This window comes from Betaproteobacteria bacterium (assembly GCA_016194905.1).
In the GTDB taxonomy this organism is placed as follows: Bacteria; Pseudomonadota; Gammaproteobacteria; order Burkholderiales; family JACQAP01; genus JACQAP01.
The window spans coordinates 1-113159 of the sequence record JACQAP010000014.1; the positions used below are offsets into that span (position 1 = coordinate 1).

112 protein-coding genes and 1 tRNA gene (1 of these 113 running past the window's edge) are annotated in these 113159 nt (G+C 60.9%); 67 read left to right on the plus strand and 46 right to left on the minus strand.

Translation table 11 applies throughout. The features are described from left to right. Positions 1-143 precede the first annotated feature (143 nt). Positions 144-614: a C40 family peptidase gene (locus HY067_08260; protein ID MBI3527949.1), complete on the minus strand. Its 471-nt coding sequence runs from the start codon at positions 612-614 to the stop codon at positions 144-146. Continuing rightward, complete coding sequence (locus HY067_08265) at positions 611-1909, minus strand: ArgE/DapE family deacylase (protein ID MBI3527950.1); 1299 nt, start codon at positions 1907-1909, stop codon at positions 611-613. Before HY067_08265 ends, HY067_08260 begins: the two co-directional genes overlap by 4 nt. 190 nt (positions 1910-2099) lie before the next feature. Here HY067_08265 and HY067_08270 point away from each other — a divergent pair, with 190 nt between their 5' ends. The 3 genes from HY067_08270 to HY067_08280 all read left to right on the plus strand — a co-directional run bounded on the left by HY067_08270 (position 2100) and on the right by HY067_08280 (position 4670). Continuing rightward, complete coding sequence (locus HY067_08270; GenBank protein ID MBI3527951.1) at positions 2100-3458, plus strand: Do family serine endopeptidase; 1359 nt, start codon at positions 2100-2102, stop codon at positions 3456-3458. 77 nt (positions 3459-3535) lie between these two features. After that, positions 3536-4081 carry a hypothetical protein gene (locus tag HY067_08275; GenBank protein MBI3527952.1) on the plus strand — a complete coding sequence of 182 codons (546 nt, stop codon included), beginning with the start codon at positions 3536-3538 and terminating at the stop codon, positions 4079-4081. Next, complete coding sequence (locus tag HY067_08280) at positions 4065-4670, plus strand: hypothetical protein (protein ID MBI3527953.1); 606 nt, start codon at positions 4065-4067, stop codon at positions 4668-4670. The genes HY067_08275 and HY067_08280 overlap by 17 nt, the downstream gene beginning before the upstream one ends. A gap of 134 nt (positions 4671-4804) precedes the next feature. Here the strand turns inward: HY067_08280 and HY067_08285 are convergent, their stop codons facing one another. The 3 genes from HY067_08285 to HY067_08295 all read right to left on the minus strand — a co-directional run bounded on the left by HY067_08285 (position 4805) and on the right by HY067_08295 (position 9016). Beyond that, on the minus strand, positions 4805-5554 hold the full coding sequence (locus tag HY067_08285) for a hypothetical protein (GenBank protein ID MBI3527954.1): 750 nt from the start codon (positions 5552-5554) through the stop codon (positions 4805-4807). Positions 5555-5651: 97 nt separating this feature from the next. Continuing rightward, a complete protein-coding gene (locus HY067_08290) occupies positions 5652-7322 on the minus strand; it encodes a long-chain fatty acid--CoA ligase (GenBank protein ID MBI3527955.1) in 1671 nt (556 codons plus the stop codon). Between the two features lie 8 nt (positions 7323-7330). Continuing rightward, entirely contained in the window at positions 7331-9016 is a 1686-nt protein-coding gene (locus tag HY067_08295) for a long-chain fatty acid--CoA ligase (GenBank protein MBI3527956.1), read from the minus strand. A gap of 342 nt (positions 9017-9358) precedes the next feature. On the opposite strand from HY067_08295, the gene HY067_08300 reads away from it, so the two are divergent. The 8 genes from HY067_08300 to HY067_08335 all read left to right on the plus strand — a co-directional run bounded on the left by HY067_08300 (position 9359) and on the right by HY067_08335 (position 18142). After that, on the plus strand, positions 9359-10192 hold the full coding sequence (locus HY067_08300) for an ABC transporter ATP-binding protein (protein MBI3527957.1): 834 nt from the start codon (positions 9359-9361) through the stop codon (positions 10190-10192). Beyond that, positions 10192-10902 (plus strand): ABC transporter ATP-binding protein, encoded by a 711-nt coding sequence (locus tag HY067_08305; protein ID MBI3527958.1) that lies wholly within the window; start codon positions 10192-10194, stop codon positions 10900-10902. Before HY067_08300 ends, HY067_08305 begins: the two co-directional genes overlap by 1 nt. Positions 10903-10913: 11 nt before the next feature. Beyond that, positions 10914-12347 carry an amidase gene (locus HY067_08310; protein MBI3527959.1) on the plus strand — a complete coding sequence of 478 codons (1434 nt, stop codon included), beginning with the start codon at positions 10914-10916 and terminating at the stop codon, positions 12345-12347. An 11-nt stretch (positions 12348-12358) separates the two neighbouring features. Next, the gene (locus tag HY067_08315; protein ID MBI3527960.1) at positions 12359-13231 is read left to right on the plus strand and encodes a branched-chain amino acid ABC transporter permease; all 873 of its coding nucleotides are present in this window, start codon (positions 12359-12361) and stop codon (positions 13229-13231) included. A gap of 69 nt (positions 13232-13300) precedes the next feature. Then, positions 13301-14323 (plus strand): branched-chain amino acid ABC transporter permease, encoded by a 1023-nt coding sequence (locus HY067_08320; GenBank protein ID MBI3527961.1) that lies wholly within the window; start codon positions 13301-13303, stop codon positions 14321-14323. Between the two features lie 38 nt (positions 14324-14361). Further along, positions 14362-15564 (plus strand): ABC transporter substrate-binding protein, encoded by a 1203-nt coding sequence (locus HY067_08325; protein MBI3527962.1) that lies wholly within the window; start codon positions 14362-14364, stop codon positions 15562-15564. Positions 15565-15661: 97 nt separating this feature from the next. Then, on the plus strand, positions 15662-16867 hold the full coding sequence (locus tag HY067_08330) for an ABC transporter substrate-binding protein (GenBank protein ID MBI3527963.1): 1206 nt from the start codon (positions 15662-15664) through the stop codon (positions 16865-16867). Between the two features lie 72 nt (positions 16868-16939). Next, positions 16940-18142 (plus strand): ABC transporter substrate-binding protein, encoded by a 1203-nt coding sequence (locus HY067_08335; GenBank protein ID MBI3527964.1) that lies wholly within the window; start codon positions 16940-16942, stop codon positions 18140-18142. A gap of 6 nt (positions 18143-18148) precedes the next feature. Here the strand turns inward: HY067_08335 and HY067_08340 are convergent, their stop codons facing one another. Together HY067_08340 and HY067_08345 are read right to left on the minus strand one after the other, a co-directional pair. Then, positions 18149-18547 (minus strand): heme-binding protein, encoded by a 399-nt coding sequence (locus HY067_08340; protein ID MBI3527965.1) that lies wholly within the window; start codon positions 18545-18547, stop codon positions 18149-18151. A 14-nt stretch (positions 18548-18561) separates the two neighbouring features. Further along, the gene (locus HY067_08345) at positions 18562-19815 is read right to left on the minus strand and encodes an amidohydrolase family protein (GenBank protein MBI3527966.1); all 1254 of its coding nucleotides are present in this window, start codon (positions 19813-19815) and stop codon (positions 18562-18564) included. A gap of 144 nt (positions 19816-19959) precedes the next feature. Here HY067_08345 and HY067_08350 point away from each other — a divergent pair, with 144 nt between their 5' ends. The 5 genes from HY067_08350 to HY067_08370 all read left to right on the plus strand — a co-directional run bounded on the left by HY067_08350 (position 19960) and on the right by HY067_08370 (position 25055). Continuing rightward, entirely contained in the window at positions 19960-20718 is a 759-nt protein-coding gene (locus HY067_08350) for an SDR family oxidoreductase (GenBank protein ID MBI3527967.1), read from the plus strand. A gap of 217 nt (positions 20719-20935) precedes the next feature. Continuing rightward, on the plus strand, positions 20936-22186 hold the full coding sequence (locus HY067_08355; GenBank protein ID MBI3527968.1) for a D-amino acid dehydrogenase: 1251 nt from the start codon (positions 20936-20938) through the stop codon (positions 22184-22186). A gap of 140 nt (positions 22187-22326) precedes the next feature. Beyond that, positions 22327-23613 (plus strand): histidinol dehydrogenase, encoded by a 1287-nt coding sequence (gene hisD / locus HY067_08360; protein ID MBI3527969.1) that lies wholly within the window; start codon positions 22327-22329, stop codon positions 23611-23613. Between the two features lie 241 nt (positions 23614-23854). Continuing rightward, positions 23855-24592, plus strand: coding sequence for an SDR family oxidoreductase (locus tag HY067_08365; protein ID MBI3527970.1), 738 nt, complete (start codon positions 23855-23857; stop codon positions 24590-24592). Between the two features lie 10 nt (positions 24593-24602). Further along, complete coding sequence (locus HY067_08370) at positions 24603-25055, plus strand: SUF system NifU family Fe-S cluster assembly protein (GenBank protein MBI3527971.1); 453 nt, start codon at positions 24603-24605, stop codon at positions 25053-25055. A 7-nt stretch (positions 25056-25062) separates the two neighbouring features. On the opposite strand, the gene HY067_08375 is transcribed toward HY067_08370, so the two are convergent. From HY067_08375 to HY067_08405, 7 genes are all read right to left on the minus strand, one after another. Beyond that, positions 25063-25650, minus strand: coding sequence for a hypothetical protein (locus HY067_08375; GenBank protein MBI3527972.1), 588 nt, complete (start codon positions 25648-25650; stop codon positions 25063-25065). Between the two features lie 16 nt (positions 25651-25666). Next, on the minus strand, positions 25667-26212 hold the full coding sequence (locus HY067_08380) for a hypothetical protein (GenBank protein MBI3527973.1): 546 nt from the start codon (positions 26210-26212) through the stop codon (positions 25667-25669). Between the two features lie 13 nt (positions 26213-26225). Beyond that, entirely contained in the window at positions 26226-26837 is a 612-nt protein-coding gene (locus tag HY067_08385; GenBank protein ID MBI3527974.1) for a pyridoxamine 5'-phosphate oxidase family protein, read from the minus strand. 14 nt (positions 26838-26851) lie between these two features. Further along, on the minus strand, positions 26852-27100 hold the full coding sequence (locus HY067_08390) for a hypothetical protein (protein ID MBI3527975.1): 249 nt from the start codon (positions 27098-27100) through the stop codon (positions 26852-26854). A 44-nt stretch (positions 27101-27144) separates the two neighbouring features. Then, positions 27145-28743 carry a CoA-acylating methylmalonate-semialdehyde dehydrogenase gene (locus tag HY067_08395; GenBank protein MBI3527976.1) on the minus strand — a complete coding sequence of 533 codons (1599 nt, stop codon included), beginning with the start codon at positions 28741-28743 and terminating at the stop codon, positions 27145-27147. Continuing rightward, positions 28703-30211, minus strand: coding sequence for a M81 family metallopeptidase (locus HY067_08400; protein ID MBI3527977.1), 1509 nt, complete (start codon positions 30209-30211; stop codon positions 28703-28705). Before HY067_08400 ends, HY067_08395 begins: the two co-directional genes overlap by 41 nt. Positions 30212-30401: 190 nt before the next feature. Beyond that, positions 30402-31748 carry an aspartate aminotransferase family protein gene (locus HY067_08405; GenBank protein MBI3527978.1) on the minus strand — a complete coding sequence of 449 codons (1347 nt, stop codon included), beginning with the start codon at positions 31746-31748 and terminating at the stop codon, positions 30402-30404. 206 nt (positions 31749-31954) lie between these two features. Here HY067_08405 and HY067_08410 point away from each other — a divergent pair, with 206 nt between their 5' ends. From HY067_08410 to HY067_08430, 5 genes are all read left to right on the plus strand, one after another. Continuing rightward, on the plus strand, positions 31955-33151 hold the full coding sequence (locus tag HY067_08410; GenBank protein MBI3527979.1) for an acyl-CoA dehydrogenase family protein: 1197 nt from the start codon (positions 31955-31957) through the stop codon (positions 33149-33151). 153 nt (positions 33152-33304) lie between these two features. Next, entirely contained in the window at positions 33305-34492 is a 1188-nt protein-coding gene (locus HY067_08415) for an acyl-CoA dehydrogenase family protein (protein MBI3527980.1), read from the plus strand. Between the two features lie 311 nt (positions 34493-34803). Beyond that, complete coding sequence (locus HY067_08420; protein MBI3527981.1) at positions 34804-35199, plus strand: MaoC family dehydratase; 396 nt, start codon at positions 34804-34806, stop codon at positions 35197-35199. Beyond that, positions 35196-35930: a 2-phosphosulfolactate phosphatase gene (locus tag HY067_08425; GenBank protein MBI3527982.1), complete on the plus strand. Its 735-nt coding sequence runs from the start codon at positions 35196-35198 to the stop codon at positions 35928-35930. Before HY067_08420 ends, HY067_08425 begins: the two co-directional genes overlap by 4 nt. Beyond that, entirely contained in the window at positions 35927-36232 is a 306-nt protein-coding gene (locus tag HY067_08430) for a hypothetical protein (GenBank protein MBI3527983.1), read from the plus strand. Before HY067_08425 ends, HY067_08430 begins: the two co-directional genes overlap by 4 nt. Before the next feature lie 36 nt (positions 36233-36268). Here HY067_08430 and HY067_08435 read toward each other — a convergent pair whose 3' ends face one another. Genes HY067_08435 through HY067_08450 form a run of 4 tightly spaced genes read right to left on the minus strand, consistent with a single transcriptional unit; the run spans position 36269 to position 40885 of the window. Next, positions 36269-37075, minus strand: a complete 807-nt coding sequence (locus HY067_08435) for a formylmethanofuran dehydrogenase subunit C (protein ID MBI3527984.1) — start codon at positions 37073-37075, stop codon at positions 36269-36271. Further along, positions 37063-37965: a formylmethanofuran--tetrahydromethanopterin N-formyltransferase gene (gene fhcD, locus HY067_08440; GenBank protein ID MBI3527985.1), complete on the minus strand. Its 903-nt coding sequence runs from the start codon at positions 37963-37965 to the stop codon at positions 37063-37065. The genes HY067_08435 and fhcD overlap by 13 nt, the downstream gene beginning before the upstream one ends. After that, positions 37962-39626 (minus strand): formylmethanofuran dehydrogenase subunit A, encoded by a 1665-nt coding sequence (locus HY067_08445; GenBank protein ID MBI3527986.1) that lies wholly within the window; start codon positions 39624-39626, stop codon positions 37962-37964. The genes fhcD and HY067_08445 overlap by 4 nt, the downstream gene beginning before the upstream one ends. Continuing rightward, positions 39623-40885, minus strand: a complete 1263-nt coding sequence (locus tag HY067_08450; protein ID MBI3527987.1) for a formylmethanofuran dehydrogenase subunit B — start codon at positions 40883-40885, stop codon at positions 39623-39625. The genes HY067_08445 and HY067_08450 overlap by 4 nt, the downstream gene beginning before the upstream one ends. A gap of 210 nt (positions 40886-41095) precedes the next feature. Here HY067_08450 and HY067_08455 point away from each other — a divergent pair, with 210 nt between their 5' ends. The 7 genes from HY067_08455 (at position 41096) to fae (ending at position 47781) form a co-directional block, all read left to right on the plus strand. Then, entirely contained in the window at positions 41096-42088 is a 993-nt protein-coding gene (locus HY067_08455) for a GHMP kinase (GenBank protein MBI3527988.1), read from the plus strand. Between the two features lie 163 nt (positions 42089-42251). Next, a complete protein-coding gene (locus tag HY067_08460; GenBank protein MBI3527989.1) occupies positions 42252-43160 on the plus strand; it encodes a methylenetetrahydromethanopterin dehydrogenase in 909 nt (302 codons plus the stop codon). Beyond that, complete coding sequence (locus HY067_08465) at positions 43144-44277, plus strand: ATP-grasp domain-containing protein (GenBank protein ID MBI3527990.1); 1134 nt, start codon at positions 43144-43146, stop codon at positions 44275-44277. The genes HY067_08460 and HY067_08465 overlap by 17 nt, the downstream gene beginning before the upstream one ends. Next, on the plus strand, positions 44274-45299 hold the full coding sequence (locus HY067_08470; GenBank protein ID MBI3527991.1) for a methenyltetrahydromethanopterin cyclohydrolase: 1026 nt from the start codon (positions 44274-44276) through the stop codon (positions 45297-45299). Before HY067_08465 ends, HY067_08470 begins: the two co-directional genes overlap by 4 nt. 24 nt (positions 45300-45323) lie before the next feature. After that, on the plus strand, positions 45324-46274 hold the full coding sequence (locus tag HY067_08475; GenBank protein ID MBI3527992.1) for a RimK family alpha-L-glutamate ligase: 951 nt from the start codon (positions 45324-45326) through the stop codon (positions 46272-46274). Beyond that, the gene (locus HY067_08480) at positions 46271-47197 is read left to right on the plus strand and encodes a triphosphoribosyl-dephospho-CoA synthase (GenBank protein ID MBI3527993.1); all 927 of its coding nucleotides are present in this window, start codon (positions 46271-46273) and stop codon (positions 47195-47197) included. Before HY067_08475 ends, HY067_08480 begins: the two co-directional genes overlap by 4 nt. Positions 47198-47268: 71 nt before the next feature. Further along, complete coding sequence (gene fae / locus HY067_08485) at positions 47269-47781, plus strand: formaldehyde-activating enzyme (GenBank protein MBI3527994.1); 513 nt, start codon at positions 47269-47271, stop codon at positions 47779-47781. A gap of 159 nt (positions 47782-47940) precedes the next feature. Here fae and HY067_08490 read toward each other — a convergent pair whose 3' ends face one another. Next, positions 47941-48672: a hypothetical protein gene (locus HY067_08490; GenBank protein ID MBI3527995.1), complete on the minus strand. Its 732-nt coding sequence runs from the start codon at positions 48670-48672 to the stop codon at positions 47941-47943. Between the two features lie 15 nt (positions 48673-48687). Here HY067_08490 and HY067_08495 point away from each other — a divergent pair, with 15 nt between their 5' ends. From HY067_08495 to HY067_08535, 9 genes are all read left to right on the plus strand, one after another. Then, entirely contained in the window at positions 48688-49680 is a 993-nt protein-coding gene (locus tag HY067_08495; GenBank protein MBI3527996.1) for an ATP-grasp domain-containing protein, read from the plus strand. Beyond that, the gene (locus tag HY067_08500; protein MBI3527997.1) at positions 49670-50716 is read left to right on the plus strand and encodes a hypothetical protein; all 1047 of its coding nucleotides are present in this window, start codon (positions 49670-49672) and stop codon (positions 50714-50716) included. The genes HY067_08495 and HY067_08500 overlap by 11 nt, the downstream gene beginning before the upstream one ends. After that, positions 50713-51327, plus strand: a complete 615-nt coding sequence (locus tag HY067_08505; GenBank protein MBI3527998.1) for a uridylate kinase — start codon at positions 50713-50715, stop codon at positions 51325-51327. Before HY067_08500 ends, HY067_08505 begins: the two co-directional genes overlap by 4 nt. A 622-nt stretch (positions 51328-51949) precedes the next feature. Further along, the gene (locus tag HY067_08510; GenBank protein MBI3527999.1) at positions 51950-52612 is read left to right on the plus strand and encodes a hypothetical protein; all 663 of its coding nucleotides are present in this window, start codon (positions 51950-51952) and stop codon (positions 52610-52612) included. A 390-nt stretch (positions 52613-53002) separates the two neighbouring features. Next, positions 53003-53677: an ABC transporter ATP-binding protein gene (locus HY067_08515; protein ID MBI3528000.1), complete on the plus strand. Its 675-nt coding sequence runs from the start codon at positions 53003-53005 to the stop codon at positions 53675-53677. Positions 53678-53692: 15 nt separating this feature from the next. Beyond that, complete coding sequence (locus HY067_08520; GenBank protein ID MBI3528001.1) at positions 53693-56206, plus strand: FtsX-like permease family protein; 2514 nt, start codon at positions 53693-53695, stop codon at positions 56204-56206. A 22-nt stretch (positions 56207-56228) separates the two neighbouring features. Continuing rightward, positions 56229-57296 (plus strand): carotenoid 1,2-hydratase, encoded by a 1068-nt coding sequence (locus HY067_08525; GenBank protein MBI3528002.1) that lies wholly within the window; start codon positions 56229-56231, stop codon positions 57294-57296. 125 nt (positions 57297-57421) lie between these two features. Next, entirely contained in the window at positions 57422-57589 is a 168-nt protein-coding gene (locus HY067_08530; GenBank protein MBI3528003.1) for a hypothetical protein, read from the plus strand. A 17-nt stretch (positions 57590-57606) separates the two neighbouring features. Next, positions 57607-58131 (plus strand): superoxide dismutase family protein, encoded by a 525-nt coding sequence (locus HY067_08535; protein ID MBI3528004.1) that lies wholly within the window; start codon positions 57607-57609, stop codon positions 58129-58131. A 97-nt stretch (positions 58132-58228) separates the two neighbouring features. Here HY067_08535 and HY067_08540 read toward each other — a convergent pair whose 3' ends face one another. Genes HY067_08540 through HY067_08555 form a run of 4 tightly spaced genes read right to left on the minus strand, consistent with a single transcriptional unit; the run spans position 58229 to position 61399 of the window. Further along, entirely contained in the window at positions 58229-58903 is a 675-nt protein-coding gene (locus HY067_08540) for a (5-formylfuran-3-yl)methyl phosphate synthase (GenBank protein MBI3528005.1), read from the minus strand. Further along, on the minus strand, positions 58900-59472 hold the full coding sequence (locus HY067_08545) for a DUF447 family protein (GenBank protein ID MBI3528006.1): 573 nt from the start codon (positions 59470-59472) through the stop codon (positions 58900-58902). The genes HY067_08540 and HY067_08545 overlap by 4 nt, the downstream gene beginning before the upstream one ends. Then, positions 59469-60866, minus strand: coding sequence for a dihydropteroate synthase (locus HY067_08550; GenBank protein MBI3528007.1), 1398 nt, complete (start codon positions 60864-60866; stop codon positions 59469-59471). Before HY067_08550 ends, HY067_08545 begins: the two co-directional genes overlap by 4 nt. Continuing rightward, on the minus strand, positions 60842-61399 hold the full coding sequence (locus HY067_08555) for a flavoprotein (GenBank protein MBI3528008.1): 558 nt from the start codon (positions 61397-61399) through the stop codon (positions 60842-60844). Before HY067_08555 ends, HY067_08550 begins: the two co-directional genes overlap by 25 nt. Before the next feature lie 213 nt (positions 61400-61612). Here HY067_08555 and HY067_08560 point away from each other — a divergent pair, with 213 nt between their 5' ends. From HY067_08560 to HY067_08600, 9 genes are all read left to right on the plus strand, one after another. After that, positions 61613-61990 carry a 4a-hydroxytetrahydrobiopterin dehydratase gene (locus tag HY067_08560; GenBank protein ID MBI3528009.1) on the plus strand — a complete coding sequence of 126 codons (378 nt, stop codon included), beginning with the start codon at positions 61613-61615 and terminating at the stop codon, positions 61988-61990. 41 nt (positions 61991-62031) lie between these two features. Continuing rightward, a complete protein-coding gene (locus HY067_08565; protein MBI3528010.1) occupies positions 62032-62382 on the plus strand; it encodes a dihydroneopterin aldolase in 351 nt (116 codons plus the stop codon). Between the two features lie 460 nt (positions 62383-62842). After that, positions 62843-64858, plus strand: coding sequence for a sigma-54-dependent Fis family transcriptional regulator (locus tag HY067_08570; protein MBI3528011.1), 2016 nt, complete (start codon positions 62843-62845; stop codon positions 64856-64858). 338 nt (positions 64859-65196) lie between these two features. Beyond that, entirely contained in the window at positions 65197-67002 is a 1806-nt protein-coding gene (locus HY067_08575; GenBank protein MBI3528012.1) for a methanol/ethanol family PQQ-dependent dehydrogenase, read from the plus strand. A 98-nt stretch (positions 67003-67100) separates the two neighbouring features. Then, positions 67101-67484 carry a c-type cytochrome gene (locus HY067_08580; GenBank protein MBI3528013.1) on the plus strand — a complete coding sequence of 128 codons (384 nt, stop codon included), beginning with the start codon at positions 67101-67103 and terminating at the stop codon, positions 67482-67484. Then, positions 67420-68328: a quinoprotein dehydrogenase-associated putative ABC transporter substrate-binding protein gene (locus HY067_08585; protein ID MBI3528014.1), complete on the plus strand. Its 909-nt coding sequence runs from the start codon at positions 67420-67422 to the stop codon at positions 68326-68328. The genes HY067_08580 and HY067_08585 overlap by 65 nt, the downstream gene beginning before the upstream one ends. An 11-nt stretch (positions 68329-68339) precedes the next feature. Beyond that, positions 68340-69359 carry a trypsin-like peptidase domain-containing protein gene (locus HY067_08590; protein ID MBI3528015.1) on the plus strand — a complete coding sequence of 340 codons (1020 nt, stop codon included), beginning with the start codon at positions 68340-68342 and terminating at the stop codon, positions 69357-69359. Further along, complete coding sequence (locus tag HY067_08595) at positions 69356-69700, plus strand: hypothetical protein (protein ID MBI3528016.1); 345 nt, start codon at positions 69356-69358, stop codon at positions 69698-69700. Before HY067_08590 ends, HY067_08595 begins: the two co-directional genes overlap by 4 nt. A 6-nt stretch (positions 69701-69706) precedes the next feature. Continuing rightward, complete coding sequence (locus tag HY067_08600) at positions 69707-70510, plus strand: quinoprotein dehydrogenase-associated SoxYZ-like carrier (protein ID MBI3528017.1); 804 nt, start codon at positions 69707-69709, stop codon at positions 70508-70510. Here the strand turns inward: HY067_08600 and HY067_08605 are convergent. Further along, a complete protein-coding gene (locus tag HY067_08605; GenBank protein MBI3528018.1) occupies positions 70507-71424 on the minus strand; it encodes a dihydrodipicolinate synthase family protein in 918 nt (305 codons plus the stop codon). The genes HY067_08600 and HY067_08605 overlap by 4 nt on opposite strands. 99 nt (positions 71425-71523) lie before the next feature. Between HY067_08605 and HY067_08610 the strand changes: the two genes are divergently transcribed. Then, positions 71524-72288, plus strand: a complete 765-nt coding sequence (locus HY067_08610; protein ID MBI3528019.1) for a 4-hydroxy-2-oxo-heptane-1,7-dioate aldolase — start codon at positions 71524-71526, stop codon at positions 72286-72288. A gap of 393 nt (positions 72289-72681) precedes the next feature. On the opposite strand, the gene HY067_08615 is transcribed toward HY067_08610, so the two are convergent. Beyond that, a complete protein-coding gene (locus HY067_08615; GenBank protein ID MBI3528020.1) occupies positions 72682-73197 on the minus strand; it encodes a gluconokinase in 516 nt (171 codons plus the stop codon). Next, positions 73194-74111: a decarboxylating 6-phosphogluconate dehydrogenase gene (gene gnd, locus HY067_08620; GenBank protein MBI3528021.1), complete on the minus strand. Its 918-nt coding sequence runs from the start codon at positions 74109-74111 to the stop codon at positions 73194-73196. Before gnd ends, HY067_08615 begins: the two co-directional genes overlap by 4 nt. 121 nt (positions 74112-74232) lie before the next feature. Here gnd and HY067_08625 point away from each other — a divergent pair, with 121 nt between their 5' ends. The 8 genes from HY067_08625 to HY067_08660 all read left to right on the plus strand — a co-directional run bounded on the left by HY067_08625 (position 74233) and on the right by HY067_08660 (position 82245). After that, positions 74233-74694, plus strand: a complete 462-nt coding sequence (locus HY067_08625; protein MBI3528022.1) for a MaoC family dehydratase — start codon at positions 74233-74235, stop codon at positions 74692-74694. Further along, a complete protein-coding gene (locus tag HY067_08630; GenBank protein MBI3528023.1) occupies positions 74687-75472 on the plus strand; it encodes a dioxygenase in 786 nt (261 codons plus the stop codon). The genes HY067_08625 and HY067_08630 overlap by 8 nt, the downstream gene beginning before the upstream one ends. Before the next feature lie 12 nt (positions 75473-75484). Continuing rightward, positions 75485-75937, plus strand: coding sequence for an acyl-CoA thioesterase (locus HY067_08635; GenBank protein ID MBI3528024.1), 453 nt, complete (start codon positions 75485-75487; stop codon positions 75935-75937). A gap of 18 nt (positions 75938-75955) precedes the next feature. Next, complete coding sequence (locus HY067_08640; protein MBI3528025.1) at positions 75956-77188, plus strand: acyl-CoA dehydrogenase family protein; 1233 nt, start codon at positions 75956-75958, stop codon at positions 77186-77188. 360 nt (positions 77189-77548) lie between these two features. Further along, positions 77549-77998 (plus strand): (2Fe-2S)-binding protein, encoded by a 450-nt coding sequence (locus HY067_08645; protein MBI3528026.1) that lies wholly within the window; start codon positions 77549-77551, stop codon positions 77996-77998. A 23-nt stretch (positions 77999-78021) separates the two neighbouring features. Then, positions 78022-80217 carry a xanthine dehydrogenase family protein molybdopterin-binding subunit gene (locus tag HY067_08650; GenBank protein ID MBI3528027.1) on the plus strand — a complete coding sequence of 732 codons (2196 nt, stop codon included), beginning with the start codon at positions 78022-78024 and terminating at the stop codon, positions 80215-80217. Between the two features lie 155 nt (positions 80218-80372). Then, complete coding sequence (locus HY067_08655; protein MBI3528028.1) at positions 80373-81398, plus strand: XdhC family protein; 1026 nt, start codon at positions 80373-80375, stop codon at positions 81396-81398. A gap of 91 nt (positions 81399-81489) precedes the next feature. After that, complete coding sequence (locus HY067_08660) at positions 81490-82245, plus strand: SDR family oxidoreductase (GenBank protein ID MBI3528029.1); 756 nt, start codon at positions 81490-81492, stop codon at positions 82243-82245. A 232-nt stretch (positions 82246-82477) separates the two neighbouring features. Here HY067_08660 and HY067_08665 read toward each other — a convergent pair whose 3' ends face one another. The 9 genes from HY067_08665 to HY067_08705 all read right to left on the minus strand — a co-directional run bounded on the left by HY067_08665 (position 82478) and on the right by HY067_08705 (position 90656). After that, a complete protein-coding gene (locus HY067_08665; GenBank protein ID MBI3528030.1) occupies positions 82478-83668 on the minus strand; it encodes an acyl-CoA dehydrogenase in 1191 nt (396 codons plus the stop codon). A gap of 184 nt (positions 83669-83852) precedes the next feature. Continuing rightward, on the minus strand, positions 83853-84185 hold the full coding sequence (locus HY067_08670; GenBank protein MBI3528031.1) for a hypothetical protein: 333 nt from the start codon (positions 84183-84185) through the stop codon (positions 83853-83855). A gap of 146 nt (positions 84186-84331) precedes the next feature. Then, positions 84332-84907 (minus strand): hypothetical protein, encoded by a 576-nt coding sequence (locus HY067_08675; protein MBI3528032.1) that lies wholly within the window; start codon positions 84905-84907, stop codon positions 84332-84334. 253 nt (positions 84908-85160) lie between these two features. After that, on the minus strand, positions 85161-86513 hold the full coding sequence (locus HY067_08680; protein MBI3528033.1) for a sigma 54-interacting transcriptional regulator: 1353 nt from the start codon (positions 86511-86513) through the stop codon (positions 85161-85163). Continuing rightward, entirely contained in the window at positions 86510-87049 is a 540-nt protein-coding gene (locus tag HY067_08685; GenBank protein ID MBI3528034.1) for a hypothetical protein, read from the minus strand. Before HY067_08685 ends, HY067_08680 begins: the two co-directional genes overlap by 4 nt. A gap of 23 nt (positions 87050-87072) precedes the next feature. Next, a complete protein-coding gene (locus HY067_08690) occupies positions 87073-88518 on the minus strand; it encodes a HAMP domain-containing protein (protein ID MBI3528035.1) in 1446 nt (481 codons plus the stop codon). A 198-nt stretch (positions 88519-88716) separates the two neighbouring features. Beyond that, on the minus strand, positions 88717-89505 hold the full coding sequence (locus tag HY067_08695; GenBank protein ID MBI3528036.1) for a hydratase: 789 nt from the start codon (positions 89503-89505) through the stop codon (positions 88717-88719). 17 nt (positions 89506-89522) lie between these two features. Next, positions 89523-90503: an NAD(P)-binding domain-containing protein gene (locus HY067_08700; protein MBI3528037.1), complete on the minus strand. Its 981-nt coding sequence runs from the start codon at positions 90501-90503 to the stop codon at positions 89523-89525. Between the two features lie 66 nt (positions 90504-90569). Continuing rightward, positions 90570-90656, minus strand: a tRNA-Leu gene (locus HY067_08705). A 76-nt stretch (positions 90657-90732) separates the two neighbouring features. Here HY067_08705 and queA point away from each other — a divergent pair. The 6 genes from queA to HY067_08735 all read left to right on the plus strand — a co-directional run bounded on the left by queA (position 90733) and on the right by HY067_08735 (position 96933). Further along, on the plus strand, positions 90733-91776 hold the full coding sequence (queA, locus tag HY067_08710; GenBank protein ID MBI3528038.1) for a tRNA preQ1(34) S-adenosylmethionine ribosyltransferase-isomerase QueA: 1044 nt from the start codon (positions 90733-90735) through the stop codon (positions 91774-91776). Between the two features lies 1 nt (position 91777). Next, positions 91778-92872 carry a tRNA guanosine(34) transglycosylase Tgt gene (gene tgt / locus HY067_08715; protein ID MBI3528039.1) on the plus strand — a complete coding sequence of 365 codons (1095 nt, stop codon included), beginning with the start codon at positions 91778-91780 and terminating at the stop codon, positions 92870-92872. A gap of 174 nt (positions 92873-93046) precedes the next feature. Then, positions 93047-93379 carry a preprotein translocase subunit YajC gene (gene yajC, locus HY067_08720; GenBank protein ID MBI3528040.1) on the plus strand — a complete coding sequence of 111 codons (333 nt, stop codon included), beginning with the start codon at positions 93047-93049 and terminating at the stop codon, positions 93377-93379. Positions 93380-93450: 71 nt separating this feature from the next. Further along, positions 93451-95313, plus strand: coding sequence for a protein translocase subunit SecD (gene secD / locus HY067_08725; protein ID MBI3528041.1), 1863 nt, complete (start codon positions 93451-93453; stop codon positions 95311-95313). Positions 95314-95349: 36 nt separating this feature from the next. Then, a complete protein-coding gene (gene secF, locus HY067_08730) occupies positions 95350-96279 on the plus strand; it encodes a protein translocase subunit SecF (protein MBI3528042.1) in 930 nt (309 codons plus the stop codon). A gap of 15 nt (positions 96280-96294) precedes the next feature. Next, positions 96295-96933, plus strand: coding sequence for a DedA family protein (locus tag HY067_08735; GenBank protein MBI3528043.1), 639 nt, complete (start codon positions 96295-96297; stop codon positions 96931-96933). Positions 96934-96937: 4 nt separating this feature from the next. Here HY067_08735 and purB read toward each other — a convergent pair whose 3' ends face one another. After that, positions 96938-98308, minus strand: coding sequence for an adenylosuccinate lyase (purB, locus tag HY067_08740; protein MBI3528044.1), 1371 nt, complete (start codon positions 98306-98308; stop codon positions 96938-96940). A 118-nt stretch (positions 98309-98426) separates the two neighbouring features. Here purB and HY067_08745 point away from each other — a divergent pair, with 118 nt between their 5' ends. Next, positions 98427-98648 carry a hypothetical protein gene (locus HY067_08745; GenBank protein MBI3528045.1) on the plus strand — a complete coding sequence of 74 codons (222 nt, stop codon included), beginning with the start codon at positions 98427-98429 and terminating at the stop codon, positions 98646-98648. Here the strand turns inward: HY067_08745 and mnmA are convergent. The 7 genes from mnmA to aceA all read right to left on the minus strand — a co-directional run bounded on the left by mnmA (position 98645) and on the right by aceA (position 105118). Beyond that, positions 98645-99745: a tRNA 2-thiouridine(34) synthase MnmA gene (gene mnmA / locus HY067_08750; GenBank protein MBI3528046.1), complete on the minus strand. Its 1101-nt coding sequence runs from the start codon at positions 99743-99745 to the stop codon at positions 98645-98647. The genes HY067_08745 and mnmA overlap by 4 nt on opposite strands. A 14-nt stretch (positions 99746-99759) precedes the next feature. Beyond that, on the minus strand, positions 99760-100206 hold the full coding sequence (locus HY067_08755) for an NUDIX hydrolase (GenBank protein MBI3528047.1): 447 nt from the start codon (positions 100204-100206) through the stop codon (positions 99760-99762). An 8-nt stretch (positions 100207-100214) separates the two neighbouring features. Then, positions 100215-100847, minus strand: coding sequence for an NAAT family transporter (locus HY067_08760; GenBank protein ID MBI3528048.1), 633 nt, complete (start codon positions 100845-100847; stop codon positions 100215-100217). A gap of 358 nt (positions 100848-101205) precedes the next feature. Then, positions 101206-101382, minus strand: coding sequence for a hypothetical protein (locus HY067_08765; protein MBI3528049.1), 177 nt, complete (start codon positions 101380-101382; stop codon positions 101206-101208). Between the two features lie 111 nt (positions 101383-101493). Continuing rightward, positions 101494-102054: a pseudouridine synthase gene (locus HY067_08770; protein MBI3528050.1), complete on the minus strand. Its 561-nt coding sequence runs from the start codon at positions 102052-102054 to the stop codon at positions 101494-101496. 46 nt (positions 102055-102100) lie between these two features. Further along, entirely contained in the window at positions 102101-103690 is a 1590-nt protein-coding gene (aceB, locus tag HY067_08775; protein ID MBI3528051.1) for a malate synthase A, read from the minus strand. A gap of 150 nt (positions 103691-103840) precedes the next feature. Beyond that, on the minus strand, positions 103841-105118 hold the full coding sequence (gene aceA / locus HY067_08780; GenBank protein ID MBI3528052.1) for an isocitrate lyase: 1278 nt from the start codon (positions 105116-105118) through the stop codon (positions 103841-103843). Between the two features lie 550 nt (positions 105119-105668). Here aceA and icd point away from each other — a divergent pair. After that, positions 105669-106913 (plus strand): NADP-dependent isocitrate dehydrogenase, encoded by a 1245-nt coding sequence (gene icd / locus HY067_08785; protein MBI3528053.1) that lies wholly within the window; start codon positions 105669-105671, stop codon positions 106911-106913. 88 nt (positions 106914-107001) lie between these two features. On the opposite strand, the gene HY067_08790 is transcribed toward icd, so the two are convergent. Continuing rightward, the gene (locus tag HY067_08790; protein ID MBI3528054.1) at positions 107002-107205 is read right to left on the minus strand and encodes a cold-shock protein; all 204 of its coding nucleotides are present in this window, start codon (positions 107203-107205) and stop codon (positions 107002-107004) included. Positions 107206-107495: 290 nt separating this feature from the next. On the opposite strand from HY067_08790, the gene clpS reads away from it, so the two are divergent. Then, a complete protein-coding gene (clpS, locus tag HY067_08795) occupies positions 107496-107804 on the plus strand; it encodes an ATP-dependent Clp protease adapter ClpS (protein MBI3528055.1) in 309 nt (102 codons plus the stop codon). Continuing rightward, positions 107801-110083 carry an ATP-dependent Clp protease ATP-binding subunit ClpA gene (clpA, locus tag HY067_08800; protein MBI3528056.1) on the plus strand — a complete coding sequence of 761 codons (2283 nt, stop codon included), beginning with the start codon at positions 107801-107803 and terminating at the stop codon, positions 110081-110083. The genes clpS and clpA overlap by 4 nt, the downstream gene beginning before the upstream one ends. Positions 110084-110147: 64 nt before the next feature. Here clpA and HY067_08805 read toward each other — a convergent pair whose 3' ends face one another. Beyond that, a complete protein-coding gene (locus HY067_08805) occupies positions 110148-110987 on the minus strand; it encodes a sulfurtransferase (protein MBI3528057.1) in 840 nt (279 codons plus the stop codon). A 50-nt stretch (positions 110988-111037) separates the two neighbouring features. Further along, positions 111038-112141, minus strand: a complete 1104-nt coding sequence (locus tag HY067_08810) for an aromatic ring-hydroxylating dioxygenase subunit alpha (GenBank protein MBI3528058.1) — start codon at positions 112139-112141, stop codon at positions 111038-111040. 241 nt (positions 112142-112382) lie between these two features. Between HY067_08810 and HY067_08815 the strand changes: the two genes are divergently transcribed. Then, positions 112383-112622, plus strand: a complete 240-nt coding sequence (locus HY067_08815; protein MBI3528059.1) for an exodeoxyribonuclease VII small subunit — start codon at positions 112383-112385, stop codon at positions 112620-112622. Between the two features lie 13 nt (positions 112623-112635). After that, positions 112636-113159 carry the 5' portion of a polyprenyl synthetase family protein gene (locus tag HY067_08820; protein MBI3528060.1) on the plus strand. It continues 346 nt past the right edge of the window, so 524 of the gene's 870 nt are visible here — the first part of the coding sequence; its start codon is at positions 112636-112638; the stop codon falls past the right edge of the window.

The window sequence follows — 113159 nt, forward strand, 5'->3', positions numbered from 1 at the left end:
ATCGACGCGGGCAAACATCATTACGTGGCGATTACCGCTTGCATGCGCAAAATGCTGATCATCCTTAATGCCATGCTCAAGTCCAATCAACCGTGGAAAAACCCACAAGAAGTTTGACTTTGAACGCAGTTGCTTCGTGGTAATTAAACTCTTCTGGCTTCGACGAAATGTTTCTTCCAGAATTCCGCATTCAGGCTGTCGGTGCGCACCTTGCCGCCGCTCGAGGGCGCATGAATGAAGCGCCCGTTGCCGAGATACAGGCCGACGTGCGAAGTTTTCTTGCCTTCCTGGTCGAAAAACAACAGGTCGCCCTCGCGCAGGCTGCGCATCGACACCAGCACTGACATGCGGTGTTGCGCCTGCGTGTCGCGCGGCATGGAAATGCCGGCACGGCCGTAGCTGTACTTCACCAGTCCGCTGCAATCGAAACCGGCCGGCGTATCGCCGGCGTACTTGTACGGTCTGCCGAGCATCTCCTTTGCATAGACAATTGCCTTGGACGCGACCTCATTGCTGGCGCGTACCGTTGTCGGCTCGGGGATTTCCGGCGAACTGGAGCAACCGGCGAGCAACGCCAACACGGTTAGCCAATTCGCCAACCACAGGCGCGTCATCGCGTTTTCTCCACGCCGCACCAACGCGCCAAGAACAGTGCCAGCACCTGGGCAACGCGCAACGCGCTCTCGATCGACACCGACTCGTCGATGCCGTGGATGTTCTGTGCCTCGGGGCCATAGCAGGTTGCGGGAATATTGCCATATAGATTGAAGGCACGGGCATCGGTCGTCGCGGAGCTGGCGAACCATTCCGCATCCTTGTTCATCACCTGCGCATGCGCCGCGGCGAGCGCGGTCAGCAGCGGGGCCGCGCCGTCAAGCACGAAGCCTTCGGCCTGGAACCCTGCATAGCGCACCCGATGCGTGATGCCGGCGAGGGCGGGATCTCGCTTCATTGTTTCGGCAAGGCGCGCCTCGATCGCGGCGCGGGCTTGTGCGGCAGGAACGCCGGGATAGAAGCCGCAGCGCAACTCCATGACGCAGCGCGTAGGCACCGACGAAGCCCATTCGCCGCCGTTGATCTTGCCAAGGTTGAATCTGAGGGGATGTTCGAGATGCGCGAAGGCGGGATGTCGATTGTCTGTCTTGTTCCATTCCGCTTCGAGCGATTGCAAGCCGCGCCACAGCGCGAACGCCGCCTCGATCGCGTTGATACCTTGCGCGGCGTTGAGCACGTGGGCCGGCTTGCCGAACACTTCCACGGACAACCACATGACGCCGACCTGAGCCTTCAGGATGCTATGTCCGAACGGTTCCGGAATGATCGCCGCGTCCGCCTTGTAGCCGCGATGCAGGCAGGCCAGCGCACCGTTGCCGGTGCATTCTTCTTCGACGACTGACTGCATGAACACCGGCGCAGCGGGTTGCAAGCCAATCGACTTCAATGCGCGGAACGCGGTTACGTAGGCGGCGATGCCGGCCTTCATGTCGCCGCTGCCGCGGCCGTACAGCCGGCCGTCGCGCACGACCGGATCGAACGGCGGGCGCGACCATAACTCTTCCGCGCCGATCGGCACGACGTCGACGTGCCCGTTCAAGATCAGGGATCGCCCGATTGCGGTACGCGGCCGATGGATGCCGACGACGTTGTCGTGCCGTTCCCACTGTCCCACCGAGGGTGAATAGCCGGGCAGGTTCTTCAGGTCGGCGTCGCGCACTTCGAAGCGCTCGGTCATTAGCCCCATGCCGCGGAAGAGCCCTTCCATGAAATCCTGTGCTCCGGCTTCCTCGCCGTTCAGCGACGGAAAACGCACGAGCGTCATCGCCAGGTCGACCAGATCGCGTCGCAGGTTCGCGACCGCGGCGAGGATGTCGGATTCGAGGGCGGGATCGCGGGTTTCGGGGGCGTTCACGTTGCTGGCTTGGTGAATGAAGGAGCCATATGAAAGGATAGCAGAACGCCTTTCCAGATCACCCGCGGTTGCGCCGCGCGAGGTGCGCCCTAAACTTTGCCCAGTGCATCATGGTCCCGGCTATTCTGGCATTCCTGCAGTTGGGCGACCCCATTGCAGCAAGGACATTTGAAAAAACGAAGGACAAGCGATGAAACGACTGATTCCCGGGATTTTCCGATCTATGCTGACTGTCGTGCTGCTGTTGCCCGCCCTCGAGCAGGCTGGCGCGGGCATTCCGCCCCTGGTGGAAGGCGGCGTGCCGACCCTGGCGCCGCTGCTGGAACAGGTTACGCCCGCTGTGGTCAACATTGCCGTGCTGTCGCGCTCGCCGGAAGACGACAACCCGATGCTTCAGGACCCGTTCTTCAGGCGGTTCTTCGGCGTGCCGGATCGTTCGCAACCGCAGGTCTCCGCGGGATCGGGGGTGATCGTGAACGCCAGGCTTGGCCATGTGCTGACCAATCATCACGTCGTCAAGGACGCCCAGCAGATCGTCGTCACGCTCAAGAACGGGCGGCAATTGGAGGCCAAGCTCCTCGGATCGGATGCCGGCACCGACATCGCATTGCTGGAAGTCGAGCCCGACAACCTGAGCGCCATCCGGTTTGCCGATTCCGATCAATTGCGCGTCGGCGACTACGTGCTGGCGATCGGCAATCCGTTCGGCCTCGGACAGACCGTGACCTCGGGCATCGTCAGCGCACTCGGGCGCACCGGGCTCAACATCGAGGGCTACGAGGATTTCATCCAGACCGATGCTTCAATCAATCCTGGCAACTCGGGCGGCGCGCTGGTGAATCTCAAGGGCGAACTGGTCGGGATCAACACTGCGATCATCGGGCCCTCGGGAGGCAACGTCGGCATCGGCTTCGCTGTGCCCAGCAACATGGCCCGCGCCGTGACCGTGCATCTGGCCAAATACGGCGAAGTGCGGCGCGGGCGCATCGGGCTCACGACGCAGGACCCGACACCGGAAATCGCCAAGGCGCTGGGGCTGACACCGAACCAGGGGGCTCTAATCGTCGAGATCGCGCCGGACTCCCCGGCCGCCAAGGCGGGACTCAAGCGCGGCGACGTGGTGATTTCGCTGAACGCACGCACCGTGCGCAGCTCCTCCGATCTGCGCAATCAGATCGGTCTCGCGGCGGTCGGCGACATCGAAGAATTCAAGGTCCTGCGCAATGGCAAGGAACTGGTGCTCAGGATCAAAGTCGAGAATCCGAAAACCGCAAAGGCGCGCGACTTCGAGCCCGTTCCCGAACTGATGGGGGCCAGCGTAGGCACCCTCGAAAGCGGCGGCAAGGCCGAAGCGGTGGCAGTGGTGGAAGTAGCGGAAGGCAGTCCTGCTTACGCGCACGGCTTGCGCGAAGGTGACGTCATCGTCGCCGTGAATCGAAAGAAGGTGCACACGTCGGCGGAACTCATCGCAGCGCTCAAGGTAACGGAAAGGGTGGTGCTGTCGGTAGTGAGGGGAGACCAGGTGTTCGGGCTGGTGCTGCGCAAGTAAACATGATCAGTTACGGAGAATTCCGGAGTTTGACTTTAAAGTCAACAGTCGATAGTGTTGTTGACTTATAGGTCAATATGAAGACCGGTCTGCCTCTTTTGCTGAAGTCGATGGAAGCCGCGGCGGCCGCCCGAAACTGGTCGGATCGCAAGTGGGCAGCCAAGGCGGGCGTGCGTCCGGAAACCGTCAGCAGGCTGCGCAATCGCGGCGACTGCGTCCTGTCGACGCTGGAAGCGCTCGCGCATGCGGTGGGGTTGCGGTTGTTCGTCGGTCCGAATCCTGGCGCGCAGGCGTCCGCCTCAAAGTCCGGTGCGGCAGAACTTCGGCACATGCCTGCGAGGTATGGACGGGAGGACGAACAGAAACTTCTCGACTTGTGTTCGGAGCTTGAAGCGGATCCCGGTCGATGGCGATCCGCCGGTCCGTCCTTTTTCATGGGCGGGCTTGCGGTTATGCTGGCAAGCGCACGGGGATATGACCGGTCCCGCTATCTCGGGCTCGCCGAATCGCTTCATCCAGGAATAACAGCGCCGGAGGTGTTCTCCGCGTGGCTTGCGCAGTCGCCCGTGCGTCCGTCGCGTTTCCTGCCGATGCTGGAGAAATGGCGTGCCAAAGCTGCCTAATCCCGCGGTCGGAACGAACTTCCTCGACGCATTCAAGACGATGGTGGGCCGCATCGAGGCGTCCATCAAGGCATCGGGAAACAAGAAGCTGGTGCTGCCGGTGCGGATGTTTGTTGCCGGCGGCGTTGCTTCGCATTTCTACACGGCACGGCGAATGACCGACGATGTCGATGCCACGTTTTCCCACCGGATGCTGTTGCCCGAAGATCTTGAGGTCTCCTACCGCGACACCGACGGCAAGGCCCGCCTGCTTTACTTTGATCGCCAGTACAACGATACCTTCGGGCTTCTGCATGAGAATGCATACAAGGACTCGACGCCGTTGAAACTCGGCGGCATCGATCCCAAAGTCGTCGAAGTCAGGCTGTTGTCGCCGGTCGATCTCGCCGTTTCGAAACTTGCCAGGTTCGCGGAGCATGACCGGGAGGACATCCAGGCGCTTGCCGAGAAAGGACTGTTGAACTCGAAAGATCTGAAAAAGCGCGCCGGGGAGGCACTGAAGCATTACATCGGCAACCCCGGCCCCGTAAAAACTTCGATCACGCTGGCCTGCAGGGTGATTGACAAGAACCGGCCTGGAGCACGGTGACTATTCGCAGATCTGTGTCGCCAACTTTTGCCGTGACGGATTATCAGCCGCTGAAACATTCCGACCCCTGTGCCAGTCCGGCTCTCGGGCGCAGGGGGGAAAGGCAAGACTTCACCCTGCCGTGCCGTCGCTGGTTAGGCATTCAAGAGCGGGATCCCTACACCTGGCTGCTTGTCGTGATCGAAAAATACAACTCCCATGCCGTATCTATACGCATCGGTGTAGGCGCGAAGTTCGTTTGAGTCCGATTCGAATAGGGTCATACGAAGCCTCTTACTTACAGTTGCCCTATCGGGGTCGGTATGGACCGTGACGTTCACTTCATACTCGCCCGAGTGCCACCTAAACTTGCTATTAAAGAACTCTATCACTGGTTGGACGACTGCTGGTTCCGCTTCTACCACGACTTCCGCGTTACCTGGCAATGCCTTCTTAGCAACGAGGTCGGATCTCAAATTGCTCACAAGGTGCCGAAATGTAGTTTCATCTTTTCTTGAAAACGGATTGAAGAAGAGGATTACATGCGACCAATCCTCATCTGGAGCGAGCTTGAAAGGCGCAAGAATTGCCTGCGTGTTTTCAGCTGGTAATGGAAAGTAGCTTTTCCCAGGGATGAGAAAAGTTTCGCTGCCACTCGGTCTTATCTCCAAATCTATTGACCGGACTCTAAGCGGTCGTCCACCAACATTTCGTAGGATCACAAACAGGGATATGTTCGGATTGCCGGCAGTATGAGTGACCTGAATTCGGTCGTGTGTCTCCAGGTCAAGCTTCGGCCCTTTCCACAGACGAATAAGAGGCGGTATGAGCGCCGCGACCAATGCCGTGAGAGATACAACCCATTGCCAAAACGTCCAATCTTGATAGAACGGCACATCGGGCATCGAAAACTCCTAAAAAGTTACGGACCCCCGCTTACGTAACGCGGAGGCTTAGGAAAACACAATGCTAGTTCTCGCTCTTCTCCGTGCTCTCCGTGGTTCAAGGTTTAGACACGCCTTCCCATTCCTTTTCCTGTAAAGCCCGCCACTGGATCTTGCCGGTGCCGGAGCGGGGGAGGGCGTCGGTAAAATCCACCAGGCGCGGAACCTTGTAGGCGGCCATGTGGAGGCGCGACCATTCCATGATGTCGTCGGCGCTGACCTGGCCTTTGCGTTCGTCCTTCAACACCACCACCGCTTTGACGGTTTCGCCGCGTCGGGGGTCGGGGGATGAGATCACCGCGACTTCCCTGATGTCGGGGTGCTTGTAGAGCGTGGCCTCGACTTCAGCCGGCCAGACCTTGAAACCGGAGGCGTTGATCATGCGCTTCAGGCGATCGGCGATGTAGTAGTAGCCGTCTTCGTCGTAACGGCCGAGGTCGCCGGTGCGCAGGAATTTCCTGCCTTCGATTTCGATGAACACCGTTTCGTTGGCATCCGGATGCTGCCAGTAACCGAGCATGACCTGCGGGCCATGCACAACGATTTCACCCTGTTCGTTCGGTCCGAGCACGGCCAGGGTTTCCGGATTGATCACCAGCGATTCGGTATCGAAGGTGGGAAAACCCAGACACTGCTTGCGCGCCTTGTGCGAAGGGTTCATGTGCGTCTGCGATATGGTCTCCGTCATTCCGTAGGCTTCCATGTAGTCGATGCCGCACAATTCGAAGAGCTTTTGCGCCACTGCTTCCGGCATGGACGTGCCGCCGCCGAAAATATTGGTCAGCGATGACAGGTCGCGGCCAGCGGTAGCCGGATGCGCCAGCAGGTCCACCACCATCGTGGGAACGTTTGCCCAGTGCGTGCAGCCGTAGCGCTCGATCATGTAGCCGGCCGCGTCCGCATTCCAGCGCGGCAGGACCGCGATGGTGGCGCTGGCGTAGAGCGGCGCGTTCATGCTGTGCTGCATGCCGGTCACGTGAAACAGCGGCGCCGTCGCCAGCGCGACGGAATCCGCGTTGAAGCCTTCCCACACCGCCGCACCGACGAGCGTGTGCATGATCGTGCGGTGGGTGTGCATGCAACCTTTGGAAGCGCCGGTGGTGCCGGACGTGTAGAGGATCGCGGCGAGATCGTCGGCGTGCGCCGCGGCGGGCAGGGGCTTGTAGTCCGCCGCCAGGGCATCCGACCACGATACCGCTCCAGGATCGCTCACTGCCTTGCGCGGTGCGCGCACGAATTCGGGAACGTCGAGCGTCGTTTGCTCGGTCAGATAGTCGGAATAGGTCGCGACGATGGCGTGCTTCGCCTGCTTGCCCAGCAGCGGCTTGATCTGCGGATACAGATCCTGCGCGACCAGGGCCGTGGAAGCGCCGGCATCTTCGAAATAGTGCACCAGCTCGCCGGTCACATGCATCGGGCTGACCGGCAGTATGGCGGCGTCGGCGCGCAGGATCGCGTAGTAGGCTATGATGAATTGCGGCGAATTCTGCATCTGCAGGATCACGCGGTCGCCCTTGCGCACGCCACAGCGGTTCTGCAGGAAGCCGGCCATGAGGTCGACCTGGCGGTGCAGTTCGCGATACGACAGTTTGCTGTCGTAAAAAATCACCGCCGCCTTGTCGGGATAGCGCTGGCTGGAGACTTCGAGATTGAAGTGCAGCGACGTCGCCGGCACCGTGAGGTGTCGTGGCAGATGTTTGGGCCAGTGTTCGAAATGCTTCGGTTCCATCGATGCGTTCAGTTCGAATTTTTCTTGTTTTCGGCTTCCTGCAGCAATCGCCATTGCACCTTGCCGGTGGCGGACTTCGGCAGGGTTTCCACGAACTCGATCACGCGCGGCACCTTGTAGGCGGCCATTTTTTCGCGCGACCAGGCGATGATGTCTTCGGGTGCAATCTTGCCGCGGCTCGTTTCCTTGAGCACGACGACCGCCTTCACGGTCTCGCCGCGCCGCGGGTCCTGGGTTCCGATCACGCAGGCTTCGCGTACGTCGGCGTGATGATAGAGCATGGCCTCGACTTCGGCCGGCCAGACTTTGTAGCCGGAGGCATTGATCATGCGTTTCAGGCGGTCGACGATGAAAAAGTAACCGTCCTCGTCGCGATAGCCGAGGTCGCCGGTGCGGAAGTAGGATTTGCCGCCGATCTCGACGAACGACGCGGCGGTGGCTTCGGGTTTCTTCCAGTAACCGAGAAAGATCTGGGGCCCGCGCGAAACGATTTCGCCGGTCTCGCGCGGGCCGAGTACCGCGAGGGTATCGGGATTGACGACCAGGGAAGAGGTCGCGCAGATCGGGATGCCCAGGCATTGCTTCTTCGCGCGCTGCGGCGGATTGATGTGCGTTGGCGCGATGGTTTCCGACAGCCCGTAACCTTCGATGTAAGTCAGCCCTGTCAGATCGTGCAGCCGCTGCGCGACGGCTTCCGGCATCGCCGCGCCGCCGCCGCCGATATGCTTCATGCTGGAAATGTCGTAGCGGCCGAGATTCGGGTTCGACAGGAAGTCGATCGCCATGGTCGCGATGTTGGTCCAGCCCTCGATCTTGTGGCGCTGGATCAGTTCGCCCGCCGTGTCGCGATCCCAGCGCGTCATCAGCACGATGGTGGCGCCGAAGTAGATCGGCTGGTTCATGCTGCATTGCATGCCGGTGACGTGGAACAGCGGCATGGAACAGAGAATGACGGCTTCAGGCTGCATGTCCACCCACGCGCCCCCCGCGACCGTCGTGCTCATCACCGTGCGATGCGTGTGGATGCAGCCCTTCGGATTGCCGGTCGTGCCCGAGGTGTAGGGCATCACGCACAGATCGTCCGGCCCCACCTGATGCACGGCGGGCTCCAGCTTTTCGGCGAGCGCGTCTCGCCAACCAGTCACGCCTGGTTCGCGCAACGACTGGCGCGCGGCGGCCACCACCTCGGGGATTTTGAGATCGGTCGGCTCAGTCCGGTAATCGGAGTAGGCGGCGGCGACAACCTGTCGCAGGCCGTCGCCGAGCCGCAAACCTTCTTCAAGCAGCGGGCGAACCTGAGTGAGCAACTCCTGGCCGGTGATCGCGACCACGGCATCGCTGTCGGCCACATAGTGCCGCAGTTCTTCGGTCAGGTTCATGGGGTTGACCGGCACGACCATCGCGTCGGCACGCAGGATGGCGTAGAACGCGATCATGAACTGCGGGCTGTTCTGCATGAACAGCAACACGCGGTCGCCGCGCTTGACGCCGGCGCGCCGCTGCAGGAAACCGGCCAGCGCATCGACGTCGCGCTTGAACTGTCGGTAGGTGAGAGACGTCCCGTAGTAGAACACCGCGGTTTTGTCCGGAAAACGCGCGGCGGTGGCTTCGAGATTGCGGTAGAGGCTCGTGTCCGGCAGCGGCATTTCCCTGGGCAGGTTCGCCGGCCAGAATCGAAAGTGATCGGGTTCCATCTTTCTCCTCAGGCCGTCGTCGGTGCGCGGCCGTTTTTCACGATTCTTATTTTATTATGAGGCCACCCGTATACCAGTCGGTGGCCGATGAACGTCGAAGCGCTGAACAACCGCCCGACGAAAGTGCATGTTGGCGACCTCTTCAGTTCAGGTCAATGTTCGCTCGCGTGGCGTGTGCGAAAGCGCGATCGCCGGGAACCGTTGTCGGCGGAGATTTTCGACGGGGACCTGTTGTCGCTGCGCTGCAGCGTCGGATAATCCAGAAGGCCGTAGCTTTACCGCATACCTTGTGCCAGTATCGCCTGCGAGTTTTGGTCCGGCGCGTCCCACAACGGGGGAGGGATGTTGGCAAGCACCGTGGGCGAACCAGAAAAATCGGACAACGCGACGCCGGGAATCGGTGCTCGCGAAGAACCGTTGTTGCGCATTTCCGACCTGACGGTCCGTTTCGGGGGCATCGTCGCATTGGAGGCTGTGTCCTTCGACGTCATGGCGGGCCAGATCGCCGGCGTGATCGGCCCGAATGGAGCCGGCAAGACCACGCTGTTCAACTGCCTGTCGCGCCTTTATCCATTCCAAAGCGGCCGCATTTTCTGCCAGGGGCGTTCGCTGCTCGAGGTGCCACGTCACCGGATTGCCGAACTGGGCATCGGCCGCACCTTCCAGAATCTCGCATTGTTTCGCACCATGAGCGTTATTCAAAACATCATGGTCGGCGCCCATAGCTGGACTCGCGGCGGTTTCCTTGCCAACGCGTTGCGTTTACCGATCGCGGCACATGAAGAGGCGCGCGTGTCCAGTCAGGCCCGCGACCTTCTTGAGCTGCTGGATCTGGAGGCGGTCGCGACCAGCCGGGTTGCGGACTTGCCGTTTGGCACGCAGAAGCGCGTGGAACTCGGGCGCGCACTGGCAAGCCGGCCGAAGCTGCTTCTGCTCGACGAACCGGCCGGCGGCCTGAATCATGAGGAAGTCGAGTCGCTTGCCGCGCTCATCCGGCGTATCCGCGATCAGCTCGGCGCCACGGTGCTATTGGTGGAGCATCACATGGGTCTGGTGATGCAGCTTTCCGACAAGGTTGTGGCGCTCAACTTCGGAAAAAAGATTGCCGAGGGGATGCCCGCGGACGTCCAGCGCAACCCGGATGTGATCCGCGCCTACCTTGGGAAGGGCAGTTGATGGCACTGCTGGAAGTCACCGATTTGTGTGCCGGCTACAACGCGGCGGACGTCCTGCGCGGCGTGACCTTCGCGGTGGAACAGGGAGGCATCACGGCCGTTCTCGGCGCCAACGGTGCCGGCAAGACCACGCTGCTGCGCGCAGTCAGCGGCATGTTGAGGCGGCGCGGTTCGATCCGCTTCGACGGTCGATCGATCGAAAGGATTGCCACCGAAGACATCGCCCGGCTCGGCGTTGCCCACGTGCCCGACGGCCGCGGTACCTTTCTCGACCTTACCGCCGAAGAGAATCTGCGTATCGGCGCGTACACGCGCCAGGATCGGGGCGCGATAGCGCGGGATCTGGAGCGGGTTTTCACTTATTTCCCGAGGTTGAAGGAGCGACGGCACCAGCAAGCCGGCACGCTTTCCGGGGGCGAGCAGCAGATGCTCGCCGTGTCCCGCGCCTTGATGCTGCGCCCGCGGCTGCTGTTGCTGGATGAGCCGTCGTTCGGTCTGGCGCCGCTGGTGGTGCAGGACATATTCGGCATCATGCGTGCCATCAATGCCGAAGAAGGTGTCAGCGTTTTGCTGGTCGAGCAGAACGCGGGGCTGGCCCTGGACCTCGCCGACAACGCCTACGTGCTAGAGACCGGACAGGTTGTCATGTCCGGCACCGCCGAGGCGGTTCGTTCCAACGAGACAGTGCGGCGTGCGTACCTGGGCTACTGAGCGAATGCGCAATGTTTAAAGAGTACGACAACTTCGATGCCGTGGGGCTTGCGCAACTGGTGAGAAGCAAGCAGGTTTCGCCGGAACAGTTGCTGGAGGAGGCGATCGCGCGCGTCGAGCAGCGCGACCCGACGCTGAATTCGGTGGTCAACAAGCTCTACGACCACGCCCGCGCCGCCATCCGCGCGGGCTTGCCGGACGGACCGTTGCGCGGTGTGCCGTTCCTGCTGAAGGATCTGCATGCGCTGTGTGCCGGCGCCGTAACGACCCACGGCAGCCGCTTCTTTCGGGGCAACATGGCCGATCACGACACCGAGCTGGTGGCGCGCTATAAGAAGGCAGGATTGGTGATCTTCGGCAAGACCAACACGCCGGAGTTCGGCCTGAACATCACCACCGAGCCGGCACTGTTCGGCCCGACCTGCAACCCGTGGAATGCGCAGCATACCGCCGGCGGTTCCAGCGGCGGCTCGGCCGCGGCCGTCGCGGCCGGCCTTGTCCCGGCTGCTCATGCGTCCGACGGCGGTGGTTCGATCCGCATTCCCGCTTCCTGCTGCGGCGTGTTCGGAGTCAAGCCTACGCGCGGGCGTAATCCGCACGGCCCCGACCGCGGCGAGGGCTGGGCCGGCATGAGCACCGAACACACCATCACGCGCAGCGTGCGCGACAGTGCGGTGCTGCTGGATTCGTCCTGCGGGCCCGATGTCGGCGCGCCCTATTTCGCCGCACCTCCGCTGCGTCCGTACTCGAGCGAGGTGGGCGCAAAGCTGCAGCCCCTGCGCATCGCGCTCGCTACGCGCACGCCCGCCGGCGAAAAGATTGCGCCCGAATGCGAGCAGGCGGTGATGCAGACGGCGCACCTGCTGGAGGAAATGGGACACCGCATTGAGCAGGCAAATCTCGATTTCGTACCGGAAGAACTGGGTCCGGGTTTCCGCATGGTGATCGCCGGGAATACGCGGGTTGCCATCGATCTCTACGCGGCAAAGACCGGCACTCCGCCCGGGCCCGGAGAATTCGAGAAGGTGACGTGGTCACTCTTCGAAGCGGGCGCGAAGGCGAGCGCGGCGGAGTATGCCAACGCCGTGCTGGCGGTTCATCGCACCGGCCGGATGGTCGGACACTTTTTCGAGGGCCATGACCTGCTGCTCACGCCGACACTGCCCCAGCCGCCCGAGAAGCTCGGCGTGTTTGACATGAACACCGACGATCCCGAGTCCTACCGCCGCGCCATCGCGCTGTTTACGGCGTTTACCGCACCGTTCAACGCCAGCGGCAACCCGGCCATGTCGGTACCGCTGCACTGGACTGCTCAAGGTTTGCCTATCGGCGTACAGTTCGCCGCGCGCTACGGCGAGGAGGCGGTACTGTTCCGCCTCGCTGCGCAGCTGGAGCAGGCCCGGCCTTGGTTCCATCGCCGCCCCCCGCTGGGTCCCGGTTCCTGATCCCGGTCGCCATGGAAGCATTTCTGCATCAGGTTTTCTCGGGACTGGCTACCGGCGGCATCTACGCCAGCCTGGCGCTGGCGCTGGTGATGATTTACCAGTCCACCAATCACATCAATTTCGCGCAGGGCGAAATGGCGATGTTCTCGACTTATCTGGCGTGGAGCATGATCAACGCCGGCATGCCTTATTGGTGGGCGTTCGTGCTCACGGTGCTGATCTCTTTCGTCGCCGGGGTGGTAATCGAACGGATCATCATCCGGCCGGTGGAGAACTCGCCGGTGCTCTCCGTGGTAACGGTTTTCATTGCGCTGCTGGTCATTTTCAACAGCGTGGCCGGATGGATTTTCACCTACACCATCAAGACCTTTCCCAGCCCGTTTCCGGATCAACCGCTGTTCGGCAATCGCTACATTTCTTCGCACGAACTGGGTTCGACCGGCATTACGCTGATGGTCCTGGTGACGCTGTACCTGTTTTTCCGCTTCACGCCGCTGGGCCTCGCAATGCGGGCGGCGGCGCAGAATCCGCTATCCAGCCGGCTCGTGGGCATTCGCGTGGGATGGATGCTGGCGCTGGGCTGGGGCCTGGCGGCGGCGGTGGGTGCCGTGGCCGGCATGCTGGTCGCGCCCGTCGTCTACCTGGAACCCAACATGATGGCGGGCGTCTTGTTGTACGCATTCGCTGCAGCGCTGGTGGGCGGCATCGACAACCCGTTCGGCGCAGTGCTCGGTGGCTTCATGGTTGGGGTTTTGGAAAACCTGATCGGCGCCTATGTGATCGGCACCGAGTTGAAGCTCACGGTGGCACTGGTGCTGATCATCGGCGTGCTGCTGTTCAAACCGACCGGCATGTTCGGCAAAGTTTTCGTTTCCAGGGTATGAGATGAAAAAGCGCCGAGGTACGAGGGACGATAGAGCGGTTGCTGCGCAACTACGACATTCACGGACCTTATGAGCGATGTTGTTACCATTGCCGATGTGCTGACCCCTCGCTACGCGGGCGTGTCGCTGCGCGCCTGGAAGAGGATCGGCCTGGCGGTGTTGCTCGCGGGCGCGGTGGCACTGCCGTTTCTGGTCAGCAACTACCGCGTCTTCCAGTTCAACCTGGTGCTGATCTACGCGATCGTGCTGCTGGGATTGAACATTCTGACCGGCTACAACGGCCAGATTTCCCTCGGGCACGGCGCCTTCTACGCCATCGGCGCTTATGTTGCGGCGATCCTGATGGACCATTTTGGCTGGCCTTACTGGGCGACCTTGCCGGTGGCCGGGCTGGCGTGCTTTGTCTTCGGCTTCCTGTTTGGATTGCCCGCGCTGCGCTTGCGTGGTCATTACCTGGCGCTGGCAACCTTTGCGCTGGCGGTGGCGATGCCGCAGATGCTCAAATACAAGCACATCGAGCAGTGGACAGGCGGGGTGCAGGGCATCGTGATCATCAAGCCCGATGCGCCCTTCGGGCTTAAGATCACACCCGATCAGTGGTTGTATCTGTTCACGCTCGCGATCCTGGTGCTGATGTTCGCGATCGGCTGGAACCTGCTGCGCGGCCGCGTCGGTCGAGCGCTGGTGGCGATCCGCGATCATCCCGTCGCGGCGGAGGCGATGGGGGTCCACAGCGCGCTGTACAAGACTCTCGCGTTCGGCGTCAGCGCATTGTTTACCGGCGTGGCGGGCGCGCTCGGCGCCGTCGTAGTGCAGTTTGTCGCGCCGGACAGCTTCACACCCGGTTTATCGATCAACTTCCTGGTCGGCATCGTCATCGGTGGCGTCGCCTCGATCTCAGGCGCATTCTATGGGGCATTGTTCATCCAGTTCGTGCCCAACTTTGCCGACCAGATCTCCAAGGCCGCGCCCTGGGCGATCTACGGCGTGTTTCTGCTGGCGTTTGTCTATCTGATGCCGACCGGGGTGGCGGGATTTGTGCGGCTCGCATGGATGCGGATGCGGGGCGCGCGTCAACGACGGGATACCTGACCCGCATCGAATGAAATGCCTGAACGGGGGAGGAAAACATGAAGAGTCGATTGCTGTTGTTACTGGGATTGGTTGCCTGGGTTGCGGCCTCGACCGCGCTGGCGGAAAAAAAGTACGACCCGGGAGCGACCGACACCGAGATCAAGATCGGCCAGACCATGCCCTACAGCGGTCCGGGTTCAGCGTATGGGACCATCGGCAAGGCCGAGCTGGCCTATTTCAAGATGATCAACGACCAGGGCGGCATAAGCGGCCGCAAAATCAACCTGATTTCGCTCGACGATGGCTACAGCCCGCCTCGCACGGTCGAACAGATCCGCAAGCTGGTGGAAGAGAACGAAGTGCTGCTCACCTTCCAGAACCTGGGCACAGCCCACAACACTGCCATCCAGAAATACATGAACGCGAAGAAAGTGCCGCAGTTGTTTGTGGCGACCGGGGCAACCAAGTGGGCAGATCCGCAGAACTTTCCGTGGACTATGGGGTGGCAGCCTAACTATCAGACCGAGGCGCACCTGTATGCCAAGTATCTGCTGCAGAACAGGCCCGATGCCAGGATTGCAGTGCTGTACCAGAATGACGACTACGGCAAGGACTACGTGAAGGGATTGCACGATGGCCTGGGCAGCCAGGCCGACAGATCGATCGCCAAGGAGGTTAGCTACGAGGTCACCGATCCGACGGTGGACTCGCAGATCGTCACCCTTCAAGCGTCAGGCGCGAATACCCTCTTCATCATCGCGACACCGAAGTTCGCGGCCCAGGCGATCCGCAAGACTTATGATGTGGGCTGGAAACCGTTGACCTTCGTGAACAATGTCTCGAGTTCGGTGGCTACTGTCCTGCTGCCTGCCGGACTGGAAAAATCCGTCGGGCTGATCACGGCGCTTTACCTCAAAGATCCCACCGATCCCCAATGGGAAAACGATCAGCCGATGAAAAATTGGCTCGCCTGGATGAAGAAGTATTTCCCGGACGGCGACGTCAAGGACATCTTCAACGTGTACGGCTACGCGGCGGCGCAGACCCTGGTCCAGGTTTTCAAACAGTGCGGGGATGATCTGACCCGGGAGAACGTCATGCGGCAGGCGGCAAACTTGAAGAATTTCGAGGTTTCAGTGCTGCTGCCCGGAATCAGGATCAACACGAGCCCGGCCGACTTTTACCCAATCGAGCAAGTCCAGCTTGCGCGATTCGACGGCAAGCGCTGGGTGCTGTTCGGAGAGGTGCTGGGCAAGTAGCATGATGTCGCCCAAAGCGCAGAATTGAGCCGGCGGCGGCTGCGCAAGCGGCGCAAGTTGGCTATTACTGAAATCAAACCGCTGAGAGGAGAAAAGTATGGCGCGCATCTTTCGAGCACTCTTTGCGCTAGCCTTAGCTACTGCTGTTTCGCAAGCTAGCTATGCGGAGAAGAAGTACGGTCCGGGAGTCACCGACACCGAGATCAAGATCGGCAGCACCAACCCGTACAGTGGGCCGGCCTCGGCCTACGGCACCATCGGCCGGTCGGAGTCCGCGTACTTCAAGATGATCAACGACCAGGGCGGGGTGAACGGCCGTAAGATCAACTTCATCAGCCTGGACGACGGCTACAGCCCACCGCGCACGGTCGAGCAGGTGCGCAAGCTGGTCGAGCAGGAACAGGTGCTGTTTCTGGCCGGCACGCTGGGCACGCCGCCGAATTCGGCAATTCACAAGTACGTCAACGCCAAGGGTGTGCCGCACATCTTCGTGAATACCGGCGCGACGAAATGGGGAGATCCGAAGAATTTCCCCTGGACCATGGGTTTCAACATCAACTACCAGGCCGAGGGTCACATTTACGCGCAGTACATCCTCGACACCAAGCCCGACGCCAAAATCGCCATCCTTTACCAGAACGATGACTACGGCAAAGACTACGTCAAGGGCTTGAAGGACGGACTTGGCGACAAGGCCGCACAGATGGTCGTGGCCGAGGCCAGCTACGAGGTAACCGATCCGACGATCGACTCGCAGATCGTCACCCTCAAAGCCTCGGGTGCGGATACTTTCTACAACGTCACCACGCCCAAGTTCGCCGCCCAGGCGATCCGCAAGGTTTACGACATGGGCTGGAAGCCGCTGCACATTCTCAACAACGTGTCGACGTCGGTGGGCGCCGTACTGACACCTGCGGGTTTGGACAAATCGGTGGGGTTGATCAGCGCCGTATACATCAAGGACCCGGTGGATCCACAGTGGAAAAACGATCCCGGATTCAAGGAGTATGCCGCCTGGTTCAAGAAGTATTATCCGGAAGGCGATATCAACGACGTCTTCAATGTGTCCGGTTACCTGATCGCCCAGGGCGTGGTGCACGTGCTCAAGGCCTGCGGGGACGATCTGAGTCGCGAGAACGTGATGAAGCAGATGACCGGCATCAAGGACTTGCAGATGCCGATGATACTGCCCGGGATCAAGTGGAATACTTCTCCGGACGATTACTTCCTGATCGAGTCGGCCCAGCTTGCCCGCTTCGACGGCAGGGCATGGGTGACGTTCGGCAAGATCATCGGGCGCTAGCACCGCTGCGGAGCGATCCGGACATCGGGGGCCTTGCCGCCGCCGGTGCCGGATCATCGAAGGGAGAGGGTCATGTCACGTTGTTTCCGGGCGTTTGTGGTGTTGACCGCGTTGGCTGCAGCACCGCTGAGCGCTCAGGCGGAGAAGAAGTACGGACCGGGTGTGACCGACAGCGAGATCAAGGTCGGACAGAGCATGCCTTATAGCGGCCCCTTGTCCGCGTTCGGCACCATCGGCAGGGCGGAGGCAGCCTATTTCGACATGGTCAACGCGCAAGGCGGCGTCAACGGCCGCAGGATCAAGCTCATTTCGCTCGACGACGGATATAGCCCGCCGAAGACCATCGAGCAGACACGAAAGCTGGTGGAGTCCGACGAAGTCCTGCTGCTGTTCAGTTCCTTCGGAACGCCGACGAACACGGCCGCAATGAAGTATCTGAATGCCAAAAAAGTGCCGCAGTTGTTCATCGCCGCGACCGGAATGAAGTGGGGCGATCCGCGTAACTTCCCATGGACGATGGCGTTTCTGCCCAGCCAGAAGACCGGCACGACAGGCTACGTTCGCTATCTGCTGAAGAATCGGCCCGAGGCAAAAATCGGCGTGCTTTACCAGAACGATGACTTCGGCAAGGACTACGTCAAAGCCCTGAAGGATCATCTCGGGGACAAAGCGGAGCGCATGATCGTCGCGGAAGCGTCGTACGAATCCACCGATCCTTCGGTGGATTCGCAGATCGCCACCCTGAAAGGCGCCGGTGCCGACACATTCTTCAGCTTCGCATCGCCGAAGTTCGCGGCCCAGGCGATACGCAAAGCCTACGATATCGACTGGAAGCCCCTTCTCTTTATTCCTTACAGCGCGACCTCGGTGACCGCGGTGCTGCAGCCCGCCGGTCTGCAGAAATCGGTGGGCGTGATCTCATCGGCCTATGTCAAGGATCCCACCGACCCGCAATGGAAAACAGATGCCGCGACGAAGGAGTGGCTGGCATGGATCAAGAGCTATTATCCGGACGGCGACGTGGCCGAGATCTACAACGTATATGCCTATACCAACGCACAATTGCTGATCCAGGTGCTGAAGCAGTGCGGTGACGAGCTTACGCGCGAGAATGTGATGAGGCAGGCGGCGAACCTGAAGAACTTCGAACTGCCCATGCTGCTGCCCGGCGTGCGGATCAACACCAGTGCAACCGACTACGACCCGATCAAGCAGTTGCAGCTCATGCGCTTCGATGGCAAGGAGTGGGTGCGATTCGGCGAAGTGACCCCCTGACCGAACTCAAAGGACGGCGGCGCCCGCTCGCGCAACGATGCCGTCCTGGAACGACTGCACACCGGACACGCCGATCCCGCCCACGAACCGGCCGTCCTTGAGCAGCGGAACGCCACCTTCCAGCGGTACCGCGCCGGGGAGTCCCAACATTGCGGTGCGCCCTTCGAGAACGTTGTCTTCGAGGGCTTTGGTCGGCCGCTTGAACAGAATCGCGGTACGTCCCTTCTCCTCGGCGATCCTGCTGGAGGCCTTCTGTGTCCCGTCCATGCGCTCGAGATACATCAAGTGGCCGCCGTCATCCAGGACGGCGATGACCACCGCCCAACCGTTCTTTTCGGCTTCGGCTCGGGCGGCCGCGGCGACGCGCTTGGCGTCTTCCAAGGCGAGGGTTGTGGTCTGAAGCATGGCAACATCTCCCGTCAATGCGTGGCGTTGAAAAGATTCTTGTGGATGCGACCGTCTTTCATCACAAGCCTGATGTTGCCGGGTGACTGAAGCAGTCGCACGTCGTTCTGCGGCTCGCCGGCCACCACCACCAGATCGGCCAGGAAACCTTTCGCGACCTCGCCGGTCCTGCCTTCCAGCATCATCGCGGCGGCGCCGACTTTCGTCGCGGCAACGAGGGCTTCGGCATCGGAATAGCCGAAGAAGCGGACGAAATGCTCGAGATCGCGGGCGTTGGTTCCGTGCGGTGTCCAGGGAAATCCGTAGTCCCCACCCACGAGGACGCGAACGCCGCGCTTGCGCAGTTCGGCAAAAACCCGTTGCGCGCATTCGAACTGGTGAACCACGCCGGCCGCCTCCGCTTTTTGATAGGTGATGCCCCAGGGCTCGGCCTCGTACAGGAGGTTGTGCAGGAGGCCGATCGCCGGGGCGACGAACACCCTGTCGCGGGCCGCTTCCAGAAGGTCGAGACATTCCTCGTCGGCATATTCGCAGTGATACAGGATGTCGACTTCATGCTTGAGCGCCAGCTTGATCGACGCAGCCGCACGCACGTGAGCTGCGATTCGTTTGCCGTGCGCGTGCGCCGTCTGTGCAGCCGTCCGGATCTCGTCCTCATTCATGATGTTCCGGTGCGAGGCGGAATTCGGCGTGGTCTGGTTCCCGGAGATGTTCAGCTTGATCGTGTCGACGCCCTCCCGCAACAGAAGCCTGCAGGTCCGCAGCATCTCGTCGGTGCCGTCGACGATCATGGCGATCGATTCCCGGTGGATGTGCATGCGGCGTTCGTCGCCCAGATTGCCGGTGTTGGTCAGCTCCGGACCGGCTGCCAGCATCCGCGGTCCCGGGATGTGCCCGGCGTCAATCTCGTTGCGGATGACCACGTCGATGCGTGGTTTTGCGGAACCGCCGCTGACGCAGGACGTAAAGCCTGCCTCGAGCACGACCCGGGCATGCTGCGTGGTCCGCAGCGTGTGCTCTTCCGGAGGGACGTCGCCGGTGTCGGCAATGTCCGCCTTGTGCAGAAAGGGCAGATGGGCGTGGCCGTCGACCAGACCGGGTATGACGGTGTGTCCGGGGATATCGATATGCGTTGTCCCATCCGGGTTGCGCGGGCCCTGCGGCCGGACTTCGGCGATGCGGTTTCCGGCGACCAGGATATCGGCGGGAAACGCCGGTTTGCCGTTCCCGTCCCAGACCTTGCCACCGCGCAACAGAACCGATTCCATGGTCTCCCCCGTTATCACGTCAGCAAAAATTGTAACCCTGACCGGGCAGCGGCGTGGAGTCCGCGCCGCGCAGAGGCAGGGAAGTGCACCGCCGGGTGCGGGTTATACTCGCACCGCGCACGAAAACAAGATCTGGAGGAGATCATGGAAGGAAAATTCTTGCAGGGAAAGGTCGCAGTCATCACCGGCGCGAGCCGGGGACTGGGCAGGGCAATGGCGTTGGCGCTTGGCGAGTCGGGGGCGAGGCTGGCTCTGGTTGGCCGCAATCGCGACAAACTTGCGGAAACGCGGAAATTCGCCGCGGACATCGGTGCGGAAAGCGAAATCTTCGTGACCGACGTGCGCGACGAGGCCCAGGTCGGCAAACTCGACAAGGATGTCATCGCGCGCTTCGGCGGGGCACACATCCTCATCAACAATGCCGGCACGGCAGTGCGCAAGAATGTCGCCGATTTTTCCCTCGACGAATGGAAGCTGGTCGTGGATACCAACCTGACCGGCGCTTTCCTGGTGTCGCGCGCGTTCATCCCGCACATGAAAACGGCGAAATGGGGCCGCATCATCAACATGACCTCGATCATGGCGCATATCGGCAGCACCGGCCGCGGCGCCTATTGTTCATCCAAGGCCGGACTGCTGGCGCTGACCAAGTGTCTTGCGCTGGAACTGGTCGGCGACGGCATCACGGTGGTGGCGATCAGTCCCGGGTTTTACGCAACCGATCTGACCGCGCCGCTGCGCGCCGATGCGCAGAAGAACGCCGCTTTGATGGCTGCGACGCCGGCGGCGCGCTGGGGAAAGCCGGAAGAAATCGGCTCGCTGGCGCGTTACATTTGCACCGAAGCGACATCGTTCATGACCGGCACCGATATCCTGATGGATGGCGGCTGGGTTGCGCAGTAAGGCCGAATCCTTTCACCCTTCACCGCAAAGGCGCGAAGGCGCAAAGGTAACGCAGAGAAATGCAAGGGGCAGAAGTATCCTACGGTGCGTCGGTGCGAAATTCTCCCCGGGCATACCAGGTGGTATTGCACGTTGAGTGGTTACGCTTCCTTTGCGTTTCCTTCGCGCCTTTGCGCCTCTGCGGTGAAGGGGTAATGGTGAGCAAGGCGAAGCGGGTATGAAAGTCGTCGTTCTGGGTGCCGGCGTGATCGGCGTGACCAGCGCCTGGTATCTGTCGAAGGACGGGCATGAGGTCACCGTGCTGGACCGGCAGCCGACGGCCGGTCTGGAAACCAGTTTCGCCAACGGCGGCCAGATTTCGGTAAGCCACGCCGAACCGTGGGCGAATCCGGACGCGCCGGGGAAAATCTACAAGTGGCTGGGTCGCGAGGATGCGCCGCTGCTGTTTCGTCTGCGCGCAGATTACCGGCAGTGGTCCTGGGGCCTGCGCTTCCTGATCGAATGCCTGCCCGAGCGCACCCGGCGCAATACGCTGACCATCTTGCGCCTCGGACTCTACAGCCGCGACATGCTCAAGGCGCTGCGCCGCGAGACCGGTGTGCTGTACGACCATCTCGAGAAAGGCATCCTGCAGATCCACACCGACGCGGGCGAATTCGAAGCGGCTCACGCGCGAGTCGAACTGCTGCGCAGCCACGGCTGCGAATTGCACATCAAGAGCGTGCAGGAATGCCAGGATCTCGAACCGACGTTGCGCGGATCGAGGATATGTCTCATCGGCGGAACCTATGCGCCCGACGACGAATCGGGCGATGCGCACCAGTTCACCGGCAATCTCGCCGAGTTATGCCGGGAGCGGGGCGTGCAATTCGGCTACGAGCACGCGATCGAATCGCTGAGCATCGAAGGCGATGCGGTCACCGGCGCAATCGTTCGCGACCCCGAGGGCAGGCGCGAACTGGTCAAGGCCGATGCATTCCTGGTCGCGTTGGGCAGCTACAGTCCGTTCCTGTTGTCACCGGCCGGAATCAGTGTTCCGGTCTATCCGGTCAAGGGCTATTCGGTCACGGTGCCGCTGACGCACCCCGAGGCGGCGCCCACCCTGTGCCTGAGCGATGAAAACGCCAAGGTGGCGATATCGAGACTGGGCAACCGGCTGCGGGCAGCCGGAACGGCGGAATTGACCGGCTACGATACCTCGCTGAACGACGGGCGTTGCAAGGCGATTCTGTCCCGGATCGAGCAACTATTCCCCGGGGCCGGGGACTATGCGGGCGCATCGCGGTGGGCCGGACTACGCCCCGCAACACCGAGCAATGTGCCGCTCATCGGGCGCACCCGCTACCGCAACCTGTTCCTGAATACCGGCCACGGTACGCTGGGCTGGACGCTCGCCTGCGGTTCGGGCCGGGCGGCTGCAGATCTGATCGGCGGGCGCAGGCCGGAGGTGGAGTTTCCTTTTCGCTGACGGGTCTTCGCCGCGGCACTGTTTGACGCTGACCGCGCGCAGCTTGCAGAATAGCGGCTCTCTCATGCTGGCCGACCGTCTGACGGGCGGAGCCGCGATTGTTTTAGTCCCTGATCGTTTCAACCCTGGAAAAACACATCATGGCCATTTTTCTGAAGACCGGCATTTCCGCCGAGCAGGACGCCGCGGACATTGCCAAGGTGCGCAAGACCGTCGAGGACATCCTCGCCGGCATCGAGAAACGCGGCGACGCAGCGGTGCGAGAGCTGTCGAAGAAATTCGACGACTGGTCGCCCGAGAATTTCCGCATGAGCAAGGGGGAGATCGAGGACTGCGTGCGCCAGTTGCCCAAACAAGTCGTCGATGACATCAAGTTCGCACAGGAGCAAATCCGCAATTTCGCGCAGATCCAGCGCGACGCATTGCGCGACGTCGAAGTTGAAACGCTGCCGGGCGTGGTGCTCGGGCACAAGAACATTCCGGTCAACAGCGTCGGCTGCTACGTGCCCGGCGGCAAGTATCCTCTGGTCGCTTCGGCGCACATGAGCGTCGTCACGGCGCGTGTGGCCGGGGTGAAGCGCATCATCGCCTGCGCGCCACCCTACCAGGGCGAGCCGCATCCGGCCATTGTCGCGGCGATGCATCTTGGCGGCGCAGACGAGATCTACACCATCGGCGGCGTGCAGGCAATCGGCGCCATGGCGCTGGGGACGGCGACCATCAAGCCGACCGACATGATTGCCGGCCCGGGAAACGCGTTCGTCGCGGAAGCCAAGCGCCAACTCTCCGGACGCGTCGGCATCGACTTGTTCGCCGGTCCGACGGAAACCCTGATCATCGCCGACGATACCTGCGATGCCGAGATGTGCGCGACCGATCTTCTCGGCCAGGCCGAACACGGACCGAACTCGCCGGCCATCCTGCTGACGAATTCGCGCAAGCTCGCCGAGGACACCATCAGGGAAGTCGAGCGGCAATTGCAGACCTTGTCGACCGCCGCGATCGCGGGCCAAGCCTGGAAAGACTATGGCCAGGTGATTATCTGCAAGGACTATGCGGAAATGGTCAGGGAAGCCGACCGCATCGCCTCCGAGCATGTGCAGGTGATGACCAAGGAGCCGGACTACTTCCTGCGCAACATGACCAACTACGGCGCTTTGTTCCTTGGCCCGGAGACCAACGTGTCTTACGGCGACAAGGTAATCGGCACCAACCACACGCTGCCCACGCGCAAGGCGGCGCGCTATACCGGCGGTTTGTGGGTCGGCAAGTTCATCAAGACCTGCACCTACCAGCGCGTGAAGCCCGAAGCGTCGGCGATGATCGGCGAATACTGCTCGCGGCTGTGCGCTGTCGAAGGGTTCGCGGGCCACAAGGCGCAGGCGGACCTGCGGGTCAAGCGCTACGGTCGCCTTCGCGCTGCCTAATTCAAATTCTTGAACCACGGATACCCTCGCAGAGCGTGGAGTACCCTTTTAGAACACGGAGAGAATCCCGGATTCGACATAGAAGGCAAATTGAGCGCTCTGTGAATGCGTTTGCGCCGCCATTAAATATTCTCCTGCCAAATTACACTTTGATGGGTTTTCTCCGTGTCCTCCGTGATCTAAAAGGGTACTCCACGCTCTGCGAGGGTATCCGTGGTTCAGGATTCTAGGTGTCGATAACATGCATGGCCAAGTAGCGGTAGTGATCGGTGGCTCGGGCGCGATCGGCTCCGCGATCTGCCGGCATTTTGCGGAGGCGGGCGCGACCTGTATCGTCACTTACAACAACGGCGAGCAGGCGGCGAAGGATCTCACTGCGAACCTGCCCGGCAAGGGGCACTCCGTTGCACACGTACCGGTGGACGACAGCGCGGCGCTGGACGCATTGGCGGACGACGTGCGGGCGAAGCATGGCCGCCTCGACGTGCTGGTGAACTGTGCTGGCATTACCCGATACGTGCCTCATGACGATCTCGACGCGCTGGACGACCGGCTGATCGACGACATTTTTCGCGTGAACTGGCGCGGGCCGTTCGCCGCGGTGCGCGCATTCCGGAAATTGCTCGCCGCCGGCGGCGACGGCCTGGTCATCAACATTTCCTCGATTGCCGGCGTCACCGCCATGGGCAGCAACGTGGCCTATTGCGCATCCAAGGCGGCGCTCGATTCGATGACGAAGTCGCTGGCCCGCGCGCTGGCGCCGGAAATTCGTGTAGTCTCGGTATCGCCGGGTCTGGTGGATACCGATTTCGTGAAGGGGCTGGACAAGAAATGGCGCGACGAGCAGGCCGCGCGCACGCCGCTGAAGCGCCTGGCCACCGCCGACGAAATCGGCGCCGCCGCGCTGGCCGTCGTGGCCCACCTCCATTACTCCACCGGCTGCATCATCGCCATCGACGGCGGGCGGCCGCTCGCCTGAAGGACTGCTCGTGTCGGAAACCAAGAGCCTCTACAGCGAAGTGATCCTCGATCACATCAAGAATGCGCGCAACTTCCATGAGCTGGCAGACGCCAATCGCAAGGCGCACGGCATCAATCCGCTGTGCGGCGATACCTTCGATGTTTACGCGAGGGTGGAAGAGGGCCGCGTCATCGACGCCGCGTTCCAGTGCGAGTGCTGCGGGATATCGATGGCGTCCGCGTCGATCATGACCGAAACGGTGAAAGGCAAGACGGTGCAGGAGGCAAGAACGCTGTACAGGAGTTTCGAGAAGTTGTTGCGCGACCCGGGTGCCACCTCGAATCTGCATGCCGATTCCGGCCAGTTGCCGATGCTGGAATTGATTCGCGAGTTTCCTTCGCGGGTGAATTGTGCGCTGCTGGGCTGGCACACGCTGGATGCCGCGCTCGACGGCCGCGAGAGCACGACGCTCGGCGCCTGAGCGAAATCTACTGCGCCTTGCAGATTTTGCGCAGGTCTGAGCCGGGGAACACCGTCAGGCTTTCCACATTTCCCGTGGCGTTCAGGCGCACGGCAAGTCCGCTGAGATAGCAGTAGGCGCGCGGAATTTCGCCGGCGCCGGATTCCTGGATGGATTGCGGTTTGCCGAAGCTGGCCCGGACCAAGGCTTCGGATGAACCGTAGCGTACGCCTTCGCGGGTCTGGAAGCTTTCGATCCTGTCGAGCTGAATCGAGTAGACCGTCTGATCGGTTTCCCTGACCATGACCAGCATCGCGCCATCCGGTGAGGCATCCGGGTCGGCATAGCGATACAGCAGCGCGCTGCGACCGCCCGGAATGCGCGCAGCGGTGCTGGACACCGGTTCGCCCACGACCCCGACCAGTTTGCGCAACGACATTCCCAGCAGGATCGGACCCGCCCGTTCGCCGGGAACGACGAATTTGTCGCGGATCAGTTCCTCGGCAGCAGGTGGTGGCGCCGCCTTCGGCGCAACGGATTCGGTTTTCTTCGGCGTGGCGCATGCGGCTAACGCCAGCAACAAAGCGGCTGCGAGGATAGGGGACAGCCGATTCATGATGTCCGGCGCCGCGCTACAACCTGACGTAGATGACCACTTTCGCCGGATCGGCGAACAGCCAGTTGAGGCTCTTGGCGTAGACCGACGCCTCGGGACGATCGACTCGCGCGCCGACACCGATCGGGACTTTCAGTCCCCATCTGCCGGAAGGGACCGCGGCTCCGGGCATGACGATCGCGATCTGGCCGCGCTCCTCCTCGTTGAGTATGGCGAGCACGGCCTTGGTTCCGGCGAACTCGCGCGCTTTGTCGAGTACTGCCTGATCGTTCGCGGTGCCCAACGCACTCCATTTGCCCGGATCGTGGCGGATCTTCCATTCGATTTCAACGGCCTTCATGCAGCGCGAACGGGTGCAGAATTCACCGATGCCGAACAACCGGTTCAGCGCTTCTCCGATGAAGTTGCGGCAGACCGCCCGGTCGGCGACGACGGCGCTGCAGTCGTTGATGGCACTCTTCAGGTAGCCGTCGTTCTGGGTCCAGACGTCCTCCGCCGCTGCAAGCGCAGGCGGCAGGAGCAGGGTGAGAGTGGCGAAACCGAACACACGCAGCGATTTCATGCGTCTCTTCGTGTCATAGGTCGGTTTTGTAGCGGCCGGCGACGGCCTGATCGAATTCGCGGATCGACTCCCGGCCGATGCCGCCGCTCTCGGCGATTTCTTCGCCGAAGGAGATGGTCATTTTCTCCGACCAGGTTTCCGGTTTCCACAAGTCGCTGCGCAGGAAGGCCTTGGCGCAATGGAAGTAGCATTCGGTGACGCGCACGCGGATGACCAGCAGCGCCTTGCTGCCGCGGGCCGACACCTTTGCGCACAACGCCGGATCGTCGAGCAGTTCCGCTTCGCCCCGGACTCGCAAGGTTTCGCAGGTGCCGGGAACCAGGAATAGTAGTCCGACGGCGGGATTGGCGAGGATATTGGTCAGCGAAAAAATCAGCTTGTTGCCCTTGCGTTCGGGAATCAGCAGCGTGCGGCTGTTTTCGACGTGCACGAATCCGGCCGGATCGCCTTTCGGCGAAACGGTCGCCCGGCCTCCGGCGTCCGCCGTGGACAGCATCAGCATCGGCGATTTGCCGATGAACCCGATGGCGCGGGCATTCAGTTCGCGATGGATCTTGTGCGGCACCATCTCACCGGGCGAGCCGATCAGTTCTCGTAACGCGTCCGCGTTTTCGATCCTGGCCATGGTGCCCCCCCGTGTTACTTGTTCTGAGTTTCCGCTTCCTTGTCGCGATCCTGTTTCTGTTGCTCGAGGTTTGTTCCCAGGTCCGTGGCCCGGTTCATGGTACGCGCGCCTTCCCGAATGGTCCCGGACGGCAAAGATTCGACGTTCTTCACCGGATGCGTGTCCGGCGTAGCGCTTGACTTAGGCGTGGGCGGCTTGCTTTTTTCGCAGGCGGACAGCAATACGACCGCGAAAATCATTGCAACGAGTAAGCAACGCTTCATGATTCTCTCCCTAGCCCCTAGCCCCTAGCCCCTAGCCCCTAACCTTACTTCATCGTCGGCATGACGAACTCGGCGCCTTTGCGGATGCCGGTCGGCCAGCGCGTCGTGATCGTCTTCAGGTGCGAATAGAAACGCACGCCCTCGGGACCGTAGGCATAGTGATCGCCGAACAGCGAACGCTTCCACCCGCCGAAGCTGTGGAAGGCCATGGGCACCGGGATCGGCACGTTGATGCCGACCATGCCGATCTGGATGCGCATGGCGAATTCCCGCGCGCAGTCGCCGTCGCGCGTGAACAGCGACACGCCATTGCCGAATTCGTGTTTGTTGACCAGGTCGACCGCCGCTTCGAAATCGGGCACGCGCGTGACCGCAAGCACCGGGCCGAACACTTCTTCCTTGTAGATCGTCATGTCCGGCTTGACCTGGTCGAACAGGCAGCCACCGAGGAAGAAGCCGTTCTCGTGGCCTTTGACCTTGAGGCCGCGGCCGTCCACCACCAGTTTCGCGCCTTCCTTGACGCCCAGATCCACGTAGCCGCTGACTTTGTCGAGATGCTGCCGCGTGACCAGCGGCCCCATTTCCGCCGCGTCGTCGGTACCGGTGTCGATCTTCAGCGCCTTGGTGCGTTCGGCAAGTTTCTCCACCAGCTTGTCGGCGATATTTCCCACGGCGACCGCAACCGAGATCGCCATGCAGCGTTCGCCCGCGGAACCGTAGGCCGCGCCGATCAGCGCATCCACGGCTTGATCGAGATCGGCATCCGGCATCACGACCAGATGGTTCTTCGCGCCGCCTAGCGCCTGCACCCGTTTCCCTGAAGCGGTACCCGTGCGGTAGATGTATTCTGCGATAGGCGTAGAACCGACGAAGCTCACCGCCGAGATACGCGGATCGTGCAGCAGCGCATCGACTGCGACCTTGTCGCCGTGCACAACGTTGAACACGCCGTCAGGCAATCCCGCTTCCTTCAGCAGCTTTGCCACGTAAAGGCTCGCCGACGGATCGCGCTCGGAGGGTTTGAGGACAAAAGTGTTGCCGCAGGCGATGGCGATCGGGTACATCCACATCGGCACCATCATCGGGAAATTGAATGGGGTGATGCCGGCGCAGACGCCCAGCGGCTGGCGCACGGAGTAGCTGTCCACGCCGGTGCCGACCTGTTCGGTGTACTCGCCCTTGAGCAGGTGCGGAATGCCGCAGGCGAACTCGACGACTTCGATGCCACGGGTGACTTCGCCTTTGGCGTCGGATAAAACCTTGCCGTGCTCGCTGGTGACGATTGCGGCGAGCCTGTCGGCGTGCATGTCCAGCAATTCCTTGAACTTGAACATCACGCGCGCACGACGCAGCGGCGGTGTGGCGGCCCAAGCTGGGAATGCCTTCTGCGCCGCCTCGACGGCAGCGGAGACTTCCGCTTCGGCTGCGAACGGCACCCGGGCCTTCACGCTGCCCAGCGCCGGATTGTAGACATCGCCGTGGCGCCCGCTACGGCCGGCGACTTCGGTTCCGCCTATGTAGTGGTGAAGTTCTTCCAGGACTGAGGCCTGGTTCAGTGGTTTGTTCACGTTTGTTTCTCCTCTGACTGTTCGGTCTTGTGCGTTATGCGGCCGCGGCCTTGCGGCCGTTGGCAAAATTTTCATCCAGCGGATAGATCGGTCGCCGGATCTTGCGGTATTCGAACTCGGTCCAGTCCGAGGACGACACGCCGGGAGCGTCACAGAACACCATGCCCTTCGCGATCGGCAGGAACACCGGCCGGAAGTACATGCGCGACTTCAGCAGCAGGTAGCGCTGGCGTGCGGGGTCGATGCCGGCGCTTTCGAACACGCCGCGGTCCCACGGTTCCTGATTGCGCTCGGAGATGACGACCTGCGCGGTGCCGGTGTCGAGCACCACGGTCCTGCCCATGAAGCAGCGCATCCCGGTGAACTGCGGGCCGGTGATGGTGTACTCGCCGTCCGTGATCGTGCGGATGACCCCGCTCAGCAGCAAAGGCTCCCCCTTGCGCCGGATCGAGGGCATGTCCATTTTGCCGCCCACTGGAAGCGATACCCGCGCGTTCTTGCCGGCCTCAATCATCCTCGCCACGGCTTCCGGATCGCGGATCGGCGCCACCGCGATGCCGGTCAAGCCTTGGCGCAGCGCCTCGCGCAGCACGTACATCGTGTCCTGCGTTGAGCCGGAGGCGCAGTTGTCGGCGTGATCCAGCAGCAGGATCGGTCCACCCGACTGTTCGCCCATGCGCTTCGCCTGCGCGATCGACTGCTCAAGCGGCTGTCCGCGGTAGATAAAATCTTCCTTTTGCGCCCAGGCAACTTCCAGGATCGCATTGCACGCGCTCGCGGCTGCAGATTTGCCGGCGTCCGCAACGGTGACCACGCTGATGCCGGCGTCGTGAATGTCGGCCATCTGGAAGCCGCCGAATGCGGTGGCGGCCAGCAGGCCGTCGCGTTCCGCCGCGCGGGCGGCGTCGACGAAATCCTTCATCGCACCTTCGGCGGTGTTCTGGCGCAGCGTCTGCGCCAGGATCGGCGCGTTGCCCCACGCCATCACCGGCTTGACCTCGCCCTTCATCATGCGCAGCAGGATGGAGCCGGCGAGTTGCCCGGATTCGTACTGGTCCACGTGCGGATAGGTCTTGTACCCGGCGATGACGTCGCAGTTGCGCACCATGCGTTCGGTGACGTTGGCGTGCAGGTCCAGCGATACCGCGATCGGCGTGCGTGGTGCAATGTTGCGGATTTTCTCGAGCAACGTGCCTTCGCCGTCGTCGGTGCGGTCCGCCACCACCATGGCGCCGTGCAGGTCGAGCAACACCGCATCGCAGCCCTTGGCAACCTCACTGCAAATCGCCTCGCAAATGCGGTCATAGGCGTTGCCGTCCACCGGCCCGCTCGGGTTCGCCCAGGCGGCGATCGGCGTGACCACCTCCGCGCCGGCCTTCGCAGCCAGGTCCAGGAACGCTGCCATGGCCATGCCCTTGCCCTTCATCGCCTCGAAAGCTTCGCGTCCGAGGTACGGCCCCTTGGGCCCGAACTCCTCCCACGGCGTCGGCACCGGCGAGAAGGTGTTGGTCTCGTGCTGCATCTGGGCGATGACGAAATTCATTTTCTTAATACCGCTAACCGCAAAGGCGCGAAGGCGCAAAGGAAACGCAAAGGAAAGCTAAACCAGAAACTTTGAAAGTGCATCGAAATAAATGGAGAGAATGTCAGTCCGTCCTCTGTTCAGTTGCTTATCCGCTTGCACTTCTTTGCGTTTCCTTTGCGCCTTTGCGTCTTTGCGGTGAAGGGTTATTTCAAGGAAGAGTCTTCAAAACGTCGCGCACGGTATCGAAGAGCTGGTCGATCTGTGCCTTTTCGATGATGAACGGAGGCGACATCGCGATCGTGTCGCCGGTGGTACGGATCAGGACATTCTTGTCGTAGGCGCGCAGGAAAGCTTCGAAGGCGCGCGCGCCGGGTTTGTCGGCCATGGGTTGCAGTTCGATGCCGACCACCAGTCCGATCGTGCGGATGTCGATCACGTGCGGCAGTCCCTTGAGCGAATGTGCTGCGTCTTCCCAGTACGGTGCCAGCTCGGCGACGCGCTCGAACAGCTTTTCGTCCCGGAACAGATCGAGGGAGGCGCACGCGGCCGCGGCAGCCAGCGGATGGCCGGAGTAGGTGTACCCGTGGTAGAACTCGATGGCCGCGTCGGGACCGCCTTTTTCCATGAAGGTGTCGTAGATGCCTTGCTTCACGATCACGCCGCCCATGGGCACGGCCGCATTGGTCAACGCCTTGGCGCAGGTGATGATGTCCGGCGTCACGCCGAACGTCTGCGCCGCAAAGGCTTTGCCGGTCCGGCCGAAGCCGGTGATGACTTCGTCGAATATCAGAAGGATGCCGTATTTGTCGCAGAGGCTGCGCAGCTTCTGCAGATAACCCTTCGGCGGCAGCAGCACGCCGGTGGAGCCCGCAACCGGTTCGACGATTACCGCAGCGATATTGGACGCGTCGTGCAGTTGCACCAGCCGTTCCAGGTCGTCGGCGAGTTCCGCGCCGTACTCGGGCAGTCCGCGCGAGAAGGCGTTGCGCGCAAGATCGTGCGTGTGGCGCAGATGATCCACCGACCCCAGCATGTTGCCGAAAGTCTTGCGGTTGCCGACCATGCCGCCGACCGAGATGCCGCCGAAGCCCACGCCGTGATAACCGCGTTCGCGCCCGATCAGGATGCGCCGGGTGCCCTCGCCGCGTACGCGGTGATAGGCGAGCGCGATTTTCAGCGCGGTATCGACCGCTTCGGACCCGGAGTTGGTGAAGAACACCCGGTTGAGTCCCTGCGGCGTGATCGAGACCAGTTTTTCCGCTGCCTGGAAGGCGGCGGGATGGTGCATCTGGAATCCGGTCGCGTAATCGATGGTTTCGGCCTGTTGCTTGATCGCATCGACGATCTGGCGGCGGCAGTGGCCGGCATTGACCGCCCACAGGCCGGCGATGCCGTCGAGCACTTTGCGGCCGTCATGGGTCTGGTAATACATGTCCTTGGCCGACACCAGCAAACGCGGCGCGGCCTTGAACTGGCGGTTGGCGGTGAAGGGGATCCACAGCGCATCGAGATTCAGGGAAGCATTCAAATGGCGCAGGGCTTTTTCGTCTGGCATGTTCATGATCGCGTCCTCGTCGACCAGCCTCGAGGGAGGCTGCGCAAAAGCGTTGATTCGAGTGGTCATTATAGTGCCGTGCGGCGTCCGGCATCCAGCCGGGATTTGCTTGGGTCCCGAGCATCGCTTATCCTTCGCTGCCCGGCGTGGTGCCTCGCGATGGCCTGAGGGCGTCCGGCCGCATCGATCCGACCAGGAACTCCCCGATGGACCTGAATTACACGAAGGAAGAAACCGCATTTCGCGGCGAAGTGCGCGAATTCATCCGCAGCCACCTGCCGGGCGACCTGTCCAGAAAAGTCCTTGAGCACAAGCGGCTCGGCAAGGACGACTACGTGCGCTGGCAGAAAATCCTGTTCGAGAAGGGCTGGATTGCCGCCGGCTGGCCGGTGGAATACGGCGGCACCGGCTGGTCTTCGATCCAGCGCTTCATTTTCGAAGACGAGAGCGCGGCGGCCGGCGCGCCGCGACTGACGCCGTTCGGCCTGCACATGGTCGGCCCGGTGATCATCGCCTTCGGCACCGAACAGCAGAAAAAGCATTATCTGCCGCGCATCCTTTCCAGCGAAGACTGGTGGTGCCAGGGCTATTCCGAGCCGGGCTCGGGTTCCGACCTCGCGTCGCTGAAGACGCGCGCCGAACGCAAAGGCGACCACTACATCGTCAATGGCCAGAAAACCTGGAACACGCACGGCCAGTGGGCCGACATGTGCTTCTGCCTGGTGCGAACGTCCAGCGGCGGCAAGAAGCAGGACGGCATTTCTTTTCTGCTGATCGACATGCATTCCCCCGGCATCACGGTGCGACCGATCATCACGCTCGACGGCGAGCATGAGGTCAACGAAATCTGGTTCGAGAACGTCGAGGTGCCGGCGCAGAACCTGGTCGGCGAGGAAAACCGCGGCTGGACCTGCGCCAAGTTCCTGCTGTCGCACGAGCGGACCGGCATCGCCGGCGTCGGCGCGTCGAAACGCGAGCTGCAATACCTGAAGCACATCGCCACGCAGGAACAGGAGAGCGGCAGACCGCTGATGCAAGATCCCCTGTTCCGCGATCGTGTTGCTCGCGTCGAGATCGACCTGATGGCGCTCGAGATCACCTGCCTTCGCGTAGCGAGCGCGGATCGCGACGGCAAGGCCCCGGGTCCGGAAGCATCCATCCTCAAGATCAAGGGCACCGAGATCCAGCAGGAACTGACCGAACTCATGATGGATGCCGTCGGGCCTTACGCGCTGCCGCACCTGCCGATGGCCTGGGGCGACCACTGGATCGGCGCGCATGTCGGCCCCGACTACGCCGCGCCGCTGGCGGCGCGCTACTTCAATTACCGCAAGACCACCATCTACGGCGGCTCCAACGAAATCCAGCGCAACATCGTAGCGCAGATGGTTCTGGGACTTTGAAAGTCAAGATCTTTCACCACGGAGGACATGGATACCCTCGCGAAGCGTGGAGTACCCTTTTAGAACACGGAGGAAGGCAATAGAACGGGAACTGGAGAGAATTGCCTGGGATTTGCAGTTCTCCGTGCCCTCCGCGGTTCAAGGTCTACAGATATGGACTTTTCACTGACTGAAGAACAGACGATGCTCAAGGACAGCGTGGCGCGCTTCCTCGAGAAAAATTTCACCTTTGAGCAGCGCCGCCGGATGCTGGCGGATCGCCAGCCGATGAATGCTCAACTCTGGCAGGGGCTGGCCTCGCTGGGGGTGCTCGGCGTGCCGTTCTCGCCGGAGGACGGCGGATTCGGCGGCGGTGGCGTGGAAACGATGCTGGTGATGGAAGCGCTCGGCCGCAACCTCACCCTCGAACCTTATCTCGCGACGGTGGTTCTGGCCGGAGGCTGTGTGGCGCTGGGCGCGGCCGAATGGCAGAAAAAGATTCTGCTGCCGAAGATCATCGACGGTTCGCTGATCCTGGCTTTCGCGCATGCCGAGCCGGACGCGCGTTTCGATCTCGGCCATGTCGGGACGCGGGCGACCCGCGACGGCAACGTGTTCGTGCTCGAAGGCGAGAAGACGCTGGTGCTGCACGGTTCGGTGGCGGACAAGTTCATCGTGTCGGCGCGTACCACCGGCGGTCCCGGAGACACGCGCGGCGTCACCTTGTTCATCGTCGAGGCCGACGAGGAAAATCTCGGCGGCCAGGAATATCCCTTGTTCGACGGCACTCGTGCACTCGATCTGCAACTCTCCGGCGTAAAGCTGGGTCCCGAATCGGTGATCGGCACCCTCGACCAGGCCATGCCGTTGATCGACGCAGTGCTCGATCGTGCAATGGCCGCGTTGTGTGCCGAGGCGGTTGGCATCATGGACGCGTTGCGCGCGACGACGGTGGAGTATCTGAAGACACGGCAGCAATTCGGCCAGCCGATCGGCCGCTTCCAGGCCTTGCAGCATCGCGCAGTCGACATGCTGGTGCAACTCGAGCAGGCGCGCTCGATGGCCTTGCTGGCCGCTTCGAAAGTGGACTCGGCGGATGTTTCGGAGCGCCGGCGCACCGTCGCCGCGGCAAAGGAAATGGCCGGCCGCGCGGGCCGCTTCGTCGGCCAGCAGGCGATCCAGCTCCACGGCGGCATGGGCATGACCGACGAGCTGAACGTCAGCCACTATTTCAAGCGGTTGACTGCGATCGATGTGCTGTTCGGCAATTCTGCGAGCCAGCGCACGCGCTTCGCGACCATGAAGGAAGGCGACGCTGGTGCGCAAATGAAGCCCCCCCGCAAGTCCTGGGTCAAGATCTGAATTTCACCGCAAAGACGCAAAGGACGCAAAGGGAACGCAAAGGAGGACATGGAAGCTCGAAAAGCGGTGAGGGTTAGTAAATCCTGCCAAGGTTGATTTTCTCTGCGCATGCAAGTCATGTGTGGTGCCATGTCGAGCAGCGTAAATCACCCAGCGATCCATTCACATTGCATTGCTTTCCTTTGCGTTCCCTTTGCGTCCTTTGCGCCTTTGCGGTGAAGACCTTTTTTGGAGGTTGAACGTTGATAACAAGATACTGGGAAGATTTCAAGGTCGGTGAAGTCGAACAGATCGGCGGCAAGCGCGTCGACATGGATGAAGTCATCGAGTTTGCCAGGCAGTTCGATCCGCAATCGTTTCATGTCGACGAAGCGGCGGCGAAGCAGTCGATGTACGGTGGCCTGATCGCCAGCGGTTGGCATACCTGCGCCATGGTCATGCGCATGATGTGCGACGCCTACCTGTTGCAATCGGCCAGCGCCGGTTCTCCCGGCATCGACAATCTGAAATGGCTGAAACCGGTGCGGCCGGGCGACACGATCAGCGCGCGGCGCACCACGCTGGAAACGCGTACGTCGAAGAGCAAGCCGGACATCGGCATCGTCAGCAATCTGTGGGAAGTGTTCAACCAGGATGGAGAGATGGTGATGTCCATGCAAGGTTATGGGATGTTCCGCCGCCGCAACCCGGGGAGCCCAACGACGTGAACATGCTGTTCAAGCACAAGGTGCACGTGCTGTGCCGCAAGGAAGAACTCGATCACGAACGGCTGGAAGGCAAGGTCGCGATCGTACTCGATGTGCTGTTCGCCACGTCGACCATCATCACGGCGCTCGCCAATGGCGCGACCGAAGTCATTCCCACGCTGGACGAAGCCGGGGCGAGGGCGGAAGCGCAGAAACACCCGCAGGGCAGCTACATCCTGGCCGGCGAGCTCTATGCCGAAACACTGCCGGGATTCGCGTCGCCGACGCCGCTGGCCTTGCTCGAAGAGAAGATCGCCGGCCGCAAGCTGATCTATTCGACGACCAATGGCACCGTCGCGCTACGGCAATCGTCGCGAGCGGATCATGTTTACGCCGCGGCGTTGCTGAATGGCGAAGCGGTGGTCAATCGCGTTCTGGACAAGCATCCGGGCAAGACGATCCTGATCGTCTGCTCGGGATCGATGGGCATGGTCAATCTCGAAGACCTGTACGGTGCCGGGTATCTGGTCGATCTGCTGTCGCGCGCGCTCGATGAGAACAGCGACTTTTCCGATGCCGCGCTGGCGGCGCGAAGCCTGTTCCGCAGCGAGGACGCGGCCGATTGCCTGCTGCGCGCGCGCGTCGGGCGCATGATGGCCGAGCGCAATCTCACCCACGAAGTTCATTTCGCGGCCCGCCTGAGCGCGCTGGATGCAGTGCCGGTGCTCGAGGGCGGGAGACTGCTCGCGTGAACGCGCCCGCCGTTCTCGTCATCAGCATCGCGCTGGCGGTTCCCGCACCCGTCCTGGCGGCTCTGGATTGCAGCCGCGCGATAACCAATAGCGAGAAATTATTGTGCTCGAACCCGCGGCTGGCCGAAGCGGACGAACGCATGGCGCTGGCGTTTCGCGGGGCGATCCATCGCGGCGCCGAACCCAGGTCGTTGATGGAAGCCCAGCGCGCTTGGATTCACGACGCACGCGACGTCTGCAACGACGTCGAGTGCATGCTCAAAGCCTACGAGGAACGCATCTCGGATCTCGATAACCGCTGAACCGGGGAGCGGCTGCCGCATCAGGCGAAAGCTGCTTCAAGAGAAAATCAGGATTTCCCCGGTGCCGCCCCAGGCAAGGTCGCCGCAGTAGCGCCGCACTTTTTGACTGAATGGCAGGAAGCGCGCAAAAGACGGGTGATCCCGCTGTAGTTGTCTTTCCAGAAGCGTCAGGAACAACAGCGAATGTTCCCCGCTGTCCTGGAACGTAACCGGAAGATTGTCCGGCACGCAGGCCAGCAGCAGCGTACCGCGCTTGAGCGAGAAGCCCGGCATCATCCCCACCTTGCCCGCGACGAAGAGCGTTCCGGCCAGCATGTTTGCGCCACAATACGCACCGGCGTTTCCACCGACCAGCAACAGGCCGCGCCGCATGCGTTCGCCGGTGCGGTCACCGGCATCGCCGTGGATCGCAAGAATTCCGCCGCGCATGCCCTGCCTGTCCCCCGCCAGCGCGCCACCGGCGAATTCACCGGCGTTGCCGTGGATCTGGATCAGTCCCGCTTTCATCCCGCTGCCGGCAAACGAGCCGGCATTGCCGCTAACGTTCAGGTGTCCGCCGTTCAGACCCAGACCCGCGTACGCGCCGCAGTCGCCCTCGACGGTGATCGTGCCGGAGCGCATGGCGGCACCGATATGCGTCAGCCGGTCGCAACTGTTGCGAATGACCAGGTGTTGCGCATCCCCGGCATCGATATCGAATACATCCGCGACACGCAATCCACCGCGTATGTGCAGCGCGCCGATTGCGGACTTGTCCAGCCCGGTCAGCCGTTGGGGCGTCAGCGGGGATAGATCAATGCTGCGGGCGGGAGCGTTGCGCAGGGTGAGCGTCAGCGCTGCCATAGCATGATGTCGTGCAGTTCGATGTGATACTGGCCGAGCTTGCCACCGTAATTGCCCGCGCTTACGCGCAGGATGCCGCCGTCGGCTCCGGCCCTGCACACCGCGTCGATTCCAGCGCGCATGGCGTTGCGCACGTCGGCTTCAGTCAGCCCGTCGATCACGATTTCCAGCACCGCGCCGGTTTCCGGCGACAGCTCGCTTTTTACCGCCCCGCGCAATGTCGGACAGAACGCGTCGTTTGTCGACGCGGAAAGCGCCTTGTATTTCGAGCCGACCTTCGAACCGGAGCGCACTACGCCACCCGGAAAGGGCATGATGACACCGCGCAGCTTGGCCATCGCTTCGATGGCCGCTTCGCAGGCAGCGAGCGCTTCGGATTGACCGCGCGCGAGCACCAGGAAGTTGCCTCCGCCGACGGCCTTGATCATGCCGGTGGTTTCCTCGCAGAAGAACTCGCCGTCCATCACCGGTATCCGCCAGTAACGCTTGCCGCCGATGATTTTGGATATCTGAAAGCCGTCGCCGAAGAAGCGCAGATTCCGGCCGAGATTAATGGCTTCGCCGTCGAGTCCGGCGAACACGGCGGAAGTCGGCGCGGTCAATACGCACTGGCCGACGCGGCGCTCGACCTGTTTGGCGAGTTCCTTGCCCGAGACCGCGAACAGGAGTACGGACAATCCGGGACGGCCGTCCGGCGTTTCCTCCGCGGACAGTTCACGCTCGATTCCGGCCTCGCATCCGCAGCCGATGACCGAGGTGGCGAAGCCGGTCACTGCTCGCGCCGCGTGATAAGCCCATTTGAGATTCAGCGCGGTGACCAGGATGCGGGTGGCGCGCATGCCGAAGGCTTCGGCGAAGGTATCGTCGATGGCGACGCCGTTGAGGATCATTGCGGTGGCCTCGCGCAGGCATGCACCAGGGTTTCGCGGCTGCCGCATTCGACCAGTTCGTCCGTGGAGATCGGAAAGTTAGCGAAGCGGATGGTGTGGTAGCGCTCGAAATATTCCTGCAGCCTTTTCTCTATACCGCGATCGAAGTCGGGGCGAACGACGTGGGTGGCGCCACGCACGACCTTCACGATGCGTCCGTCGCGCGCAACCACTTCACCGTCCTTGAAGACGTATTCGGGCCCATGGAACATTTTCTCGCGATCGGGATCATCCCGGTATACCGTGATATCGGCGGCCGCGCCGACACCCAGATGTCCGCGGTCGGCGAGACCCAGGCTGCGCGCCGGCGCGGCACGGGTCATGATCGCAATTTCATAGAGCGAGTACTCGCGGTCCAGCGAGGCGAGCTGGCTGTGCGCAGCCGCGTCCGGATGAAGCTGCGCGAGCTTCTCGTTGCGAAAACCCTTGTCCATCAGCAGCCGGATCAGGTGTGGGTAGCTGGTGAACGGTGCGCCGTTCGGATGATCGGTGGTCAGAAACACCCGCCAGGGATCTTTCACGCGCAGGAACAGTTCCAGACCGATGGCCCATTGCAGCGCGTTGACGAAGTTACCGTCGCGATAGCGAAACGGCACGACGCCGCAGCCGGCGTCGCATTCGATGTCCATGCACAGCCATTTGTTCGGATGCGCATGCCCTGCGTTGCGATGCTGCGCCATGGTGTCGCCCGAGGCGGTCACGGTCTGACCGAACATGATCTGGCCGACATCGGCGGATACGTTGGCATGACGGTCGATCTCTTCCGCGATGCTGGCCGCCGCGGAGGAGAACTTGCGCTCGCCCTCGGTGCCGTAGCTGTGGAACTGGATGTGCGTCAGATGGATCGGCAGGCCTTCGGCGGCGTCCATGGTCGCGAGCGTCGATGCCGCGTTGCCGGGCACACCGAGATTGCTGGCATGGACGTGCAGCGGATGCGGTATCGAGAGTTCGTGCAGCGCGCGCGTCAATGTAGTCAGGATCTCCCTTGGGGTCACTCTGTAGTGCGGATGCGGTTCGTCGACATCGAGGTGGCGCGCGTTGAACTTGAATGCGCTGATGCCGCCGGGGTTGACGACCTTGATGGCGACGCACTGGGTGGCATGCAGCGTCCAGGCAACATAGTCGTTGATCACACTCTGTTCGGCGTCGGCGGCCATCAGCCGCAACAGGAAATCGTCGTTGCCGAGCAAGGCGTAGCCGCCCTTGTCGACGATCGGCGTGTCGCCCATTTCCATATGGGCCTGGCGTGCGTTGACCGGCAGCATGGCCGGCTCGAAGCACGCGGTGTAGCCCATCTCGGCATAGCGATAACCGGTAGCGAAAGTCGAGGGCGCGGCAACGCCGCTGCCGGAACGAGTGATGTCTGTTCGCGCAAAGGCGCTGTCGCGATGATCTTCGGGCAGCATGGCGCGCGCGATGTTGACCTTGCCGCCGCCGATGTGGGTATGCAAGTCGATTGCGCCGGCCATGACGATTCGGCCGGAGAGATCGTACTCGCGATCGATAAATGTTCCCAGCGACGGTGCCATGACGATGCGGCCGTCGTGCACGAACAGATCGCGTACCTCGCCATCGACCCGATGAGCGGGATCGTAGACCCGGCCGCCGCTGAGCCGGATCAATGCGGCTCCTTCATGGCGTCGAGGATGCGCTGCAAGGCCTGCGCGGCAGACGGCAGCGCGGACCCGGCGAGTTTGCGCAAGTGAATGGCGACAACATTGTCGGCCCGGTAGAGATGGCCGGTGTGGTGCAAACCGGGAACCGAAACCGGGATGAATACCGAGCAGCCGCCGGCGCGCATGCCGGCGCGGCCGAGCACGATCGAGGGAATCTTGCCGGCGGGTGGCGTGCGCGTGGCGTCCAGCGCGGACACGAAGACCATGGCGTCGACCTCGCCCTGCCGGGCAAGATGCCGCGCCGGGTCCTGGGCGGGCGCGCCACCGCAGAAATTCACCTGCACGGGAAAGCCGGTCTGCCAGGTCGTGACCTGCAATGCGGTCAGGTCGCCGTCGCTGCCGCCGAGCGGCAGAACGGAAAACCGGGTTTCAGAATTCAATGCCCGGACCAATTCGCACATGGACTGGATCGCGAGATCGGCGTGCGCGAACGCGAGATCCGCCGCGGCCCAGGTCAGAACGCCGTAACGTGCGGAGCGCATGCGCTTCAGCAGTTCGGATAGCTTTCCGCTCGGCACGCCCGCCACCGTTTGTGCCCTGAGGGCGCGTCCCGCGAAGAGCGCAAGCAGCGTGGAGAAGAATTCAGCGAGCCGGGCCGGATCGACGGCGAGCGATTCTGTCCTCTGGCGCAATGTGGCCGGCAGATCATCCGGCACTTCGCCGAGAAACCACAGCTCGCGCACGCCGGTCTCGAACAGCGTCTCGAAGTCGCCATAGCAGCGTTCGAAGAAGCGCGGAAAGCGGCGGCTGATGCCGGTGCCGGCCACCACCAGGAGATCGGCACGATTGCGAACTTCGGTAAACGTGGTGCTGATCCAGCCGGTATTCTGCAGAACGCGCAGATTGCGGAACAACGCGTCGCCGTTCGCGTGATCCACGATGCCACCGCATCTCTCGGCGAGATCGACCAGAACCCGCATGCCTGCGACGTCCGTTCCCGCCGAAATCAGCAGCGGCCGCCGGGCCGCCCGCAGGATCTCTGCCCCGCGACCGATCGCCGCGGCGAGATCGGCGGGCTTATCGTCCACCAGCGCAGTCGCCGGATCACTGGCATTCGCCGCAAACAATGCGCGACTTCGCGCACATCCGTGGGCGGCAACCGTTGCCACGCCTTTTGTCAGCGCCACGCGCAGGTCGTCACACAGCAGCCCGCAGAACGGACAGGGCACGTTGTCGAATTCCCGCGCGCGGACCATGTCAGACATCATTCGTCAACCTTCGGAGAAGGAATTTCTTGGAACCCTCCTAGGGGTGTCGCATTACTGTACATATTCGATCCCAATGCTCCGAAAGTGAACACCTGTTGCGAAAAACTTTTCGGTGTTCCGTTTGGGCTGCGATGTAAACTTTAACCGATCGCGTCATGGTACGTGTTACTCGCAACAAGACCCAATGTGAGAACCGGCGACCCAACGATGAGGACAGGCGTGCGCACAGTTTCCGTCACGGCTCCAGCGAGATTGCACCTCGGCTTCCTGGACATGAATGGTTCGAGGGGCCGACGCTTTGGCAGCGTCGGCTTGACGCTCGAGGGACCGTGCGTCGAGTTGTCCATCGAGCGTGCTTCTGCGTTCGCGATATCGGGGGCGCAAGCGGGACGCGCCGAGGCGTTTGCCAATTTGCTTTGCGACCGATTCAATCTTCCGCGCGATTTCCGCATCACCATTTCCCGGACCATTCCTGAACACATGGGTCTGGGGTCGGGCACGCAACTCGGCATCGCGGTCGGGGTCGCGCTTGCTAAGCTTTATCGGATTGAACTCTCCGTTCGCGAAGTGGCTGTAGTCGCGCAGCGCGGGCAACGCTCCGGAATAGGCGCGGGGGCTTTCGAGTTCGGCGGGTTTCTGGTGGATGGTGGAAAAGGGGCAAGCGACGATCCCCCGCCGATTGTGTCGAGGGTGGAATTCCCGGCGGACTGGCGTGTCGTGCTGGTGCTCGAACAGGATAGTCGCGGGCTTCACGGCGAACTCGAGAACGTTGCATTTCAGACATTGCCGGCATTTCCCGAAACACTGGCGAATCATCTTTGCCGCCTGATGCTCATGCAGGCGCTGCCGGCGATGGCGGAGCGCGATATCGAAAGCTTTGGCAGCTCCATCGGCGAACTGCAACGCATCACGGGCGACTATTTCTCGCCTGCGCAGGGCGGACGATTCGCGAGCCCGGCGGTTGCCGAAGCGCTCGCCTGGATCGAGAGCCAGGGCATTGCCGGCGTCGGGCAGAGTTCGTGGGGGCCGACCGGCTTCGCGATCGTGGCCGGAGAAGATCGCGCGGCTGAGCTGGCGCGGGCGGCGCAATCACGCTGGGGCGATACCAGATCCCTGCAATTCATGGTCTGCGGCGGGTGCAACCGCGGCGGCGAGGTTGAAGTCGTTCCCTTGGCTCGTGCCTCCGCCGACGCAAAATAGGGAAATCACCTCACCCCCCGCCCTCTCTAGCAAGCTGGAGAGGGTGCCGAAAAACTGCTCGTCGGGGATCAGCGCGATTGCATCACCCTCTCCGCCCGGTTGTGGGGGAGAGGGATGGGGTGAGGGGGGGGTCTGTGACGAAGATTGATCTCAAGGGTGATTGATGGAGAAGCCTCACATCCTGCATTTGCTCACGCCGATGGCGCAGGTGAGTCCCTTCGACGTCAACATGGCCTACGACGCCGGCTACGATGCCGTCGTTCCCTATACCCATGTTGTGCTCGACCAGGTTGCCGCGCTGACGCAGGACGCGATTTTCTCGCGCGGACCGAAGGGTGTGAAACGCACTGGCCTCTTCATCGGCGGTCGCGACAACGGGCTCGCCGCGGACATGCTCGATGCGGCGCGCAAGGCGATGGTGCCGCCTTTCGAGGTATCGGTGTTCGTCGATCCGAGCGGCGCTTTCACGACTGCGGCAGCCATGGTGGCTGCCGTCGAGAAACATTTGAAGAAAAGTCATGGCACTGATCTGAAGGACAAGGCGGTGATGATTTTCGGCGGTAGCGGGCCGGTGGGTGCCGCCGCGGCGGTGTTTGCTTCGCAAGCCGGCGCCAAAGTCGGCATTGTTGGACGCGAAGATACGACGCGTGCGCGAAGCACCGCGGAGGACTGCAACCGGCGCTACGGAACGAATGTCGAACCGGTGGAGGCAAGTACCGATTCGCTCAAGGCGACGATGATGCAGAAGGCGGACGTTGCGCTCGCTACCGCGAAGGCGGGGTATCGCGTCGTCTCCAGGGAATTGCTTGCCGCGGCGCCGAGGCTGCTGGTTGCCGCGGACGTGAATGCCGTGCCGCCCTCGGGTATCGAGGGACTCGATGCCATGGATGATGGCAAGCCGCTGCAGGCGAGTTCTGGAAAGGCGGTGGGCATTGGCGCGCTGGCGATCGGCAACATCAAGTACCAGACGCAGCGCGGCCTGCTCGAAACCATGCTCAAGGCGGACAAGGCGCTCTACCTGGACTTGCGGGCCGCATTCGCGGAAGCACGCAAACATGCCGGCATCGTCTGAACAATCGCCGCTGCTGGTGGTCTCCGCGTCCGGACGCGCGCTTGCGCAATCGGCAGCCCGATGTGGCCTGCAGGTCGTGGTTCTGGATCTGTTCAACGACATGGATGTTCGCGCGCTGGCTGTGGCGAGCCGCAGCGTGGCGGCACGCAATGGAAAATTCGATGCGCGAAGACTGCTCGCCGCAGCGCAGGCCATGTGTTCGCCGGATTGGTGCAGCGGGTTGGTCTATGGATCCGGATTCGAGGGCCGCACCGGGTTACTCGCACAACTGGCGCGTGGACGCACCTTGTTCGGCAATGCACCGGGTACGGTGGCGCATCTCAAGGATCCGGCGCACTTTTTTCGGATGCTCGATGCGTTCGGGTTCGCGCATCCTGAAACCAGATTGGATCCGCCGGCCGATGTTTCCGGCTGGCTCGTCAAACGTACCGGCGGCGCGGGCGGAAGTCATGTGGAGCCGGCGCGCTCGCGCCATCGCGCACGGCCGGGCCGTTATTTCCAAAAGCTGCAATCCGGCCGGACCTTGTCGGTTTTGTTTGCCGCCGACAGTCGTGACGCCCGCGTGATCGGCATCAACGAACAATGGACGGCAGGTATCGCACAGTGCACGCCTTACTGCTACGGCGGCGCGGTGAGTGGCATAGTGCTGCCCGAGAGCGTGCAGGCGCGGGTTGCGACGTTGCTCAGTCGGCTGGTGCGCGCGACCGGGCTGGTCGGATTGAACGGACTCGATTTCATTCTCGATGCCGACGACGAGCCGTATGTACTGGAGATCAATCCGCGACCGACGGCGACCATCGATCTGTATGACGCCGATTTCGAAGGCGGGCTCCTCGCGCTTCACCTGCGAGCTTGTCGTGGCGAGTTGCCGGACATGCAGCGGCCGGATCGCTCGCGGGCGCATGCGATCGTCTACGCCACAGCCCCGTTGCGCGTGCCTGCTGGAATGAACTGGCCGGAGTGGTGTACCGATATTCCGGAGAGTGGCAGCTTGATTCCGGCCGGCGCGCCCATATGCAGCGTGCGCGCCCATGCTGCCTCGAGCGCTCAAGCCCGCGACATGGCCATGGTTCGCCGTGGAATGTTGAACACTGTATTTTCCCGGAAAGCCGCATGAACGTGAAAGAAACGAAGGCGGCGGTGGTGACTGCGGATCCCAGGCAGCAGGCGATCGCCGCAAACTGGCCGAGTGTGAATGCGCTGGCTGCGCCGCTGGTCCGTGAACTGATTCTGCAAGCGAAGAACTTGCGTCTCGGCGTGGAGCGACTGGAAAACGGTTGCGTCGTGGTCGATGGCGGCATTGCCTGTCGCGGAGGGCTTGAAGCGGGACTTCGCATAGCGGAAATATGCATGGGCGGACTGGGACGGGTGTCGCTGCAAGAGTCGGGAATATCGCACTGGCCATTGCAGCTTTCGGTACACAGTGCGGACCCGGTGCTCGCGTGTCTTGGCAGCCAGTATGCAGGCTGGAGCCTGGCGTACGGAGAAGGCAAAGGCAGTTTCCAAGCACTCGGCTCCGGGCCGGGTCGGGCGGCGGCGTGTCGCGAGGATCTGTTCGCCGAGCTGTCCTATCGCGATCTCTCGGAAACAGTCTGCCTCGTGCTCGAAGTCGGCAAGAAACCGCCGACCGAGATCGCCGACAGGATTGCCAGCGATTGCGGCGTCGCACCGGACCAGGTCACGCTGATCCTTACGCCGACGCACAGCCTTGCGGGAACGTTGCAGGTCGTCGCGCGTGTGCTGGAAGTGGCGTTGCACAAGGCGCACGCACTTGGATTTCCTCTGCATCACGTGGTAGACGGCGCAGGTGCCGCGCCACTGCCGCCGCCCGCCGCGGATTTTCTGACCGCCATGGGACGCACCAACGACGCGATTCTGTTCGGCGGCAACGTGCAACTGTTCGTCGATTGCGACGACGGCGAAGCCGAGCGTCTCGCGAGGAATTTGCCGTCGAGCGTTTCCAAAGATTACGGCAAGCCGTTTGCGCGCGTGTTCAAGGACGCGGAGTACGACTTCTATCGCATCGATCCGCATCTCTTTGCGCCCGCTGTCGTTTCGGTGAGCGTGCTGAAAAGCGGCAAGACCTTCCATGCCGGCGCGCTCGACGAGCGGCTGCTGGAACAGTCGTTCGGTGGCTAAAAGATTCTTTAGACAGGTGAAAGTTTGCCGAAAGTAAATACAGGAACGACGGGCGGTGGCAGCCGGGTGGTGATACTCACCGACGATCCCGGCTGGCATGGGGCGCGATTGCGCGAGGCGTTCCTGTCGCGTGGCGTCGAGACCAGTTTCGCGTCATTGCGTGACTGCCGGTTCGACTTGCACCGCCCCGGGCGTAGCGTCGTCCTTCCCGGATTCGAAGAGCGTTTGCCCGACGGCGTGTTCGTGCGCGGCGTGCCAGGCGGCACGCTCGAGCAAGTCGTGTTGCGGCTGGATGTGCTGCACGCGCTCAAGCTGCTGGGTGTGCCGGTGTACAACGATGGCCGCGCGATCGAGCGGACCGTGGACAAGGCCATGACCAGTTTCGTGCTGGCGAATGCCGGCATTCCGACCCCGGCCACCTGGGTCACGGAATCGGAGAGCGAGGCGGCAGCCGTGGTGCGAGCGGAGATCGCCGCCGGACGGGAAATGGTTGTGAAGCCGTTGTTCGGTTCGCAGGGGGTCGGCCTGAAGCGAATCTCCGCCGTGGACGATCTGCCGCCGGGCGCGCACTACGACGGCGTGTATTACCTGCAACGCTACGTCGAGTCCGGAAATACCGGATGGCACGACTGGCGTGTGTTCGTGATCGATGGTGTTGCGGTGGCGGCCATGAAGCGGCAGGGAAAAAGCTGGATTACGAATGTCTCCCAGGGCGGCACTTGCGCGCCGGTCGATCTCTCCGAACACGAGGATCTGCGCGTGCTTGCGCAAAAGGCCTGCAGCGCGCTGCAAATGGATTACGCGGGCATCGACTTGATTCGCGACCGCGATGGCCGCCTCCAGGTCATCGAAGTCAACGGCATTCCGGCATGGAAGGGACTGCAGTCCGTCACCCGGGACAGCATTGCCCGGATGCTGGTCGACGATTTCGTCGACAGGCACCTGCGGCGCCGCGCGCTGCACTCGGTCGCATGAAGGCAACGGACGCATTCGCGCTTGAGCCAACGACCGTCGCCGCGGCGATCTGGGACGCGTGCGTCACCGATGTTCGCGCATTCAAGCCCGGCAACGTCAGCATCGCTTCACCCGGGCACGGCATGCGCGCGGATGATTTTATCGCGAGTGCGGACGCCATGGCCGCTGCGATTGCGGCGCCTGCAGCCGATGTTGGACAACGCATCCTGCGTGCAATCGAGGCAACTCATGCAGTCGTGCCGGTCAACACGAACCTCGGGATCGTGCTGCTGTGCGCGCCGCTCGCGCACGCAGCGACCAGTTCATCGAGCGAGCTGATCCTGCGCGAACGGCTGCGCGCCGTGCTCGCGGGACTCAATGTGGACGATGCCGGGCTTGCCTATCGCGCGATTCGCCTGGCCGAACCAGGCGGATTGGGGCGATCCGATCGGCATGACGTAGTGGAAGTCCCTCACGTCACGCTGCGCGAGGCGATGGATGAAGCGCGCGACCGCGACCGGATCGCTCATCAGTACGTGACCGACTATGGGGACATCTTTGAGACCGGATTACCCGCATTGCAGCACGGGCTCGCGCGGTGGCGCAGCCGCGAGTGGGCCGCAGTGCATGCCTATCTGATTTTTCTGGCGCGCTATCCGGACAGTCACGTAGCGCGCAAGCATGGTGGGAAGGTGGCCGCCGCGGTCAGTCTGCAGGCGCGCGATCTGAGTCAGGCGTTGGGACGGGCGAGCGACCCTGCGCGGGAAATGCCGGCACTGGAGGCGTTCGATCGCCAGTTGAAGGCACGATCCATCAACCCGGGCACCAGCGCCGACATGACGGTGGCCACCCTGGTGGCGATGGATCTGGAGGATTCGCTGGACCAAGTTTCATCAGAACGTGTTTCATCGGAAAGTCGGGCCGGGGTTGGCACCAGCGGATGAGCTCGCAGTCAGTGGCGGGCTTCGGCCCGTGTTCGATCAACAACCGAGGTCAAGAACCGAAGGAGGAGTCAATGGCGAAAATCAATGGAGTGTGTGTCGGTGAATCGCTGGTCGGGGATGGCAACGAAGTCGCCCATATCGACCTGCTGATCGGTCCGCGTGGCAGCCCCGTGGAGTCGGCATTCTGCCACGCGCTGACCAACAACAAGGACGGCTTTACCTCGCTGCTCGCGGTGGTGGCGCCGAACCTGATAACCAAGCCGGCTACGGTGATGTTCAACAAGGTCACCATCAAGGGCGCCAAGCAGGCGGTGCAGATGTTCGGACCGGCCCAGCGTGCCGTCGCAATGGCGGTGGCGGACAGTGTCGCGGAGGGCGTCATCCCCGCGAACGAGGCGGACGACCTGTTCATCTGCGTCGGCGTGTTCATTCACTGGCAGGCGGCCGACGACAAGAAGATCCAGGATTACAACTACAAGGCGGTCAAGGAGTCGATCGCGCGCGCCATCAAGGGCGAGCCGAAGGCTGCGGAGGTCACCGCGAAACGCGGTTCCATGGATCACCCGTTCCAGGCGCACAAGTAATCCTGCAGGTCCAAAGCCAGGCCCGCTCCGCTTTCACGGAGCGGGCTTTTTCTTGTTTTTCTCAAGAAAGGCAATACTCGCCACGGAGGACACGGATACTCTCGCGAAGCGGGGAGTACCCTTTTAGGAAAACCAGAAACAAGGAACAACATGTGGGTGTTAAAAGCAGGTCCGTTGCCGAAATTGCGCGAGGTGCGCGGGACCGATGCGTCCATCGTGCAGCGCGCTCGCGAGCAGCGCGCCGGCGGCGCCCGCTGCTTTCACCTGTTGAAGGTCTTCGATGGAACGGACACCGCCCGCCGCATAGACCTGGCAGCCGGGCACGCGTCCGGCAAGTCCGACGATCAAAGCCAGATCCGGTCCCTTGTCGCTGCCGACCCGCTGCAGGTTCATCGCCAGCACGCGCTGCGGCCAATAGCGTTCGGGATGTGTCAGCAGTGCCCGCGGTCCCCTGAAATCATCACCCTGATAGTCCAGCGAGAGCACTGGAGACGGGGCCTTACAGCGCTTGCGGACCACGGAAAGGAAGTCGGCATCGAGGAGGGATTCGCTCCCGATGACAGGACGGCCCAGCCCCGCATCGAGCCAGTGCGCGAGCGCGGCTTCGTCGCCCATGCCGGTGTCCGCCCAGAGTTCGAGTTCGGGGAAATGCCGATGGATGGTTCGGAGACTTTCCATGTTGCCGCCGCGGCGCTGGATGGCATCGAGGTCGGCGACATACAGGGTCTGGAATGGATGAAGTGCGAGCAAGGCTTCCACGATTTTCGATGGTTCCGCTCCGGGGCCCAGCCGGGAGCGGACCGGGCGGTATTCGTCGCGCCGGCCTTCGCGGGCATGGACTACCATGCCGTCCTTGAGGTCGATCACGGGAATCAGGTGGAAGCCGGCCACGGGTAACCTTTTTTCATGAAGATTCTGGCGTACGAGCACATCACCGGCGGCGGAATGCTGGGCGACGCGAAAATGTCCGCGCTCGCACCGGAGGGCGAGACGATGCTGCGCGCCCTGGTGGATGATCTCACGGCGATTCCGGGCGTGGAAGTTGCCGTCTTGCGCGATGCGCGTTTGGGCGCCGACCTGCCCGCGACCTTGCATCGTGTCGACAATGCCTCCGATTTCTGGCCGGCGTTTCGCCGCGCGGTGCGCAACGCTGATGCAGTATGGCCGATTGCGCCCGAGCAGGACGGCATGCTGTTGCGAATCACGGGCGAGATCCTGCAGGCGGGACGCGTGCTGCTGGGATGCCGGCCGGATGCTGTGAAGATAGCAACGAGCAAACGTGCAACGGCGGATGTCCTCGCTCAAGCGGGGATCGCCGCAATTCCCGTTTACGTCGATGAGCGAAGCATTGCGCCTGAAGTCGGCGAGGTTGTGGTCAAGCCGGATGACGGCGCCGGATGCCAGGATACGTTGCTGTTCCGCAGCCGGCGGCAATTGCAGGCCTGGCTCCGGAACAATGCAAGAGCCGGGCTGGTGTTCCAGCCCTACATTGATGGCGATGCCCGGAGTTTGTCGCTGCTGTGTTGCGATGGCCGCGCACGTCTGCTGGCTTGCAATCGCCAGAAAATCAGCGTTGCCAGCGGTGTGTTCGAATTTGCCGGGGTGAGCGTGGGAGCATTAGCGGATGCGGATGGACGCTACGCGAGACTTGCCAGCGCGGTGGCGCGAGCCCTGCCCGGACTCTGGGGTTACTGCGGCGTGGATTTCATCGAAACCGATGCGGGACCGATCGTAGTCGAAGTGAACCCGAGACTGACGACGTCGTATGCGGGCCTGCACCGGGCGATCGGAATCAACCCCGCGCAACTCGTGCTCGAATTGCCCATCTCGCTCGATGCCGCCACGGAAGCGATGCATCGAACGCGCGCTGTCGAAGTGGAGATCGCTCATGCTGGCTGATGTCGTGCTGGGTTGGGATATCGGCGGCGCGCATCTCAAGGTGGCCGCGGTCGATAACAAGGGCAGGGTGGTGCAGGTCGTGCAACTGCCGTGTCCGCTCTGGTTGGGACTGGAACATCTCGACCGTGCAATTGCCAAGGCACTCATCCAGATGCCGAGAGCCAGTCTGCACGCGGTCACGATGACCGGGGAACTGACTGACTTCTTCCGCAATCGCGCCCAGGGCGTCAAGACGATCATCGCGCGCTTCGCACAGCAGACACCGGTGGACCGCACCACTATCTATGCAGGGCCGGCAGGCTTCCTGACACCGCAGAAGGCTGAGCAGAAAACCGACGCCGTGGCATCGGCGAACTGGGCCGCCAGCGCGCAACTGGTCGCGAGCCGCGTGCCGGATGCGCTGTTCGTCGACATCGGCAGCACAACCACCGACCTGGTTCCCATCCGCGGCGGCGTGCTGAGGATTCTGGGTTTCAGCGATGCGGACCGGTTGGCCTGCGAAGAGCTGGTGTATACGGGAGTAGTGCGCACGCCGGTCATGGCGCTCGCGGACCGGATTCCATTCGACGGGCAATGGATCCCCGCGATGGCGGAATATTTCGCCACGACGGCGGATGTCTACCGCCTGACCGGCGAACTGCCTGAAGGCGCCGATCAACTTCCCGCCGCCGACAATGGCGGCAAGACCGTGCGCGACAGCGCTCGCCGGCTCGCGCGCATGATCGGTCGCGATCTCGAATCCGCGCCTCTCGCGCAATGGAAGCGGTGTGCCCGCCATCTGGCCGACCTGCAGTTGTGGCAGATCCGGCAGGCTTGCGAACGCGTATTGTCACGCGCCGATGCCGTCGATCGCAGTCCGGTCGTGGGAGCGGGCACGGGCAGATTCCTGGCCAGAAAACTCGCTGCGCAACTTGGCCGGCGTTACCGCGATTTCGACTCGCTGGTCGATGCGGCACCGGACGCGGCCTCGTGGGCATCGAGTTGCGCGCCGGCCGTGGCAGTCGCGTTGTTGGCGCAAAGGCGCAAGCGAAAATGACTCTATGGGTCGTCAAGCTCGGCGGCAGTCTTGCCAACTCTCCAGAACTGCCGCGATGGCTGGATGTCATCGCTACCACAGGTGCGGGAAAGGTCGTGCTGGTACCCGGTGGCGGTTCCTGGGCGGATGAAGTACGAGAAGCGCAGAAGCGCGAAGGTTTCGACGATCGCATCGCGCATCGCAAAGCGCTGCGAGCGATGGAGCAATACGGAAAAGTGCTCGCAGGGATGCGAGCGAACTTTGTTCCAGCGGCTGGCATCGCGGAGATTCACAAAGCCCTGCGCAATGACCAGATCGCGGTGTGGATGCCTTACGAAATGATCGTCGCCGATCCTTCGATTCCCGAAAGCTGGGATGTCACCTCCGACAGCCTCGCTGCCTGGCTCGCCAAAAAACTGAATGCCTCGGCATTGCTGCTTGTGAAATCCTTGAAAATCGATGCACAGCCGGGGATCGAGGACCTAGTGCGTCGAGGCTGGGTCGATCCTGCTTTTGCGAAATTTTCTTCAGGAAAGCAATTCAAGATCGTCCTGCTGGGGAAGGGCGATCAAAATGCGGCAGAATTTCTACTGACATCGGACGATGCGGTAAAGGCAACGAGCCACGACTAAGCTTGTTCCCCAAGCGGCCAACAGGGCGCTATGCTATTTGCAAGTTAACTGAGGTAGCGCTGTCCGGCGCTATCTTGAGAATTCGGATTTTAACGTAGTTAATAAACCACGAATTTCCCAAAAATGACTATAAAAATTGGAGGTTGGTCGCGAATAGGCGTCGTCCTAAGCGTTCTCTGGTTTTTGGCCATAGGTGGCTATGGCGCATACGAATACTCACTTTGGGACGATAATTGCCGCGCGCCAGGGTTGGGCGGTAATCCATTTACCTATCACGACCCATGTTCAGGAAAACTTTGGTTTGTCGAGTGGAAATTTGTCCAAGATCTGAGCCGAGACGCGGCTTTTGAGTACGACTTATTGAGACGACAGCACAAGACGATTCCAGAAGATGTAATGCGCCGCCTCGAATCTGGTCCAGAGTATGAAAAACAGTTTAAGGGAGGCATTTTTCTATTCCTTTGGCTGGTCCCAGTGATTGCTATGTGGATCTTAGTGTATGTATGTGTATCAGTGTTCCGTTGGATTCGACGAGGTTTTTAAGATTAGACGCAATGGACTCGTCATTTCAGGCGACCGAATAGAGACCGTGCTTGACCGCTGGCGTTAAGCGTCTTTACCCATGTCAAAATTAGACATCGAGCAGATTCTGAATTCGACAATCGACGCGTTCGATTTTCAGTTCATGATTGGCGACGTAAAAGATTTCTTAGAGTTTTCCGAAAGCAACATAGATTGGCAGCACCACCGCGAATTTCAGGCCATCGCGCGTCGCAAGGACTTTGATGATTTTCCGCCAGGATATCGCAACCATCTTGAACAAAATGCCGACCACAGGTTTAAGGTGAGTCTGCCACTTCGCGTGCGTTACGGCGCGTTGCTGGCCTTTACCACTTCCGTTGAATGGGCGGTCGCCTACTTGAACCGCAGTGCGTTTAATCCTGTACCGGACAAGAAGGACGGAACAAACCATGTGGTCAGGGTCCTACGAGAGTTCACGGCCAGAGTCTCTGTTGATCCGCAGGGCGTAATCGATGACTATGAAGCGCTGGTTCAAATTCGCAACTGCGTCGTTCACAGCGCAGGGGTAGTGGCCACCTACCAGTTCAAACGAGAATTGCCCAATGCGATCGCCCGAATCAATGGAATCTCGCTCGGGAATTGGCATTTCTTCGGTGACCAAATCTGTATTGAGCGCGGAGTGTTGGAGAGATACATTGATAAAACTGCATCCCTCGTGGTTGACCTTCATACGAAGATGAGAGAGCGAGGTCTGCTTATATGACACTTAACCCTGTGCCTAAGCCGACCGTCTGCGAACGGCGCTTCAAGCCCGATATGCGGCGGTCCTATAAGCGAACCTAAACCGGGTCGGACCAGCGTATGACATTGATCTTCCTGAGTAAGGTCGTGATGTAGGGGCATTTTCAGACGCTTAGAGGCGCATTTTTGCAGGCAAAACGCACGCTTTAAGGAGAGAAGCGATGCCTCGCGCCGATCGCCGCGCGAGGTGACGTGATACACCGCGCCGGGGAATTCGCGACGGTGATCCCGTCAGACAACTACCCCATTCCGGTCAGAGATCCCGATCTCGCCGCATTGGAGTGGTCAATGCTTCCGCCGTGAGTCACGTCGGCGCTTGCCTTGCCGACCAGCCGCCGTTACGCTCGACGGCGTGCTATCGATTCGTGATCTCTGCAAGACCTACGCGGGGCCGCCGCAGCGCACCGTTCTCGTCGGTGTCGACCTCGAGCTCGTTGCGGGCGACTATGTCGCGGTGATGGGGGAGTCGGGCGTCGGCAAATCGACGCTGCTGAACCTCATCGCGGGCCTCGACCGGGCCGACGCGGGCTCCATCACACTGGACGGCGTCGAGCTCACCACCCAGGACGACGACATGCTGACGGCGCTGCGCCGCGTCGCGATGGGCTTCGTGTTCCAGGCGTTCCACATCCTCCCGTATCTCAGCGTCGCGCAGAACGTCGCACTGCCGTTGTCGCTCGTCGGCGTGGTCCGCGAGGTGGCCGAGCGCCGGGTTGCGGCAGTGCTCGCGGCGGTGGGACTCGCCGATCGCGCGGCGAGCGTGCCGCGCGAATTGTCCGGCGGTGAATTGCAGCGGGTCGCGATTGCACGCGCGGTCGTGCATGGTCCGCGGCTCGTGCTCGCCGACGAGCCCACCGGCAACCTCGATCCCGACAGCGCGGGGCAGGTGCTGCGCCTGCTGCGCGACCAGGTGAAGGCGGGCCAAGCGGCCGGCATCCTCGTCACGCATTCGCGCGCGGCGGCAGAGACGGCGGACCGCATCATGATGCTCACGCGGGATGGGCTGCGTGAGCTTGCGCACGGATAGTGCGGCCGCGCGGTGATGCCGATCGCAGGTATCTCGGCGGCGGGTGCGGTGTTCCGCGGAGCGTTCGCGCAGAACCGGACGCGCACCGCGGTCGGGGTGCTCGTGATCGCCCTCGGTGTTGCGCTCGGCTACGCGGTACAGATCATCAACCAGGCCGCGATCAACGAACTGGCGCAGGGCGTGCAGGTTCTGTCCGGCGACGCCGATCTCGAAGTGCGCGGTCCACGCGGTGGCTTCGACGAGGCGCTGTATCCGGACCTCTCGCGGATGCCCGAGGTGGCTGTGGCGAGCCCGGTCGTCGAGGTCGACGCGAAGCTGGCCCGCCGCGACGACACGCTCAGGATCCTCGGTCTCGACGTGTTCCGTGCCGGTTTCATCCAGCCGGGTCTGATCGCGACCGCGACCGATCGCCTCGACACGCTGCGCTCCGACGTGCTGTTCCTGAGCCCCGCCGCCATGCGCTGGCTCGAGGTGAAGCCCGGCGACGTCCTGCCGTTCCAGGTCGCGCTCGCCGACTTGCCGCTGCGCGTGGCTGGCGAGCTTGCCGGCGGCGGCGAACAGCGCTTTGGCGTGATGGACATCGCGGGCGCGCAGGCGGCGTTCGACCGGCTCGGTCGGATCACGCGTCTCGACCTGCGCTTGCGTCCCGGTGTTGACGTCGCGGCCTTCCGCGGTCGGCTGCGCCAGCGGCTGCCGCCGGGGATCGCCGCGGAGCGGCCGGAGACAGGTCTCGCCGCGAGCGTGAGCCTGTCGCGATCGTATCGTGTGAATCTCAATGTGCTCGCGCTGGTCGCGCTGTTCACGGGCGGCCTGCTGGTGTTCTCGACGCAGGCACTCGCGGTCGTGCGCCGGCGCGCGCAGTTCGCGCTGCTGCGAGTGCTCGGTGTGACGCGAGGCCGGTTGACGGCGCTGATCGTCGCCGAGGGTGCGCTGGTAGGCGTTGCGGGCAGCTTGATCGGCCTGGCGCTCGGATTCGCGCTGGCGCAACTCACGGTACGCTGGTTCGGCGCGGACCTCGGCTCCGGGTATTTCCAAGGGGTCGTGCCAGTGTTGCAACTCGACCCGTGGGCGCTCGGCGTCTTTTTCGTGCTGGGCGTCGCGGCGGCCGCGTTGGGCAGCATCGTGCCCGCGTTCGAGACGGTGCGCACGCCGCCCGCACTCGCGCTCAAGGCGGGCGACGAAGAGCGCGCGTTCGCGCGGTTGCGTTCGCCGCTGCCGGGACTCGTCGCGGTGACAATGAGCGCGGCGGCGACCGCGTTGCCGCCAGTGGGCGGATTGCCGCTGTTCGGCTACGGCGCCATCGCGCTGCTGCTCGTCGGCACGCTGCTGCTGCTGCCTCGCATCGCGGCGCTCGCGCTGTCGCTGCTGCCGACGCCCGGCCGGCCCGCGCCGCAGCTTGCGATCGCGCAATTGCGCGGCGCGCCGGGCCAGGTGACGCTGAGCCTCGCGGCCATCGTTGCCAGCGTGAGCCTGATGGTGTCCATGGCGATCATGGTCGCGTCGTTTCGCGGTTCACTCGACACCTGGCTCGAGCGGATCCTGCCAGCCGACCTCTATGTGCGCGCGGCGAACGACGGCGACACCGCGTATCTGACGTCTGAGGTGCAGGCGCGGATCGCAGCGCTGCCGGGCGTGCGCCGCGCGGAGTTCCTGCGCGAGCAACAACTGCTGCTTGATCCGTCGCGGCCGCGGGTCGTGCTGCAGGCGCGCACCGTCGATCCCGCGAATCCGTCGCGCAATCTGCCGCTCCTCGGGACGCCGCTGGCCGTTGCCACCGCTGCGCCGCAGCCGGTGTGGGTCAACGAAGCGGCTGTCGATCTCTACGGCTTCACTCCGGGCAAAGTGATCGAATTGCCTGTTGCGGGAAAGGCCACGCGGTTCACCGTCGCCGGCGTCTGGCGCGACTATGGCCGGCAGCAGGGCGCGATCGCGATCGAGCGCGAGCGCTACGTCGCACTGACTGGCGATCGCGCGGTGACGAGCGGCGCGCTGTGGCTGGCGGAAGGTTCGAATCGCGGTGTGGTGCAGGCGTCGCTGCGACGCGAGATTCCCGGTGGCGAGCGGCTCGAAATCGCGACGCCGGGCGAAATCCGCGACGTCTCGCTCAAGGTGTTCGACCGTACGTTCGCAGTGACCTATGCGCTCGAGCTGGTGGCGGTGGTCATCGGCCTCGTCGGGCTGTCGTCGTCGTTCGGCGCCCTGGTGCTCGCGCGCCGGCGCGAGTTCGGCGTGCTGCGCCATCTCGGCATGACGCGGCGGCAGGTCGGCACGATGTTGGCAACGGAGGGCTTCGCCGTGAGCGGCATCGGTCTTGTCGTCGGTCTCGCGCTCGGGTTCGTCATCAGCCTGATCCTGATCCACGTCGTGAACCGGCAGTCGTTTCATTGGGGGATGGAGCTCGCGCTGCCGTGGCCGGCGCTCGCCGGGTTCGCGCTCGTCGTGCTGGCGGCCTCGACGATCACGGCAATGGCCAGCGGCCGGCAGGCGATGGGCGACGATGCGGTGCGCGCGGTGAAGGAGGACTGGTGAGCGCGCAACGGATGGACCGGCCATGAAGCGGCGCGCGTTCCTCGCCGCGCCGCTGCTGCTGGTCGCAAGGTGCGCAACGGCCGATGACGATTACCCGCGCGTCGAACCGGGCCGCGTGCTGCACTTCCCGCGCGACCACGGCAGCCATCCGCAATTCCGCACCGAGTGGTGGTACGTCACCGGCCAGGTTGCGGACGCCGCTGGCAACCGCTACGGCGTGCAGGTCACGTTTTTCCGCAGCCGGCCACGCGTGGCCGAGGCCAATCCGAGCGCATTCGCACCGCGCGAGCTCGTGTTGGCTCACGCCGCACTGGCCGACCCGCGTCACGGGCGGCTGCGGTACGATCAGCGCGCCGCGCGCGTGGGATTCGGACTCGCCGGCGCGGAAGAGGGCACGACCCGCGTGTGGATCGACGACTGGTCGCTGGATCTGGTCGACGGCGGCTACGCGGCGAAGATCGCGGCGCGCGAATTCGCGCTCGACCTGCGCTTTGCATCGGGGCAACCGGTGCTGCTGCACGGTGCAGCGGGTTACTCGCGCAAGGGGCCGTCGGCGCGGCAGGCGAGCTATTACTACAGCCGGCCGCAGCTCGCCGTGACGGGGAAGCTGACGGTCGCGGGAAAGGAAATCGCCGTCACCGGCGCCGCGTGGTTCGATCACGAGTGGTCGAGCGAGGTGATGGCGTCCACTGCCGCTGGCTGGGACTGGACCGGCATCAACCTTGCCGACGGCGGTGCGCTGATGGCGTTCCGGATGCGCGACACCATCGGCGGCACGCTGTGGGCCGGCGGGACTCTGCGCGCGGCCGACGGCAGTGTGCGCGTGTTTGCGCCGGACGAGGTCCGTTTCACGCCGTGGCGCACCTGGCGCTCGCCGCGCACCGGTGTCGCCTATCCCGTCGCGATGGCGGTCGGTCTCCCCGGTGCGGAATTCCTGCTGGAACCGATCATGGACGATCAGGAACTCGATTCGCGCGCGAGCACCGACACGATCTACTGGGAAGGCGCGGTGCGCGCGTTGCAGTCCGGGCGCGAGGCAGGTCGCGGGTATCTGGAACTTACGGGTTATGAGGCGCCATTGCGGTTGTGACGGATCGCATGGACCGAGCCATCGCCGGTCGCCCGACCTTGAACATAAGACCGTAAAATGGGGTCTTCCCAGGCGCTTAGCGGGGCCATTTTGAACCAAGAATGCACGCTTTAACGAGAGAAGCGATGCTTCGCGGCAACCGCCACTTCCTGCCTGATCACGTCTGGCACATCACCCACCGCTGCCATCAGAGAGAAGGCATTGCGTGGTTCGATCCGTCAGTGGAGGTGAAATTGCCGCCCAACAACCACATGCAGTGGACCGTTAGCGATCGCATCAATAAAGTGTTTTAACCAACGAAGGAGGACCCATGCAAACGCGATTCAGGATATTTTTGGTAGCGAGCACACTCTCTCTTTGTGGGGCGGCACAGGCTGATATTACCGTTCAAATGAGCACTGTTGACGAGAAAGGAATCGGGAAATCGATTGGCCAAGTGGCTGTCAGCGAAACACCCTATGGTGTCGTATTCAGCCCCTCGCTTGCTGGGCTCCTGCCAGGATTACATGGCTTCCATGTGCACGAAAACCCAAGTTGCGAGTCCAAGGAAAAAGACGGGAAGATGGTGCCCGCATTGGCTGCGGGAGGGCATTACGATCCGGCCGCAACCAAGCGCCATGGCCTGCCTTGGGGTGATGGGCATCTCGGCGATTTGCCCGCGCTATTCGTAGATGCCATGGGCAATGCTAATAATCCGGTATTGGCACCCAGGCTTAAAATTACTGATGTAAAAGGTCGCTCCTTGATGATTCATGCCGGAGGTGACAACCACGCAGATCATCCAGACCCCCTCGGTGGAGGCGGCGCGCGCATGGCTTGTGGTGTTATTCCGTGAGCGGTCGGGAGATCGGTAACAAAATAGGTTGGGAACTTTAGTTTGTAGGTGACTAAAGCGTATCTCATGCAGCAGCGCGACGATTTCGAGCAGCGCCTTATGGAATCGCCGCACGGATCGAAGCAAAGGCCTCTTGATCCAGAATCTGTCCGCGATCACCGTCTTTGCACAGTGCGCCACGAAATCCCAGGTAGTCCAGCTCGATTGCAAGAAGCTGGGGAACGTCTTCTCTTTGTAGCGAGCCGGCCAATCCCGTAAGAAGTCGGCAGTTACGACTGCGGGTAACAAACTCCTCAAGTTCCTTCCCGGTACGCCAGTCGCGAAGCGTCTTGCCGGTCTTGTGTGCCGTGTCCAGCATCGCACCGGCAAAGCCCACGTCGGCGAGCACATCAATAAGCGTGAGATCGTAAGCCTCGTCCGCGAACAGGACTGCAACCAGGCGGGCGTGTTTTGCCAGTTTCGACAGTGCATTTGCGCAGTCGAATATCCGTGCGTGGGAAAAGAAACCGATCTTGATGAAGTCGACGCCGGTGGTGGCCATGCGTTCCACGGCGGCGGTCATCGACTGCGGATCCATCGTAGGAAGGTCGCCGATGGTGGCGCTGACGGGCCGGCGTCCGCCGATCGCCTGGACGCATATACGCACCGCCGCGTGATCGAGCGCGCCGAGCGCGCCGCGTGAAGGTTCCTTGAGATCGATCAGATCGGCGCCGCCTTCGAGTGCGATCAGCGCCTCGTCCAGCGAGCGGACGCTGGCGAGCATCATCGTCATGCAGCGCTTTCCTTTCCGGCGCCGCGAAATTCTTCGACGCACGCTTTCAGCCAGCCCCAGGCCTCGAGCTCACGCGGCCCGGCTGTCTTCTCGACGCCGATCGCGAGATACGCCATCTCGGTATCGATCTTTTCCTGCTGCAGCATGCTCAACCGGCTCACCAGGATGGCCGCCTCGATCACCGCGGACTGCGCGCGATTGAAGCCGCCAAAGGCGCCGTGCGTGACCTGCGCGACTACCCGGCAGTAAAGGCGCGGCCGGGTTGGGTCTTCCTGTACGCGTTCCAGTCGCACTTCGGAATGTGCGAGCGCTGCCGCGAGCCGGCGGCAGGACAGGTGTTCGACGGGCAACGTGGGCCAGTCATAACGTCCGGTTAGGCAACCGGCAAAGATGCGCACGTCGTCGGTGTAATTCACTACTGCGCATTTCTCGCGAAGCACGTGTTCGAGCGTGGCGGAAGGCCGGAACGGACTGAGGACAATGAACTCGCCTTCATGGCGGATGCCTATCGGCGCGATGTGATCGCGACCGGATTCATCGCGCGTGGTGACGATCGTCTCGAAAATCATGACCCAGCCTTCGATTTTACGATCTGGGGCGACGCAACGAACTGCGCATCGGCATCGGTGCTCGCGCGTATTTGCGCCACGCCCCAATCGAGTTCGCTGTCCTGCACATAGCGCTTGCTTAGCTGCCAGGCGATCTGCGCCCGGGCCAGTTCGACGCCCAGATAGAAGGCATGCGAACCATCGTGCTCCAGTCCGAGGTGCGGAAACAACTTGAACGGATCGGTCGCCGTGCGCAGGCCGTCTCGATTGTAGATATGGAGGCCGTCGGGGCTGATCTGTACGCGAAAGCTCGGATCTTTTATTTCGGCCGCGGTCGCGGCGATCTCTTCGGCACTCCAGGGAAACGGGTCGAGCGTATGCAGCGCCAGCAGCGTTTCGCCGAACCCTTGTGGCAAGTCGCCGGCTTCGCGGGCCGCATACATCACGCGGCGGGCTTGGTCGGCTTCGCGAATGACGCCCGAAGCGTGCGCACTGACCTGGGTCGTCAGGATGTTGGTGATCCGCAACTCGGAAACGATGCCCATCAGCAACGCCTGGATGCCGAGCGTGTCGGCTTCGGTCAATTCGGTCAGGTTGCCGGTGCCCATCATCATCTTTGCGTCCGGACACTTCTTGCGCAGATCGCGGTAGCGCACCAGCGATTCGGTGAAACCGAAATGGATCGGTTCGATAACCGCATCGGCCAGATAATCGCGGCCTTTCTTTTTCATTACCTCGATCGTGCGATAAAGCGACTCCATGTCGCTCGGCGTGGAAGGAATCAGCACCGGAGTGGAGGCCACTTCGTCCGCGATCCACAAGGTTTCTTCTTTCAGGCTGAGCAGAAAATCCGCACCGGCACGGCCGCCGCGAAGCAGCTCCTGCGGATCCATCGAATCCACGCTGACCGCGAAGCCGGCCGCATGCAGCATGGCGACCGCCTCTTCCAGATGCCTGAAGGGCGTTTCGGGCAGGCAACCCAGGTCGATCACGTCCGCGCCGGCGTTGCGATAGTCGTTCGCCTGATCGAGCATGGCCATCAGGCTCATGTTCGGCGCGTCGACGATTTCGGCGAAGATGCGCACGTCGTGGCGGGTCAGGTCGATCGGTGCGGCTTCACGGCCGAAATACCGCGGGAGATCCTTGAGGTCTTCCGGCCCGCGCACGAACGGCACCCCGAAGTGCGAACTCAGCGCGTCGAGATTGCCCCGACATCGTCCCGGCACCATGACGCGGTCAATGCCGTTCGCGTCGGGAAGCCGGCGCTGGATCATGTCCGACGTCATCAATCCGGCCACCTGCAGGGAGAGCGCGAGCACCGAATGCCTGAACGGCGCCGGCTGCATGGCTTCGAGCACCCGATGCAGGTTCTTCTCGGCCAGCCGGCCGGTCAGGAAGAGGATGTGCTCCGACAACCCGACCTCTGGTTCAATGCGGCCCCCAGTTCTTCGACCGAAAGCACGACAGTTGTCCGGTCGAACTTCGCAAGCTTGCTCACATTCTCCAGATCGATCGGGCGCGGATAGACCCAGACGTCGCCACCCGGCGCTTCCGAAATCAAGGCGGGTGCAGTGTCGCAGGCAAACACGATGGACGGGATGCGGCATTTGCCGGCCTGCGCATAGATGTTGGTGGCGAGAGTATCGGATATCCCCGCGACGCACTTCGCCACGGTATTGGAACTCGCGGGGCCGATCACGACGGTATGGTAATCGCCGCCGTACAGGAAAGTCACGGGCACCGAACTGGCGGTGTTATCGCGATACACCTTCATGCCTTGCTTGAACGCAGTGAGATCGTAGCCGTACATCTTCAGGACCTCGCCGGCCGCTTCGCTCAGGAACAGGTCGACGCCGGGCAGGCCATGCACGATCTCCATGCATTCCTTGAGATAGTGTCCGGAACCGGTCAGCACCCAGGCCACGCGGGGTTCCGCAACTCTACTCATGGCCGCGACCGTCGGATGGGGAAGTCGAAGTCCGCGCCGGAACCAGCCGTTCCCTCATGTCTGCGTGCAACTGTTCCAAATTGAAACGTCTTCCATGCGCGACGTCGATGTGGCGATGTTAGTCGTGTTCGCGGTGAAACGGAACACGCTGGCGGCGCAAAAATATCCGGCTAGAATGGGTTCGGGAAAGCATCGTTGCGTCCGGGGGAGAACATGAGCGAACCTGCCGAGAAAGCCTACAGCGAAGCGGAGGTCAAGCAGCGACTCGCCGCGGAGTTGCCGCATTGGTATTACGAGGACGGCTGGATTCGCCGCAAGTTCAAGACCGGCGGGTGGAAAGGCACGTTGATGGTGGTGAACACGGTCGGACATCTCGCCGAAGCGGCGTGGCACCATCCGGACCTTACCGTGTCGTACGCGTTCGTGATCGTCAAACTCGTCACGCATTCGGCGAAAGGCGTGACCGGCAAGGATTTCGCGCTGGCGAAGAAGATCGAGGGGGTCGTGCAGTGGCAACCGGGCAAGGAAGGCGGTCCGCTGGAAGGCACGCCAAACGAGGACCAGCGGTTCAAATATATCAAGTACGACTGAGGCGGCCGCCAGGTCGAACAGCAACTCATCCGGCCGCTGACATGGACATTATTTTCATCCGCGACATCAGGCTCGAAACCCTGATCGGAGCCTACGAGTCCGAGCGCCGTCAGGCGCGAACCCTGCAGGTCAACATCGAGATCGGCCGCGCGTCGATTCGCGCCTGCAAGACCGACAAACTTGCCGACACGATCGATTACTCGGCCGTCGTCGGCGTCGTCAAGGACGCGTTCGCTTCGCACCGCTTTCACCTGCTCGAACCGCTGGCGGAAATGCTGGCTGGCCGGATCCTCGAAAAATTCGATGCGCAATGGGCGCGCATTGAAGTCTCCAAGAGCGGCATCGTGCCGAACGCGCGCGACGTCGGTGTGCGCATCGAGCGCAGCCGATAGGAGGAATGTCCCTGCGCGCCTCAGACTTTGCCTGCGGTGCGCAGATATATTGCATTGCGCAATGAAGATGGCCGGCCCCGGCTCCCGGTATCGTGCTCCAGGGCGCCAAAATGCGTTTCCGCAGAGCGCGGATGGTCGACCGGAAGATTAAAAAATTCATTCGGTTGCGCTGCGCAAACCGGTCCTGCAGCCACCAGCGTCCACCCCCACCCGGTCTTGTGACGGAATCTTGCGCTGCAAAATGAATATTTCCTCTTGCCGCCAGTCGAGGAAAGTACGTTGACCATGCCGGGGCTCTCGTGTTTGTATGCACTCAAGCGTCGTCAAGAACGCGGGATTCTTCACCCGGTTCGTGGCTGCGAATGGATGACAACAGGAGAGGCTCTCCGCCACGATCTCCGGCAATAAACAGTTCTCTTGTCCGGCTCCGAACCTGAGCCGAGACGGGGGAGGAGGTCGAATGAAACACAATCAGCCGACCACCGATGTGGCGGCGATTCGTCGCGCCTACGGACAGTTTCTCAGCAACGGGCGCGTACCGCGCGGCATCGTTCCTGATTTCATCGAGCGCTCCTGGCAGCGCAGCGCCGCCTTCGGTGTGGCCTACGATCGCATCCGCGAGATCGGCCGGGTAGACGAAACCGATCTGCGAATTGTCGTCAGCCAGTATGGCAACCTGATCAATCTGGCGACTCCGGTGATGGAGAACCTCCATCATCAACTCACCGGGTCGGGCAGCGTGGTGCTCTTGTGCAGTGGCGAAGGTTTCATCCTGCATTCGATGGGCGATCCGGATTTCCTGCCGAAAGCGCAGCATATCGCGCTTAAACCCGGCGTTTCCTGGGCTGAGAATCAGAAGGGCACCAACGCGATCGGCACCGCCATCGTCGAGCGCCAACCGGTCGTGATCTACGCCGGACACCATTACATTCGCCAGAATCATTTCCTGGCGTGTTCGGCAGCGCCGGTGCTCGATCCTTTTGGCGAGGTCGCCGGCGTTCTCGACATAACCTGCGACTACCGGTATCACCAGCGCCACACGCTTGCACTCGTGCAGATGTCGGTGCGCGTCATCGAAAGGCAGATGTTCCAGCACCGCTTCAGTCGCGACGTGGTATTCAACGTTCATCCCGAGCAGAGTTACCTCGGCAGCCCCTTCGACGTGCAGGTCGCGTTCTCGTCAGACGGCGATTTTCTTGCGACTACGCCGGCGACCTGCAGTCAGCTCGACCTGCAACTGGACGGATTCCACGGACGATTCGAGGAATTGTTCGATGCACATTTCGAGCAGGTACTCGACAAGCTGCGATCCGCGTCACCGTCGACAATCCAGGTCCGTCTGCAACACAGCGGTGTACCGGTATTTCTGCGACTCGCGCATCCCGCCGTTCCCAGGCAGGTGATACCGAGTGCCGCGCTCGAACCCTCCAACCAGGAAAAACAACTTTTCGGCGAGCCGGCGCGGCAACCTTTGACGCTCGACGCGCTCGGAGCGTCCGACCCGGCGCTGCTGGTCACCATCGACAAGGCGAGGCGCACGCTCGGACGGGACATACCGATTCTGATCGAAGGGGAAACCGGCACGGGCAAGGAGTGGTTCGCGCGTGCGATCCATAACAGCGGCCCGCATGCGGCAGGCGAATTCGTCGCCCTCAATTGCGCGGCGATCCCGGAAGCGTTGATGGCGGCGGAACTATTCGGGTTCGAGGACGGCGAGATTACGGGCACAAAGCGCAAAGGAGCGCCGGGCAAGATTCAGCGCGCGGATGGCGGCACGCTGTTTCTCGACGAGATCGGCGAGATGCCGCCTGCGCTGCAGGCCCGGTTGCTGAGTGTTCTCCAGGATCGCGCCGTCACGCCGCTGGGAGGGGTTCCGGTCGAGGTCGACATAGCCGTGGTCTGCGCCACGCATCACCGGCTGGCCGATCTGGTGAAGGCCGGCGAATTCCGCGAAGATCTCTACTACCGGTTGAACGGACTGACGCTGCCGCTGCCGCCGTTGCGCCATCGCAAGGACATCATCGAACTGGCGAAGTCGATGGATGCAAAGGAATCCGGCGCTTTGCGCCGAATCGACATATCGGAGGAGGTGCTGCAGCTATTTGTGCACCATCCCTGGCCGGGCAACGTTCGCCAGATGCACTCCGTGATTCGCACGGCAATCGCGATGGTCGATGAAGGCGAGATGATTGAGCGTCGGCACCTTCCGGAGGATTTCCTCGCGCAGTTGGAGCAGGGCACGGCACCGTCTGCGGCCTACGTGACCGCGATAGAAAGCCTCGAGAAAATAGAATTGCACGCGATCCAGGAAACGATACGCCACAATCACGGCAATATATCCGCGGCGGCGCGTCAGCTCGGCGTAAGCCGCACGACGCTCTATCGCAAACTCAAGCAAACCGGCTTCCTGTCTTCCGGAGCGCCGGGCGATCGCGATTCAATCGGTCGCGATCACCGCGTCTGGCGGCACGATTGACGATTCGGATCGCGGCTTTTTCAATTTCGTTTCGCCGCTGCGCTTGTTGCCTCGATCGAGCGCATCGAGGCGCACCTGATCCATCCTGAAACAGTTGTCCAGAAGTGCAACACCCGCGTGAAATACCCGCTCGCGCGTGCTGCATTTTCACTCGGAAAAATCATTGACCCTGTAATTGCACTGTGCTGTTATAGCTGCACACGTTCGGTGTGATGTCCTCGCGGAATGCGTGCGCCTGAAATGTGTATGCCGTTACGGCGCGAGAGGTAGCACGTTGGATGGCCGTGGGGCAATGTGAAGTCCTCGTTCCACTTCAAACATTATAAGCAGGAGGAGAGATGAGACTAAAATTCTGTTACCTGGCAGTGCCGTTGGCTCTGGTCGCCGCGACAGGGATCGCGCAGGCCAACTCCGACGTCGAAAAGAACATTGCCAATCCGGCGAACTGGGCGATGCAGGCCGGCGACATGTACAACCAGCGCTACAGCAAGCTCAACCAGATCAACGCCGCCAATGTCGGCAAGATGCAAGTGGCATGGACCTTCTCCACCGGCGTTCTGCGCGGCCATGAGGGTTCTCCGCTGGTGATCGGCGACATGATGTACCTCCACAGCGCATTTCCGAACAAGGTGTTCGCGATGGACCTGAACACCGAGACCATCAAGTGGAAGTACGAGCCGAAGCAGGATCCGGCGGTCATTCCACAGATGTGCTGCGACACGGTGAATCGCGGGCTGGCATACGCCGAAGGCAAGGTGTTCCTGCAGCAGGCGGACAGCACGCTGGTGGCGTTGAATGCCAGGACCGGCAAAGTCGTCTGGTCGGTCAAGAACGGCGATCCCTCGCTCGGTGCGGTGAACACCAATGCTCCGCATATCTTCAAGGACAAGGTGATCACCGGCATTTCCGGCGGTGAGTGGGGCGTGCGCGGTTATCTTGCCGCGTACAACATCAATTCCGGCGAGCTTGCGTGGAAGGGCTACAGCGTCGGTCCCGACGATGAAATGCTGATCGACCCGAATACGACCACGACCTGGAAGGACGGCAAGGTTCAGCCGGTCGGATCCGACTCGTCGCTTAGCACCTGGCAGGAAGATCAGTGGAAGATCGGCGGCGGCACCACCTGGGGCTGGTACAGCTACGACAAGGCGCTGAACCTGGTGTACTACGGCACCGGCAATCCCAGCACCTGGAATCCGGCGCAACGCCCCGGCGACAACAAATGGTCGATGTCGATCTGGGCGCGCGACGTGGACACCGGCAACGTGAAGTGGGTCTATCAGATGACGCCGTACGACGAGTGGGATTTCGACGGCATCAACGAGATGATCCTGGCCGACATCAACGTCAAGGGCAAGATGACCAAAGCGCTGGTGCACTTCGACCGCAACGGCTTCGGTTACACGCTGGATCGCACCAACGGCGCATTGCTGGTGGCACAGAAATACGATCCGGCCGTGAACTGGGCGACGCACGTCGACATGAAGACCGGCCGTCCGCAAGTGGTATCGAGGTACTCGACCGCGCAAAACGGTCCGGAAAAGAATACCAAGGGCGTATGCCCGGCCGCACTCGGTTCGAAGGACCAGCAGCCCGCGGCATTCAATCCGAACAACGGCATGTTCTATGTGCCGACGAACCACGTCTGCATGGATTACGAGCCGTTTGCAGTCGAGTATGTCGCCGGCCAGCCCTACGTCGGTGCGACGCTGGCCATGTATCCGCCGCCCGGCGAGAAGAACATGGGCAACTTCATTGTCTGGGACGCGAACGCGGGCAAGATCGTGCAGTCCAAACCGGAGAAGTTTTCGGTATGGAGCGGCGTGCTCACGACTGCCGGCGGACTTGCCTGCTATGGAACGCTGGAAGGCTATCTGAAATGTGTTGATGCCAAGAACATCAACAAGGAGTTGTTCAAGTTCAAGACGCCGTCCGGCATCATCGGCAACGTCTTCACTTACCAGCACAAGGGCAAGCAGTTTATCGGTGTTTATTCGGGCATTGGCGGCTGGGCCGGAATCGGGCTGGCGGCGGGCCTGGAAAAAGACGCGGATGGCCTCGGTGCGGTGGGTGGCTATAAGGAACTTGCGAATTACACCGACCTGGGCGGTTCGCTGACGGTCTTTGCGCTGCCGCAGAAATAAACCGAAGCGGCACGTCGTGCGTTCTTGGGGCGTCCGGGCCGTCGGGCTCGGGCGCCCTCATATTGAGCGATTCCATCCATTTTCCGGAGTTGGAAATGATGTGTTTGCGCACCATTTTTACCGCGATGCTGTTTTTTTTCTGTCTCACCTGTCATGCGGACGAGCCGCTCTACAAGGTGGCGGAAGGTTACAAAGTCGATTCTGAAACCCTGAAAGGTTTCAAGACCTGGCGTGCGGCAGCTTGCGATCGCTGCCATGGTGCCAATCAGCAGGGGCTGGTCGGACCGTCGCTCATCGAACGTCTTAAGATCCTGACCAAGGAAGAGTTCGTCAAGACCGTCACCGACGGCCGTCTGGAAAAAGGCATGCCGAGCTTCAAGACCAGCAACACGGTGATGTCCAATATCGATCATCTGTATGCCTACCTCAAAGGACGCTCCGACGGTGCGATCACCCGTTCCAAGGTCGAAGAGATCAAGTAGGCGAATCGGTGCCGCGCTGGTTGCACTGGCCACGGTCGCCGGTGCGGCGATGGCCCAGGACGAGCCCTTCGAGAAGCCGCGCGCACTCAAGATCTGTGATGATCCCAACAATCTCCCGTTCTCCAACGACAAGGGCGAAGGTTTCGAAAACAGGATTGCCGAAATTCTCGCGCGCAACCTCGACTTGCCGTTGGAGGTTTTTCATTACCCGCAGCGGATCAACATCGTGCGCAACACGATCCGCTACAAACTGCCGAACGAATCGGAATATCGCTGCGATCTGCTGACCGGCGTGCCATCCGACTTCACCGCGGTCGCCACGACGCAGCCTTATTTCCGCTCGACCTACGTATTGGTGTATGCAAAGGGGCGCAAGCTCGACGTCGCCAGCGTGGACCAGTTTCTCGGGCTCGACAAATCCGTGCTCCCGGGTTTGAAGATCGGCGTCTACGAACGCACGCCCGCAGTCGACTGGCTGAAGAAGCACAACCTGCTGGACCAGGCCGTGCCGTACCGGCTGCTGAACGCCGATCCGAATCACTATCCGGGCAAGATCATCGATGACGATCTGGTCGGAGGAAAGATCGATGCCGCAGTGGTATGGGGTCCGATCGGAGGCTATTTCGCCAAGCACGCCACGTCGCCCGAACTGGTGGTTTTGCCGCTGAAGTCGGAACCTGGTGTGCGCGTCGATTTCGGCGTGTCGATGGGCGTGCGCCAGGGGGAGAAGGCGTGGCGCTCGCTTGTCCAGCAAGCGCTCGATCAGAGCCGCGAAGAAATCGCCCGGATCCTGCAGCAATACAACATCCCGATGGTGAATGACAGGGGTGAACCGATACGCTGAGACGCCACCGCATGCTGAAGATGTTCGAACTCGTCATTGCAGTCGGTTGCTGTTGCACGGCGGCGCAAGGCGCGCCTTTCGATCAGGCCTATTGGATCGCGGTGTCTTCCGGCGTCGTCAAAGTCGAAGTCTCTCGTCCCAACGGCGGTTATTCCCTTGGCACCGGCGTAGTGGTCGATCGCGGCAAGGTGGTGACGGCCTGTCATGTGTTGCGCGGGGGAGCGCGCGTTGCCGTTTTGTATGCCGGTGTCCGGCACAGCGCCGTGGCGCGTAATACGTCTGCAGAACACGATATCTGCCTCCTGCAGGTGCCGCTGCTCGAAGCCCGGCCGGCGGTGTTGCGGCCGGCATCACAGCTTGCGATCGGCGAGGATGTCGGTGCGATCGGCTTCAGCGCCGGTGCCGGCGTACATTACGCGCAAGGAGCGGTGGCGCGTCTGCATCGTTACGACGACGGTGTAGTCGTTCAGGGCAGTGCTGCTTTTACTTCGGGGGCGAGCGGCGGCGGCCTGTTCGATGCCGACAGGCGTCTGGTCGGCATCCTCATGTTCCGCATGCGCGGTGCCGGTCCACAGTATTTTTCCGCGCCGGTCGAATGGGTTGCGGTCGGGCTCGGCGACAATGCCGGCGAAGCCGTGGACGCGGAGATTTCCGGCGAACCGTTCTGGAATCGGGCGCCCGACCGGTTGCCTTACTTCATGCGCGCCAACATCCTGATCAGCGAGGAACGCTGGGATGAGTTGCAAACCCTGCTGTCGCAGTGGAAGCTCGACGAACCGTCAAGCGCAGAGCCTGTTTTCCTGTCGGGCGAACTGGATAGCCGCCGCGGCCGCACGGTGCTGGCGCTGACCGAATATCGCGAAGCGGTCGCGCGGGACCCGGAGCATGCGCTTGCATGGAATGGACTGGTGCGCGCGTCGATGCGCTCGCGCGACGTGGATCTCGCGCGGCAGGCCTATGGCAGACTGGTATCGCTGAGTGCTGTGCTGTCTGGCCGGATTGCGGATGAATTTCCGGAGGTGCTGCAATGAAGGCAATGCAAGCTATCCTGGTCCTGGCAATGATTATCGCTGCGCCGCTGTGCCGCGCAAACGACTTTCCGACCGCCGATCGTGTCGCGTTCGTCCTGGAGTGCATGCGCGATCACACCGGTGGCCAGTTCGAATTGCTGAACAAATGCTCATGTACCATCGATCGTCTCGCCGAGCAGTACAAGTACGACGATTTCGTCGAGGCGCAGACCATGGCGAAAGCCGTTACGATCGCCGGCGAGCGCGGTTCGACGCTGCGCGACAACGAGGATGCCCAGAAAGCGGCCGGGCGTTATCGTGCGTCCGTTGTCGAAGCTGCGCGCGCCTGCTTTCTGCGCTGAAATCCGATGAATACCGTGCGTCGAACCCTTTCGACCTTGTTTCTGTCGCTGATCGTGCTGACCGCCGCTGCGGCGGACGATAGCGCGAGTCCGAACACCGAGATCTGGCGCAAAGTGCGTGCCGACCTGTTCGGCGATCGTCCGATTATGGACGGCGGAGCCGTCGGAATGGTTCTGTTGGAAATGCCTGCGCGTGCCGCGGACGCGGCGGTGGTTCCGCTGGCGATCCGCGTCAGACCGTCGCAGAATGACGCGCCAACGAAGAAACTCTATGTCGTCATCGACCACAATCCTTCGCCCATCGCGGGAATCTTCGAATTCGGCGAGGGCAGCGGTAGTCCCGACCTGGAAACGCGGGTGCGGATCGAGGAGTACACGTGGGTGCGCGTGATTGCGGAGCGGGCCGACGGATCGCTGCTGGTCGTGCAACGTTTCATCAAGGCCGCCGGCGGTTGCTCGGCACCCGCCGGCAAGTCACTGGCCGAGCGCCTGGCCGGGATGGGGCAGATGAAGTGGCGCATCGATCCGCCCGCCGATCCTTCGGCACCGGTGTCGGTGCAACTCATGATCCGCCATCCGAACAATTCCGGCCTGGCGATGGATCAGTTGACGCACTTGTACGATCCGCCCTACTACGTACGCAATGTGCGGGTGACGCGTGGCGATGAGCTGGTTTTCTCCGCGGACGTGGATTTCTCGATCAGCGAGAATCCGGCCTTCCGCTTCACTCTGCGTCCGGGCAAAGGCGGCGCGCTGCGTGCCCGGGTAACCGACTCGAACGAACGAGTATTCGAGAGTTCGGCGCCCTAAACGACGACCGGGCGCGACAGGTCCTGTCCGGGAAACAGCGCATCGAGCAGCTTGCGCAGCTGGTTGGCGGTGGCGGGTTGCAATGCTGCGCCGGGATGACGGACTTTGCCGGAGCCGATGGCGCCGCGCAATTTCAGAATTTCCTTGCGCACTGCCACGCCCGGCTGCTGTTCGAATACGATCAGCGGCAGGAAGCGCGCGTAGATTTCGCGCACCTTCTTCCAGTCCGCCGCGCGCGCCGCGCGCACCATCGCCGTCAGGGCTTCGGGGAATGCAAAGCCGGTATTGAATCCGCTCGATCCGGCTTCGAGGTCGAACAATCCGTACAACGCGCCGAGACCGGTGAGCACCGGCACCTTGCGTTCCTTCATGCCGGCTGCGAGAGCGCGGATCTTCGGGGCGGTGGGCACGGCCTCTTCCTTGATGCTCGCGACCCGGGGCACCTCGCGGATGATCCTCAATAACATCGCCGCAGTCATCTGCACCTGGGTCGAGGCCGGATGGTCCTGTGCCACGATCGGAATGTTCACGCCGTCGGCAATCGTTTTGTAGTATTCGACGATGCGATCGTCGTTCGGCACGGCTTCGGCATGAGGCGTGACCATGACGGCTTTCGCGCCGAGTTGCTCGGCCATCTGCGAAAGCTCCCGGGCCGCGCGCGTGCCGCTGTGGCTGGCGCCGACAATGACCGGCATCGACCCGGCCGCGGCGACGGCGGTGCGGATCAGGGTTTCACGCTCGCCGTCGAGCAGGCGATTGGCCTCGCCGAGAACGCCGAGGATGGTGATGCCGTCGACGCCCAGAGCGCCGATAAAGCGCACCAGCCGGTCGAACGATTCCAGGTCGAGATTTTCATTGTCGTCGAAGGGCGTGGCCAGGATGGGAAACACGCCTTCGAAATGCAGTGTATTCATTCGGGTTTCTCCGCGAGCGCGCATTGTCGGCCGCGGCATGCCCGCTGTCAAAGAGCGGGTACAATCGCGCGTCGACAAAACAATTATCGGGAGAAGCAAATGGACATGCACCTCAATCAGCTCAAGCGCGCGCTGCGTGCGGGCCGCACCCAGACCGGGTGCTGGCTGAGCCTGGCGAGCCATGTATCGGCGGAGATCTGCGCTTCAGCCGGCTTCGACTGGGTTTTGGTGGATACCGAGCATGCCCCGTCCGACCTGCAGAACGTGCATCACCAGTTGCACGCGATCGCCGCCTATCCGGTCTCGACCCTGGTGCGCGCCTACTGGAACGACACCGTGCTCATCAAGCGCCTGCTCGATCTTGGCGTGCAATCCTTGCTGCTGCCTTACGTGCAGAGCGCGGAAGAAGCCAAGCGTGCTGTTGCGGCGGTACGCTACCCCCCCAAAGGCGTGCGTGGCGTATCGGCAAACTCGCGCGCCAATCGCTTCGGCCGGGTCAAGGATTATTTCGCGCATGCCAATGACGAAATCTGCCTGATGGTGCAGGTCGAAACGCGCGCAGCCGTCGCGGAGATCGAGAAGATAGCGGCGATCGATGGCATCGACGGCATTTTCATCGGTCCGCAGGATCTGGCCGCGGATTTCGGGCATCTCGGCAATCCGGGACATCCGGAAGCGCAGGCGGCGATGGCCGATGCGCTGACCCGCATCAAGAAGACCGGCAAGGTGCCGGGCATACTGGCCTTTGCGGAAGCCGATGCCAAACGCTGGATCGAGCACGGCGCGCAATTCGTCGCCGTGACTTCGGATCAGTTCCTGCTGGTGCGGGAGAGTGCCGCGGTCGCCGCCCGGTTCAAGACCTGACAAGACCAGCAGTTCTTCACCGCAAAGACGCAAAGGCGCAAAGGTAACTCAAAGAAAATCACAAATGTGAATGTGAATGTTTATCGGTGCTCGTATTCATTCGGGTAGGGCGTCCTGTCAGAATCACGCGAATCTACGAGTGCCAGAACCCGGTAATTTTCTACCATGACTCGCGTAACGCGGGAACGAACGGAACTGCCAATCCATCCTTGTTTTCCTTTGCGTTACCTCTGCGCCTTTGCGTCTTTGCGGTGAAGGTTTATTCAAGTCAGCGAAGGTATTGTTTCTTTTCGGCGATGCTGTCGGCCATGTAGCGGATGCCGCGCAGCCAGATTTGTCCGAATTGCTGCGCAGATCCACGGATTTCGTATACGGCGTTTTTCCGGACGCGACTCATTTGTCCGAACCTGTCTTGCGCGCCGGTGATTCTTGCAGCCGGCGCAAGATCGAATCAGCGATCGAGTTTGGCGAATCATCGATATCGACACTGAGTGCATCCCGAGGCTCCTCGAGGGCGGCAAACTGGGATTCGAGCAGGCCGGCTTTCATATAGTGGCCTTTGCGGGCTTCCATGCGTTTGCGGATGAGTTCGAATTCTCCCCTGAGGTAGATCCAGCGTATTTCCGCAGTCCCTTTTGAAAGCCGGTCGCGGTACGCTTGCTTGAGCGCCGAGCAGGCGAGTAGCACGCTTTCGCCGCGCGCGTCCCGTTCCCTAAGCATCGCATTCATCCGATCCAGCCATGGCCAGCGGTCTGCATCCTCGAGCGGAATGCCGTTGCGCATTTTCTCGATGCTGGCGGCGGAATGAAATTCGTCGGCATCGAACAGCGGCCAGCCCAGCTTCCCGGACAGAATCCGGCCGATGGTGGTCTTGCCGGCGCCGGACACGCCCATCAGGATGACGATCATTTTGGCTTCGTCGGTTGCACTGCGTGGCCGCCGAAGCCCGCGCGCATCATTGCCAGCAATTTTGAGGCGTAGTCGTCCTGTCCCTGGCTGGCGAAGCGCGCCATCAGCGCCAGACTCATCACGGGCGCCGGCACGCCGAGTTCGATCGCTTCGATTGCGGTCCAGCGGCCTTCGCCGGAATCGGCGACGACCGGACTGATCGACTCCAGCGCTTGCCCATTCTTCAGGAAATCGGCGGTCAAATCGAGCAGCCAGGACCGCACGACGCTGCCATGACGCCACATTTCAGCTATGGCAGCGAGGTCGAGGTCGAATTCCGATTTGGCCTTCATCATCGACAGACCTTCGGCGTAGGCCTGCATCATTGCGTATTCGACGCCGTTGTGGATCATCTTGACGTAGTGCCCGGCGCCTGCCGGCCCGCAGTGAATCCAGCCGCGATCCGGCGCGGGCGCGAGTATTTTTGCGAACTGTTCGACTTTGGCGACGGCGTCTTTTTCGCCCCCCAGCATCAGCGCGTAACCGTTGTCCAGCCCCCATACACCACCGGATACGCCGGCATCGACGAAGCCGACGTCGCGCTCGGCGAGCCAACCGGCGCGCCGCCGCGAATCCTTGTAGTTTGCATTGCCGCCGTCGACCAGCACATCGCCTTTGGCGAGCAGCTTCGCCAATGTCTGAAGGGCCTGCTCGGTGATCTCGCCGGACGGCAGCATGACCCACACGACTCGCGGTACCGGCAGTGCCGTCACCAGCGCGGTCAGTTCCGCGTGCGGCGTGACGCCGCTCTCCTGCGCGAGCGCGCTGCGTGCCACGGGGCTGACGTCGTAGGCGGCCACATGCACGCTCTTGCGTGCCATCCGCCGCGCCATGTTCGCGCCCATGCGTCCCAAGCCCACCATGCCGATCTGCATCTGTTGTCTCCATCGTGAATCGTTGATTGCCCATTGTCCCGGCTCGAATCGCCACGCGCAATGCGCACGCGCGGCGATTCCGGTACATTGCCGGCCTTAAGCGGCGCAAAAGGGGGACAGGATGGCGCGGGTGGTGTTCGGCAGTATCGAGGAACTTGCCGGCAAAGCAGGCCAGGAAATCGTGGTCAGCGACTGGCTTGAGGTCACGCAGGAACGCATCGATCAGTTCGCCGATGCCACCGGGGATCATCAGTGGATCCACGTCGACGTCGAACGGGCGCGCCGTGAATCGCCGTTCGGCGCGCCGGTTGCGCATGGATTTCTCACGATGTCGTTGCTGAGCCACTTCCTCAACGAGTCGCTGGAGTTCGGAAAATCGAAGATGGGCGTGAATTACGGATTCAATCGTCTGCGTTTCACCGCCCCGGTGAAAGCGGGCTCGCGTCTGCGCGCTCGCTTCAAGCTGAAAGAGTTCCAGCGCATCGAAGGCGGCGTACAGATGATCTGGGATATCGTGATGGAATGCGAAGGCGAGACCAAACCCGTGCTCGTGGCGGAGTGGGTGGGCCGGCGGTATGGCTGAGCGATTTCCGGCCGTCTTTATATCCCATGGTGCCCCGACGCTCTCCATCGAAGCCAGCCCCGCACGCGAATTCCTGTCCGGATTGGGACAGTCGCTCGGCAAGCCGAAAGCGATCCTGATCGTTTCGGCGCACTGGGAAAGCGGCGAAGCCGCGGTCAGCGCGGCGGCCCGTCCCGAGACCATTCACGATTTCTTCGGCTTTCCCCAGGAGTTGTACCGGCTGGCTTATCCGGCGCCGGGAGCACCGGAGTTGGCATTGCGCGTGAGCAACCTGCTGGGTGGCAAAGGTATCGCTACGCACGTGCATCCGACCCGCGGTCTCGACCACGGCGCCTGGGTGCCGTTGCTGCTGATGTATCCCGATGCCGACATTCCGGTCACGCAACTGACGGTGCAGCCGCCGCTTGGGACCGAGCATCATTTTCATCTGGGCGAAGCGTTGCGCCCGCTACGCGACGAAGGCGTGCTGATCCTCGGTTCCGGCGGCGCCACGCATAACCTTTATGAGTTCGGCCGCCATCGGCGCGATGCGCCGCCGCCCGCATGGGTAACCGGTTTTCAGGAGTGGCTCGCGCACACCGTCGAAAGCGGGAACACGGATGATTTTCTGCATTACCGCGAACGCGGGCCGGACGCCGCTCGCAATCATCCGAGCGAGGAACATTTCCTGCCGATCTTCGCGGCAGCCGGCGCCGGCAATCCGGAGGTCGCAGGCCGCCGCATCCATCGCAGCCATACCTTCGGCATTCTGGCGATGGATGCCTATCGCTTCGACTGAACAGGATCCGCCATGGCAAGACAGGAATTCAGATTCGCCCACCGGCTGCGCGTGCGCTGGGCCGAGGTCGACAGGCAGGGCATCGTGTTCAACGGCCATTACCTGACGTATTTCGACGTGGGGATCACCGAGTACCACCGTGCGCTCGGCTATCCCTATCCGGACGGACTGGCGCAGCACGGCACCGACCTTTATGTGCGCAAGGCTGAGGTGGAATACCACGCCTCGGCTGAGTATGACGATGAGGTCGACGTGTGTGTTCGGGTCGAGCGCCTCGGACGGTCCAGCTTCGACTTCCGGGTCGAGATCCATCGTGCCGACCAACTGCTGGTGAGCGGCAAGGTGGTCTATGTCAACGCCGATCCGGTCGCACGCCAGTCCGTGCCGCTGCCGGATTTTCTGCGCAATGCGATCAAGGCCTTCGAGCATACTGCGCCGGCCGAGTTGAACAGCGCTCCCGCTTAAAAACCTCAAGGAACAGCCATGAATTTCGAATTTTCGGACAAGATCAAGGATCTGCAGAAAAAACTTTCCGCTTTCATGCAGGAGCATGTCAATCCGCGGGAGGCGCGCTTTTTCGAGGAAATAGCGGAGAACCGCGCCAAGGGCAATGCCTGGATTCCGACGCGCATCGTCGAAGAGCTTAAGCCGAAGGCCCGCGCCGCCGGCCTCTGGAACCTGTGGCAGCCCAAGGACCACGGCGGGGCACTGACCAACCTCGAATATGCGCCGCTGTGCGAAATCATGGGACGGAGCAGTTGGGCTCCGGAAGTGTTCAACTGTTCGGCTCCCGATACCGGCAACATGGAAGTGTTGCTGCGCTACGGCACGCCGGAGCAGCGGAAGCAATGGCTGACGCCTTTGCATAATGGCGAAATCCGCTCGGCCTTCCTGATGACTGAGCCGGAAGTGGCTTCGTCGGACGCGACCAATATCCAGTGCCGCATCGAGCGCCAGGGCAACGAGTACGTCGTCAACGGCCGCAAGTGGTGGTCGTCCGGTGCCGGCGATCCGCGTTGCAAGATCTTCATCGTGATGGGCAAGTCCGATCCGGACAGCGCAGATCGCCACAGACAGCAGTCGATGATTCTGGTGCCGGCAGACGCCAAGGGCGTCAAGGTCGTCCGCTCGCTCAGCGTGTTCGGTTATGACGATGCGCCACATGGCCACATGGAAGTGACACTGGACAACGTGCGCGTGCCGGCTTCGAACATGCTGCTGGGAGAAGGCCGTGGCTTCGAAATTGCGCAGGGCCGCCTCGGACCCGGCCGGATCCACCATTGCATGCGCATCATCGGCCAGGCCGAGCGTGCATTGGAACTGATGTGCAAACGCCTGAAGAGCCGGGTTGCTTTCGGCAAGCCGGTGGTCGAGCACAACCTGTGGCACGAGCGCATTGCCGAATCGCGTCTGATGATCGAGCAGGCGCGGCTGCTTACGCTCAAGGCGGCCTACATGATGGATACCCTTGGCAACAAGGAAGCGAAGGCGGAAATCGCCATGATCAAAGTCATCGCGCCCAATATGGCGCAGCAGGTCATGGACTGGGCGATACAGGCGCATGGCGGCGGGGGCGTGTGCCAGGACTTTCCGCTGGCGATGATGTACAGCCACAATCGCACCCTGCGGCTCGCGGACGGACCCGATGAGGTTCACCGCAACCAGATCGCGCGCCTGGAATTGAAGAAATTCGAGGACGCCAAACCGCACCGCTGAATTTCCCTTTTGCGCGCACAGCTGTGCTCGGCGCACGCACACGATGCCGGTTCCAGAAATGATTGCTGCACTGCAATCGCGTTTCAACATGTGGATATTGCATTGCAACATCCGAATCCCATGCTCTCATCGTTTGGAATCTCGATTTCGATGATTCCGCAAGCAAAAGCACGTACCCCGCAAACCCAGTCCTGGTGCGGGTTTGCGGGGTGCGGGCAAATTGCGCGAAGGGTTCTTTCGGACGCCTGAACAATGTAGGGTAAAGAGTTGTAAGGCAGTTTTTATTCGTGTATTTTGGCCGGCGTAACTATCTCAGTGTTACGCCTATAACTTCATTCCTCACCAAGGGGGAGTTCTGCAATGAAAATCTCGTTCAACGTAAATGGAAAGAGCACGAGCGTGGATGTCGCGCCGGACACGCCGCTGCTTTGGGTACTTCGCGACACTCTGGGCATGACCGGCACCAAGTTCGGTTGCGGCAAGGCGCTCTGCGGCGCCTGTACGGTGCATCTGAACGGCCAAGCCGTGCGCTCCTGTCAGACCTCCATCGGTTCCGTCTCCGGCCAGAAGGTGACGACGATCGAAGGCCTCGGCGGCAATCACAAGGTGCAGAAGGCATGGGTCGCACTGGACGTGCCGCAATGCGGCTATTGCCAGCCCGGCCAGATGATGTCGGCCTCCGCATTGCTTGCTACCAACAAGAATCCCTCTGACGAAGATATCGACGCTTTCATGTCCGGCAACATCTGTCGCTGTGGCACCTATCCTCGGATTCGCGCGGCTATCAAACAAGCCGCGAAGATGGCCTAAGGGGGAGATGACAAATGGAAAATATGATCAAAAATGAAACTCGTCGTGATTTCCTGAAGGTCAGCGGTTCCGTCGCAGGCGGACTGGCGCTAGGGTTCTATCTGCCCACCGGATCGCGCATCGCGCAAGCGGCCGCGGATACCAGTTCGCCGAATGCCTGGATCAAGATCGGTACCGACAACAGCGTCACCATCATGTGCGCCCGGTCCGAAATGGGCCAGGACGTCTACACCTCGATGACGATGCTGGTGACCGAAGAACTCGAAGTCGACATCAACAAGGTCAAAGTCGAGTTCGCGCCGCCTGCAGAGGTGTACATCAATGCCCTTCTGGGTGGTCAGCTCACCGGCGGCTCGACTGCGGTGCGTGACGCCTGGGAAAAGCTGCGCAAGGCGGGAGCTTCTGCCCGCATGATGCTGGTTGCTGCTGCAGCCAGCGAATGGGGCGCTGACGCTTCTCAACTGAAGGCGGCCAACGGCATGGTCACCGGCCCCGGCGGCAAGAAGGCCACCTACGGCCAGCTCGCCGCCAAGGCGGCGACGATGGAAGTACCGAAGGACGTCCCGCTCAAGCCGTCGAGCCAGTTCAAGGTGGTCGGCAACATGAAGCAGAAACGCCTCGATACAGTTGCCAAGGTGAACGGCACCGCGCAATTCGGTATCGACACCCGCGTGCCCGGCATGCTCTACGCCGCGGTCGCAATGTCCCCGATCATCGGTGGCAAGGTGGCGAGTTTCGATGATTCCCGCGCCAAGTCGATGCCCGGCGTCAAAGCGGTGGTTCAGTACAGCCGCGGCGTTGCAGTGGTAGCCGATTCCTACTGGCAGGCGAAGAAAGCGAAAGACCTGCTGCTGATCACCTGGGATGGCGGTCCGAACGCGGGTAACGACCAGAAATCGATCTGGGAAGGCATTCGTGCTGCCAGCGAGCAGCCCGGTGCGGTGTTCCGTGAGCACGGTGATGTGGAAGCGGGCATGGGTCAGGCGGCCAAGAAAGTGGAAGCCACCTACCAATTGCCGTTCCTGTCGCACTCGCCGATGGAGCCGCAAAACACCATGGCGGATGTGCGTGCCGACAAGGCCATCATCATCACCCCGACCCAGTTCCAGCAGTTGGTGCCACACGTGGTTGCTGGTGCGACCGGACTGAAGCCGGAGCAGGTCGAAGTGCATACCACGTTCCTCGGCGGGGGCTTTGGCCGTCGCGTGGAAGTGGATTACACGATCGACGCCGCGGAAATTTCAAAGGCAGTTGGCGCGCCGGTGAAGATGGTGTGGAGCCGCGAAGACGACATGACGCACGACTCCTACCGTCCTGCCAGCCTGATGAAGCTCGCTGCCGGATTGGATGCAGGCGGCAAGCCGGTCGCCATGCGTTTCCATTCGACCAGCCCCTCGATCTCGGCGCGCCTGTTCCCGAGCATCGTCAAGGATGGTATCGATCCGTTCGCTGTGGAAGGCATCGACAACTATCCGTACGACACCCCCAACATGAAACTCACGTACCAGATGCACGACGCTGGCGTGACGCCGGGTTATTGGCGCGGTGTGTCGCACAACCTGAACGCTGTTGCACTCGAGTGTTTCATCGACGAGTTGGCAAACGCAGCCGGAAAAGACCCGATTCAGTACCGTCTCGACATGCTCGACATGGGATCGACCAAGCATCAATGGTCGGGCCTGTCCGCGGGTGTGCCGGTCGGTGCCCGCATGAAGAGGGTACTGGAAGAAGTTCGCGCCAAGTCTGGCTGGGGCAAGAAAATGCCGGAAGGCCGGGGCATGGGCGTAGCGGTGATGGAAGGCTATAACACCGTGATTGCGATGGTCGCGGAAGTGAGCGTGTCCTCCAGCTACGACGTGACCGTCGAGAAAGTTACGGCTGTTGTGGACGCCGGTACCCTGGTGCATCCCGACCAGGCGCTGGCACAGTTGCAGAGCACGATCAACTTCGGTCAATCGGCCTGCATGTGGGGTGAAATCACCATCAAGAATGGCGGCGTCGAACAGACCAACTTCGACATGTACCGTGTCGCCCGGATGAATGAAAATCCGAAGGTCCTGGATATTCACTTCATCAAGAGCGACAGCACGCCCGGTGGTCTGGGCGAGCCTGGCACTGCGGTGATCCAGCCGGCCATCGGCAATGCGATTTTTGCCGCCAGCGGCAAGCGCTGCCGTACCCTGCCGTTCTCGCCGGAAAACATCAAGGGCTCCGCCTAAGGTGTAGTCAGCCCGGCCGGTATGGCCGGGCGACCTGTTTTTCTTCGACCCCTCGGCGGTTTCCGCCGGGGGGTTTTTATTGGCATTGTGCAGTCGGCCTGGATTAGAATCGTTGTTCCCGTTCGAGCAGAACGGTCGTGAACAAGGCAAGCCTTATGGATAGTGTCGATTTACAAGTTTTGCGCAGCAGTGTCGCGTGGCTCGACGAGGGCCATCGCGTGATTCTCGCCACCATCGTCGAGACTTGGGGATCCTCCCCCCGGCCTGCCGGTGCAATGATCGCGATACGCGGCGACGGTCTGGTTGCCGGTTCGGTATCCGGCGGTTGTGTGGAGGACGATCTGATCCTTCGCATCCGCAACAAGTCGCTGGCGATCGACGGGCCGGAGATTGCGTCCTACGGAATCAGCAAGGATGAAGCCACGCGTTACGGACTTCCTTGCGGTGGCAAGCTGGAGCTGGTGCTGGAACCGGTCGGCGATAAACGGCGCCTGACGGAGCTGCTGGAGCGCGTCGATCGCCATGAGCTGACTGCCCGTACCCTGGATATGCAGAGCGGCGAGGTGACGTTGCGGCCGGCAAACCGGGCGGACGACTCGCTCAGCTTTGATCGAAGGCGGTTGACGACGGTGCACGGGCCGTGCTGGCGATTGTTGATCATCGGAGCAGGGCAGCTTTCGCAATATCTGGCGCAGATGGCGCAAGCGCTCGACTACAGCATCACGGTCTGCGATCCGCGTCAGGAGTACGCCGATACCTGGAACGTGGAAGGCGCAATTCTCGATCGCGGCATGCCTGACGACGTTGTGATGGCGATGAATCTCGATTCCCACAGCGCTGTCGTGGCGGTGACCCACGACCCCAAGCTCGACGATCTGGCGCTGATGGAGGCGCTCAAGTCGCCGGCGTTCTACGTCGGCGCGCTGGGCTCGCGTCTGAACTCGCAAAAGCGGCATGAGCGCTTGATGATGTTCGATCTTTCGGAGGCCGAGCTTAGCCGTCTTCACGGACCTATCGGGCTGAACATCGGCAGCAAAACCCCGCCCGAAATTGCCGTGTCGATTCTCGCGGAAATGACAGCGGTGCGTCACGATGTGGACCTGAACAAGGTCGGCATCCGGGAAAACGGGGACAGTTCGGAAGGCAACCAGCAGGTCTGTGTGACGACACAGAGCGCCTGATCGAGCGCCAGAGAAACCAGGGATGGGAGCCCGCCCGGCTCCCATTCTTTTTTATACAATTCGGGATGAGAGGTTCAACGAGGAGAAAAGCATGAGACTCAAGAACAAGATTGCGATCGTGACTGGCGGAGGGTCCGGCTTCGGCGAGGGCATCGCCAAGCGTTTCGTAGAAGAGGGATGCAAGGTCATCGTCAACGACCTGAAACCCGAGGGCGGCGAACGGGTCGCGAAAGAGATCTCGTCCGACGGCGGACACGCGAAGTTCGTGGAGGGGGACGTATCGAAGGCGGTGGATTGGGACCGGTTGCTGAAAGCAACATTGGACGCCTACGGCAGCCTCGACATCGTCATCAACAACGCAGGTACGACGCATCGTAACCAGCCGCTTCTGGATGTGACGGAAGAGCAGTTCGATCGCGTCTATTCCGTAAATGTGAAGAGCCTGTTCCACAGCGCGCGCGCCGTCGTGCCTTACTTCCGCACACGAGGCGGGGGCGTGCTCATTACCATCGCATCAACGGCCGGTGTGCGGCCGCGGCCGGGGCTGGTGTGGTACAACGGCAGCAAGGGTGCGGCAATCGTCACCAGTCGCGCGATGGCAGTCGAGCTGGCGCCGGACAAGATTCGGGTGAACGTGGTCAACCCGGTGGCGGGCGACACGCCGCTGCTCGCCGAATTCATGGGATCCGATACACCTGAGATGCGCGCGAAGTTCGTCGCCAGCATCCCCCTCGGGCGTTTCAGCAAGCCGATCGACATCGCCAACGCTTGCCTCTATCTCGCTTCCGACGAGGCGGATTTCATCACCGGTGCCTGCATCGAAGTGGATGGCGGCCGTTGCGTCTGAGCCACCACCTCATCCCCCGCGCGCGCGGACACGTTAGTGATGTAATCACCCGTCCGCGGGTAGCGCGCCAAGCTCCGTCTCCCGCGCCGGATGGCTAAGCCAACGCCGTGTCGACGGAGTTCCTCCCCAGAGTGGAGAAGGAGCTGAAACACAAGAGAGCGACCGACGGTCGCCCGCCTGTCTTCTCCCTCTCCGCCCGCTTGCGGGGGAAAGAGGGAAGGGGTGAGGTGGGTCATCCGGTGAATGCCTGCAGGCCGGTCTGGGCGCGACCTAGAATCAGTGCATGTACGTCGTGGGTGCCCTCGTAGGTGTTCACCGCTTCCAGATTCATGACGTGACGTATCACGTGATATTCGTCGGACACCCCATTGCCGCCGTGCATGTCGCGCGCAAGCCGGGCGATGTCCAGCGATTTGCCGCAGGAATTGCGCTTGATCATCGATACCATTTCGGGAGCGGCGCGGCCTTCGTCCATCAGACGGCCCACCCTTAGCACGGTTTGCAGGCCGAGCGTGATTTCGGTTTGCATGTCCGCAAGCTTCTTCTGGATCAGTTGGTTCGCCGCCAGGGGTCGGCCGAACTGTTTTCTTTCCAGCGTATAGTCGCGCGCTGCGTGCCAGCAGAACTCGGCGGCGCCGAGCGCCCCCCAGGCAATCCCGTAGCGCGCCTTGTTCAGACATCCGAACGGACCTTTCAGCCCCTCGACATTCGGCAACAGATTTTCTTCAGGGACAAATACGTCATCCATGACGACCTCACCTGTTATCGAGATTCGCAAGCTGAATTTTCCTTCTATTTTCGGCGTGGAAAGGCCCTTCATGCCGCGCTCAAGAATGAAGCCGAGAATGATGCCCCGGTCATCCTTGGCCCATACGACAAAAACGTCGGCCACCGGCGAATTCGTAATCCACATCTTCGCGCCCTTGAGCAGGTAGCCGCCATCAACTTTGCGTGCGCGGGTTATCATGCTGCCCGCGTCCGATCCGAAGTCCGGTTCAGTCAATCCGAATGCCCCCAGAAATTCTCCGGAGGCGAGCTTGGGCAGATACTTCTTGCGCTGCGCTTCGGCACCGTAGGCGTAAATCGGATACATGGTGAGACTGGATTGCACGCTCATCATGGAGCGATAGCCCGAATCCACACGTTCGATCTCTCGAGCGATCAATCCGTAACAGACGTGGCTCACTCCCGCACAACCGTAACCCTCCAACGTGGAGCCGAGAAAACCGAGAGCGCCCATTTCAGTGAATACCTCGCGGTCGAATCGTTCCAGCCGGTGTGCCAGGAGCACGCGCGGCATGAGCTTGTCCTGGCAATAGGCGCGTGCCGAGTCTCGCACCATGCGCTCCTCGTCATTCAGTTGCTCTTCGAACAGCAAAGGATCTTCCCAGCGGAACGAGGGGCGGGCGAGGGGGGCGTTCATGTAGTTCTCCTGTTTTGGCTGGTGAATTGCGAGCTTGAGAATATCAAGCAAGCTGACGCTGACTATTCTAAGCCATCCAAAGGACAGTGCAGGAGCGCCGGGCTATCGACTCATGCGAATTCTTGCCACGGGCAGGTATTACGGGTTGCTCCGATTGATTGAGATTGGTGCCGTGCAAACCATGCTATTTTTTTCGTTTTCCGCAAATGTCATAACCGTCTCGCCATCCGGATGCATATTGCGGATCGTGCCTGAAGCGGTCTTCGTGCTTCTTTTGTCCGATCGTCCGTTTGCTGCTTTCGCATCCATCCAGATAGCCGGCACGGAACGCGGGTGGGTAACCCGCGAGATTGACGTTGGCGTCCTTTTTCGGTGCGGTGCAGGCGCAAATCAAGGCAACCGCGATCAGTGGGGCAAGCCTCTTCATTAACAGTTGATCCTTCTTGTGGGTGGCGTCGATTCTTCTGCATTGGCCCGAGATCTCGACCGGGTCAATCCGGAAAGGGCAGGCGACCAATGGAACCTACGCCTGTAACGAGCAGGCAAAAAAACGCCCGATAAGGGAGGAAACCGGGCGTAAAACACGCAAAAGCGCATTGAAGAAGGTTATGTGATCAGTCGATTCTTAGTTTGATGGCTCGTTATTCTCCATTGGATTCACATTCAACCAAGCCTGATGACCGATCCATTGACCAGTTTGACCCGCTCGCCAATGTCGAACGACGGACGCTCGCTTTCGTAAATGGTCCGCACGGTGCCGTTTTCCATGTGAACTGTCACCACGAAACCGGCTTTGCGCGATTCACCAACTTCCTCTACGGCGCTCCCGGCCGCAATTTTTAAAATCGTTTCGCCTTCACTGCCGGCGGCCAGAGCGCGGGTAATTCCCTTGGCTGGCTGGGCACGACCAGGAAGGATCGAATCCACAACGCCACAATCAGGGCAGACGGGCTTGCGTGCAGGTATGCGTGCGCCAAACTGGTAGTTGACGGGCTTGCCCTCGGCCAGTGTTTCCCCGCGATTGCGGGTCAGTCCCTCATGTCCCTCAGACGGAATGGCCGGTGCCTGAATAATTCCGCTCACAGGTGCATTGGTAAAACTCGAGAAAGGATTGAGGCTCGAGTGAGTAATGGAAAGATTCCCGGTTATCGCCGCGACACCGATGCCGCTGAAAGCGATGACCGAAATTGCCGCTGAGATGACCAGCGGCGTGAGCAGGGTATTTTTCTGGTCCGTCATGATTTGATTTTTCGGCTTTGCCTTATACAGCCAGCATTACGGCAAAAGCTGCTTGGCTATGAAGAATTTACTAAATCCAAAGCACCTGCCGTGCCAGAGTAATTTTAAAATTTAAATACAATTGGTTGCCTCTTTTCTTCAGGGACCTGCGGCGATGAATTGTCGCCTGATGGAGACAGGGCGACATATTACGAGGTCAATCAATTGAATAATTGTTGAAGTTCATGTCTTCCGCGACGACATGGATTCAGGGTCAAATGGCTTTGAACAGCTTGGGATCGAGGTGATGACGCTGCAGCAGTTTGTAGAATTCGGTACGGTTCCGCTTTGCCAGCCTCGCCGCTTGGGTTACGTTGCCACCGGTAATCTTGAGTAACTTGGCCAAGTAGTCGCGTTCGAATTCGCTGCGCGCGGATTCGAAAGAGGACAGTTCGGCGCTCTGGCCGCGCATAGCGCTGTCGACCAGTGCTGGCGTAATGATCGACGTGGTCGATAGGGCAACTGCCTGTTCGACGACGTTGTATAACTCGCGCACATTGCCGGGCCAGGCTGACTTGACCAGGATTTCCATCGCTTCGGAAGCGAAGCCGTTGAGCGGTTTTTTATACCGATCGGCGAGTTGATTGAGGAAGTGGGTGGCGAGAACGGGGACATCTTCGCGCCGTTCGGAAAGAGCGGGCAATCCGAACGAGACCACATTGAGGCGATAGTAGAGATCCTCGCGGAAGCTGCCTGCCTTGATGGCTTCTTCGAGATTGCGATGGGTAGCCGATATGATGCGTACATCCACGGGAATCGTCTGAGTCGTACCGATCGGCCGGATTTCCTTGTCCTGCAGGACGCGCAGGAGTTTTACCTGCAGCGGAAGGGGCATGTCGCCGATTTCATCGAGGAACACAGTGCCGCCTTCGGCGGCCTGGAACAATCCCTTGTAGTCGCGTGCGGCGCCCGTGAACGACCCCTTCATATGGCCGAACAATTCTGATTCGAGCAACTGCTCGGGAATGGCGCCGCAGTTGATTGCCACAAACGGCTTGGCGGAGCGCGGGCTAGCCTTGTGGATCGCCTTGGCCAGCAATTCCTTTCCGGTACCGCTCTCGCCGCGCACCAGTACGCTTGCATCGCTTCCTGCCACCAATTTGGCCTTGCCGAGGATGCTTTCCACTGCAAGGCTCCGGGTGATTATTTCGGCGCGCCAGTCGGCTCCGCCATTGCCCTGGTCGATCCTGCCCCCGCCCAAGGCGATGGCTTTCTCGACTTGTTGCAGCAGAGCCTTGCTGTCGAACGGTTTGGTGAGATAGCCGAACACGCCGCGCTGGGTGGCAGCCACCGCGTCGGGGATTGTCCCGTGCGCGGTCAGGATGATGACCGGCAGCGCGGGATTGCTCTTGTGAATGTTCTCGAACAGCGCCATGCCATCCATGCCGCTCATGCGCAGGTCGGTAATTACAAGCTGCGGAATCGCGACCGACAATCGAGCGAGCGCGCGTTCGGCGCTGTCAGCGCTTTCCACTGCATAATCGGCTCCTTCCAGCCTGAATGTCAGCAGGCGCAGGAGGTCGGGATCGTCGTCGACGATGAGAATGCGTGCCTTGGACATGGTCATTTCTTCTTGGGAAGATTCTGCTCTCGTTCGATCATTTTCATTTCCATATCGAGTATCGCCTCTAACTTCTGCTGCAAGGCTTCGACACGACGCTGTTCTTCTTTCAGCTTGGCCGACTGCTGTTGCAATGCTTCCTCGGTACGCCGCAGCTCCAGCAGCTCGGACTGCAGCAATATCGCCAGCGGGCGCAAAGTCGAGCCTTCTCGACCCTTGTCCTTCACAAACGCGTGCAGCAACGCAATTGCGGCGTTGTCGTCGCGGAAACTCGCACCAGGCAACGAAAGGAGTAGAGCAAGTTGCAGGCGATTAAGTTCCGACCCGTCCTTCTCGAATGACTGTCGGGTCGCATCCAGTTCGCCGGCGAGCTCATGGGCTTTCAGTGTCAGCAGCCGGTCGTAAAACCTGGCTATGCGATCGGGATCGCTCTGCATGGGCTCGACGACCGCCTGGTACCAGGGTCCATCGCGGCGTGTACTCTTGCTGTCCGCCGGGGCGCAAGCGGCGACAATTACAACTACAGGTACAACCATAGCCACGAAAACGCACTTCCCCCTCAGTCTCACGCGGCTATTTCCACCTGCCGTGTCGGCAGTATGACACGCAGGTGTGCTCCGGGATTGCCGTCAACGATGATCTCGACGCTGCCATGGTGAGCATTGACGTATTCCCGAACGATTGCAAGGCCCAGCCCCGTGCCTTTTACCGGTCCCGTATACTCGGAGCCGCCTTGGTAAAAAGGTTCGAATACCCGGCTCCGATCCTCCGGAAGAATTCCAGGTCCCTCGTCAATGACGTCGATCACGACGTCCGATCCGCGTCGGCGCAGCTGCACGCGAATCGTGCCACCAGCCGGAGAAAATTTGATCGCGTTCGAGAGCAGATTATCCACGATTGCTTCAATTTTGTTCTCGTCGGCCTCTATGTTGAATTCGGATGCCGCCAAGTTCAGGCTGAGATTTTTGGCCCGCATCGCCAGCGAATGCTGCTGAGCGACACGCGCAGCCAGGCCTTTTAGATTGAACTGCGAGAACGTAAGAGCAGACGTGTGGAATTGCGCGCTGTGGTAACTGAGCAGGTCCTCGATCAGTTTCTGCAGTCTCAGGGTGTTCTGTCTCAGAATGCGCGCAATTTCGAACTGGCCGGCGGTCATCTTTCCTGTGACTTCGTCGGAGAGCAGCTCCACGCCTTCACGCAATGCCGTCAGGGGAGTTTTGAGTTCATGCGAAACGTGCCGCAGAAATCGTGATTTCTGTTCCTCCAGGTCAAGTAACCGAAGGCGCAGCCAGTCGAGCTGACGTCCAAGTGACTCCAGGTCCGCCGGGCCGGTAACGACAACGCGCGCATCGAATCGTCCTTCGCCTAGTTTCTGTATTGCCGACTCGAGTTGCGCGATCGGTTTGGAAATAAGCATCGTCGCACCGATTACTAGAAGAAGGGCAATGGGTACTAAGGCGAGCAATTGCCAGAAAATGAATTTTTGGATTTCGCCGGCCATCTTCTGCATGGTGTCGACTTCGCGATCGACCAACGAATTGCCCTGCTCATCGAGTACGCGCGCTGTTTCGGACAGTTCGGCAAGTTCAGTTGCCGCCGGATTGATTATTTCGGGCTTCGCACCTGATCGGCCGATTCGCTCGAAGAGCGAATACTCACGATTTCGCAGTGCCATCACTGCTTGCTTCTGCTTGGAATCCAGCGGCAGCGCTGACATCTTGCGCACGGTATCGATGAACCGTTCATGGGCGAGCGCGTAGCCTTGTAGCAGAGAGGGGTCCCCTATGATCGCAAACTGCCGGATGCTGCGTTCCATGCTGGTGATTTGTTCTATCAGGAATCGGGTGCTTTGCGTAGTCTGCACTGCCTGATATACCGCGCGCTGGCTATGGGTAGCGAGCTGGTGGATCGAGTAAGCGTTGTTAATAAGTGCGAATATGAGCGGCAGAACCGCCAGCGAGAAACCAGCCAGGATCAGTTTTAGAAACGAGCGCGGGTAGTAAAGCTGCATTACGAGCTCAGTTCCTGTCGATTGCCATTGCCATATCCGTCTAGCATTCCCGGAGCCACTCGATATTTGCAATTTCTTGAATTCAATTTATCTGGCGACATGAGTCACGCTGGCCGTAATCACAGACCGCACCATCGCACGGAAGCTGAAACACACCTACAAACACCCGAAAATCCTGCAACAGTTTTCCGTGGCGGTCTACGATTCCAATCGCGCCTCCGCACAGCCGAAAATTCCGAAATCAGCAACGAGCGAGTCTCCTTGGGTAATTTCCGCCGGCACGATGCACGTACCTGTTGTAATCACTTGTCCTGCTCGCAACATGTCGTCCGTCAACGACAATTCGTTGGCGATCCACGTAAGCGCAATGCGTGGGTCTCCCAGCACGTTGGCGCCTTTACCTTTTCGATCCAGCCGGTCATTTACGTGAATTGTTACCGGATGATCTGCCACGTCGTGCTGGCGCCAGTCGGCGACCGTGGCTGGGCCCAGAACAAAGTAGCTCGCACAGGCATTGTCGGCAATGAGTTGTGCGGCGCCGACGGTTACGAAGTTCTCGTATCTGGAATCCGGAATCTCGATCGCCGGATGCATCGTATCGACTGCGGCTATAACCTCTTCGATGGAGTAAGGCACCCCGCGCGGTGGAAGATCGCGTGCCATGAGAAATGCAAATTCTGCTTCCGCGACATTCATGATGTTGTTTAACAGCGACACGGTGGCGCCGGAATGGTACACCCTCTTTTCCAGCAATCGTCCAGCGAGCGGGCCATCGACGCCTATATGCTGCTGCCCGGCCTTGCTGGTTGCCGCGATTTTCCAGCCGAACGTATCCTGGCCTGACAACTGGGCAACTCTCGTCTGAACGCGATAGCCCTCGATGCGTGATCTGGGCCGACATGTTGCCGGAAGCTCATCGATGCGCTTGTTTGCCCGCCAGGTGTTCCAGATGATTTTTGCGGCTTCTTCGATTGCGTACTTGTTCATTTTTTCAGTGAGCTATTTCAATGCCTGGCAGATGCCTGCCGGACTACATTTACGAGCGGTTCGCCTCGTGCCAGCCGGTCAAGGTTTTGAGCAATCAACAGGCAGCGTCGTGGCCGCAAGCCCTCCGTCCAACCCGACCCGTGCGGGGTCATAATTACGTTGTCCAGATCGCGGAAGGGCAGACTGGAAGGTTCGCCATGTGTGGATCCTTGGGAGGGATAGCGATACCAAGTGTCGATCACTGCGCCTCCGATGCGGTGATCGCTGCATGCGGCGAATAGCGCGTATTCGTCGATCAATGCTCCGCGTGCGACGTTTATGATCACCGCCGAAGACTTCATTTTTTCCAGCTGACTTGCGCCGATTAGGCTGATCGTCGAAGGATCGAGCGGCAGCGCCAGCACGACGAAGTCCGATTTTGCCAGCAATTCATCCAATTTCTCCATGGACTCCACGCTTTCCACAAAGCCGTCTCCTGACTTGGGGGTGCGGTTGCATGCCACGATCTTCATGCCGAAAGCCCGCGCGCGTGCTGCGACCTGGTGGCCTATGCGGCCATAACCGACAATTCCCAAGGTCTGTCCGAATAGTTCGCCATGGCGCGGGCCGCACAGATGTGAACCCTGCCACTGGCCGCGCCTCAGTGCAGCGTCCATCCGCGGAATTCCAATGACCCATTGCAGCATGGCCGAAAGTACGTATTCTGAAATGCCGATTTCGTGTTCGAAGACATTGCACACGGCAGCCTGAGAGGGGACTGCGTCGAACGCTACTTCGTCGGTTCCGGCGCCGGGTAGCTGGAGCAGGCGCAGTTTTGGTGCGGGCGGCATGCTTTTCGCCCAGTTCATGGAAACCAGCGCATCGGCGTCCGCTAACCGGCGCGCAAATTCATTGCCGTCATTTTCGTCCGCCATTTCGATTGTCCATTTGGTCTCCACGAAATTCGGGATCAAGGCCAGCCGTCCGTCGTTGTCGATGTTCTTGATGAGAAGTTTCAACTCTACATATCTCGATAGATGTAAAGGGCGGTAAGCGGCTCCAGCCGATCGTCCAGAGTAGAGGAGTGGTGCCGGGAACCGGAATCGAACCGGTACGCCTTGAGGGGCGCGGGATTTTGAGTCCCGTGCGTCTACCAGTTCCGCCATCCCGGCACGGGAGCGCAATTATCGACAATTCGGTCTCAACGGGCAACCGGGTTCGATCGTACCCATCGATATAATGCGCGCGATGCGAATAGAAGAGTTCGACTACGAGCTGCCGCCGGCGCTCATTGCCCAGTTTCCGGCTGCCGAGCGCGGTTCCAGCCGGATGCTCCATCTCGAGGGCAATACCGGGCAGTGTTCGGACCACCGTTTTACCGACTTGCCGGATTTCGTTCGGGAAGGGGATTTGTTCGTCTTCAATGATACGCGGGTGATCAAGGCGAGATTGCTGGGGGCGAAGGTAACGGGCGGCAAGGTGGAGGCGCTCATCGAGCGCGTTGTGGCGCCGCGCCGCGCGCTCGCCATGCTGCGTGCAAGCCATGCCCCTTCACCGGGGCAAATAATCCGGTTCGGAGATGCGGCAAGCGCGGTAATGGTTCAGCGGCAAGGCGATTTTTTCCTGCTGGAGTTCGACGACGAGGTGCTATCCGTGCTGGACAGACTGGGAGAAGTGCCACTGCCGCCGTATATCGAAAGACCCGCCGGCATTGAGGACCTGGCGCGGTACCAGACTGTCTATGCCCGCCATCCGGGCGCAGTCGCCGCTCCGACCGCGGGTCTGCATTTCGACCAAGCGATGCTGGATCGTCTCGAGGCCCGCGGTGGGGGGCTGGCTTATGTCACGTTGCACGTCGGCGCGGGCACCTTCCAACCGGTGAGGGTGGACGAGATAGACAGCCATGTCATGCAAAGCGAGCGCTATTCGGTTCCGGATGCCACGGTCAGGGCGATAGCCGATGCGCGCGAGCGCGGCGGCCGCATCACCGCAATCGGCACGACCAGCCTGCGTGCTCTGGAAGCGGCGGCACAGTCCGGTAAACTGAAATCCGGAAATGGCGAGACCCGGCTGTTCATCAGGCCCGGATACGGTTTCAAGCTGGTGGATCGCCTGCTGACCAATTTTCATTTGCCGCGGTCCACATTGTTGATGCTGGTCAGCGCCTTTGCAGGTATCGAACATGTCCGGCTTGCATATCAGCACGCCGTGAATCACGGTTACCGGTTTTTCAGTTATGGCGACGCCATGCTGATCGATCGCGCCGGCGCGAACTTGCGCGCGGGGGCCTGACATGCAGTTCGAGATCCTGTCCAGGGATGGACTGGCCCGGCGCGGCCGCTTGACATTCGCCCATGGCAGCGTCGAAACGCCCGTCTTCATGCCGGTGGGGACTCATGGTTCGGTGAAAGCCATGAGCCCCGAGGATCTGCATGCTGTTGGTGCGCAGATCGTGCTCGGCAATACCTTCCACCTTTGGCTGAGGCCCGGGCTGGACGTCATCGCTGCGCACGGCGGATTGCATCGCTTCATGGCCTGGGAGAGGCCGATCCTCACCGACTCCGGCGGCTTCCAGGTGTTCAGCCTGGGTGAGCTGCGCAAGATCAGCGAGGAGGGGGTCAGCTTCCGCTCGCCGGTGAACGGGGACATATGCTTCCTGTCCCCGGAAGAATCGATGCGTATCCAGCGCACGCTCGATTCCGATGTGGTCATGATATTCGACGAATGCACGCCTTATCCCGCCGACGAACGCGAGGCGGCCGCTTCCATGCGGCTCTCGTTGCGCTGGGCTGAGCGCAGCAAGCGCGCTCATGGCGGCAATAACAATGCGTTGTTCGGCATCGTTCAGGGCGGCATGCATGAAGCGCTGCGCGACGAGTCGCTGCGCGGCCTGCGGAAAATCGGCTTCGATGGGTATGCAATTGGCGGACTGTCAGTGGGCGAACCCAAGGCCGACATGCAACGCGTCCTGCGCCATACGGCGTCGCAACTGCCCTCCGGTGCGCCGCGTTATCTGATGGGCGTGGGCACGCCGGCCGATATCGTCGATGCCGTAGTGAACGGAATCGACATGTTCGATTGCGTCATGCCGACGCGCAATGCGCGCAACGGCTGGATTTTTACCCGCAACGGCACGATCCGGCTGCGCAACGCCCGCTATCGCGACGACATCCGGCCGCTCGACGAGGAATGCGGCTGCTACACCTGCCGGCATTTCTCGCGCGCCTACCTGCACCATCTGCAACGCGTCAATGAAATTCTCGGCGCCCACCTCAATACTGTGCACAATCTTCATTTCTATCAGCAGCTAATGGGCGAACTGCGTCAAGCCATCGATGCTGGAAGGCTGACGGAATATGCCGCATCGGCGGGGTTCGGGGAAGGGTAGCCGTGCTAAAATGCGCCACTTTTTCGGGGCCCAACATGTTTTCAGGGATGTTTTCAGGGCTTGAATGTTTTCTGGGCTTGACGTTTTTAGGGCTCGGCGCCGCAACCGCAGGACTGGCACGCCGGCGGCGGCCATTCAATTCTTGAGCGCAAAAATCATATTGGAGGAATATCCGTGCTGATCAGCAATGCTTACGCCCAGGCCGCACCGGCCAGCCAGGGATTCGACCTATTCCAAATGCTGCCACTGGTGCTGATGTTCGTGTTGTTGTACTTCCTGATGATCCGGCCGCAGTCGAAGCGCTCCAAGGAACATCGCGCCATGCTTGCCGGGTTGCAGAAGGGAGATGAAGTGGTCACGGCCGGAGGCACGCTCGGCAAGGTCACCAAAGTCGGTGACAATTTTGTCTCGGTGGAGATTTCCCCGAACGTTGAAATCCAGGTACAGAGACCGTCCATCACGACCTTGCTGCCCAAGGGAACTATCAAGAACGCCGAAAAGGGTTAACGGCCAGAAAGGTTCGGTAATCCTTCAAGAACGCAGTTCACACCCGACTATTCGCGCTGCATAAGGCATACATGAATCGCTACCCGCTCTGGAAATACGTCATGATCGCCGTCGCGCTGGTCGTCGGCCTGCTGTACACGCTGCCGAATTTCTTCGGCGAAGTACCAGCCGTGCAAATCTCCCCGGCCAAAACCACAGCCAAGATCGACGAAACGCTGTTGTCGCGCGTCGACCAGGCGCTAAGCCAGGCTGGTATCAAGCCCGACGGCATGTTTCTCGATCCGGCCAGCATCAAGGTGCGATTTGCCAACACCGACACGCAACTCAAAGCGAAGGATGTGTTGCAAGGTGCGGTGGGCGAGAACTATGTTGTGGCGCTGAACTTGCTGTCCAGCTCTCCGCGCTGGCTTACCAAAATCAATGCTCTGCCGATGTATCTCGGCCTCGATCTGCGCGGCGGCGTGCATTTCCTGCTGCAGGTGGACATGAAAGGCGCGCTGACCAAGGCTGCCGACCGCTACGTCGCCGATATCCGTACCACGTTGCGGGGCAAGGAAATTCGCTACGCCGGACTCTCGCGCGAAGGGCAGAACGTCGTGGTCAAGTTTCGCGACAGCCAGGCGCGCGACCAGGCGGCCGCGGAAATCGGCAAACAGAATCCGGATTTGCTGCTGAACCCGGCCGACGCCGGCTCCGAATATACAATCACTGCCGCGCTCAGGCCCGAGGTCCAGAAGCGCATCCAGGAATTCGCCATCCTGCAGAACATCACGACGCTGCGCAATCGGGTCAACGAACTCGGCGTCGCCGAGCCGATCGTCCAGCAGGCGGGCTCTGATCGCGTGGTGGTGCAGCTTCCCGGCGTCCAGGATACGGCCAAGGCGAAGGATATTCTCGGCCGCACGGCGACGCTGGAAGTGCGCATGGTGGACGAAGAACACAGCGATGCCGCTTCGCTGCAGGCCGCCATCGGCGGCCAGCTGCCTTTCGGCGACGAGCTGCTTTACGATCGCGAGAGCGCCCCGCATCTGCTCAAACGCGAGGTAATCTTGACCGGTGACCGCATTTCCGATGCGCAACCCGGATTCGACAGCCAGACCGGTGAACCCGCCGTCCACATCAATCTGGACGGACGCGGCGCCACGATTTTCCAGCAGATCACCCGCGAGAGCATCGGCAAGCGCATGGCGATGGTGCTGATTGAAAAGGGCAAGGGCGAAGTCATCACCGCGCCGGTGATCCGTTCGGAAATTCCCGGCGGCCGTGTGCAGATCAGCGGCCGCATGACGACTACTGAGGCGCGAGACGTGGCGTTGCTGTTGCGCGCCGGCGCACTGGCGGCGCCGATGGAAATCGTCGAGGAGCGAACGGTCGGCCCCAGCCTTGGTGCCGACAACATCAAGCGCGGCTTCGATTCCACGCTTATCGGCTTCACGTTGATCGCCATTTTCATGATGGCCTATTACCTGCTCTTCGGTGTGATATCGGTGCTGTCCCTGGCGATAAACCTCATGCTGCTGGTTGCATTGCTGTCGATGCTGCAGGCCACGCTGACCCTGCCCGGCATTGCCGCAATCGCGCTGACGCTCGGCATGGCGATCGACTCCAACGTGCTGATCAACGAGCGCATCAGGGAAGAATTGCGTAACGGCACCACGCCGCAAGCTGCCATCGTGGCCGGTTACGAACGGGCCTGGGCGACGATTCTCGATTCGAACATCACCACCCTGATTGCCGGCATCGCGTTGTTCATGTTCGGCAGCGGACCGGTGCGCGGCTTTGCGGTAGTGCATTGCCTCGGCATCCTGACATCGATGTTCAGTGCCGTACTGGTTTCCCGCAGCATGGTGAATTTGATATTCGGTGCCCGGCGCAAGCTCGAAAAATTGCCGATCGGCAATACCGACTGGTACAAACGGCAAACGGCCGCCTGATCGCGGCTCGCCCGATTTAGCGCAGAGGACGAACAAATGGAATTTTTCCGCATCCGCAAAGACATTCCCTTCATGCGCCATGCGTTGGTGTTCAACATCATCTCGTTGATCACCTTCATCCTGGCGGTGGTCTTTCTCGTAACGAAGGGATTGCATCTCGGGGTCGAATTCACCGGCGGGACGGTGATGGAGATCAACTACGGACACGCTGTGGACGTGGACAAGATCCGCGAGACGCTGAACCGGGTGAATCTCGCGGAGGCGACGGTGCAGAGCTTCGGCAGCTCGCAGACCGCACTGATCCGCTTGCCGGCCAAACAGGGCGTAACCGGCGCCCAGTTGTCCGAAACCGTGATCAAGGCCTTACGCCAGGACGATCCGTCCGTCGAGTTGCGCCGTGTCGATTTTGTCGGCTCGCAAGTCGGCAAGGAGCTGGTCGAAAACGGAGCGCTGGCGTTGTTGCTGGTGTCCATCGGCATCGTGGTTTATCTTGCGCTTCGTTTCGAGTGGAAATTCGGCGTGTCGGCGATCATCGCCAACCTGCATGACGTGGTGATCATCCTGGGGTTTTTCGCCTTCTTCCAGTGGGAATTTTCGCTGCCGGTGCTTGCAGCAGTGCTCGCCGTATTGGGTTATTCGGTGAATGAATCGGTGGTCGTATTCGATCGGATTCGCGAGAATTTCCGCAAGATGCGCAGGGCCAGCACACCGGATGTAATCAACAACGCCATCACCCGCACCATGTCGCGTACGATCATCACGCACGGTTGTACGCAGTTGATGGTCACGTCGATCCTGATCTTCGGCGGCGAGACGCTGCACTATTTTGCGCTGGCGCTTACCATCGGCATCCTGTTCGGGATTTATTCGTCGGTCCTGGTGGCGAGCCCGTTGGTGATGTGGCTGGGCGTAACCCGCGAGGATTTCATCAAGCCCGAGAAGAAGCAGGAAGAAGCGGTCGTCTAAGGGAGCGGATCCGCGATGGATCTGTTTTCCGGTTTTTTCGATCTGATTCTGCACCTGGACCAGCACCTGCGGGAGTTGGCCCAGTCTTACGGCGCATGGGTTTACGCAATCCTGTTTCTCATTGTTTTCCTGGAAACCGGTGTGGTCGTCACGCCGTTTCTGCCCGGCGATTCGCTGCTGTTCGTGGCGGGAACCATTGCCGCCGCAGGCGAACTCAACGTACATGGCCTGGTGCTTTTGCTGATTGCGGCGGCGATTGGCGGGGATTCGTTGAATTACTCGATCGGGCGCTATCTGGGGCCGAGAGTTTTCCGGTTCGATGATTCGCGATTGTTCAAACGCGCTTACGTGGATCGGACCCACGCGTTTTTCGAGCGCCATGGCGGCAAGGCGATCATCATCGCACGCTTCGTTCCGATCATCCGCACCTATGCACCTTTCGTGGCGGGTATCGGTGCGATGAGCTACCGACGCTTTCTGATGTTCAACGTGACCGGAGCGGTGCTGTGGGTGGCGCTGCTGACTTACGCCGGTTTTTTCTTCGGCAACCTGCCGCTGGTCAGGAACAATCTGACAGCGGTCATTCTCGGCATCATCGTGCTGTCCGTGATGCCGGCGATCATCGAATTCTGGCGCGCAAGGCGCACGCGTTGACGTTTCAGGTGCGCTTGGCCAGTTGCTCCGCCAGGCCGGTGTAAGTAGCCGGCGTCAGGGCGAGCAGGCGCTCCTTCTCCACGGGCGGAATGGCCAGACTGCGGATGAACTGATGCAGCGTATCGCGATTGATGCCGTCCTTGCCACGCGTGAGTGCCTTCAACTGCTCGTACGCATCCTCGATACCATAGCGCTTCATGACCGTCTGGATCGGTTCGGCCAGGACCTCCCAGTTGGCGTTCAGATCATCGGCGAGGCGCTTCGGATCGGGCTCGAGTTTGTTCAAGCCGCGCAGGCAGGCGTCGTAGGCGAGCAGGCTGTAACCCAGTGCTACCCCCATGTTGCGCAGTACCGTCGAGTCCGTCAGATCGCGCTGCCAGCGCGAGATCGGCAATTTGGACGACAAGTGCGACAGCAGTGCATTGGCGAGGCCGAGATTGCCTTCCGAATTCTCGAAATCGATCGGGTTGACCTTATGCGGCATCGTCGACGAACCGATTTCACCTTCTTTCACCTTCTGCTTGAAATAGCCGATCGAGATATAACCCCAGACGTCGCGATCGAGGTCGAGCAGTATGGTGTTGAGGCCGGTGCAGGCATCGAACAATTCGGCGATGCTGTCATGCGGTTCGATCTGCGTGGTGTAGGCGTTGAATTCGAAGCCGAGCTTTTCGACGAAGTCGCGGCAGAACTTCTCCCAGTCGAAGTCCGGAAACGCCGCAAGGTGGGCGTTGTAGTTACCGACTGCGCCATTGATCTTGCCCGTTAGCGAGACGCCCGCGACGCGGGTGCGCTGCCGGCGCAGGCGATGAACGACGTTCGCCATTTCCTTGCCCAGAGTGCTCGGGGTGGCCGGCTGTCCGTGCGTGCGCGACAGCATAGGCAGCGACGCGGTCGAATGGGCGAGTGCACTCAGGCGATCTATCAGGGTATCGACCGCAGGCAGCATCACTTGCGCGCGAGCATCCCTCAGCATCATCGCGTGGCAAAGATTGTTGATGTCCTCGGAGGTGCAGGCGAAGTGCACAAAGCGGGTGATACCGGCGATTTCGGGATTGTCGGAGAGCTTTTCCTTGAGCCAGTACTCGATCGCCTTTACATCGTGATTGGTGCGGGCTTCGATCTGTTTTACCGCTTCACCGTCGATGACCGAGAAGTCGCGCATCACGGCGTCGAGTTGCTGCACCGTGGCAGGTGAAAGGGAGGGAATGTTGTCGAGCGCTTTCGCGGCGCAGAGAGCCTTTAGCCATTCGACTTCGACCAGAATGCGGTAGCGGATCAGGCCGAATTCGCTGAAGTAATCCGAGAGTCTGGAAACTTTGTCCCGATAACGGCCATCGAGCGGGGACAGGGCGGTGAGAGCGGAAAGAGGCATCATCCAAGTGGCTAATCGATATGAATAATTTTATCACGATGAGCGCCACTGCGGCATTGGTTGTGCGGCGCGGGCATGGTTCGATGCCGAGTGGAATACCTCGATTCTATATTCCCCGGTGGGCCGCCTGATCCTGGAGCCGGTACGCCAGCGCATTCAGGTGCACCGCTGGGAAGCGCTGGCCGACGGCATGATGGATGATGCGGTGCTGCCGGTGCAGGAGGGCCGTTGGCCAAAGGAGTTGCAGATCGACTGGCGCAGCAAATATCCGAGTCTGCTGCGCCACGCGGAGAAATTATTCAAGCTGCCGCCTTTTGAGGCGACCGTGCCGCAACGCTAGGTCGCCGCCGGGACGGCGCTGTCGATGATGCCGCCGCCCAGACAGACTTTTGATTCGTAGACGACAACCGACTGACCGGGTGTCACCGCCCATTGCGGCTCCGCGAATTTGATTTCGCACGAGTTCGCATCCACCCGCTCGACCTCGCAAGACGCATCCTTCTGCCGGTAGCGCGTCTTCGCGCCGTATACCCAGTTGCAGTGGGGCTGCGCTCCGCTGATCCAGGTGAGGTCATTGGCCGTGAGCGCGTCCGACAGCAAGGCTGGATGATCGTGACCTTGCACGACGGTAAGCCGATTCGTTTCCATGTCCTTGCCGCACACGTACCACGGCTCGCCGTCGCCTTCTTTGCGCCCGCCGATGCCCAGTCCCTGACGCTGGCCGAGGGTGTAATACATTAGACCCACGTGCCGGCCGACAACGTTTCCGCCAGGGGTGATCATGTCCCCGGGCTGCGTGGGCAGATAACGATTCAGGAACTCCCGGAACGGCCGTTCGCCTATGAAACAGATTCCGGTGGAGTCTTTTTTGTCGTGGTTCGGCAGCTTGAGTCTGGCGGCGAGTTCGCGCACGTCGCGCTTGTACATCGCACCCAGCGGAAAAAGCGTGCTTCCCAGCTGCGCCTGGTCCAGCCGGTAGAGAAAATAACTCTGGTCCTTGGTTCCGTCTTCCGCCTTGAGCAACTGGAACAGGCCGTCCACTTCGCGCACCTGTGCGTAATGTCCGGTGGCTATGCGGTCCGCGCCCAGTTGCAGCGCATGATCGAGGAAAGCCTTGAACTTGATTTCGGCATTGCACAGCACGTCGGGATTTGGCGTTCGCCCCACCTTGTATTCGGCCAGGAAACTATTGAACACGCGGTCCTTGTATTCGGCGGAGAAGTTCACCGCCTCGATGTCGATACCGATCAGGTCTGCGACCGAAACTGCATCGATCAGGTCCTGCCGCGATGTACAGTACTCTTCGTCGTCATCGTCTTCCCAGTTCTTCATGAACAGGCCGACGACGTCATGACCCTGCTCCTTGAGAAGCCAGGCCGCGACCGAGGAATCCACCCCGCCCGACATGCCGACGACAATGCGTTGCTTTTTGCCCACGTTGCGATTCCGGATCAGTTGTAGTCCACCAGCAGGTCGAGCGGCGCCCGTACTCCGGCCAGATAGTCTTCCATGCAGCGCACGACCAGCGGGCTGCGATGGCGATCGCGGCCGGCGCGAATCTCTTCCGGGCTGAGCCAGACCGCGCGCACGATTCCGGCGTCCAACGATCGATTGGCGTGATACGTTTCCAGACGGCCGGAAAAGGCGAAGCGAACATAAGTGATTTCGCTGCCGGAAGGGCGCCAGCGATATACGCCAACCAGGTGTTCCGGAGCAAATTCCCAGGCGGTCTCCTCGAGTGTTTCCCTGACCACTGCCGCGACAATCGACTCGTCAGCTTCGAGATGCCCTGCTGGCTGGTTGAACAACAAGCCACGTTCGGTTTGTTCCTCAACGAGGAGAAAACGGCCGTCGCGTTCCACCACTGCCGCAACGGTTACATCGGGTTTCCAGACCATGTCGGCTTTCAGACCAGCTTCGGGAACAACTCGATCATTCCGCGGTAAATATACTCGACCCCGATGGCGGCGATGATCAGCCCCATGACACGGGTAATGATATTCATGCCGGTCTTGCCCAGTCGCTCGGAAATACGAGTGGCCGCCGCAAATGTCGCCCACACCGTGATCGCTATAAGTGCCGCGGGAATCAGCAGGGTGAAATGGCCGAAAAAGCCTTCCGAATGATGCGTGGCGATGATCATCGTGCTGATCGCGCCGGGACCGGCGAGCAGCGGAATGCCGAGCGGCACCACGGCTACCGCATCTTTTTCGGACGCTTCCTCGGCTTCATCGGGGGTCTGGCGGATGCCGCTTTCACGGGCCTGCAGCATCGATATTGCCATGAGCAGAAGCAGAATTCCGCCTGCAATCAGGAAGGAGGGGATGCTGATGCCGAAGAAACGCAGCACCTGCGTACCGATCAGCGCCGCGACTCCGAGCACGCAGAAGACAGTGATTGCGACAACCTGTGTAACACGTCGCCGCTCGGCCTGCGTGTAGCCGGTGGTGGTGCTGAGGAAGACGGGAATGCTGGCAACGGGATCGACAATCGCCAGCAGCGCGACGGTCAGTTTGATGAGGTCGGTCCACTCGCCCATGGCGTACGCCCTCTTGATTTGCAATTCTTGGATGGACGGGCTATCTTCGCGCCGGACTGGGCCAATGCCGAATTCGGGGCGGTAGGCGCCACGCCGGCGGATGCGGAAAAGGAAACCGCGGCGGGCAGGATGAGCGCAGTGAGTTTTTTTATAGCAGGTTCCGTTATTTCTGGATCAGGAAAAAAATATGCCGAACCGGAGCGTTTCACCAGTCCGAAAAGCGCTCGCAAGAATAAGGAGTTTTGCCGGGGGCGTCAAACCACCGGGATGAAGGGAACTTATAGAGTGCCTCAGGCCGCGCTCAAAAAAACAAGGCAGGGAATAATTCCCTGCCTTGTCGTTTGCAGCGGCGTGAAACTTACTGCTTTGCCGGAGCAGCGGCTGCCGGAGCAGCGGTTTCTTCCTTCTTGGCCTTCTTGTGCTTCTTCGCGGACTTGGCGGGCTTGTCGGCCGGCTTGGCTTCGTCAGCGGCAACGGCCGAGAACGTAACAGCGGCAAACAGGGCGGCGATCAGGGCGGCAATAATCTTCTTCATGCTGGTCTTCTCCATTGATAAGTTCTTCAGGGATGACACTATCTAGGTGTCACGGCCCTTAACGCCCGCCGGCATGGCCGGTTGACATATTTTGTTACAAGTTGGTTGTTCTTACCAAAGCTTCCTCTCCTCGGAAGGGAAAAGGCGATATTCGCCGGAACCGAGTCCTGCCAGGGTCCAATGACCGATCCGGTGCCTGATCAGGCGCAAAGTGGGAAATCCTGCTGCTGCGGTCATGCGCCTAACCTGGCGGTTCTTGCCTTCGCTGATCTCGATTTCGAGCCAGCTGGTCGGAATGCTTTGGCGAAACCGAATGGGCGGGCTGCGTTCCCATAAACCGGCCGGTTCGGCGATCGGATTGACCGTTGCCGGTGCGCTGACGAAATTTCCCAAGTCTACCCCGGTCCGTAATCGCATCAGTGCCGCTTCGTCCGGAATGTTTTCCACTTGTACCCAGTAGGTCTTGGGCCACTTCTTCGCAGGATGGCTGATGGTGTGCTGCAAGGCGCCATCGTCGGTCAGGATCAGCAGTCCTTCGCTGTCCGTATCAAGCCGGCCGGCGGGATAGATGCCCGTGATCGGCACGAAGTCTTTCAGCGTCAGCTTGCCCGCTAACGGACTGAACTGACAGATTACACCGTAGGGTTTGTTGAAAAGGACGACCCGTGGCATGTCTTAAGGCCGGGCCACCCACCCCGTGCGGCGACCCGAATGGAGGTCAACGGTGTTCGTGCGCGGTGACGTATTCGTACGCGGGCAGGGTGAGGAACTCGACGAAATCCTCAGCGAGCGTTAGTTCCTCGAACATTTTGGCGCCTTCTTCGTATTTGCCCGCTGCATAACCCTTGTCGCCCAGCATCTCCCGGACTTTGGCCAGTTCCTGCGGCACGAGCTGACGGAACAATTCCTTGCTGACCTTGCGGCCGTCGTCGAGAACGCCATGCTGGCTGCGGACCCAGTGCCAGATTTGGGCCCGGGAAATCTCCGCAGTTGCGGCATCCTCCATGAGATTGAAGATCGGCACGCAGCCGGTGCCGGCGAGCCAGGCGCCAAGGTACTGAATGCCGATGTTGATGTTGATGCGCAGGCCCTGTTCGGTGATCGGGCCTTTCGGCTGGAAATTGATCAGGTCTTTTGCCGCGACGTTGACGTCATTGCGCTTTTTATGGATCTGGTTGGGCGTATTCATCGCCTTGTCGAATGCCTCCTTTGCTACTGCGACCAACCCGGGGTGCGCGACCCATGTGCCGTCATGGCCATCGGTTGCCTCGCGGTCTTTGTCCGCACGCACCTTGGCAAGCGCGGCCTCATTGGCCGCGGAGTCGTTCTTGATCGGGATCTGCGCGGCCATGCCACCCATCGCAAAGGCGCCGCGCTTGTGACAGGTCTTGATCAGCAACAGCGAATAGGCGCGCATGAACGGGCTGGTCATGGTCACGAGGCTGCGGTCGGCGAGGATGAAATCCTTCTGGTTCCGGAATTTCTTGATGCAGCTGAAGATGTAATCCCAGCGGCCGCAATTGAGGCCGGCCGAATGCTCGCGTAGTTCGAAAAGGATTTCCTCCATTTCGAAGGCTGCGAGAATGGTCTCGATCAGGACGGTGGCCTTGACGGTGCCTTGCGGTGTGCCCAATTCCTTTTGCGCGAATACGAACACCTCGTTCCACAACCGCGCCTCGAGATGGGATTCCATCTTCGGCAGATAGAGGTAGATACCCGATTTCTTTTTCATGCGCGGCCTGGCGTTGTGGAAGAAATACAGCCCGAAGTCGAACAGCGAGCCCGACATCGGCTGGCCGTCTATTACGATGTGTTTTTCGTTCAGATGCCAGCCGCGAGGGCGCACCAGCAGCGTCGCCGGCTTCTCGGCTAGTTTGTACTGTTTGCCCTCGGCACTGGTGAACGAAATGGTGCCGGCGACCGCATCGCGCATGTTGATCTGGCCTTGAACCTGGTTGTCCCAGGTCGGCGTCGACGAATCCTCGAAGTCCGCCATGAACATGTTGGCACCGGAATTGAGCGCGTTGATCACCATCTTGCGGTCGGTCGGTCCGGTAATTTCCACGCGACGGTCCTGCAAGTCCTTCGGTACTGCGGCGACCTCCCATGCAGCATCGCGAATCGGTTTGGTTTCGGCGAGAAAATCCGGCAGCTTGCCGGAGTCGATTTCCTTTTGTCTCTGGACGCGGCGGGCAAGCAATTCGACTCGGCGTGCATTGAAGCTGCGATGCAGCTTGGCCAGAAAGCTGAGCGCGCCGCCGGTGAGTATCTGCGCATACTCGGGGGAGACACTGCCGAGCACTTGCATGCCGGCGGGAACATTCGGCTGAGTCACGTTGAGGCTCCGGATTGAAATTTCATATTGTGAAAAATGATTTCGCCAAATGATAAATAAGAAACGCCACGGGAACAAGCAAAGCCTGCTACACCGCGGCGGTAAGAAAACTGTGGAACAGGGTCAGACGAATTGTTCTTCTTCAGTAGAACCCGTCAAAGCCGTTACCGACGACTTGCCCGCCTGCACAGCCTGCGTGACTTCGTCGAAATAACCGGTGCCGACTTCGCGCTGATGCTTGGTCGCCGTGTAACCGTTGGCTTCCGCCGCAAACTCAGCCTGCTGGAGCTTCACATAAGCGGTCATGTTTTCGGTGGCGTAACCGCGCGCCAGTTCGAACATGCCGTAGTTCAGCGCATGGAAGCCGGCCAGGGTGATGAACTGGAACTTGTAGCCCATCGCGCCCAGCTCGCGCTGGAATTTGGCGATGGTGCCGTCGTCGAGATTTTTCTTCCAGTTGAAGGAAGGCGAACAGTTGTAGGAAAGCAGTTTGCCCGGATACTGCCTGTGGATGGCCTCGGCGAATTGCCGAGCGAAGGCGAGGTCCGGCTTCCCGGTTTCGCACCAGATCAGATCGGCGTAAGGCGCATAAGCGAGGCCGCGCGAAATCGCTTGCTGGATGCCGTTGATCACCCGGTAATAGCCTTCGGCCGTGCGCTCGCCGGTGCAGAACGGTTTATCGTTGTCATCCACATCCGATGTGATGAGATTCGCGGCCTCCGCGTCCGTGCGCGCGAACAGCACCGTCGGTACGCCCATGATGTCCGACGCCAGACGGGCGGCGGCAAGTTTCTGTACCGCTTCCTGGGTCGGAACCAGCACTTTGCCGCCCATGTGTCCGCATTTCTTTGCTGACGCGAGCTGATCTTCGAAATGAACGCCGGCGGCACCGGCGTCGATCATCGATTTCATCAATTCGAAGGCGTTGAGCACGCCGCCGAATCCGGCCTCCGCGTCGGCGACGATCGGCGCAAACCAGTCGATCCCGTCTTTGCCTTCCGAGTGATGAATCTGGTCCGCGCGAATGAAGGTGTTGTTGATGCGACGCACGACTGCAGGAACGCTGTCGGCGGGATAGAGCGACTGATCGGGATACATCTCGCCGGCGAGATTGGCATCCGCGGCGACTTGCCAACCGGAAAGGTAGATGGCTTTCAGACCGGCTTTTACCTGCTGCATCGCCTGATTGCCTGTCAGTGCACCGAGCGCATTGACGAAAGCTTCCTCATTGACGAGCTGCCAGAGTTTTTCGGCGCCACGACGGGCAAGCGAGTATTCGATGTGAACTGTTCCACGCAGCTGATAGACGTCTTCGGCGGAGTAAGGCCGTTGCACCCCCTTCCAGCGTGGGTTGCTGTTCCAGTCTTTGTGGATTTCTGCGATGGCCTGGTCGCGATTCATGATGGTCTCCTGTCGGCTAGTTCAAGCGTTTTTTTACGGACGGCGCGGAGACATCGGCTCACCGAATCAGGCCGTCGATGCGGAATTCCGCAGCGGTTCTGATCCACTTGCCGAGTGCTTGCGGCGCTTTATATCCACGTGAAGGCCAGAGATCGGATCTGGCGGAATCATTGAAGATGCTGCGTGTAGTGGCATCTTGTATCGACGTTACGTGCGGGTTTGTATGACGCAACGGTGGTGGACAAACGTTACATCAAATTTTTTACGCATCGCAACAATCGCAAGCCGTCTTAAGTAGTACTTGATAATCAAATAATAAGAAATTCTATATGTGCGAAATTTTGCAATGCGAAAAATGGTTTCAGAATTGTCAGACGCAGTCTTAATCTGCGCAATGGCGTGCTGCGGTGTGCAGAATACGTTCAAGCTGAAGGTCGAAATCCGTGGTTTTTGTGTCGCGGCCAATCGTTGCTTTACAATTGCCGCTCTCAGGCAGGCCACATAAGCGCTTGCAATTCAGTTACATCCACCCATCGAGGCAGACTATTCCATGTATCAGCACATCAAAGTGCCGTCCACCGGCGAAAAAATCACCGTCAACAAGGATTTCTCGTTGAGCGTACCGGCCAACCCGATCATCCCTTTCATCGAAGGGGACGGAACCGGCGTGGACATCACGCCGGTCATGCGCAAGGTGGTGGATGCAGCCGTAAACGCTGCCTATGAGACGAAGCGCAAGATCGTATGGATGGAAATGTTTGCAGGTGAAAAATCCTGCAAAGTCTACGGCGAAAACGTCTGGCTGCCGGAAGAGACCCTCCAGGCCAGCAGGGAATTCGTGGTATCGATCAAGGGCCCGCTCACCACTCCGGTTGGCGGCGGCATTCGCTCGATCAACGTTGCCTTACGCCAGGAGCTTGACCTCTATGTCTGTCTGCGTCCGGTGCGTTATTTCAAGGGTGTGCCCAGCCCGCTCAAGCAACCCGAGAAAACCGACATGGTGATTTTCCGCGAAAACTCCGAGGACATCTACGCTGGTATCGAGTGGGCGGCGGAGTCCGACAGCGCGCGCAAGCTGATCGATTTCCTGATCAAGGAAATGGGGGTCAAGAAAATCCGCTTTCCGCAGACATCCGGGATCGGCATCAAGCCGGTGTCGCGCGAGGGAACCGAACGCCTGGTCCGCAAGGCGATTCAGTACGCGATCGATAACAAGCGCCGGTCCGTGACTCTGGTGCACAAAGGCAACATCATGAAATTCACCGAAGGCGGCTTCCGTGATTGGGGCTACGCGCTTGCCAAGCGCGAATTCGGTGCACAACTCGTGGACGGCGGTCCATGGATGAAACTGCCCGGCGGAATCATCATCAAAGATGTGATTGCAGACGCTTTCCTGCAGCAGATCCTGCTGCGTCCGGACGAGTACGACGTCATCGCAACGCTTAATCTGAATGGCGACTACATTTCCGACGCGCTGGCTGCCCAGGTTGGCGGCATAGGTATTGCTCCTGGCGCGAATACCAGCGATTCAGTCGCGATGTTCGAAGCGACCCATGGCACGGCGCCAAAATACGCGGGCAAGGACTACGTCAATCCGGGCTCGCTGATTCTCTCGGCGGAAATGATGCTGCGCCACATGGGTTGGGTGGAAGCGTCGGACCTGATCGTCAAATCGATGGAGGCGGCGATCAACGACAAGGTGGTCACTTATGACTTTGCGCGACTGATGACCGGGGCAACACAAGTGTCCTGCTCCGGATTCGGGAACGCAATGATCGAACGCATGCGGGGCTGAACGCTGCGCCAAAAACAAAAAGCCCGCGACGGGGTCGCGGGCTTCGAATATTCTGAAACTCCATGCGGATCTTGATCCGCTCCGGGTATCAGGCGGCCTGTATGTTGGAGGCTTGCTTGCCCTTGGGACCCTGGGTGACCTCGAAACTCACCTTCTGGCCTTCCTTCAGCGTCTTGAAACCGTTCATCTGAATTGCCGAAAAATGCGCAAACAGATCTTCGCTGCCGTCATCGGGCGTGATGAAACCGTAGCCCTTTGCATCGTTGAACCACTTAACCGTACCGATTGCCATACATCCCTTCCCCTGGAGAAAAACGCGGGCCGGAAACCCGCCGATCGTTTGAGTTTCAAGTCCGCGTTATCGGCAAAACCGGTACTGCAGTATGCTTGAAGCCAAACACCAATTCGCTTTGTAGGTTATTTATTTTGGGAAGTCAAGTGGGTAAAACGCGCGCAAGCAATTGTTGCAATGCAGTTTTAAGCGCTTCGCCGGATCCGGGCAGGCACGAATTCTGCACTTGTATTTTCCCCGGTTATCCGCAAAATTAGACCTAAGTGAAAGCAGTGAAGCGAGACGAAGGCATGGCAACGGGAAATCGTGACAGCACGCTCCTAGAAGCCGAAAAAAGCAAGGTCAAACAGCCTCCGCTGTTCAAGGTCCTGCTACTGAACGACGATTACACACCCATGGACTTTGTCGTCGCGGTTCTGCAGACTTTCTTTTCGATGACCAGGGAGCAGGCGACCCAGATAATGCTCAAAGTTCACAGGGAAGGCATGGGGGTCTGCGGCGTGTATCCTAGAGACGTTGCGGCGACCAAGGTGGAACAGGTCATTGCGTTTTCGAAACAGCATCAACATCCGCTTCAATGCGTGATGGAGGAAATATGATTGCGCAGGAGCTAGAAGTCAGTTTGCACATGGCGTTCATGGAAGCCCGGCAGAAGCGCCACGAGTTCATTACCGTGGAGCACTTGCTGCTCGCCATGCTGGACAATCCGTCTGCCGCGGAAGTCCTGCGCGCCTGTGCGGCCAACGTCGAGGAACTGCGCAAACTCCTGACTGATTTCATCAATGAACATACCCCGGTGGTGAGCGGCGAGGATGTCGATACCCAGCCGACGCTCGGATTCCAGCGCGTGATCCAGCGCGCGATCCTGCATGTGCAGTCGTCCGGCAAGAAGGAAGTGACCGGCGCCAATGTCCTGGTGGCCATTTTCGGCGAGAAAGATTCCCACGCCGTGTATTTCCTGCACCAGAAGGGGGTTACACGTCTCGATGTAGTGAATTTCATTTCGCACGGCATCACCAAGGTTCCGCAGACGACACCCGCCAAAACGCAGCCGGAAAGTGAGGCGGATTCTGATCAGGAACAGAATTCCGGCGGCGCGCTGGAAAGCTACACGCTGAACCTGAACGCGCTCGCCATTTCCGGCAAGATCGATCCGTTGATCGGGCGCGAGCGCGAACTCGAGCGCGTCATTCAAACACTGTGCCGCCGGCGCAAGAACAACCCGCTGCTGGTGGGCGAGGCCGGTGTGGGCAAGACCGCAATCGCCGAAGGATTGGCACGCCGGATCATCGAAGGCGCCGTGCCGGAAATTCTGGCCCGTTGCCAGGTTTACGCGCTGGACATGGGCTCGCTGCTGGCGGGAACAAAATATCGTGGCGATTTCGAGCAGCGCCTGAAAGCGGTGCTCAAGCAACTCACCGACAATCCGAATGCAATCCTGTTCATCGATGAAATCCATACACTGATCGGTGCGGGTGCTGCCTCGGGCGGGACGCTCGACGCCTCAAATCTGCTGAAGCCCGCGCTTTCCTCGGGCAGCCTCAAGTGCATCGGTGCGACGACCTACACCGAATACCGGGGCATTTTCGAGAAAGATCATGCGCTGTCGCGCCGGTTTCAGAAAATCGACGTAACGGAGCCTTCAGTCGCCGAAACCGTCGAGATCCTGCGCGGATTGAAGACGAGGTTCGAAGCACATCACGGCGTCAAATACACCGCGTCAGCCCTGACTTCCGCCGCGGAACTTTCGGCGCGTTTCATCAACGACCGCCATCTCCCCGACAAGGCGATCGACGTGATCGACGAGGCAGGGGCGGCGCAGCGCATCCTGCCGAAATCAAAGCAGAAGCGCGTCATCAGCAAACACGAGATCGAAGAGACTATCGCCAAGATCGCGCGTGTACCTGCCCAGAGCGTTTCGTCGACTGACCGCAGCAAGCTGCAGAATCTCGATCGCGACCTGAAAGCCGTGGTGTTCGGCCAGGACCGAGCAATCGATGCGCTGGCGGCTTCGATCAAAATGTCGCGAAGCGGGCTTGGTAATCCGCAGAAGCCGATCGGCAGTTTCCTGTTCAGCGGGCCGACCGGCGTGGGCAAGACCGAGGTGGCACGTCAGCTCGCCTATACGATGGGTGTGGAATTGATCCGCTTCGATATGTCGGAATACATGGAGCGCCATGCGGTGTCCCGGCTGATCGGCGCGCCACCGGGTTATGTCGGGTTCGACCAGGGTGGGTTGCTGACCGAACAAATTGCGAAGCATCCGTATTCGGTGGTGCTGCTCGACGAAATCGAAAAGGCTCACCCTGACATCTTCAACATCATGCTGCAGGTGATGGACCACGGTACGCTCACCGACAACAACGGTCGCAAGGCGGATTTCCGCAATACGGTAATCGTCATGACCACCAACGCCGGCGCCGCGGAACTGTCCAAAACCACGATGGGATTCACCCAGCAGCGCGCCGTGGGCGACGAGATGGCGGAAATCAAGCGTATGTTCACGCCGGAATTCCGCAATCGGCTCGACGCCATCATTTCCTTTGCCGCGCTTTCCCAGGAAATCATCGTGCGGGTTGTGGACAAGTTCCTGATGCAACTCGAAGAACAGTTGCACGAAAAGAAGGTGGAGGTCGCGTTTACCGATGCGCTCAAGGCTTATCTTGCCAAGAACGGGTTTGATCCGCATATGGGAGCGCGTCCGATGGCTCGCCTGATCCAGGACACCATACGCAGCGCGCTGGCCGACGAACTGCTGTTCGGAAAGCTCGCCGGCGGCGGCAGCGTTACGGTGGATGTCGATGCCGAAGGAAAAACGAAATTGCAGATCAACGAGGCCAAGCGCGAAACCAAGGACAAGGAAGAAAGCGTCGCCTGAGAATCGCGCGCAAAAAAAGCCGGACCCTGGTGGTCCGGCTTTTTCCTTTACGGGATTGTCGGAATCAGGTGGCGCGCGGTCTGGAGGGATCGGCGATCCACTCGCTCCAGGAGCCTGGATAGAGCCGCCCTCCCTTCAATCCGGCGATCTCCATCGCCAGCAGGTTGTGGCACGCTGTTACGCCCGAACCGCATTGGCTCACGATTATTTCCGGCGATCCGTTGCCGACAAACGGCCTGAAGTCGTCGCGCAGTTGCTCCGGCGACTTGAAGAGTCCCTGCGGCGTCAGATTGTCTTTGAAAAATCGATTTAGCGCACCGGGAATGTGACCGCCTATCGGGTCGATGGTCTCGTTCTGTCCGTGATAGCGATCATTGGCGCGCGCATCGATCATCACCATGTCCGGCGAATGCAGATGCTCCAGCACGTATTTCGCATTCACCGGAGATTTTTGAGGTGTGCCCGTGAATCGGCTCGGCTTCGGCACGGGCACTCTGGCAGTAACCGGTTGTCCGGCGGCGAGCCATGCCTGCCAGCCGCCATCGAGCACGGCTACGCTTTGATGTCCCATCCAGCGCAGCATCCACCACAATCGCGAGCCGTACACGCCTCCGGCGTTGTCGTAGCCGATCACCTGCTTGTCGTTCGACACGCCCATGCGCGCGAGCCAGTCGGCGAACACGTTCGGATCCGGCAGCGGATGCCGTCCATTGCGCCCGGTCAGGGGCGCGGCGAGGTCGCGATCCAGGTGCGCGAACCGAGCGTTCAGAATATGGGATTGCGCATAGGCCTCGATGCCGAATTCCGGGTTGGTCAGCTCGTGACGGCAATCGAAAATCACGAATGCCGGATCATCAAGGTGCTTCGCAAGATCGACGACGGAAATCAGCGTGGTATGGCTCATAAGGATATCGCAGCCATGTATTAATGACCGGGGCGAGCAGTGATCGGCAGTTACAGATGCGGTTGAATGCGGGCGCGCACGAATTCATGAAAATGAATCATGCCGTCTTCCATCGGCGACTGGTACGGGCCGAACTCGTTGCGATGCTGCTGATGGAGTGCGCGGCGACCTTCCGTCATGCGCACGCAGATTTCTTCATCTTCCCTTGCGGTCTCGGCGTAGGCTTTTTGCTCCGCTTCGACAAACTCGCGCTCGAACAGCACGATGTCTTCCGGATAATAGAATTCCACGATATTGGTGCAGTGTTCTGGATTTCTCGGCAGGATGGTGCTGACAACCAGCACGTTCGGATACCATTCGACCATGACATTCGGGTAATACGTCAGCCAGATCGCGCCTTGTTTCGGCATCTCGCCATTGTTGTAACGCAGGACGGCTTCGTGCCACTTTTGATAGGCTGCAGTGCCAGGTTTGCCCAGCGCCTGGTTGAGTCCCACGGTCTGGACGCTGTACCAGTCGCCGAACTCCCATTTGAGGTCTTCGGCGTCCACGAATTGTCCGAGTCCCGGATGAAAAGGTCCGACGTGGTAGTCCTCGAGATAAACCTCGATGAATGTCTTCCAGTTGACCGGGTATTCATGGGTAACCACACGATCAAGCGTATAGCCGGAAAAATCCAGGTCGGCGAGCACGCCCAAGCTCGCCAAATCGCGATTCGGATCGCGCGGTCCTGCGAACTGAAGGCCATTCCAGCCAGTCAACGCTGTCTTGCCGAGATCGAGGCAGGGATTGCCCGGAAAATGCGGAGCGCCGAGCAATTTGCCCGACATGTCGTAAGTCCAGCGGTGCAACGGGCACACGATGTTCTGGGCGTGACCGCGGCCTTTCAGCATGATCGACTGCCGGTGGCGGCAGACGTTCGACAGCAGCTCCAGGCCGCTCTGGTTGCGCACCAACACCTTTGCGTGGTTCATCCAGTCGAGTGAGCGGTAATCTCCCACTTCGGGAACCATCAATTCATGACCGACGTAACCCGGCCCGCCCTCGAACAGGAGTTTCTGTTCGATTTCGGCGACCTGCGGATCGAAATACCAATCGATCGGCAGTTGCACCGGCGTTCGGGTCAAGGCGGAAACATTAGCCAGGTCGGTCATAACCAGGTGTCCCGTGCGGCACAAAAATAATAAAAAAACCGCCCCCGGCATGACGCATAAAAATGGGGCGGAATTCCGATGAGGATTTTCCCTTAAAACCCTACCCGACGCAACGGTTTCGAGGCGAGAAATCAGTCCCCTGTAATGTAATCGGACCATCGTTCATTGACCCGGGTTCCGGGGATGGGCTATTTTTACAATCTTTCCGGACAGTCGTGCATTCCGTCGCTATCCTTCATCCGTGACCAAATCCAAATCCCAGAACCCGCAATCCTTCGAGGCCGCGCTGGCCGAGATCGAGAGTATCGTCGCCGCGATGGAGGCGGGACAACTGCCGCTCGAGCAATCGTTGAGCGCCTACAAGCGTGGCGCTGAACTGCTCCAGTACTGCCAGACGCGACTCCAGGAGGCCCAGCAACAGGTCAAGATCCTCGAAGCCGGCATACTCAAGAATTTCGACGGTGACGACGGCGCCGACTGATTTTCAGAGCTGGATGCTGGACCGCCAGGACCGCATCGAGAAGACTCTGCATGCCATGCTGCCGGCGCCCGAGATCGCACCGGCACGCTTGCATTCCGCCATGCGTTACGCCGTGCTCGGTGGCGGCAAACGGGTCAGGCCGCTTCTGGCATACGGTGCTGGTGAACTCGCGTCCGCGCCGCCGGAAAGGGTCGATTGCGCAGCAGCTGCAGTCGAAATGATTCACGCCTATTCGCTGGTGCACGACGATATGCCGGCGATGGATGACGATGTGCTGCGCAGGGGCAGGCCGACCGTGCATGTCGAATTCGACGAAGCAACCGCGCTTCTCGTCGGCGACAGCCTGCAGAGCCTGGCTTTCCAGATGTTGTCCGAACGCCGGCTTGCGGACGATGCGCGCCGGCAAGTGGAAATGGTCGAATTGCTGGCGCGCGCAAGCGGTTCCCGCGGCATGGCAGGAGGACAGGCGATCGATCTGGAATCGACCGCCAAGACACTCGCTGTGCCCGAGCTGGAATTCATGCATATTCACAAGAC

What these genes read in the sequence shown, in the direction of transcription:
- HY067_08260 (MBI3527949.1), bottom strand. Translation starts at nt 614, where the DNA reads ATGACGCGCCTGTGGTTGGCGAATTGGCTAACCGTGTTGGCGTTGCTC.
- HY067_08270 (MBI3527951.1), top strand. Translation starts at nt 2,100, where the DNA reads ATGAAACGACTGATTCCCGGGATTTTCCGATCTATGCTGACTGTCGTG.
- HY067_08275 (MBI3527952.1), top strand. Translation starts at nt 3,536, where the DNA reads ATGAAGACCGGTCTGCCTCTTTTGCTGAAGTCGATGGAAGCCGCGGCG.
- HY067_08285 (MBI3527954.1), bottom strand. Translation starts at nt 5,554, where the DNA reads ATGCCCGATGTGCCGTTCTATCAAGATTGGACGTTTTGGCAATGGGTT.
- HY067_08290 (MBI3527955.1), bottom strand. Translation starts at nt 7,322, where the DNA reads ATGGAACCGAAGCATTTCGAACACTGGCCCAAACATCTGCCACGACAC.
- HY067_08295 (MBI3527956.1), bottom strand. Translation starts at nt 9,016, where the DNA reads ATGGAACCCGATCACTTTCGATTCTGGCCGGCGAACCTGCCCAGGGAA.
- HY067_08300 (MBI3527957.1), top strand. Translation starts at nt 9,359, where the DNA reads ATGTTGGCAAGCACCGTGGGCGAACCAGAAAAATCGGACAACGCGACG.
- HY067_08305 (MBI3527958.1), top strand. Translation starts at nt 10,192, where the DNA reads ATGGCACTGCTGGAAGTCACCGATTTGTGTGCCGGCTACAACGCGGCG.
- HY067_08310 (MBI3527959.1), top strand. Translation starts at nt 10,914, where the DNA reads ATGTTTAAAGAGTACGACAACTTCGATGCCGTGGGGCTTGCGCAACTG.
- HY067_08315 (MBI3527960.1), top strand. Translation starts at nt 12,359, where the DNA reads ATGGAAGCATTTCTGCATCAGGTTTTCTCGGGACTGGCTACCGGCGGC.
- HY067_08320 (MBI3527961.1), top strand. Translation starts at nt 13,301, where the DNA reads ATGAGCGATGTTGTTACCATTGCCGATGTGCTGACCCCTCGCTACGCG.
- HY067_08325 (MBI3527962.1), top strand. Translation starts at nt 14,362, where the DNA reads ATGAAGAGTCGATTGCTGTTGTTACTGGGATTGGTTGCCTGGGTTGCG.
- HY067_08330 (MBI3527963.1), top strand. Translation starts at nt 15,662, where the DNA reads ATGGCGCGCATCTTTCGAGCACTCTTTGCGCTAGCCTTAGCTACTGCT.
- HY067_08335 (MBI3527964.1), top strand. Translation starts at nt 16,940, where the DNA reads ATGTCACGTTGTTTCCGGGCGTTTGTGGTGTTGACCGCGTTGGCTGCA.
- HY067_08340 (MBI3527965.1), bottom strand. Translation starts at nt 18,547, where the DNA reads ATGCTTCAGACCACAACCCTCGCCTTGGAAGACGCCAAGCGCGTCGCC.
- HY067_08345 (MBI3527966.1), bottom strand. Translation starts at nt 19,815, where the DNA reads ATGGAATCGGTTCTGTTGCGCGGTGGCAAGGTCTGGGACGGGAACGGC.
- HY067_08350 (MBI3527967.1), top strand. Translation starts at nt 19,960, where the DNA reads ATGGAAGGAAAATTCTTGCAGGGAAAGGTCGCAGTCATCACCGGCGCG.
- HY067_08355 (MBI3527968.1), top strand. Translation starts at nt 20,936, where the DNA reads ATGAAAGTCGTCGTTCTGGGTGCCGGCGTGATCGGCGTGACCAGCGCC.
- hisD (MBI3527969.1), top strand. Translation starts at nt 22,327, where the DNA reads ATGGCCATTTTTCTGAAGACCGGCATTTCCGCCGAGCAGGACGCCGCG.
- HY067_08365 (MBI3527970.1), top strand. Translation starts at nt 23,855, where the DNA reads ATGCATGGCCAAGTAGCGGTAGTGATCGGTGGCTCGGGCGCGATCGGC.
- HY067_08375 (MBI3527972.1), bottom strand. Translation starts at nt 25,650, where the DNA reads ATGAATCGGCTGTCCCCTATCCTCGCAGCCGCTTTGTTGCTGGCGTTA.
- HY067_08380 (MBI3527973.1), bottom strand. Translation starts at nt 26,212, where the DNA reads ATGAAATCGCTGCGTGTGTTCGGTTTCGCCACTCTCACCCTGCTCCTG.
- HY067_08385 (MBI3527974.1), bottom strand. Translation starts at nt 26,837, where the DNA reads ATGGCCAGGATCGAAAACGCGGACGCGTTACGAGAACTGATCGGCTCG.
- HY067_08390 (MBI3527975.1), bottom strand. Translation starts at nt 27,100, where the DNA reads ATGAAGCGTTGCTTACTCGTTGCAATGATTTTCGCGGTCGTATTGCTG.
- HY067_08395 (MBI3527976.1), bottom strand. Translation starts at nt 28,743, where the DNA reads ATGAAAATTTTGCCAACGGCCGCAAGGCCGCGGCCGCATAACGCACAA.
- HY067_08400 (MBI3527977.1), bottom strand. Translation starts at nt 30,211, where the DNA reads ATGAATTTCGTCATCGCCCAGATGCAGCACGAGACCAACACCTTCTCG.
- HY067_08405 (MBI3527978.1), bottom strand. Translation starts at nt 31,748, where the DNA reads ATGCCAGACGAAAAAGCCCTGCGCCATTTGAATGCTTCCCTGAATCTC.
- HY067_08410 (MBI3527979.1), top strand. Translation starts at nt 31,955, where the DNA reads ATGGACCTGAATTACACGAAGGAAGAAACCGCATTTCGCGGCGAAGTG.
- HY067_08415 (MBI3527980.1), top strand. Translation starts at nt 33,305, where the DNA reads ATGGACTTTTCACTGACTGAAGAACAGACGATGCTCAAGGACAGCGTG.
- HY067_08420 (MBI3527981.1), top strand. Translation starts at nt 34,804, where the DNA reads ATGGATGAAGTCATCGAGTTTGCCAGGCAGTTCGATCCGCAATCGTTT.
- HY067_08435 (MBI3527984.1), bottom strand. Translation starts at nt 37,075, where the DNA reads ATGGCAGCGCTGACGCTCACCCTGCGCAACGCTCCCGCCCGCAGCATT.
- fhcD (MBI3527985.1), bottom strand. Translation starts at nt 37,965, where the DNA reads ATGATCCTCAACGGCGTCGCCATCGACGATACCTTCGCCGAAGCCTTC.
- HY067_08450 (MBI3527987.1), bottom strand. Translation starts at nt 40,885, where the DNA reads ATGTCTGACATGGTCCGCGCGCGGGAATTCGACAACGTGCCCTGTCCG.
- HY067_08455 (MBI3527988.1), top strand. Translation starts at nt 41,096, where the DNA reads ATGAGGACAGGCGTGCGCACAGTTTCCGTCACGGCTCCAGCGAGATTG.
- HY067_08460 (MBI3527989.1), top strand. Translation starts at nt 42,252, where the DNA reads ATGGAGAAGCCTCACATCCTGCATTTGCTCACGCCGATGGCGCAGGTG.
- HY067_08465 (MBI3527990.1), top strand. Translation starts at nt 43,144, where the DNA reads ATGCCGGCATCGTCTGAACAATCGCCGCTGCTGGTGGTCTCCGCGTCC.
- HY067_08470 (MBI3527991.1), top strand. Translation starts at nt 44,274, where the DNA reads ATGAACGTGAAAGAAACGAAGGCGGCGGTGGTGACTGCGGATCCCAGG.
- HY067_08480 (MBI3527993.1), top strand. Translation starts at nt 46,271, where the DNA reads ATGAAGGCAACGGACGCATTCGCGCTTGAGCCAACGACCGTCGCCGCG.
- fae (MBI3527994.1), top strand. Translation starts at nt 47,269, where the DNA reads ATGGCGAAAATCAATGGAGTGTGTGTCGGTGAATCGCTGGTCGGGGAT.
- HY067_08495 (MBI3527996.1), top strand. Translation starts at nt 48,688, where the DNA reads ATGAAGATTCTGGCGTACGAGCACATCACCGGCGGCGGAATGCTGGGC.
- HY067_08500 (MBI3527997.1), top strand. Translation starts at nt 49,670, where the DNA reads ATGCTGGCTGATGTCGTGCTGGGTTGGGATATCGGCGGCGCGCATCTC.
- HY067_08505 (MBI3527998.1), top strand. Translation starts at nt 50,713, where the DNA reads ATGACTCTATGGGTCGTCAAGCTCGGCGGCAGTCTTGCCAACTCTCCA.
- HY067_08510 (MBI3527999.1), top strand. Translation starts at nt 51,950, where the DNA reads ATGTCAAAATTAGACATCGAGCAGATTCTGAATTCGACAATCGACGCG.
- HY067_08520 (MBI3528001.1), top strand. Translation starts at nt 53,693, where the DNA reads ATGCCGATCGCAGGTATCTCGGCGGCGGGTGCGGTGTTCCGCGGAGCG.
- HY067_08525 (MBI3528002.1), top strand. Translation starts at nt 56,229, where the DNA reads ATGAAGCGGCGCGCGTTCCTCGCCGCGCCGCTGCTGCTGGTCGCAAGG.
- HY067_08530 (MBI3528003.1), top strand. Translation starts at nt 57,422, where the DNA reads ATGCTTCGCGGCAACCGCCACTTCCTGCCTGATCACGTCTGGCACATC.
- HY067_08535 (MBI3528004.1), top strand. Translation starts at nt 57,607, where the DNA reads ATGCAAACGCGATTCAGGATATTTTTGGTAGCGAGCACACTCTCTCTT.
- HY067_08540 (MBI3528005.1), bottom strand. Translation starts at nt 58,903, where the DNA reads ATGACGATGATGCTCGCCAGCGTCCGCTCGCTGGACGAGGCGCTGATC.
- HY067_08545 (MBI3528006.1), bottom strand. Translation starts at nt 59,472, where the DNA reads ATGATTTTCGAGACGATCGTCACCACGCGCGATGAATCCGGTCGCGAT.
- HY067_08555 (MBI3528008.1), bottom strand. Translation starts at nt 61,399, where the DNA reads ATGAGTAGAGTTGCGGAACCCCGCGTGGCCTGGGTGCTGACCGGTTCC.
- HY067_08560 (MBI3528009.1), top strand. Translation starts at nt 61,613, where the DNA reads ATGAGCGAACCTGCCGAGAAAGCCTACAGCGAAGCGGAGGTCAAGCAG.
- HY067_08565 (MBI3528010.1), top strand. Translation starts at nt 62,032, where the DNA reads ATGGACATTATTTTCATCCGCGACATCAGGCTCGAAACCCTGATCGGA.
- HY067_08570 (MBI3528011.1), top strand. Translation starts at nt 62,843, where the DNA reads ATGAAACACAATCAGCCGACCACCGATGTGGCGGCGATTCGTCGCGCC.
- HY067_08575 (MBI3528012.1), top strand. Translation starts at nt 65,197, where the DNA reads ATGAGACTAAAATTCTGTTACCTGGCAGTGCCGTTGGCTCTGGTCGCC.
- HY067_08580 (MBI3528013.1), top strand. Translation starts at nt 67,101, where the DNA reads ATGTGTTTGCGCACCATTTTTACCGCGATGCTGTTTTTTTTCTGTCTC.
- HY067_08585 (MBI3528014.1), top strand. Translation starts at nt 67,420, where the DNA reads ATGCCTACCTCAAAGGACGCTCCGACGGTGCGATCACCCGTTCCAAGG.
- HY067_08590 (MBI3528015.1), top strand. Translation starts at nt 68,340, where the DNA reads ATGCTGAAGATGTTCGAACTCGTCATTGCAGTCGGTTGCTGTTGCACG.
- HY067_08595 (MBI3528016.1), top strand. Translation starts at nt 69,356, where the DNA reads ATGAAGGCAATGCAAGCTATCCTGGTCCTGGCAATGATTATCGCTGCG.
- HY067_08600 (MBI3528017.1), top strand. Translation starts at nt 69,707, where the DNA reads ATGAATACCGTGCGTCGAACCCTTTCGACCTTGTTTCTGTCGCTGATC.
- HY067_08605 (MBI3528018.1), bottom strand. Translation starts at nt 71,424, where the DNA reads ATGAATACACTGCATTTCGAAGGCGTGTTTCCCATCCTGGCCACGCCC.
- HY067_08610 (MBI3528019.1), top strand. Translation starts at nt 71,524, where the DNA reads ATGGACATGCACCTCAATCAGCTCAAGCGCGCGCTGCGTGCGGGCCGC.
- HY067_08615 (MBI3528020.1), bottom strand. Translation starts at nt 73,197, where the DNA reads ATGATCGTCATCCTGATGGGCGTGTCCGGCGCCGGCAAGACCACCATC.
- gnd (MBI3528021.1), bottom strand. Translation starts at nt 74,111, where the DNA reads ATGCAGATCGGCATGGTGGGCTTGGGACGCATGGGCGCGAACATGGCG.
- HY067_08625 (MBI3528022.1), top strand. Translation starts at nt 74,233, where the DNA reads ATGGCGCGGGTGGTGTTCGGCAGTATCGAGGAACTTGCCGGCAAAGCA.
- HY067_08630 (MBI3528023.1), top strand. Translation starts at nt 74,687, where the DNA reads ATGGCTGAGCGATTTCCGGCCGTCTTTATATCCCATGGTGCCCCGACG.
- HY067_08635 (MBI3528024.1), top strand. Translation starts at nt 75,485, where the DNA reads ATGGCAAGACAGGAATTCAGATTCGCCCACCGGCTGCGCGTGCGCTGG.
- HY067_08640 (MBI3528025.1), top strand. Translation starts at nt 75,956, where the DNA reads ATGAATTTCGAATTTTCGGACAAGATCAAGGATCTGCAGAAAAAACTT.
- HY067_08645 (MBI3528026.1), top strand. Translation starts at nt 77,549, where the DNA reads ATGAAAATCTCGTTCAACGTAAATGGAAAGAGCACGAGCGTGGATGTC.
- HY067_08650 (MBI3528027.1), top strand. Translation starts at nt 78,022, where the DNA reads ATGATCAAAAATGAAACTCGTCGTGATTTCCTGAAGGTCAGCGGTTCC.
- HY067_08655 (MBI3528028.1), top strand. Translation starts at nt 80,373, where the DNA reads ATGGATAGTGTCGATTTACAAGTTTTGCGCAGCAGTGTCGCGTGGCTC.
- HY067_08660 (MBI3528029.1), top strand. Translation starts at nt 81,490, where the DNA reads ATGAGACTCAAGAACAAGATTGCGATCGTGACTGGCGGAGGGTCCGGC.
- HY067_08665 (MBI3528030.1), bottom strand. Translation starts at nt 83,668, where the DNA reads ATGAACGCCCCCCTCGCCCGCCCCTCGTTCCGCTGGGAAGATCCTTTG.
- HY067_08675 (MBI3528032.1), bottom strand. Translation starts at nt 84,907, where the DNA reads ATGACGGACCAGAAAAATACCCTGCTCACGCCGCTGGTCATCTCAGCG.
- HY067_08680 (MBI3528033.1), bottom strand. Translation starts at nt 86,513, where the DNA reads ATGACCATGTCCAAGGCACGCATTCTCATCGTCGACGACGATCCCGAC.
- HY067_08690 (MBI3528035.1), bottom strand. Translation starts at nt 88,518, where the DNA reads ATGCAGCTTTACTACCCGCGCTCGTTTCTAAAACTGATCCTGGCTGGT.
- HY067_08695 (MBI3528036.1), bottom strand. Translation starts at nt 89,505, where the DNA reads ATGAACAAGTACGCAATCGAAGAAGCCGCAAAAATCATCTGGAACACC.
- queA (MBI3528038.1), top strand. Translation starts at nt 90,733, where the DNA reads ATGCGAATAGAAGAGTTCGACTACGAGCTGCCGCCGGCGCTCATTGCC.
- tgt (MBI3528039.1), top strand. Translation starts at nt 91,778, where the DNA reads ATGCAGTTCGAGATCCTGTCCAGGGATGGACTGGCCCGGCGCGGCCGC.
- secD (MBI3528041.1), top strand. Translation starts at nt 93,451, where the DNA reads ATGAATCGCTACCCGCTCTGGAAATACGTCATGATCGCCGTCGCGCTG.
- secF (MBI3528042.1), top strand. Translation starts at nt 95,350, where the DNA reads ATGGAATTTTTCCGCATCCGCAAAGACATTCCCTTCATGCGCCATGCG.
- HY067_08735 (MBI3528043.1), top strand. Translation starts at nt 96,295, where the DNA reads ATGGATCTGTTTTCCGGTTTTTTCGATCTGATTCTGCACCTGGACCAG.
- purB (MBI3528044.1), bottom strand. Translation starts at nt 98,308, where the DNA reads ATGCCTCTTTCCGCTCTCACCGCCCTGTCCCCGCTCGATGGCCGTTAT.
- HY067_08755 (MBI3528047.1), bottom strand. Translation starts at nt 100,206, where the DNA reads ATGGTCTGGAAACCCGATGTAACCGTTGCGGCAGTGGTGGAACGCGAC.
- HY067_08760 (MBI3528048.1), bottom strand. Translation starts at nt 100,847, where the DNA reads ATGGGCGAGTGGACCGACCTCATCAAACTGACCGTCGCGCTGCTGGCG.
- HY067_08765 (MBI3528049.1), bottom strand. Translation starts at nt 101,382, where the DNA reads ATGAAGAAGATTATTGCCGCCCTGATCGCCGCCCTGTTTGCCGCTGTT.
- HY067_08770 (MBI3528050.1), bottom strand. Translation starts at nt 102,054, where the DNA reads ATGCCACGGGTCGTCCTTTTCAACAAACCCTACGGTGTAATCTGTCAG.
- aceB (MBI3528051.1), bottom strand. Translation starts at nt 103,690, where the DNA reads ATGCAAGTGCTCGGCAGTGTCTCCCCCGAGTATGCGCAGATACTCACC.
- aceA (MBI3528052.1), bottom strand. Translation starts at nt 105,118, where the DNA reads ATGAATCGCGACCAGGCCATCGCAGAAATCCACAAAGACTGGAACAGC.
- icd (MBI3528053.1), top strand. Translation starts at nt 105,669, where the DNA reads ATGTATCAGCACATCAAAGTGCCGTCCACCGGCGAAAAAATCACCGTC.
- HY067_08790 (MBI3528054.1), bottom strand. Translation starts at nt 107,205, where the DNA reads ATGGCAATCGGTACGGTTAAGTGGTTCAACGATGCAAAGGGCTACGGT.
- clpS (MBI3528055.1), top strand. Translation starts at nt 107,496, where the DNA reads ATGGCAACGGGAAATCGTGACAGCACGCTCCTAGAAGCCGAAAAAAGC.
- clpA (MBI3528056.1), top strand. Translation starts at nt 107,801, where the DNA reads ATGATTGCGCAGGAGCTAGAAGTCAGTTTGCACATGGCGTTCATGGAA.
- HY067_08805 (MBI3528057.1), bottom strand. Translation starts at nt 110,987, where the DNA reads ATGAGCCATACCACGCTGATTTCCGTCGTCGATCTTGCGAAGCACCTT.
- HY067_08810 (MBI3528058.1), bottom strand. Translation starts at nt 112,141, where the DNA reads ATGACCGACCTGGCTAATGTTTCCGCCTTGACCCGAACGCCGGTGCAA.